This window comes from Paenibacillus sp. N22P23 (assembly GCF_059383735.1).
Window position 1 is genome coordinate 2,189,747 of sequence record NZ_JBXENT010000001.1, and the last position, 115,343, is coordinate 2,305,089.

Genomic DNA, 115,343 nt, shown 5'->3' on the forward strand with positions numbered 1-115,343 from the left:
GGTAGGTATCGCCTGATTTATGCACCGGATGAGTCGTGATCAGTCGTCCATATGGCTCGGCTTCCTTCATCGCAATGCCGACCTCGTTATAGAAAGCTGCAACGCCTTCTCCCTTAAATTCATCGTCTCCGCTAACGACCCAAACAACATTCAACTCTTCCATCTTCTCTATTAAATATGTTCCGTAGCGAATCGCCTGCTGTACCGTCATGCCTGGATGAACGGGGATGACATCAAGCCGCGAATGCGGTACATGCTCAAACCACAGCACGATGAGCGCGATTACCATCCCTTTGCCGTTGGCATATGCGATCATCCTCTTCAGTAGGTCGAAGTAATCCTCTTGAATGGCATCATAATCCCAGTTGTAGATTCGGCCATCTGCACTTTCTTCATTTAACAGAGCAAACGGTTTGCGGCCTTCACGAAATATAGGCTGATAAGCATCATGCTGGGGCAGTGAATTGAGCTGAATCGCGTTGAAGCCTTGCGCGGACCTGGTATCCACATAGTCCACCCATTCCTCCCAGGCAGCTCGGGCCGGACAAGACCATGCCGTATCGCCTAACCAGAATACTGGGTTCCCATCACTTTCTTGAAAGCTCCGCTGATTAGCTGCAACTCGCAAATACCCCTTGATTCCCATTGGCATACACCTCCTCTTGCACGATTTTCGCTGCTTTTGCTGCCAAGTAGATCTCTGGGTGAGCTTCTTGTGTTGCTCCTGGAGCTACTCTTCAGCACATTCCGCCACTTTTCGGCGAATGTGTTGCTCCAAGAGCTACTCTTTATTCGCCACACCTTCAACACTCGTTATTATTGAATAACTACTGCCTCGCATTGCCCGACTATCAAATCAATTTCCACAGTTGCTTTCCCTGCCGCAGCATCATATTGTACGTTCACGCTCTTGCCTCCGATTGTGACAACAGGCTCCCGCTGAGCGATCAGCTTCAGTCTGCTCGTTCCCGCACCTTGTATCTGCGCACGGATGATGCCGTCCACATAAGAATAATTCGACAGCTCAACACCAAATGCTTTCTGAATCGTAATCGGGTATGGGTTCGTTTGAACCCGGTGTACTTTAATCGTTGAGGTTGTACTCATACTTGTACTTGTACTTGTACTTGAACTTGTACTCGTACTTGTACTTGAACTTGTACTCGTACTTGTACTTGAACTTGTACTCGCTTTCTCCCCCGCGATATCAACAGGCAGCTTATTGGTCGCTGCCAGCAACTGACCATCCACCTCGATGGATTGAATGTACGGTCCGGAACCGATCATTTCGATATCGAAGCGTTGTTCCCCGTAATAGAAACCTTCCAACGTCATCTCTTCCCCCGCATACGGATGGAAGGTTAAGCCCCCCGCTTCCATGGAAACGCCGACTACGCCATGAATAGCTGCTTGATACCAACCTCTCATGGAATAGGCATGCCATGTCCCATTCTCCGTATTCCAACGGTCCACGTCCGGCTCCGCCGTATCGATATAACAAGAGATGCCTTCCGGGCACGTCAGCTTCCCGGTCCAATAGCTCACCCAGCCAATCCATTGCTCGATGAGATCGGGACGATTGCCGTCATTGATCAGCTGCATGAAGTATTCGCCGGTTACCGGCCACCAGCAGTGCAGCTGGTTAGCATCCATATCAAAGGCATCCGACCAGACCGGAATCTCACGCAAGCCTGCTTTGCAGACGATATTCTTCTCAAAGAATTCGAGGGCTCCCGCATTCATCGGATCCATCAAATCACTTAAATAATGGCTCTCCCATTTGACCGCATTGGAGTTGAAAGAATTCCGCTTCTGCAGCGTCTTGGAATCAATGGAGCTCACCACAAACTGCTTCTCTTCGTCATAGAACAGCGGCAGGAAGTTCTTCTCTATACCGGTGAAGACGGCTTTTGCCCGTTCCTTCGTTTCCTGATCACCTACGAGATCGGCCAAATATTCCATCGAACGAGCAGCAGAATAGAAGATCGTGTTGTTCAGACTGCTAATATCGCTCGTACCCGTTTCATGCATGAACGCCGGAAAATCCGGGAACAATGAAGCCCCTTCGCAAAAACCTGTGCCTTGTACTTCCCGCGTCAGAATAAGGTTGAATATCCGTTTCACAAAATCATATCGTTCCAGCACTTCTTGCTTATTCCCCGTTGTCGCATAATACTGCTGAAGCAGCGAGATATACATACTCTGCGCAGGAAGTGCGCTGACACTGTTCAAGGTCATGTCATGGCGATAGCTGTGCGCAACGCCCCACTCTGAATCTGCCGTCTCCTCGTAGAAGCGAAGCATATCGCCGATAAACGATTGATCGCCCCAATATAGCGTAGCGTAATTGCTCGTAATGCCGTCCCAGCCCCATACCCAGTACTGCTTGTTTTTCGCTTTAATCGCACCCGGAACGTCGGTAACTTTGCAGGATTCGTGATACAGCGGGATTAGACTCATGAAGTTATTTAAGGCTTCATACGGGCTGTTAAGAATTGGCGAACGCTCCCGGATACGTTCGTAACGTGCAAACTGCTTCGACACGGCTTCATCGATAGCAGATGACATCTCATAGGCTTTATTCAGCAGCGCTTCTTTCTCACAATCAAACGTGATCATAAAACTATAAGTCCGGTTTGGTTCCAAAGGCTTGCTGCCAGAGAGGATATACTTCGAATTCAACGGTCGTTTCGAGTATCCAATCGGGAAATCCGCACCAATGCTAATAAAAAGCGGAACAGGCTCTTCACGATCAAATTTGCTCACATCCGGATTATTAATATTGATATCATCGGGATGGCCTGCTTCCCGTTCGTTCTGAATCTCCATAAAAGAGCCGTGCAGCAGACTGTTTGCTTCATCATAGGACCATTCCTGCCATTCACGACTTGTGCCGCCGGCGCTGAAACGGAAATCTTGCGAATCTGCCGGGATTAAAGCGAAATCTTTGTAGAACTCCATTTTGTATCGCAAAGAAAGCGGAAGCTCCTGAGGTGTCGTCACTTGGAATACGATAGACTCCTCCACCGCCAACATGCGGTGCTTGAGCTTCACACCATGAACCTCACACTCCGATTCGACGCCGAACGGCCATAGCTTCGAATTCGTATAAGGGAGCTTATGCGTTACGCCGTCAATCTCGACGAAATGCCTAAACCCATCCCATAATCGCTGCAGAAATACGGTATTGCACCCGCGCACTGCTAGCGGATTATGATAATTCACTTGGGTGACGGCATTCTCGTCAATTTGAAAATTCAACCGGCTGTCCGAGAACCATCTCGGCGATTCCGGAATCCCTTTCTCGCTTTCTATTACGCCTTTGTTCACTGTAAAAGTCTTCATTATCGTCCAGTCTCCTCTTGTACTCGTTTTATGCTCAGAATCCAATCCTCTTGATCCGGCGTGAACGTTCTCCACATCATCCCGCTGCCATAGCCGTGATACTGGAAGTCCGTAACCGCATGCGATTCACCCGTACGAGGATTCATCCATTGCCCCGCGTAAGTTTCGCCGTCTTTCTTTGCACCCATAATCATAACGAGGACCGGCACTGCAGCTTGACCGCCTGTACTATAGATAATGTAGTGCTGCCTAAGAATGGCTGCGCAATACACATTGCTTTCCGCTACCGTACTGACCCACTCCGGATGAGGCTCAAGCTCCCACCAATTAACCGTTTCCATGAGATCGCGCACATGCTTCATCTGTCCGGAGCCGGGCAGGTTTAAATCTTCTTTCCACAAATCCGGACGCATCTGATCCGTCCATTTATCCTTCTGCTCCCCGTTATATAAGGACCAAATCCCATGTGCTCCATACGTCTGCCCGATACAGCCCTGCAGCAGTGGAACGTAAGTGGCAAAGCGAATATGCTTATCGTTAATGCGAATTCCGTCGTCCAAGACACAATTGGGATGATTCTCATACCACGACTCGCTCATAATAGACGGCTTGGGCGGCTGAAGCTGATAATCGAGATAGGGAAGCATCTCTATGAAGTTCTTGAAACCGAGCACATGCCCGACCTGGATGAGATTGAAATCGTACCAATCTTCCCCATGATAATGCCGGCTTCCGCTGTGCGGGGCGACGGAATGTACGGAGGTCGGATGACCGTATGGATCGCAGCGGTGAATTTCCTGTCCCAGCTCGCGCCATCCTTCTACATCGTCCGTGAATAGATATTCACCTGCCGGTGACCACATGACGTTGAACGCGGCATATCGAGTGATGAGATAACGGAGATATCGCTTAGCGCCTTCAACTTTAATGCCTTGCAAATCTTGGCCCCACATGGCCATCAGACAAGGTACGAATCCCATGTTCAGCATGAGGCGAATACGCAGATCCAAATGACTGAAGTAGGCGGGATTAATAAGGGAATACCGCTCCAGATATGGCGCTCCGCCTTCATTGAGGAAATACTCCGGGTCATACTTGACATAACTGGCCGTTTCTTCGCCGAATTGGTCTGCCGTTGGATGGCCGACAACCAGCTGGATTACATTGAAGCCTTTCTTTCTTCGGTCTTCCAAGTAAGTCGGAAGCGCTTTCTTCAAGTCGCAGCGCAGGGTGTGCGCAGACCATAACGTATCTCCCATCCAATAGAACGGCGTACCGTCCCCATACTCGAACCATCTGCCCGATTCATGAATGCGCAAGAAGCCCCGTCGGTTTGGATTATGCTGTACCTCTTCTTCTTGCCAAGCTGATGCCGAAACGATGCCTGTTTGGCCATGAAGTCCGATGTCCGAATGATCGGAGCAGATCGTTGTAAACTGCCATTCTCCTGCTGAGACCGGAGCAAAACGGACCTTCCACAGATTACCGCCATCCCAAAAGCCGGGAATCAGCAGCTTCTGTCCCGTAGGACCGACAAACTCGGCCTGCAGCTCCACTTCGAGGAATGGATTATCATAGGTATCAGCTGCCTTGAAAACCAGCTCTGCGCATTCCCACACTTGCGTTTCCACCTTACGGTTCAAGCCCGTCACCTCCTTAAATGTAACTATTCGACTTCCAAACTTGCGTACTTCTCGCCAACTCCATTCTAGTGCAAGCGCTACCAAGGAAAATAGTGAATAAACGGCTGACTTATGCTGCAATCTGGAAATGAAAAAACAGCCAACCGCTTCAAGCGGCTGACTGTTTGGGGTGAACGGTTTAAGTTGTGATGAGGACTCTGTCCGCCACTACCCACGTGAAGGAAGAGCTTGCGTTCTTCGTTCCCGTCACGCGAATCTTAACCGTATGGCTGCCGCTCGACAAGGTCGGGCTGGTGAAGATCAGCGTGTTCTTGAGCAATGTCGCATTATAGAGATCCACCATCGTTTCAGTACCGCCGTCGATGGAAATCGCAGCTATGCCCGAAGAGTTGTATTTCTGACCATACACTTCTACCTTCGTTCCTGTGAAGTCCACTTGATAGTAATCGTTCGTATTGCCGGAGTAGTGCTCATCATCCAAGTAAGCGCCTGTGCTCGCACCTGAACCCCATGAGCCCACGAACTCGAACTGATTCTGACCTGTACCTGTCACAAAATCATTAACCGTTGTCGTGATCGTATACGCAGCACTTGCGACTGCCGAGTCAGACATGCCGGATTTGATCGCGATCGCCTTAAGCGTCATGCTGGACGAAACGGAGACCGGACCGGTATACAAGGTGGATGATGCTGTCGGCGTGCTGCCGTTCGTCGTGTAACGAATATCAGCGCCTGAAGTAGCCGTTGAAATTACAACCGATTGTGCAGCGTTGTACGTGCCTGCCGCTGGACTAAATGTCGGCGTAGCTGCCGGCGTTGCGCCAGCCGTCACGACGATTCGGTCTGCGACGAGCCAGTAGCTCGACGAACTTGCATTCTTCGTTCCCGTTACGCGAAGCTTCACGGTATGCGTGCCGCTAGTTAGCGTAGGACTTGTGTAAATAAGCGTATTAAGCTGAAGCGTAGGATTGTAAAGGTCGATATTCGTTTCCGCTCCACCGTCAATCGAAACTGCGGCAATACCGGAAGAATTATACTTCTGGGCGTATACTTCTACCTTCGTTCCTGTGAAATCGAACTGATAGTAGTCGTTCGTGTTCCCCGAGTAGTGCTCATCATTCATGTACGCTCCCGTACTCGCGCCGGAACCCCACGAACCGACATACTCGAATTGATTTTGACCAGTGCCTGTTACGGTGTCGTTAACGGTTGTCGTTCCCGGTAAATTAATCGTATAGGCAGCAGTTGCTACCGCTGAGTTGGTCATTCCCGCTTTAATAGCAATGGCTTTCAAGGTCTGGGAAGATGCTACGCTAACGGCTCCTGTGTACAACGTCGAAGAAGCGCTTGGCGTGCTTCCATCGGTCGTGTACCGGATATCAGCTCCTGAAGTAGAGCTCGCAATTGTAACCGACTGCGCAGAAGTATACGTTCCCGCCGCAGGACTGAATGTTGGCGTTGCCACCGTTGCGGCCGGTGCTACATAACCAGGAACCCAATCCGTGCCGCCGTACTCATAAGCACCAATGTCTGGCGCGGTGCCCACATAACCGTCTGTTACACCGGAGATAACCGCACCTGTGTCTTTGGCTGGGGACGAAGACGTGATGCGATATTGCAGTCCGCCTGTACCGCTTCCTACGAACAGCGGGTTGGTTGTTTGGAAGATCGAAGTCGTCGACGGATTGTAATTGATGACTTCATCGCGGAAAATATTATTTTTCATATTATCCGTCGCTTCGTTCGAGTAGGTCACATAGGATGCGTAACCTGACGTCGCTAACGTGTTGTTGAATATTTTCTGAACGTCGGCGGAGGAAGTATGCTGAATATAAATATCCGCAACTACGTTATTCCACAGCACGTTATGATCGATCTGCGCCAAGCCTGAACCTTGGTCAAAATAAATGCCGACTTGAATGCCTTCGCCCGTCGACAAAGCCGAGGAGTCATGAATCCAGTTGTGGTGGATGCGCAAGCCGTCCGTGACATAATCTCTAGATGAGTAGATCGCACCCATGTCCATATTCAGCATGCCAAAGTTGTACATGTCGTTGTAGCCGACATTTACATTCTGGCTGTTCATGAAATCGATACTCGCACGGCCTGTGCGATAGATGGTATTATTCGTAATCGTTTGACCATTCGTGCCATCTACAGGCATAACTGCGCTTGCGTACGTGCCCTCATAATCAATATCATGAATCTTATTGTTATAGGCTGTCGTGTTCGAGCCAAGCGCAACACCAACGCTGGAGCTGTATGCAATTTCGCTGTTTTGAATAATGCTGTTTGCACCCATCAAACGAATTCCCGTGCCAACCCCAGTCACGACTTGCCCTGTATGCGTATACGTGACGTCCGAATCCGTAATCGTAACGCCGTGGTTGATGTACTTGGCGTTCAGCCCATCAAGCGTGATGTTCGTACTGCTCGTATTGCTCGTAATGGATGCCGCGAACAATTTCAAATTCCGAATCGTAATATACGATTTGCCGCTCAGATCAAACGCGTAATTCCGTTTCTTCACTTCCACGTTCGCCGGGCTGCCTCCGCCCGGTGCCCACAGATAGAGCTGGGTGCCATCGTAGAAAAATTCCTTCGCAACGTCAAGCGCGCCAAGACGCCCCGTCAAGTAATAGTACTTCCGAAGTCTGTCATCTCCGCCGATGATGCCGCCGGAAACAGTTAACTGCGTGCCCGTTTGTGCAGTAATGGAGCGAGTTTGCGAGATAAACCAGCCATTGACCCACATCGTGCCGCCTACCCAGCCGCCGCTAATGCTTGGGATACCCGAATCATTTACGGTCTGAGCGCCGGTCGTTGACCATGTGCCGAGGGTACCGTTGCGGAAATCGTTGCGGTTGAACAGATCATTGGAGTCCGGCAGGTTCGGCCAGCGGGCTTCGATCATCATTTGCCCGTTCACGAACACTTGGTTCGCGAGCAGTGTCGTATTGTTCGTCATATTGGCATTGTAGCCGTTAGTCATTGTAATGGTTTTCTTGTAAATACTTCCGCTGTGTACCGACCAGCCGCCATCTGCCGTGTCGGCGCCGCTTACCGTAACATCCGCGCCGCCGTCCGGCTCATAAATAATGGGATTACCGGCTGAACCGGAATTCGTCGGCGTGATGGTTTCGCGATAAACACCAGTACGGATCTTGACCGTATCGCCGGCTGTTGCAACCGTCGACGCTTTCTGAATTGTTGCAAAAGGCTGCGAGGATGAACCCGGATTGCTGTCCGAAGCTCCCGTTCCGCCTACATAATAAACTGCGCCTGCCGCTTCCACTTGCTGTGCCGGTGAGATAAATGGAAGGCTCATCGTTGCCGTCATAGCTAATAAGACCATTTTGCGAAGAAAGCTGCTGCTTTTCATTGAAAAGTTCATACGTACATAATCCCCCTCGAATGATGTTATGCTTCACTGGCCATGCATTGTAAAACTACCACAATACTGTACGTTCTCAAATGCAGCTCACGGAAGCGCTTACTTCTTCTGGAAAACGATAGAAAGCAGGTTCATTAGTCACCCCCTTTAGGTAGAGTTAACTATAATGACGGGAGGGCAATAGTCTAACTCAAACAACCAAAGCCCTCCCGGTGAAGCATGTAATTCAGTAATACAATGAGTTATTCATTCTGCGCAAATACAGACGCTTCCGAAAGCAATGTTCCGTCTTCACTTGTCACATACACCTTTACCGTATAATGCTGCCCATTTTCATTGAAGGCGACTGACACTTGCTGCTCAGACGTTATATCCTTTGTTACGGTCTTTACCGTTTTCTTTCCGTTTTTCTTTGTCAGTTCAAACACAATAACTTCAGTGCCCGAATGCTGTCCAACAGGTTTAATAGTCACCGCTGCCGTAAAACCTTTCTTACCAACTAAACTTCCGTTTATGATTTCAAACGGAATTGTCGGTTCCGGCTCAATAACTTCCTCACCCGCAATGCTGATATAGTCGATGTTGATAAGTCCCGTGTCGCCAGCATCCTTCTTAATGGCGATCGTATTCTCTCCTGCGGCTAGCGTCAGCTTCACGGTCCGGTTGCCCCATGTATCCCAGTTGCCTGTTCCGGAGAAATGAACTTGCTTCATTTTCGTGCCATTTACGTAAAGCGATAACGTACGATCATCGTCGCCGTCTGCATAACGGATCGTCACATCTTTGCTTCCTGCAGTATCTGTATCGACTGTAAAAGTAAGTGATGTTCCATCTCCGCTCAGGCTGTCAACAAAGCCTGTGCCGGAATAACCAGCATGATCGGTGTTTTCCTTGGCATTTCCGGCAAGCGTGGAAAGCTCAGCCTCATACTTCTCGCCCGGTGCGTGTTCCTGATTCGCATCCAGTGGAATGCTGATGTTATCGACATTTACAGCACCGGTATCGCCTGCATCGTATTTGTAGGTGATGGTATTCTCTCCAGCTTGCAGGACCAATTGCTCGGTTTTGTAACCCCAGCCATCCCAGCCTCCGGTACCCATCAAACTCGTTTGTTTGATTTTCTCGCCATTGAGATAAACGCTGAGGGACCGGATATCCGAATCTCCGTTGGCGTAACGCAGCGTAACATCCTTCGTTACGGTTGCGAAGGTATTTACGGTGAAGCTTACCGCTGCTCCTTGACTGTTGAAACTGTCCACGAAGCCTGTTCCCGTAAAGTCGTCATGATTGGTTGCCACAGCAGTTCCGCCCTCAAGCGCGGCAGCCTCTGCTTCATAGACAACACCTGGGTCCGGGGCTGATTCCGGAGTGGGTGCCGGCGGATCTGTAGGATCTGTAGGATCCGTCGGATCTTCAGGTGCAGGCACCGTTGTAGGCGTTGGCTCATCAACCGCTCCGCTAGTTGTAATGACGATTCGGTCTGCGGTTGTATAGGTGCCGCCTGAGTTCTCATTCTTCTTCCCTGTAATTCTCACTTTCACCGTATGCTGCTCAAGCGGTAAGCCTGGGCTTGTGTACAGCAGCGTATTGGCATCGCGGGAAACATTATACAAGTCAACGAGCGTTTCGAGTCCGCCGTCCACGGAGACCGCAATGATACCGAAGGCATCGTTCTTCTCCCCATATATCTTCACTTGCGTACCCGTAAATTTAAATTGATAATAGTCATTTGTTGTCGCATTAAAATGATCGGTTTCCAAGTAAGCCTGACCATTCGCGCTTGCATTCCAAGAGCCTACGAACTCATACTGATTCTCGTCCGTACCAGTATCCGTATCGTCGAACGTTGTTGTCTGCGCAGCCTCAATATCACTGCTCGTAATAACAACACGGTCTGCCGTTGTATAGATGCCTTTCGATAATGCATTCTTAAGTCCGGTAATTCTGACTTTAAGCGTATGGCTTCCGTTAGACAACGTATGGCTTGTATAAAGCAGCGTATTGGCTTTACGTGCCTCATTATAGAGATCGATCAGCACTTCAGGACCGCCGTCAATTGATGCGGCGATAATACCAAAGGCATCGTTCTTCTCGCCATACATTTCGATTTGTGTGCCCGTAAATCTCACTTGATAATAGTCGTTCGCCGTTCCGCTGAAGTGGTCGGTTTGCAGATAAGCTTCAACATTTGCGCTTGCATTCCAAGAACCCACAAATTCATATTGATTCTCATCTGTACCGGTATCGTCATCGTCAACGGTTGTGGTTTGTGCATCAACAGATCCCAGGATCACGACAACCTTATCCGCTGTATGCCAGTTACCGCCGGAATTCTCGTTCTTCGTCCCGGTCAATCTAACCTTCAGCGTATGCTCGCCTTTTGGCAGCTCCGCACTGGTGTAAAGCAACGTATCTACAATTCTTGTAGCGCTGTAGCTGTCTACCAGCGTTTCTTCGCCACCGTCAATAGAGAATGCCGCAATACTGAAGGAGCTGTTTTTCTCCCCGTACACTTGGATTTGGGTACCGTTAAATTTCACTTGATAGTAATCGTTTGCCGTTCCGCTGAAATGATCGGTCTGCATATAAGCTTGATCGTTTGGACTCAAGTTCCATCCGCCTACAAACTCATACTTATAAAGACCTGTACCTGTCTCATTATCATCCACCGTCACCGTTCCTGTAGTTACGACTACACGATCGGCAGTTACCCAGTTTCCGCCGGAGTTTATATTCTTCTCCCCGGTCAGTCGGACTTTCAACGTATGGCTGCCAAGCGGAAGTGTCTCGCTGGAGAACAACAATGTATTAACCGACCGCGTCGCACTATACGAATCGACCATGGTTTCCGGGCCGCCATCAATGGAAACGGCAGCAATACCAAAACCGTTGTTTTTCTCTCCGTACACGCGGATATGCGTTCCGGTAAATTTCACTTGGTAATAATCGTCAGCTTTGTTGTTGAAATGATCGGTTTCCATATAAGCTTTGTCATTTGCGCTTGCATTCCAAGTGCCGACAAACTCGTATTTCAATTCAGCAGTCCCTGTCTCTGCATCATCAATCGTGACCATACCGAGCACAGGAGGAGCCGTCGGAGGCTGAGGTGTCGGTTCGAGTGGTTGTTCTGTAGCGTAATAAGTCGGCACATAACCGTCGGCCGTATAGCCCGGTACCCACTCTTCGCCGCCCAGCTCATATGCTCCGATATCGGGAGCTGTACCAACAAAACCATCCGTTACTCCGGCAACAACACCGCCATGATCCACTGCAGGAGATTCTGCTTTCAAGCGGTATTTCAGCCCGCCATGGCCATCATTGACAAATTTAGGATCTGTTTTTTGTCTAATGGTATTGATCGCATTATCTACGGAAAGGATGGCATCACGGTGAATGTTATTCTGATTCACATCGATCGCCGGGCTTGTGTAAGTGGTGTAAGACGCTGTAGCCATTGAACCGAATGTATTGTTATAGGTATTAAAAATCTTGAGAGGCTTGCCTTCACCAAATTCATGTTGGTTGTAATAGTCAATCATATTATTCCAGAGGACATTGTGATCGACTTGTGCAGGACCCGATCCTTGATCTAGGTAAACACCTGTTTGGATTCCGGTATCCGGGATATTATAAGGTGCTTTGTTATCATGGATCCAGTTGTGGTGAATTCGCGTCCCCGTTAGATCGGAGGATCTGGAAGAGTAGACCGCACCTAAGTCCATATTGGCTAATCCGTAATCGTACATATCGTTATAGCCAATCTCGACATTCGGATTGTTATACATGTCGATGCTTGAGCGACCTGTTCTGTAGATGGTGTTGTGCGTAATCGTTTGGTTGCCTGTAAAAGGTTTCGGTACGATACCGCTCGCATATGTCCCATCATAAGCAATGTCATGTACCAGATTGTTGTTGGCCGAGTTTCCCTCACCGAGTACGATACCTGCGCCGGAACTGTACTCGATAACACTGTTCTTAATGCTGCTTCCCAGACCGATTAGTCTGATTCCTGTTTCGTCCGAGTGAGAGTAAGTCAAATCCGGACCCGGCAGCGTTACGCTGTGGTTGATATATTTTGCTTTCAGCCCGTCTATTGTGATGTTCGAGCTGCTGACATTCGTCACCAATGAAGCTGCTTCTACATGGATGTTGTTGATTGTGATATTGGATTTGTTGTTCAAGTCAAAGGCGTAGTTGCGTTTCTTCACCTCAACGTTTTCCGGGCTGTTTCCATCGGGAGCCCATAGGTAGAGCTTCGTTCCGTCATAGAACCATTCCTTCGCACTGTCGAGCGCACCTAGCTTACCCGTGAGATAGTAATAATCACGGAACGCTTCAACTGTGTTCTTCGAAAGCGTCAGCTTCGTGCCGGTCTGGGCCGTAATCTGAGCGGTCGACGGGATAAACCAGCCTGTCATCCACATCTGGCCGCCAACCCAGCCGCCTTCGATATTCGGGATATCCGCGTCATCGACCGTCATACCAGAGCCTACTGTAGCCCAAGTCCCATTCTTCGCTTCTCGCCAATCCGCACGGTTCATCAGATCATCCGAATTCGGTAGATTCGGCCAGCGTGCTTCGATCATCATTTTGCCATCGATGAACACTTGGTTTGCCATGAGCGTATAGTTGTTTGTCATATGATCGTTGTAGCCTGTTACCGGAAGCGCAATTGTTTTCTCATAGATATTGCCTTGATAAACGGACCAATCTCCATCTGCAACATCTGCACCGCTAATCGTTACAACGGCATCGCCATCAGGCCGATACACGATTGGATTGCCTTCCGTTCCGGAATTTGCAGGCGTAACCGTCTCTCGATATGTTCCACTGCGGATAAAGACCGTGTCGCCGGCCGCTGCAACACTAGCTGCTTTCTGGATCGTTGCAAACGGCTCGGAAGACGTTCCCGAGTTGCTGTCCGAAGCGTTGTCGCCGCCGACATAATAACCAAGCTCGGCTGCTTGGACCTTCTGCGTAGGTGTGATATAAGGGATGATAATCGTCATTGCCAGCAGCGTAGAGCTTGCAGCTCGCAGCAGCTTCTTCTTATTTCCTTGCAATGCGGACATGCTCAAACCTCCTAAAAATTGTAATCGCTTTCAATATCGAGCTTTTTTAAGGCATTTTTCGCAAAAAAAGGCAAAAGATATCCCTGACTACACATGAACGATAAATTCATATATAGCCAGGGAGTGCATGTCTGAGAAGCTATGCGTTACGGCAACATGCCTTCGTTGCCTTTAAGGAAGTAATCATTGATTTCTTTCAGCGTTTGATCCGTTGCACCATTCTTCGCAGCAATGTCGCTGAATGTTTTCCACATATCCTCGAATTGGGCATCGTCTTTCGCAGCCATCGTTTTCGTCAGTGCTTTCTCGAATGCATCTCTGCCCTTCCAGAACTTATCTACACTCGGTACAGGACTAAAGAAATTCCAGATTGCCGGGTCTATTTTGATCGTTGTCGTAATCGTTGAAGTTGAATTATTAGGCAGATTGCCTGGGTTAAAGAAACTGAGTCCATCGCCAGGTGATAGAACTTTGTCGTATGCGTAACCCGGTGTTACATTCGATCCGCCCCACATGTAAGTTGGGTATGGCGGCCATTGTTTAGACGAAGAACCGAGTCTGTTATTATGCAGGTTGTACTTATTGTTAGCTCCGTTGTCTTTGTTGTATACCATTGCATCTTCTAGATCTTTATCCTTAAATACGCGCTTGCCGTCTTTCTCATCGAACAATCCCGCACTTTTCGGACCCCAAGTATACATTTTCTCGCCGACTTCAGAGACCATGTAATCGAGGTAATGGACGATTTGCGGCAGATCTTCTTCTGCTACTTTGTCTTTAAAGATCAGGATGCTTTGGTTATTTCCGGTAGGTCCTGTTGGAGAGATGAACTGATCCGTATTGGCCGGCGAATCTAGGAACACTTTACGATATCTGAACTTCTTGCCGGCTGCTTTCATTACGCTCTCATCCGGAGTATCAAACAGATACGCTACCGCATATTGACCGTTATTAATCTTCTCTGTGTGCGTAGCTTGGTTCTCAAGCAACGATTTTGGATCCATAACTTTATCGCGAACAAGCTTATTGAACTCCAGCAGCGTTTGTTTAAACCACTCTTGTTGGAACATGAACTCGACTTGTTTTGTCTTCTTGTCATAGTAGGTGAAATAGTTATTATTAGCAGGAAGACGGTTCAAGTACGTTTGAAGCATCGTCAATGTGCTCCAGTTGTCACCGCCGCCGAATGCATAAGTGATTTCAACCGGCTTGCCGTTTTCTTTAATATTTTCTTTCTTGACCAGAGCTTGCATGTCGTAAAGGAATTTGTAGAAATCATCCTTCGTTTTCAGCGGCACATCATAAAGTTCTTCTTTCGTAAACTTGCCACCGTTTTTCACATACAGGGCATCGATCTCATCTTGCGTTTTAGCCGCCGGGTACAGCTTCTTCAGAAGATCATCACGCACCCAAATCGAGCCGCTTCCATCCGGTGCGCTTAGGGAGTTAGGACTGACGAACGAAGGATCAAGTACCTTCAACGTGTTGTCCGGGTCACCAAGCTCGAGAGGGAATGCATAGGTTTTTCCATCCAAATTTTTGATCGTAATCGTTTCCTGCACTTTCGGTAACTTGTCAGTCGGCATTCTCTTTGCCAAGTTCGGCGCATATTTGGTGATTACGTCGGTCAAATCGTATACCTTGCCTGCTTTGATAAGGTCAGTCAATTGGGTCACATCAGAACTCATCACAATATCCGGCCAATCGTTCGCCGCATTCAGCATGCCCATCTTCACGTTCAAATCTTGACCGCCGTTGTCGAACGAATTTTCTTGATCGATTTCGACACCGGTTACCCGTTTAGCCTCAGGTGTAACAACATCTTGTTCCGCTGAATTGTGAGTAGGCTCTCCTGTACCGTGTGAATACCACAATTTCAGCTTCAGTTGTTTCCCTGTCCAATCCGGAAAGTCCGAGCTGTCTGTTACTTTGTCATACATGTCATAGTACAATTGCTCAGCCGGAGCAGCGTTCTCAGCCGTTTCCGTTGTATTCGTTGTTGCAGCTTCCGTATTCGTATTTGTGGCAGCGCTTGCATCGTTCTTCGCAGGTTCATTATTATTATTCGAGCAGCCGGCCAGCATGGCCACAGACAATGCTGCCGTCAGCGATAGGCGTACGCCAGTTGATAGTTGCTTCTTCACACATAATCCTCCCTTATTTGTCAATCCAATTATCAAAATAGGTGTGGTATGAGCTGGTAAAGATATGCGATAATAGAAGTGCTACAATCACGAGAACATATTCATGAGATCGGCCGGCTAGTAGGTTTGGCGACAGATTAGCCCGCTTTCACTCTTCGATATGTTCTTTTTTCATGTCTTGCATCCGTATGATCCCCTTAAATACTCGTTTCCCCTCTACTACTCTATCACAGACGACTGTAGGCCTCACCTCCATAAATAGTGATCCAGATCGGCTTTCGTTACTCTTTCACGGCTCCTAGCGTAATTCCTTGCACGAAGTACTTCTGCAGGAATGGATACACAACAACGATTGGGATGGTGGTGATGATAATATTGGCTGCCCGAATCGCGGCCGGCGTCATTTGGCGAGGGGTACTTGTCGCTCCGGCAGTCCCCATCCTAATCGCTTCTTCCAACAGCTTCGAGATTCTCTCGCCTTCTCTGAGGATTTGCATCAGGATATATTGAAGCGTATACAAATGCTTGTCGGTTATAAAATACAGCGTTGTCGTCCAATCATTCCAATGTCCAACTGCACTCCATAATGCGAGAACCGCTATAATCGGCATAGATAAAGGTACATACACTCGGAACATAATGATGAACTCATTGGCTCCGTCAATTCGCGCTGACTCCGCAAGGCTTCCCGGAATACTGTACAGATACGATCGAATGATGACCATATTGTATAAGCTGAAGGAGACCGGAAGTACATAGACCAGAAAGCTGTTAAGCATGTGCATTTTGGAGAATAGAAGGTACTGCGGGATTAGTCCCCCGTTAAAGTACATCGGAATCATCAGAAACATCAGGATAACCGCTTTGCCTTTGAAATCCTTGATGGTAAAGGCGTAGGCGCACATATATTGGACGACCAGCGCAATTAAGGTTCCGATGACCACACGCATGATCGATACGCCTGTTGCTGTAATGATGTCTTTATTACGAAACAACACCTCGAAGTTATCGGTCGTGAACACCCTCGGCCAGAAGGTAATGCCCCCGAACTGCGAATCCATCGGATCGTTAAAGGCTATCGCGAGTACATTCACATAAGGGAATATCATCGCTACGACCAGAATGAACAGGAGGCTGATGTTCCCGTATTTAAATAGTTTGTATGCACTGGATTCGTGACTCATCTGGACCTCCTACCATATCGATACCCCTGATATTTTCTTCGATATCTTGTTTGCAATGATGATCAATAGCAATGCGACCAGCCCTTGTGCGAATCCAACGGCAGTGGCTAAGGAGTAACTGCCTTGTTGAATACCCGAGGAGAAGATAACGGTTGCGATAACATCGAAATTAATGAAGGCGTTCTGCATGCCGTAGACAAGCTCGAAGTTACTGGCGAACAACGTTCCGAGCGTAAACAGCAGCAGCAGAATCGTCGTTTGCTTCAGCCCCGGCAGCGTAATATGCAGATGCTGTTTGAACCGGTTGGCGCCGTCCATCTTAGCGGCTTCATAGAGATGCGGGTCGATCGATGTAATCGTTGCGAGATAGACGATCGTGCCCCAGCCCACTTCTTTCCAAACGCTCAGCAGAAGCAGCAAGGGAAGAAACAGACCTTGATTCGATAAGTACATTTCCCGCTCCGTATTCGGTCCGAGAACGGCAACCCGCAGATCGTTCAACGGTCCGTAGGAATCGAAGAAAGAGTAGCAGAGACCTACGACGGCGATCCAGGAAAGGAAGTGAGGCAGGTAAGTCAGCGTTTGAACACTTCTCTTGTACAAACCGTTCTTCAACTCATTTATCATGAGCGCCAGAATGATCGGCGCCGGGAATCCGACGATAATGGTAAGTGTGCTTAGCTTCAGCGTATTGATAATGGAACCCCACAACATAGGAATTTGGAAGATCTCCTTGAAATGAATCAATCCAACCCAATCGCTTTTCCATAATCCCGCGAACATATTGTAATCCTGGAAGGCTGACAATAACCCGGGCATCGGCAAGTAGGAAAATATGAATGTTAAAACGATGGATGGCAGCATTAGCAGGTAACCAAACAGATTCGTCTGAATGTTTTTTAGCAATTTGGCACGTACGGTTTTCTTCAACGGCACTTGAGTTGCAATCGTTTTCAACATATTCCCTCCTCTCTCATCGCTAGCTTTTCTCTGGTATGATTGAATTATAGAACGCTTTCATTATTCGAAATAGTAAATATTCGGATCACAATTAACGGAATCAGGATATCCTGATTGTAATAAAATGACCTTATCCCGATATGAACATCGGAATAAGGTCATGGGTGGTTACGCAGAAATTGATTTCACTACCATCTGATCGGCATTGTAATTGCCAGGTGTCGTTAGAATAACTTTCGTTCCTTGGCCGGGCTCGCTTTCAATTTCGAGGCCGTAGCCTTCCCCATAATACGTTTCCATTCGATTGCGGACATTCTTCATCCCGTAGCCGCTGTATTTGCCTTCTTCCGCACCTTCGAGTATGCGCTTGATCTTCTCAGGACCCATTCCAAGTCCATTGTCCGCAATTTCAAAGCGAATGTTTTCCGCATATCTGCTGACCCGAATCGTAATGCTGCCGCCTGTTTCTCGTCCGCTAATGCCGTGTAAGAACGCATTCTCCACAATTGGCTGGAGAAGATTCTTCAATACCAGCTGCTGACCGGTGTCATCTTCGATGTCGATGTCATAATCAAACTCGCTGCCATATGCGAACATCTGGAGGCGCAAATACTCGCGGATCATCTCCGTTTCCTGCTCGATCGTGATGATGCTGCTTCCTTTGTTCAGTGCAATTCGGTAGTACTTCACCATAGAATCCACGACCTCATGAACCTTCGGGTCGTTATAGATCCATCTGAATGTCGAGAGTGTATTGTAAAGAAAATGCGGATTGAACCGCTCTTGCAGCAGCTGCGTCTCCAGCACCGTTTTCTCCAACTCATAATCGGTGATTCTCCGATAATACTCCTTGATCCGCAACGTCAGCTCATAGAAAATACGTCCCATCTTCCCGAATTCATCCTCGGTTTCTTCGAAGGGCACAAAGCTGTCGCTGCTGATTAAGCTTTCGACATTCGTGTTCATTTTCCTAAAAAGCGCTTCGAGCTTCTTAGTCAGGAAATAAGAAACCATCTCAACGGTGACAAACAGGATGCCGATCAACAGAATGAAAATAATGAGCACCGTGATCAAGTAACCCTTTAACTCCTGAAGCACCAGTCTTTTCGGAACGTACATCGTGATATCGCCAATCCCTGGTTTCAGCTCTTTGTGGATGATGTAATAATCGTTATCCGGCTTTCCCTCTGGGATCGCTTCGATCCCCCCGCCTTTCACCCACTGTTTCTTCCCATCGGCTTCGTTAACGATGTAGCTGCCTGCCGGAATATCATAGGTGAAGAAGGCCGTAATTTGCTTAACCGGAATTTGCAGTTCAATAATGGCCAGAGGAGTGTCCAGCGACATAATCTTCTTGTAGCCGAACAGATACGTGTTTTCCTCTTCGCTGAATTGGGCTTTAATCGTCCGATATTTCCATAAAATCTGGGATTCATCATAATGCAGAATTTCATCTTTCAGACTCATACTTGCCGATTCTCGCACATTCTCCAGGTTCTGTATGCTTCTCAAGTAGTCCCCGTCATACTCGGTATCTTCAATCGAATAGATTTGAAAGTTAACGGTCGGATTATCAGACTTCATCGCAGCGATGACACTCTGCAAATAGTCGCTGAAATTCATAACCCCAACGAGATTTTGATCTGTCTTCGTATCTAAATAATTGAAAATATAGAAGTTATTATTAATAGCCATCAACTTATCCATGTTTGAGGACAGCAAGCTATTAATCCCGTTCACGCTGCTTGTCAGCTGAATATCGTTCTTGTTAATAATCTCTTGCTCCTTGGCACCCCACACTTTCTGGATCATCAGTGCGCCAAGAATAATCATAGGCAGAAAAGCGAAAACGAAGATGATCGCGGCGATTTTGTGTCGGTACGTCAGCTTCCCGATCATAAGACAACCTTACTCTTGTATTCTGCGGGCGTCATGCCAACGTTCTTCTTGAAGGCCAGGCAGAAATACGATGTATTCATGTAGCCGACTTCTTCGGCAACGGACGCCACCCTGCTATCCTTGTCCTTAAGCAGCTTCTTTGCCGCGTCGATTCGCACTTCGATGACATAGTCGAAGATGGTTTTGCCGATTTCCTTCTTGAACAGCGCATTCGCGTATCTGCCGCTTAAGTAGACCGACTTCGAGATATCCTCGATCGTGATCTGCTCGTGGTACTTCGACTTGACGATCTCCTTGATCGTGTCGACGACCTTCGTATTCTTACTCGTGTTCTTCTCGGATAAGCGATCGATAATGGTCATGAGCCATTGGTAGATTTTCTCGCTTACATTGATCGGCGTATCCGGCTGGCTGAATTGCTTCCAAACCAGCATATCGTCCTCGGCCAAATCGCGGAACGATTGATTCGCCTCCTGCAGAATGATCCGCGTAATATTCACGACCATGAAAGCAAAGTTCTTCACATAGTTGGCATCCTGCCGGGATACCCGGTCGCCTAAATATTTGTCGACGAACTCTCTGACATCTGTTGCCGTGCTGTAGATCATCAGGGTTTTCAAATCCTGATAGACCGCTTCGAGATTCGGCAGCTCCTCGAAAGGTACGTCCGTGCGGTCTTCGATTTCTTCAAAGGTAATAATCGGGTTGCTGCCGCTGTAGAACCGGGTATGAACCGCCTTCTGCGCCTGTTTATATAAGGTCGAGATTTGCGCGATCTCTCCGGAAACTTTACTGATTCCGGTAATGGCCGTGAGTTCCACTCTTCTGCTGATCTCCATACTGATCTCTACGGCTGTATTCATAACATTGTCGTCCTCATCGGCATCAAAGATAATGGCAGCATAATCCAAGGGGGAAAATTGAATCGGATAAATATAACGGTTGCCTGTACTCAAGGAGGTAATGCTTCTCTTGACGGAATAAGAGACGAAATACGCATCCGCCACGCCATGATCTACTGCCTTCTCTTCCGCTTCATGAAGCTGAATGGATAACACATGAATTCGGTCATGCGGCCTGACGGCAACTTTCAAGAACGCCATTCGTTTGACGATGTCGGCCTCATTGTGAAAATTACCGAGCAGCAGCTCCTTGAAGAACTGCTCTTGCACGAGCGGCAGCATCATTTCCAGCTGCTGCAGCATGCTCTCCTTCTCCATCGATTGCGAATGCTTGATATCGATATCATGGACGAGCTTCTTCACCGCCGTAACGAGCTCATCGGCGATGATCGGTTTGAGAACATAACCATAGATGCCTAAATCGACGGCTGACTTTGCGAATTCGAAATCACTGTGGCAGCTGATGAAGATGACTTTTATTTCAGGATAACGCTGATAGATCTGCTCGGATAACTGAACCCCGTTCATAACCGGCATCGCGATATCCGTTACGATCAGATGCGGCTTGAGTTCATCGATTCGCTCCAGCGCTTCCGCACCATTCGGGAAGGTTGCCACTACTTCAATGCCAAGCGATGCCCAATCAATATGATTTTTAAGACCATTGCGCTCGTACTTGTTGTCATCCACGATGAACATCCTATACATGCTAGTCCCCCTCAAAACCCTTTTCTAACTCTGTTACCATAAAAATATAGTGAAAGCGTTTTAATAGCAAGATTTATTTGGCGCGCTGAATTATGCTGTGGAACATCTGCCCGATTCAAGTTACAAGTTCCGTTGCAGCAAAAACTTGTCCCAATATGTGCCATCTGATCCTGCCCGCCGCGGTGTGCATCCTACTACGAACTCCCCCAACTAATCAATAAACAGAGCAAAGAACCCTTGATTTCTCAAGGGTTTTGCTCTCGTTATTGGAATGAAACTACCCCTTCACACCTGAGTACGCGACACCTTTCTCGATGTATTTCTGCGAGGTCATAAACACGACCAGCAGTGGAAGCATCGAGATGAAGGAGCTCGCCATGATCATATTTTGCTGGACGCCGCTCTGAGTCTGTAAATTGTTTAACGCCACGGTAAACGTCCAATTGATAGGCAAATTGTTCACGACGAGCGGCCATACGAATTCGTTCCACACCGGTATAAAAGTCATGACCGCCACGACCGTGAATACGGGTACGGAGAGCGGAATGACGATTTGAGTAAAGGTGCGAAATTCCGACGCGCCATCGACTCGGGCCGCTTGCATCAGCTCCCGAGACAGCTGATCAAAGAAGCCCTTGAACAGGAAAACAACGATGCCCCAAGCCGAGTGCGGCAAGATAACGGCCAGCAATGTATTCACTAAATGCAAGTCTTTCATCAGCAAATAGAGCGGCAGCAGAAGCGAAATATCCGGAATCATCATCGTCGCCAGAAAGAACATGATCCAGAATAATTGCCATCGCCTGCTTCTTATTAATTGCGACAACGTATAGCCGGCTAACCCGCCGAGAATAAGCTGCATGACCACACTTGCAAACGTAATAATCGCACTGTTCTTGAAATACTGGAAGAAGCCGAGCGAACCAGAGACGTCTTGGGCTAATTTATTCAGAGACAAGTAGCTGTCAAACACCCGCATATAGCTTGGCGATTCGGTAATGGCCGCAACACTGCCAGTCACGAACGTAGTAGAGTCGTAGAAATGACTGAATTTCGCAGAAATCGCATCAGCGGCAGAAGCGTGCGGAGAACCTACTCTGTCCAATGATGGTGCGGCCTTCTCCCCATCTCCATACCACGTAAAATCGGAGAGCTCCTTCTCCCGAATTATAGGCAGCTTCAAATTGATCATCTTTGCATTGAACATGGTGGATGGCGTCACATTCGGTTGGCCGACATGGAAGTTGGCGGATAAGGTACGAGATTTATAGAGGAGCTTACCGTCTCGGACTCCCGTGACACTCACTTCGCCAATATTTTCTCGGATATTCTTCATCCACGGGTACCAGGTCGCCATCATGGCTTCCTTCTCATAGAACAGTGCATCCTTCTGTTCAAATCCCGAATAATCTAAAGTAACCTTAATCGCCTGCGGGATGCTGGGCAGCCATCTAGGCGGGTAAGCTTGAATATCCGTCTCGTTCTTAAACGAAGAGAGCATCATCCAAAGAATCGGAACGATCGCCGAAATAGTGAAGAACAGCGTGACCGCATAAGCGGTGATCTTCAGCGATCTCTGTCCTCTCTCCGCAATGCGTGACGATTTCATCAGACGCCATCCCTTTCAGCTGAACATTTATATTGCACGAACGTAAGCAGCGCAATCAGCAGGAACATAAACAGAGACATGGCTCCGGAGATGCCAAATTTGGATTGCTGGAACGCCGTGTGTACAATCAGCATTGATACCACTGTTGTGCTGCCAGCAGGTCCGCCCTGCGTCATGACATAAATGTTGTCATAAGCCAGGAGAACGCCAGACATGAAGGAGACGAAATTGATAATGACAATGAATTTGATATTCGGCAGAAGCATCGTCCACAACCGCCTCCAAGGACCTGCACCGTCTACTTTTGCCGCTTCGAGCATTTCCACTGGGATGGAACGAATGGCAGAATAGTAAAGCAGAAGCGAGATGCCGCCGCTGGCAAAGAATCCGGGCAATACGATGGCAAGCTTCGTCATCTGCAAGTCACTCAGCCACAAATATGGGCCTAACCCGATCTTCGACAGCCAATAGTTAAGCAAGCCGTAATCCGGATTGTACATCCATTTCCAGACCAATACGCCTGCTACCAGAGGAACGATCGTTGGCAGCTGGTAGAGAAATCGGAAGAAACCGTTCGCCCTGCGAATCTCACTTAAGAATAATGCCTGCGCAATCGGCAGCCAGAAGGTCAACGCCATATACAGCAGGAAGAAAATAAACGTATTCTTGACGGCAAGCCAGAACGTCGACGTCCGCAGAAACTGAACATAGTTGTCCAAACCAATGAATCGACCCGGCGGATTCACGATGCTGTAATCGAAGAAGCTGATATAGATCATGTGAAGCAGCGGGTAATATTTGAATAACAAATAACAAACGACAGAAGGGAACAGGAATAACACCGGCATCCAGCGGATCGTTATTCTCATCTTCATAGGCAGATCCGCTCCCTCCCTGGGCATCAATCGATTTATGGGTTGAACCCAGCATTATAAGGGTCCGCAACTTCCTTCTGTGCCAGGTCTTGCGCTGCTTGCAGTTCTGTCTTCGGATCTGCACTCGAGTCTAGCAAGACCCTTTGAATGGCTTTCACCACATAAGGGCTAAGGCTGGATTTCAAGAAATATTCCACATGTGTTTCCTTTGCCGCATTCTGAACGCCAGTCACCAAATCCGGGGAAAGACCTTCTACATATTGCGTCACATCCACATCTGAGCGGACAGAAAGCAGGTTCGGGAACAGACCGTTATCCTTCGCATACTGGAGCTGCGATTCGATAACTTCTCTGGACGTTACATATGTCGCATAGGTGAATGCTGCCTGCTGTACTTCCTTGGAAGCCTTCGGATTAATGATCAAGTAGCTGCCGCCGACTTGTGAAGGGGATTTGCCTGACGGTCCTGCAGGAAGAGCGGCAAAGCCGATATCCGCAATGTCCATCCCTTTGGAAATCATGCTGCCGAACCAGTCCGAAGCGGCCACCGTCGTAGCGGCATGACCGGTGTAGAAGTCCTTCTGATTGTCATCAAGACTTTGGACGACGTTCTTCTGCGTCGCTTTATGCTTCCATTTCAGATCCTTGTAATATTGCATCGCTTGTATGGCGGCATTCGAGGTGAACGTCAACTTGACCGATCCATCCGGCTGCTGCACCGTTAAGTCGCCGCCGGCCTGCCACACATAGTACTCGAAGAACCAATCGGCCCAGTCCGTGCCGAGAATCGCATTGCCATAGATGCCTTTGGCAGGGTTGGTCAGCTTCGCGCTTGCTTCGGCAAACGAATCCCAGTCTCTAAGTGCAGCTGCAGGATCGAGGCCGGCTTCGCTGAACATTTTCTTGTTATACATCATTGCAGTTACATACATTGAGCTGGGTACGCCGTAGATTTGGCCGTCAACGGTTGCTGCATCCAGCGCGGAAGACAAGTACTTGTCTTTATCGGGATAAGCGTTCCACAGCTCCGTAATGTCCGCTGTTATGCCTTGCGCAATATACGGCGCCATATCCGGGTATGCATTGTAATAGACATCCGGCTGTTCGCCCCCGGCTACGGCTGTCATGAACTGTTCCCGCTCCTTGCCCTTGGTTTGCTCCACATGGTTGACTTGGATATATGGATATTTTGCTTCAAAAGCAGTAAATTGCTGCTCCCTCAGCGACTTGTCCGCATCATCCGCATGCGGCTTATCCCATACCGTAATTTCTACCATTTCGATATCCTCATTCGATGACGCAGAAGGAACTCCATTCGAGTTGGCTGCCGCATCGGTCGCATCGTTAAATTCGTTAGCCAAATTACCTGATCCGCATGAGGTAATCACAAGTGCAAATGCCACCAGTAAGGCGGAAATCGCGGTAACCTTTGAAGCCTGCTTCAATCTGGTTTCCCCCTCGATCATTGTGTACTTGACACTTCTAATTGTAGGTTCTCCATGATGAGAATTTAAGCGAATATCTTAGGCATCCATTATGAAAATGTTAAGCTATCCCGTTCCCGATACTGCTTCGGCGAGACGCCAAAATGTTTGCGAAAAACGCTGCCGAAATAAGCCGGGTCCTCGAATCCGACCCGTTCGGCAATCTGATGCACGAGCAGATCACTGTTCAGCAGCAGTGACGACGCCTCTCTCATGCGAATGGAGGTCAGGAACTCGATGAAGCTGCTGCCCGTCTTCTCTTTGAACCGCTTGGAGAAATAATTGGGGTGAATGAAGAAACGATCCGAGATGGACTGCAGGGATACCGCCTCCGCATAATGGGATTCGATATAGATTCGAACCGCTTCAATGGTGTCCTTCCCTGTCAGATCTGTATTTCTCGTCAAATGACCAATGATATTAGCCGCGGATCGTCTCATATGTGCCAACATTTCACTCCAATGCGACGCCTCTTGCAGCCATTGCAGCAGGTCCTCTGTTTCCCCGATTGTCCACTCCGAATCAATGGCATTGGCAAGCACCTCTTTGTGAAACAACAGATGAAGGTCCATGCAGAACCATTCCAGATGGATATACGAAGAATCGGCATCCTGGACGATGGCCCCAACACGCCTGTCCATCCAGCGGTATAGTTTCTCGACATCCCAATCTTTCAGCCACTGGCCTACGAGCTGCTTATCTTCCTCGCCAATAATGGATTTGCGGATTTGCCCCTTCGGTCTTGCTGCGTCATACACATAGATTCGCCTTCTGCCGTGAATGACAGCGTCACGAATGAGCAGCTTAGCCTCGCGGTACGACTCCTGCACTTTCTCAATCAGATCCACTTGAGGTCCAATGCCAACCGTAAGCTCAAGCTTCATAAACTTGCGAATGCCCTGAAGAATTTCCTGCATCGCTCCTGCAGCGGTCGTGCGTTCAGTCGCCATGCTAGTGCCAAGCACATAAACCAGCTCATTGCGTTGAAGCGCATGCTGAAATAATGTCCCGTAAACACCGCAGCGTTCGAAATTGTCCGTAATAATGTTCTTGAGGGCGTACCAGAGCAGATTCTCTTCCCCTTCGGCGAAAGACAGATGCGGCAGCACAAAAGGCTCGAACACGAATACTACAGTGGCAAAATGAGAGCAATCCCCTCTTAGCTCAGCAATCGTTTCCGCATCGAGCGAACGCTCGCCATGCCCAATGAACTGCGTCAGTGCCTGCTGCCTTGCCGTCTCTTTACTTGACTTCTCCAGCAGCTTCAACTCGGAGAAAGACTTCTGCCGTCTGTCCTCTTCTTCCAGCTTGTTCAGCATCTCGGTCATCGCCTCGACTAATTCTTCATCTTCAGCAGGCTTGAGTAAATAATGGCTGACTCCATAACGAATCGCTGATTTGGCATATTCAAACTCGTCATAGCCGCTTAATATAATAAACTCGAGCTTCGAGTCAAGCGCCTTCGCTTGCCGGATTAAATCCAGTCCGCTGAGCTCCGGCATTTGAATATCGGTGAGGACCAAATCCGGCTTCAAGGTACGAATTAGCGCCAAGCCGGAAATGCCGTCTCCGGCTTCACCGACAACTGTAACCGGCAAACCGGATTGATTGATTTTATAAATAATGCCCTGCCGAATAATCGGTTCGTCGTCAATCACGATAATCTTCAAAGTCATTCCCTCCTTCGGGCAATGTCGAGTGTATGGTCAGGATGAAAGACGTGCCGAGCTCCTTGCTGCTCTCGAATGCAATGCCATATTGGTCCCCGTACAGAAGCCGGATCCGGTTATGCACGTTCATTAACCCGACGGACGAGTGCTCTGAATCGGCTTCGGTGCTTCTAGCGTCTGATGCCAGCAGCTCCAGCAGCTCCCTTTGCTTGTCATCGCTCATCGGTTCGCCGGTGTTCCACACTTTAATCTGAATGCGTTCCCGATCCTCGCTTGATGCCTCGATTCGAAGAGTCCCGCCTTCAATTCGCTTACTGATGCCATGCAAGATGCTGTTCTCGACCAAAGGCTGAAAGAGCAGCTTCGGAATCGGAACCTCTTCAAGACCTTCCTGCAAATAGACCGAATAGGCCAAGCGGCTGTCAAAACGAATCTTCTGAATCGACAAGTACAATCGGATTTGCTCCATCTCGGCTGCTAACGTTGAAATATCGTTACCGCTGATGTTATAACGAAACATTTTCGCAAGTGATCTGGTGATTAAGGAGATTCGAGGATCGCCGCCCATACTGGATAAGCTGTCGATGACGCCGAAGGTGTTATAGAGAAAATGCGGGTTGATCTGCGACTGCAGCGACTTGATCTCTGCATTTTTCTTCACGAGTTCCGTCTCGTACACCTTCATAATAAGCCGTTTGATTTCTTTGGCCATCCGATTAAATGATCCGCTTAAATAGCCAACCTCATCGATTCCTCGTATTGGAATACTGACATCGTAATTGCCGAACTCAATCGATTTCATTCCTTTGCTGAGCTCCTTCAGCGGTGTCACCGTCCTCGATGAGAAAATACTCGCGAGTACCATCGAGACAAGTAGACTTAGAGCAACAAGGAGAGCCATCCGCTTCGTAAAATCACTGACAGGCTTTAACAGCAGCTTATTCGGAGCAAGGGAGACCAGCACCCATTCCGTGCCGGGCAGCTTCTTATAAACGACGAGATTGGTTCCCTCGTGGTCGTTCATGTAGAAATGACCGCTGTTCTTCTTCCCTTGAATCACTTGCATATGCTCAGCCGTAAGCCCGATCGGCGGTTCATTCTTCGCTAACGATTGAATAACGGCGCCATCCAATTGACGAAGCACATACGATCTCGTCCCATAACTGCCCTCTGTATTCTGCAGCCAGGCTTCCAGCTCCGGTTTGGACAACCCATACATCATGACGCCAATAATCGGTCCCGGAGAGTTAATTGAAATGCTCTTAATCGCCTGCACGAACGTAACGGTCTTCACAACCGCATCTTCAGACTTGTCGTACATTTCCGATTGCACCCAAGCCCCTTTTCCGGAGAGCTTAATCGCGATATCGGTCAGCCTTGCCTGCTCGGTATCGGTAACGTCGTTCGAGGATGGGCCTGATCGTATGCCGAAACCCTCCAATTGGTTCACGTAGATGTACGAAATGATTGGATTATCATTAACAAACTTCATAAACTTGCTGTTGTAATAACTAAGTGAATCCGGATCCTGACCCATTTGACTAACAAATTGCTGAAAGTTCGTGTCGCCAAAATAGTTCCAAGCAAAGCTCTTCACATTGTTCATATAAGAAGATAGCGTGGCGGATGACTGCTGCGTAAGCAATTCCGTCGTCTCGATTGACTGACGCTTGAGGTCGCTGGCTGTCCGGAAATAGACATCCATGACGAGAAAGGACACCGTAAGCACGATGATAAATAGATAGGAGATTAGTATTTTACGGTAGATGGATCGTTGAAAATAGCGAATGATTGCGTGTAGAAATGTTGGCGCTTTCACAAATGCCCTCCTCCATGCTTCAAGCGGCAAGACGACGTGCTTCAAACCTCACACAATATGAACTTATTATAATAGATTTAGGTAATAAAGGAATTAAATTCAATCAAAAAGAGGCTGTCCCTCATTATCACCGTTTCCGATGAGAACGAGAGACAACCTCTAGTTCGGGAAGAAATTACATCATGCTCAGCTGCCGATTAGGAAAGAAACAGATTGTAAACGAAGACCGCTGCTTGCGCGCGAGTCGCCAGCGCTTTAGGCGATAGCTGTCCATTATTGCCTTGGATGAAGCCGGCCGCAACTAAGCGTGCCATGCTTTCCTTCGCGTAGGCAGCAATTTGATTCACGTCTTTCATGCCGTTCAAGAGTGCTTCCCCATCTGCTGCGGCAGGTTGTTGGCCCGCGATCTCGAGCGCTCGATCAGCCATTACGGCCATGTTCTCACGCGTCAAGAATCCATCCGGATTGAAGAGGTTAGCTCCTGTCCCTTGCACGATGCCAAGACTTCTGGCGATAAGGATCGACTCTGCATTAGTATCATCTTTGGACACATCGGCGAACTGTTCGCCCGGTGCGTCCGGTGCGGCGGATAAGGAGAGCGCCTTGACGAGCATTGCAGCAAATTGGCCCCGAGTTACGCTTGCTGCAGGGCTGAATCTACCATCTTCACTCTCCGTTACGATACCTCTTGCCGCCAGCGCGTTAATTTGCTTGTTCGCCCAACTTAAGGATGCTATGTCCGTGAACGCTGGTTTCACATAAGCAGCTGCGTACAAGCTGAAATGCGTTGTTGTAAATGTAACGGTGCCTGCTATCGTATCGTATTTGCCATTTGGCACCGAATGAAGGGCTCCATCGCCATCGATATACCATACGACGATTTGCTCCGGATTCTGCAGCTCTTCCGCCGTTAACGTATAAGGAATCGAAACCGTCACGGCTGCAGCAGGATTATTCCAGGCGACCGTCTTGCTGCCTGACTGCATTTCAAGAGAAATGACCGGATGGGCACCGATCGATTCACGGTTTTGTTCCGACAGGTCTGCTGTATCCACTTGCTTAATCTGAATGGTCACTTCAGCTGTTGTCAACTCACTCGACTCGAACATGTTTCCGGGAAGCGTGACCGTTCCCTTATCCGTTTGAATGTGAGTTTGAACTTCTGATGTACCGTTTACCGACTTGGCTGGCAGTGTTAGTGCGTAGTTCCGCAGGTCGCCTTTGCCTTTCAGATTAATGATAAGAGCGGATTCGCCATCTTTATCGGCGGCAAGTGCTTTATCCCAATCCGATACACTGATCGCAGCTGTCAACGAGCGCGTTGAGAAGTTCACATTCGTGGTTGGAACTACAATGACGGCTCCATTCTCTTGCGTGATCGTTGTGGAAGGCAGCCAGATTGGACCTGTGCTTGGATCCGGATCGGGATCCGTTCCTGGTGTCGTGCTGCCTGCTATCAATGCCACTTCGTTATACACCTTGGTATCCGCCCAATAAGGCAAGTTCTTATCGACCCAGCTGATGTAATTATCTCGATGGCCGTCACCGTTCTCGTCATCATTCGCACTTGCGTTGAAGCCAATGATCCGGCCAACCTCAGGCGTAAGCGCTGTAAACGGAACGGCGAACTCCGCGATGTAACCATTCTCCGTCTTAACAACAGCGTGCTGAATGCCCGCAAGATCAAGCTCGGATGCGGAGGAAACCGCGTTGTCCAGATCGACGCGCAGCTGATAATCCCCCGTCGTGCGTGCGCCGTTCCGCGAATTCAGCTCATCCATCCATACCTCGACGGAATCGTTATTCTCGTTGGTTGCAGCAGCCCAAGGTGTGCTATCCGTCATGTTGAACAAATAATAGAAGGCATGTTCATCCCAAGCAATTTGCGCTGTACCCGTTGTTCCATTTGCTGTGCTGCTCATTTGGAGCGGCGTAGATTCCGCCCACAGTTCATCAACTGTACCGTCGATGGCCGGTTTGCCTTTAACAGCCTTCGGCAGTCGACTTGCAGGTACATCGTCAAGCGCCACATCATTGTAAACCTTGGTATCCGCCCAATATGGCAGGTTCTTATCTACCCAGCTGATGTAGTTATCCCGGTGTCCGTCACCGTCTTCATCGTCATTCGCACTCGCATTAAAGCCGATGATGCTGCCGATCTGCGGTGATAATGCCGTGAACGGAACGGCGATTTCTACATTGTAGCCATCCGTTGTTTGTTTAACGGCATGGTCGATACCGTTCAAATCAAGATCGGCCGCAGACGTAATTGTGTTCTCCACATCGACGCGCAGTTGGTAATCGCCGATTGTGCGTGCGCCGTTTCTTGTGCTCAGCTCATCAACCCACACCTCGACGGAGTCGTTATTCTCATTGGTCGCTTCCGCAAACGGGGTGCTGTCTTTCATTTCAAACAAGTAATAGAGCGCGTCCTCGTCCCAAGCAATCTTTGCTTTGCCTGTCGTGCCTTGAGGCGTATCGCTCATTTGAAGCGAGCTTGAATAGGTCCACAATCCATCGATCTCGCCGTCAATTGCCGGCTTGCCTTTAATCGCTTTAGGCAGCTTGCTGGCAGGCGTATCGATCAATTCAACTTCGTTATATACTTTGGTGTCTGCCCAGTAAGGCAAATTCTTATCTACCCAGCTGATGTAATTATTGCGCAGTCCATCGCCGTCCTCATCATCGTTCGCACTGGCATTAAAGCCGATCACGCTTCCGACTTCCGGCGTCAGTGCTGCAAACGGCACTGCAAACTCTGCGATATAACCGCCTTCGATCTGCACAACAGCATGATCTACTTTCGAGAGGTCCGTGCCGCTCGCCGAGGATAATACATCTTTGATATCGAGACGCATTTGGTAATCGCCTGTTGTGCGTGCGCCGTTCTTACTGTTGAGTTCATCGACCCACACTTCAACCGAATCGTTCTTCTCATCCACCGCATTGGCAAATGGCGTCGTATCTGTCATTTCAAATAAATAGTAGATCGCATCCTCATCCCATGCAATCTTCGCCGTACCTGTTGTGCCTTTATCGGTATCGCTCATTTGGAGCTTGGTGGAGTACCGCCACAGCTTGTCGACCTGACCATCAATAACCGGCTTGCCCTTCACGGCAACGTAGTCACTTTGCGGACCGCCGTCACCAGGACCTTCATTCTCCATGTCGCTTATTACGTTCGCACCGGTTGCTTGATTGGAGAATGCCGCTTTCCCGGATTCGATAACGGTATTGCCAGCGAAGCGCAATGAACCGATAACGGTTTTGACAATATTGATGCCGTAGCCCTTCGGCTTCTCGATCACGTTATTGTTAAATGCGACGTCATCAATTTCAGCCGTGCCGACAATTAAGATACCGGTGTCATTGGATCCAAAGAGCGTGTTGTTCTGGGCGGTTACATTTTGCATGGAAGGCTGTTTGTTCGTTGCTTGTACCCGAATGCCGCCCTTCTCCGGAACAGAGCCATTCGTGCTGTCGTTTACGATTGTGTTGCCCTTCACGACCGTATCTTTCACGGTATAGGTCTGATAATTGCCTTCGGATGCCAGGTAAATCCCTGCACCGCCATTGGAAGAAATACGATTGTTCTCAACGTTCATGACTTCGCCGCCTGAGATCGTAATCCCGCGTGCGAGGCCGCCTGCTACATCGTTATGGCGAATGGTAACATTCTTGACCCAGCTTCCGAACTTCTCGTAGGAAACGATTGCGATTTGATCATCGCCATTATCGCGGGCAATGTTGTTCTCAATGACAATGTCATGAGACAGGCCGGTAATATGAATGCCGTCCGCGAGTGTATTGATAACCGTGTTCCCGCTTATGACGCCATTTGAACCGAAGTTGATGATACCCGCAGAAGATGCGCCATCAATAACCGTATCCTTTATGCTGTAATTGTTCGCGTTCGGGTCCACATAGATCCGCGCGGACACATCCGTGGACAGCCGCAGCGTAGCCGTTACAGTCGTCAGCTTGATATGGCTCACATCAGCCCCCTCACCTGTAAGCTGAAGACATTGTTCTGCCAGATTCGTGCTGTGAAGCGTGGAACTCGGACCTGTACCCATCAAATCCACGCCATCGAGTACGATGATCGAGCTGTAAATGAATGCACCTGCCGGAACGAAGACGATCTTCCCTTCTTCTTTAGCCTGTGCAATACATGCCTTAATGGCGTCCGTATCATCGATGGAATCATTCGGTATTGCGCCGCATGCTTCAATGCTTAATGCATTCTCAGGCATCGGTACCGTGCCGTCAATCAGCGTGATCGGAGCAAACCCCAGCTGTTCCAGTGCCACGCCGCCTGTCGGCGAACTTACACGCAGCGTCTGGATGCCGGCAGGCAGTATAACGTTTGCCGTTACCGTTTGCCAGGAGTCTGCACCGCCTGTGTTCGGCACATTAACGGCAGCTAACTCATCGCCATAGGCGTTATACAGCTTAAGCTGCTTCGCTTCCTCTGCACTGGCAACTCGGAAGGAAACTTCATAGGTGCCGGCAGAAGCGGCATGGATGTATGGGAAATCGACCCAGTCACCTTCATGTCCGAAGGTCACAGCCTGTCCATTCTCCGTATCCGAGGAAGTCGACTTCTCAGCGCCTCTTGCAACACGGAAGCTTTCCGCTTCTAAAGTACCCGGAATATTCGAAAGTGGCGTTGGTTCAATTGAAGGAAGCGTTGGACCTTCAGGCTCTTCAGGCGTAGGCTCAGACAAATAAGTAATGTCCAACCAGTCTATATTAAAGCCCGCGCTGAGGACAAAGACCCGCAGCTTCTGAGCTCCTGCCGTCAGATTGACATCTGCGCTGACCGTGGTCCAATTAAACCAGCCATCAGGCGCTTCACCCCTATTGGGAATATTCACAGTTGCTTTCACATCGCCTGCCGAATTTTGGATTTGCAGCTTTGACGTGTCTAGTGGACTCGCTACCCGCATTTCAATATGATAGCGTCCGTCTTGCTCTACGTTCAGATCGTAGTCCATCCAGTCGCCGGCATCCGTCCAGCCGATGTAAGTCTCATCCGGTACATTAGGAATCGCCTCTGTTTGAATTCCGCTCATTTGCGCATAATCTTCGATTTCGATTTTCCCCGGCACGTTGAAGGCCTCATCTGCATAAGCCCTCGCATTCGTGCCAATTACCGTGGTCAACAAACCAATCAGCAGCGTCATACTTAGCAGTACGGGCAATGCTTTCCTTCTTACTGACATGTTTGATACCCTCCTAATTCGGATTACAGCTGAACCCTGTATTTGGAATCTATGATCGCTCCCCGCTCCGCCTCAGCGGCAAAGCGGAGAGCGTTATTCCCATCCTTAGAAGCCTGTATTTCCGTTCAACACAATCGTGCCCGCCAGGAACGTCGTCGCTGCGCCAGCAGAATTCGTAACAGTATTGGTATTGAAAGTAATCGTGCCGATGTACCCTCCGCCCCATACGCCGATCCCGCCGCTTGCAGCATTTTTGATGATGTTGTCAGTAAACGTTACGGAATTCAGATTGCCTTGTGAGCAATACACGAGCACATTCGGATGACCGTTTGCGGTGCGCAGACCGGTGTGATCAATCGTGTTGCGGTTGAGCGTAATGCGGTCTACATCGGCCGTATTCCATTCCGCCTCAACGGAAATATAAATACCCGCCATTTCGGTGTTATTGATCAGATTATCTTCGATCAGAACATCTGCGCCGCCAACTACGGATATCCCTCGAGCCTGGGAGTTGTAGCCGACATCATTGTTTTTGATCGTAATGTCATGATCTCGCGGACCATCCGGCGTGTAACTGACCACCGCGATACAGTCGTCACCTACACCTTTCACCAGATTGGATTCCACCGTAATGAAGGAAGCGCCGTTCGTCATATGGATGCCATCGGCATTCGTATTCTCAACCGTGCTGTTCTTTATCGTGCCATTAGAGCCGCCGCGAACCAGAATGCCTGCTGTACTGGCTGTATAGACCCAAATGTTATCGATTGTAAAATGCGTAGCGCCTCGGAGCGTGAAGCTATTCTTCGTGTCGTTGCCATCGCCACGCGGAACAACAGTCGCATAAACATGCTTGAAGTTGCTGATCGTGACATTGTCGCCTTTGACATCGATCGAGCCGCGATTCGGGTTCGTAGAGGTCAACGTCGTTAGGGTTTTACCCGCACCGTTCACACTGACACCGTCAAAGGTAATGATGTCGCTGAGATTGAAATTACCTGCCGGAATCGAGAGCACTCTTCCGAATACTTTCGCCTGCGCCGCGCATGCATTGAATGCAGCCAGATCATCAGTTGCATCATTGGCTGTGGCACCGCATGTTGTGACGGAGATCGGGCCAGCTGGAGGAGGAGTCAAATAAGCAAAATCAATCCAATCGATGTTCCAGCCTTCCGTCAAGCTATGGATCCGGAGCGTTTGATTGCCCGATGCTAAATTCAGCGTAACGGAAATCGTCGTCCAAGCTTCCCATCCACCTGTATTGTTGAACGTCATTGTCGCTAGTGCCGTGCCTGCGGAATTGCGAAGCTCGAATTTCCGTTGGTCGCTTGGAGCGGCAACACGGAATGTAATATTGTAATAACCTGCGGTTTGGACATTGAGATTGTACTCCATCCAATTGCCAGCCAGCGTGTTGCCGACATATACATCACCGACACTCGAAGTGAACAGTCCAACCCCGTTCTTCGCGCTGTAGCTTTCGGCTTGGATTTTGGCAGGGACGTTCTGCGCGCCTGTTCCGGTCGTAATCGTGTAGGTTGCACTCGCTACAGCTGAATTCGTCATGCCCGACTTGATCGCGATCGCTTTGATCGTCTGTGTCGAGGCGACATTAATGGCTGTGCTGTACAGCGACGAGCTTGCTGTCGGCGTACTGCCGTCCGTCGTGTAACGAATGGCTGCGCCTGATGTTGTCGTGGATAGCGTTACTGACTGCGCGGATGTATAGGAGCCGCCGGCTGGAGTGAAAGTTGGCGTTGCCACGGTTGCCGGAGGTGTAATCGTGTAGGTTGCACTCGCTACAGCTGAATTCGTCATGCCTGACTTGATCGCGATCGCTTTGATCGTCTGCGTCGAGGCTACGCTAATGGCTGCGCTGTAAAGCGTCGAGCTTGCTGTGGGCGTACTGCCGTCTGTCGTGTAACGAATGGCTGCGCCTGATGTTGTCGTGGATAGCGTTACTGACTGCGCGGATGTATAGGAGCCGCCGGCTGGAGAGAATGTTGGTGTTGCCACAGTTGCCGGAGGTGTGATCGTGTAGGTTGCACTCGCTACAGCTGAATTCGTCATGCCCGACTTGATTGCGATCGCTTTGATCGTCTGCGTCGAGGCGACGTTAATGGCTGCGCTGTACAACGTCGAACTTGCTGTCGGCGTACTGCCGTCTGTCGTGTAGCGAATGGTTGCGCCTGATGTTGCCGTAGATAGCGTTACTGACTGCGCGGATGTATAGGAGCCGCCGGCTGGAGTGAAAGTTGGCGTTGCCACAGTTGCCGGTGTACCGCTGTCTGCCCAGACTTCCAATTCTCCGATGCTTATGTAGTGAGCTAGTCCGCCGGTCGTACCGTAAATTCGAATCCCGTCCGCTACGACATTATTCAGCGTAAACGTGTACGTCTCATAAGATTGACCGAAAGCAGACTGAGAGTTGGAATTCGGATAAGAAGGACTAACCGTCGACGCTGCATCGACCCAGCTTCCGCTTTGCCTGACCTGAATTTTCAGAGTGCCGTTCGCATACCAGCCTCCATTCGAATTGTGCAAACCTTCTTGAAACACTACCTGTGCGAAGGTTTGGTTCGAGCTGAAGGTGTACCCATAATATTGGTCGCTTGTGCCGCAGCAGCTGAACGTATCATACTGCTTGGATGCATCGCCGCTTCCAACAGCCGGCTTTACACCGTCACGGATTACATTAATGTCATGATTGCCTCCGCCGGAGGGATTCGTAACACTCGCGATAACTGTTCCAAGACTGGCAATATTCGATGCAGCTGCATAAGCTTTATTCGGACTTCCGACTGCGAAGAGACTTAGCAATAAGGTGACGCAAAGAATGACAGATAAACCTTGTCTTACGAGGGCTTGTTTGGACATAGACACAATTATTCCTCCCTTATGGTACTACGGCTTCAAACCTTGAAAGCGGTTACCATTTCGGTTGCATGACATTACATGAGCATCCCCCTATCTAACGCAACGTGAGTTGCACGTTTCAACCATGCACACTATGTCTAATCGTAGATGAATTCCCTAAATATGTATTGTGAAAATCTTAATCTCTTACCCAGAAAAAATAGCTATTCTCTCTTCCACAGTTGGTTTGGTCGAACAAAAAAACGCCTGGGTTTCCACCCAAGCGTTCCAGATTTAACGAACTATTGAACCTCGCTGCTAGCCAAGCCGTCTGCCAATTTCCCAATGATGGCCAAACGGATCTATCAGACGCCCGATACGCCAGCCATGGCCTTCATTGACAGGTACCACACTCGTTGCACCGGCCGTAATCGCTTGATCAAACAACGAATCCGGATTTGCCACGGTTAGAATCATCCGAACGGAGCCTGGCACATCCGGTTTCGGACTCGATTCCGGGTCTTCTTGTATCCAGAAGCCCGCTCCTTGAACCGACAGTTCTGCCAGAACGGGCTTACCTTCTTCTTCTTCCAGCCTGTAGAGCTCGGTCGCGCCGAAAGCTTCCTTGTAGAAGGTTAATGCCTCTGCTGCACTGCGAACTGAAATCCATGGCGCAATTGATGTCATTCTATGACCCTCCTAAGTGGTTCAGTATTAAACGAGTGCTTTCCAGTAAACCCATGCTTCCAAGTATGCCGGCAAATCATGCGGATGGTGAATTAAGCATACTCCGATTCGGTAATACAGACCGACTAGGACCTCATTGATTAGCTCTGATCGATCCAGCGGCTCATGCGCAAGAAGTTCAAATGCAGGCAGCATTGTTTCCATGTACAAGTCGTCCGGTGACGAAACGAAAGCGAAGATGAAATCATGTAGCAGCGGTCCAGCCATCGGCGTTGGGTCAATGACACCTGCCAACTGCTGATCACGAAACACGAAGTTATGAACACCGCAGTCGCCATGAAGCCAATAATGAGGACGTCCTTCCCTGCACGCGAGCAGTCTCCCAGCAATCGAACTGACCAGCTCATAGTCTGCTTCCGGAAGCAAACTTCCGATCTCGTTTTTTGCAAAATCCAAACCACCTAGCATATGATCCTCACATACTATAGATAGATCCAATTGTTCCACAGTACGGTAATGATTCAAGAGGTCTACAGTCAACCGAGGCATCCATTCCCTCTTCAAGCCACGCTCATCACCTGTTGTACCGGGAACAAATGTATAGACGATATAGGAGTAATCCAACGCCGTAAAATGCACCTTCGGCAGCAGCGGACTATCGGCATATTCATGCAGAAACTGCGCAACCTCAGCCGTATACTCCGCCTCTTCCAGCTTAAGCACATAGCGAGGAAACTCGTCCACCATCAAGATATAAACGCGGCCTTCTGTCGTGCCATTCATCTGATGCATAAGCTTCGAATCCGAATCAATGATTTGCTTATCTGCGAGCTCTCGAATGATTTCGTTGATGTCTGAATTTGTGATCATGCCTGCTTCCACCTCTATCGTGCGCTTCATTCATTTATCGATAAGCAACCAGCGGACTTCCTGCTTACCAGGAAGCGATGCAGCCATCCGTTCTCGGCTCCGTACCACCGATCAAGACGCCATTCGTATCCCGCCAAATAATTTGTCCGCAGCCGTACGCCTTACGATCACGGAGAATTTGAATCTCATGACCTTTTCGCTTAAGCTCCTCGACAACATCAGTCGGCAACTCGCCTTCAACGGCAACACGTTTACCTTCCATCCACTGCCACCTAGGTGCATCGAGCGCAGACTGCGGGTTCTGCTCATCATCCAGCAAATTAGAGATCACCTGCAGATGACCCTGCGGCTGCATGAAGCCGCCCATCACGCCAAATGGGCCGATCGGTTCTCCGTCCTTCGTAATAAAGCCCGGAATAATCGTATGATAAGGCCGTTTGCCAGGTTCCAGCACATTCGCGTGCGCCGGGTCAAGCGAGAAAGAAGCCCCTCTGTTCTGCAAGCTGATTCCGGTTCCCGGTACCACGATTCCCGAGCCGAAGCCCATATAATTGCTTTGGATAAAAGAAACCATGTTCCCTTCCCCATCGGCAGTCGCCAAGTAAACAGTTCCGCCTCTAGGAAGCTGACCCGGTTCGGGCATCAACGCTTCTTCCCCGATCAAGCTCCTTCGCAGCGCAGCATAAGAAGGCGACAGCAGCTGTTCCACACTTGCCTTCATATGGCTTGGGTCCGTAATATAATGCTTCCCATCTGCAAAAGCAAGCTTCAGCGCTTCGATCTGGATATGATACCTGCTTGAGCTCTCATAACCTGAGAGATCCAGTCCATTCAACATATTCAAGGCCATTAAGGCGACAAGACCCTGCCCGTTCGGCGGCAGCTCCCATACATCGTATCCTCGATACGGCACAGAGATCGGGTCCACCCATTCCGGCTGGAACTGTGCAAGATCCGTGCTGCGAAGCAAGCCTCCGCTCTCTCTCGCATACCGATCGATCACCTCTGCCAGCTCGCCTCGGTAGAACGATTCGCCGCTCGATTCCGCAATCTGACGCAGCGTCCTTGCATGATCCGGTGACCGCCACACTTCGCCAGCCCTTGGTGCCCGTCCATCCGGAGCGAAGACACGAAACCACTCCGCGAATGCCGGATCATTCCCGCTTCTCTGCTTATACACCTCATGAGCACGATCCCACTTGAGAGCGAGCTCCGGTGAAACGGGATAACCGCCATCGGCATAATCAATTGCGGATTCGAGCAGCTGCGCGAATGGCAGCTCGCCGAAACGAGCGGATAAACTCGCCCACGCCGCCGGAGCGCCGGGAACGGTCACCGGAAGCCATCCGCTTGATGGCATTTCAGCATCAAATCCGCGCTGACGAACCGCTTCCGGCGTCAATAGCTCAGGCGCTCCACCACTCGCGTTCAAGCCATACATTTGCCCTTTATACCAAACAATCGCGAACGCATCGCTCCCAATCCCATTGCCTGTCGGCTCCACAACCGTAAGGCATGCAGCGGCTGCGATTGCCGCATCAATGGCGTTCCCGCCTTGCTGCAGCACACGAAGTCCTGCTTGTGATGCGAGCGGCTGCGAAGCAGCAACCATACCTTTCTTCGCTACGACTGCCGTTCTTCTGGATGGATACGGATATTCGGATAAATTGAACATGATAGACTTCCTCCTTAGTTGGCGTTACCCATTTCCTGCGACATGGCAATAAGCTTCGTAAGTGTATTCCAATTCCGAACGGTTGCCGGAGGATTCAACTTGTCCACTTGTACGGATAGCTTGGAATCTCGTACACTTTGGCGAAATAATAGGTAAACATCCCTGCCGGCGATTACATACCGATCTTCCTTAAAATCATAGCTCTCTAGCTTCTCTATTTTGTCCGCCTGCGGCGAATCGAGCATCATGGACACATACAGGCATTCCCCTTCGAAAGAAGCTTCCGCTTCCGCAACTTCTTCATCTGAGAATGGCCGATTCGCTGCAATTGCAGCGAGCTCATCTGCTGTGCGAATAATGACTCGAATGGACAAACCAAACTGCCTTTCGATTACCCCCTCTAGTTGCTCACGCAATGTCAGTTCATTCTCATCCGACTCAAACAATATATTACCGCTCTGAATATAGGTTTGAACCCGGGACAACCCAAGTGTAACGAGCGCTTCTCGCAGCTCCGCCATCTTAATCTTGTTCTTCCCGCCGACGTTGATGCCGCGCAGCAAAGCAATGTGAATCGCCATCCATTCATCCACTACTTTCTGTATGATCTATTTTTCAATAGTCTACCATATCAGCCCGTCTGGGGCGTATAGGGTAGGAAGGAATTCATTGACAAATATAAATGAGAACGATTATCATAATCATAGTTATGAAACCATAGGTCAGGAGAAACGCCAATGCTTCCATTCGATCCAACACTAATTGTAAACCGGCATAAGTTTAATTTCGGCGCGCCATCCGTCGGAACGAAAGTATATAGCTTCGAAGGAAACGAGCCTGCTATGCGGATAAGGGAGCTCGTTGACCAATTCGGCTCACAGATTAATGCCCCTGACAGCAAGACGGTCGGCATGTTGTTCTTCAAACGATATTGCGCGTTATTTGCCGGTGCGGTTTATACTTGGCTGCACCATCGTTATCCGCTTGACCTCTCATTCGAGAATGTCAATTTCGTACAAAGTGGAGCTAATGTGAAATTCTATTTGCTCAGCGACGCGCCTGTCTCAGCTATCACGCTGCTGCAGAGTGAGGCAGAACAAGACGAAGCCTACTTGCGTCATCTCTTCCAAGACCATGCAACGCCGGTTATCTCAGCCGTAACCAGTCATACCGGTGTTCCCTTTGCTGGAATGTGGCATACGATTGCCTATTTGCTCGCGCATTGGAAGCAAACCTGGCTGCGCGAGTCCCCCTCAGACGAATTTAATGCACACATCGAACAATGGTTCGAATATGCAACAAGAAAACTTGAGCCGTCATGGCTGCCTGGTCGCGCCGTCAATCCCATGTCCTGCACCTTTCGGGCCGTTGAAGATCCGCTGCACGAAGGCCGCAGTATATTGGTGCGCAGAGCCTGCTGTATGAATTACAGACTCCCCGGCGATGACGATCCTTACTGTTACACGTGCCCGCTTATCACAGACGAGCTTCGTATTGAGAAATTCCTGAAATCCCATGCCGCGAACTAACGACAACCTGCAGACATAAGTAAGGCGGCTCGCTCACGCAAGCCGCTTTATTTATGCATGTACGAACGACGATAACGATAAAGATCTGCCTTTACCATGCGGGATACACATCGGAGTACCGAATAAGGGATCGGGAATAATGTCTGCTTTCATGTTGAAGACCGCATCAATCATGCCGGAAGTCACAACCTCTTCGGGAGGCCCTTCTGCAAAGACACTATGATTCTGAATCGCGATAATATGGTGCGCGTAGCGGCACGCCAGATTAATATCATGCAGCACCATCACGATCGTACGGTTCTCTTTGGCATTCAGCTCAAACAGTAAATCAAGCACTTCAATTTGATGAGTTAAATCCAAATACGTAGTCGGTTCGTCAAGCAGAATGATGTCCGTACCTTGTGCCAGAATCATGGCAATCCATGCACGCTGCCGTTGTCCGCCTGATAAGGAATCGACTGTGCGCTCAGCCAAATCCGTTAAGCCGGTCGTCTGCAAAGCCATTGTGACATGACGTTCATCCTCCTTCGACCATTGCTGAAGCCAGCTCTGATACGGATAACGTCCTTGTTTCACGAGCTGCAGCACGGTCAATCCTTCCGGTGCGGACGGTCCCTGTGGAAGCAGCGCCATCCGTTTGGCTACCTCCTTAGTCGGCAGCGAAGCGATGCTGTCTCCTTCAAGCAGTACATCGCCTTGCTGAGGCTTCAGCAAACGCGCCATCGTCCGCAGCAGTGTTGACTTGCCGCATCCGTTGCTGCCAATCAGCGCCGTAATTTTACCTTTGTCAATTGCGACGTTCAGGTCTTTAAATATAAATTGGTTACCGTACGCTACCGATAACTGACGAGTTTCCAAGGCATTCACGCGGCACTCAACTCCTTCTTTTACCAACGATTGTAAAGGGATTTAATTGATGATGTCAACGCAAATGAAAATCATTATCATAAAAGTATTGAAAATGGTTCTCAACTGAACTAGAATGACTTAGTATTGTTTCGCAGTTCCATATTCTCACTCTTAAGGAGGAATCAGGTTGAAACGCTATTTAGTAATCGCCATTACGGCAGCCGCATTACTTACCGCAGGCTGTAATAATACACCTGGCACAGAACGCTCTCTCGCGGGCGAACAGAACGATAACGGTAAAGTAGTATCTCAAGAAGCAGCACTCTTAGATTCACAGGAAGCCGCGGCAAATGCATCAGAGCCTGACACAGCTCCGGCAAACGACGCCGCCACAGAAGAAGAAGAAGTCGTACCAGATGCTCCTGCCGCATCAGAAGAAGATAAGTCTACTGACCAATCATCAGAAGTGAAAAGTGAATCTCCCAAAACGGACGTAAAACAAGCCGAAGAAAAGCCTGTTCCGCCCAAGAAATCAACGAAGACTGAACAGAAAGCCAAAGAAGCAGAGAAGAGCAACCTCGAAATCAATAAAGCCGTTACGGATTCCATTATGGACGACAGTGCGGATCAGAAGGCAGCAGAGCAGCAAGTTTCCGAAGCATTGAAGAGTTCCATCGTTCAGATCAGATCACAAATTAAAGATCTGAAGCAGCATGCCGAGAACAACGACGCTGAGCAGATGAAAACGGTCTCCGATCAAATCATCACCAGTTGGGAAGCTATGAAAACAGACGTCAAATCAGCGGCTTCCGATATGGTTAAATTTCTTGAAGAGAAAGTCGTGAAGCTGTCCGAACTGAAAGGCGCCGAAACAATCGACCAGACCGCCATGCTGCAAATCGACTATGAGCTGTATCAAGGATTCCGTCAGCTTGCTGATAAAGCAGGCGTGAAATAAATCTGTGTTTGGTAAAAATTGTATTGACGTGCCTAGTAAATTCGTACTATTATTCTCTATGACAATGATAATCATTATCAATATAATCTGAAAGGTTGTGCACTTCCCTCATGATTAAACCCGTATTCCGTACGTTGGCCTTATCGCTTACTTTCATTCTGGCAATCGTTTCTGTTCCGTTCACAGCGGCAGCAGAAACGCCGATTAGCGTCGTCCTTGACGGCAGCAAGCTTTCCTTCGACGTACCGCCGCAAGTCATCAGCGGCTCAACTATGATTCCTTATCGTCTATTGTCCGAGAAGCTGGACGCCAAGCTTGGTTATGATCAAGCATCGAAGAAACTGAGCGTAACTCGCGGCAAAACGACTGTGCAATTGACCATTGGCAGCAATCAAGCCACAATCAACGGCAAATCGGTCACACTCGATGCGAAAGCCGTCGAGAAGAACGGCCGTACACTTGTCCCCCTTCGCTTCCTTGGTGAAGCATTCGGCTTGTGGGTCAACTGGAACAGCAGCACCAAGACAGTCAACCTTGACAGCAAACGCACCATCACACATGCCATGGGCAAAACAACGCTGAATGCCGTACCCAAACGTGTTGCTGTCTTGTTTAACGGCGGCGTCGACGTTTCCCTTACGCTCGGTGTGAAACCGGTCGGTGCTGTTGAGTCATGGGTACAAACGCCTTGGTACCACTACCTCCGCGCGGATATGGCCGGCGTCACAAACCTCGGCAGCGAGCTGCAGCCGAATATGGAAGCAATCGTTGCACTGAAACCGGATTTGATTATCGGTTCGAAAACACGCCACGAGAAAATTTACGATCAGCTCTCTGCTATCGCTCCTACGATCTTCGTTGAAGAAGTATTCGGCTGGAAAGCGAACATGCAGATGGCTGCGCTTGCCTCGAACAAAGAAGACAAAGCTGCAGCATTCATGGCGGACTGGAATAAACGCGTTGCTGACTTTAAATCCAAGATCGGCAGCCGTGCGAATACGCAAGTATCAATCATTCGTTTCCAAGACGACAACACTGCCCGCTTCTATGTAACCGGATTTGCCGGCAATATTCTCGAAGAGGTTGGCTTGCAGCGTCCTAAAGCACAGAAAGTGGATGGCAAGGTTCTTGTGAACTTGACCTCGCAAGAGCAAATTCCACTCATGGACGGGGATGTCATCTTCGATATCACTTCGAGCTACGGTGAAGGCGAAGAGTTCAAGTCACAGCAAGAGTGGCAGAAGAATCCGCTGTGGAAGAACCTTAAAGCGGTTAAGAACAACAAGTACTATAAAGTAAATGACATTACATGGAACATGTCCGGCGGTGCAACTGCTGCGAAAATGATGCTTGACGATCTTTACTTCTACTTCGATCTATAAGTTATAGCACCTCTAATAAGTACGTCTGAGAGAATGGGCCGTCCGGCTCATTCTTTCGTGCGTCATGGGACTGGAGCGACGAGCATGGAAAGGTTGTTTGCCGGGAACCCGGCTAAGGTTACGGGTCTACTACTTGGATTTATTATTTTGGTCCTCTTTATCATTGCGAGTATGGTATTTGGCGCAACTCCAATATCGCTTTCGGATGTCTATCATTCCTTTACTCATTACGACGACTCCTCCAACGAGCAAATCATTGTACAGACATCGCGCGCGCCGAGAGCTTTCGTAGCAGCCGCCATTGGTGCAAGTCTCGCCATTGCCGGATCGTTGATTCAAGGCTTAACGCGCAACCCGCTCGCTGATCCGAATGTGCTCGGCATCAATTTCGGTGCTTCGTTTGCAGTCGTATTTACCGTCACCATGTTGTCTATCAGCTCACTGCCTGTACTTACCGGTGTTTCTTTCCTAGGCGCAGCAGTGGCTGCGATCGCTGTTTATTTCTTGGGATCACTAGGTCGTGACGGCTTAACTCCGCTCAAGATTATACTTGCAGGTGCAGCTCTTAGCGCACTGTTCTCTTCCTTCACGCAAGGCATGCTCGTCCTGGATGAGCAAAGCTTAAATGAAGTGATGTTCTGGTTGACCGGCTCTGTTGCCGGCCGATCCCTCGATATGCTTCAGGCTGTGCTGCCCTTTATGGCTGTGGGCTGGATAGCGGCATTATGGATTGCACGGCATATTAACGTGCTGACAATGGGTGAGGATACCGCGCAAGGACTCGGGCAGCGGACGATCTTCATTAAACTAACCGCAGGGGTCATTATCATGGCACTAGCGGGCAGCTCTGTTGCTGTGGCAGGACCTGTCGGTTTTATCGGACTCATCATTCCTACAATTGCCCGTTTATTTGCCGGAAACGACTATCGCTGGATCATCCCTTACAGTGCCTTGCTTGGCGGTATCCTGGTACTGGCAGCTGATATTGGTGCCAGATTTATCGTCAGACCCGAGGAGCTGCCGGTCGGCGTAATGACCGCCGTAATCGGAATTCCTGCGTTCATCGTGATCGCGAGAAAGGGGATCGTTAAATCATGAGAAACTTCACCTTTATCCGGTTTAATAAGCTTCCGGTCTCCTTCTTCCTACATAAGAAGACGGTCAAGCTCACGATCGGTCTGCTGCTCGCAAGTATTGTCTCCTTACTAGTCAGTACAGCGCTCGGTGATATGCGCATTTCACCAATTAACGTGATCCGCACATTAATCGGCGGAGGAACGGAAGAGTATAAGCTCATTATCAATACGCTCCGTTTACCGCGAATTATCGCTGCCTTTCTAGTAGGCGCTTCGCTTGCAGTAGCTGGCGCTATCCTGCAAGGCATCATACGAAATCCACTCGCTTCTCCGGACATTATCGGCATTACTAGCGGTGCTTCCGTTGCGGCAGTCGCATTCATCAGTTATCTCTCAGGTACACTCAGCATTGCTTGGATGCCGGTCGCGGCTATGGTGGGAGCAGGCATAACCTCTCTCCTTATCTATTTGCTGGCATGGAAGAAAGGCGTCACGCCAATACGCCTTGTTCTAATTGGCATCGGCATTAACTTTCTGCTTGCTTCCGTTACGAAGGTCATGCTGGTAATGAATCCTATCTATACAGCATCACAGGCTTATGTATGGCTCACAGGTACGGTCTATGGGACCGATTGGAAAATGGTATGGACGATCGTGCCATGGGTCAGCGTCTTCATCCCCCTCTCCTTCCTGTTTGCACGTAACGTAAACGTATTGCAGCTTGGTGACGATATTGCCAAAGGCGTGGGCAGCACGGTTCAGCGTCAGCGATTCGTTCTGCTTATGATTAGCGTCGCGCTGGCCGGCGCTGCAGTTTCAATCGGCGGAGCTATTTCCTTCGTAGGCCTGATAGCACCGCATATGACCCGTAAGCTGGTAGGTCCAGCCTTCGGCGGCGTGCTGCCAATCGCTGCATTGATCGGCGGACTAATGGTCGTCCTAGCCGATACGGTGGCACGGACCGCATTCTTGCCTTACGATATTCCTGTCGGCGTTTTTACAGCTGGAATCGGCGCTCCATTCTTTATCTTCTTGCTGTATCGCAATAGAAACGCTTAATCGGTCTCAAAGAAACGATTGCCGGGACAATTTTTTGCAGGTATAATCTTCCATAATAAAGCTTCGATAACCCTTTCCTCTGAACAGGGACGGGTTAGCACATCACATGCTGCTCACCTTGCGGAATAAACGTGCAGGACCATGAGTCTTGCACGTTTTTTTAGTTCAGCACCAATATAACGAGCTGCAACCGGAGGAGTATTGAAGATGTCGATCGTTACAGATGCAAAAGGAAATGTATTGTTGGAAATCAAGGCCGTTCGAGAGGAGGAGCTCCAACGTATACCGTTAGACGCATTCTTAACTCATGCCTTAATTGTAGTAAGGTGTCAAGGAAAGCATCTCTTGATGCTCAACAAGTGGAGGAACAGCTGGGAAATACCCGGAGGTATCATTGAACAAGGGGAGACCCCGAGGTATCATTGAACAAGGGGAGACCCCGAGGTATCATTGAACAAGGGGAGACCCCGAGGGAGTGTGTCATCAGGGAGCTATTCGAAGAAACGAGCCAAACCTTAGACAGAATCACGTTCAAAGGACTCATGAAATTTGATCTTCAACCTAGCTTTCACGGCCCAAGGAGAATCGAGTATGGTGCTTTATTTTATGGGGAAATGGATGACTTAGTTGCCTTTATAGCAAACGATGAAGCCGAATCCATCCTGTTATGGGATGGTTCATCCGACATCGGCTATATCGAAGAAATTGATCAAAAATTAATCGAGCTTGTCTGACCAATCCTAAGGAGTGATAGCTAGTGGAAGCGATCAAACCGAAAATTGAGAATTCATTAACCGTTCTATTGGTATCGAATCTGGAAAAGTCGATGAAGTATTATGAAGAAGCACTAGGGTGTGAAGTCAATGAGCACTGGGCGATTCGGGACAATTTCGGCTTAGGCTTCAAATTAATTCAGGCATCCGATCCAGCAGACGTTAGACCTAACAAGGGAACGTGGAATACTTACGCCTATGTACATACGCACACCGAGCTGGATGCTTTATTTGCCGAATTTCAAGCAAATGGCGCTATTATCGCCTCGAAGCCTCAAGCAACCGAACATGATTGGGGAACTTGGAAGGATTTTTCGGTGCAGGATCTCGATGGCTATGTAATCGGCTTCGGATCGGGGAATAAGAGATAACCAACTCGTTTGCGGTATACCGTACGCCATTAACGCCGAATTCGGTTTGCGTAATGCTGCTGATTACCGGGTATTACACATCCTGCATTCCATAACTAGCAATTACATTACGCATCCTGAATACCGCAGCTAGATTACGCATTCTACATTTCCGCAACTCGCATCCAAAACTCGCATTCCATGCGGCTCAAACAGCTAACGAATCGTAGAGGCCTTATTTTGCCGGATTTCGAGGTTCCGAGAATCTAACGAATCGTAGAGGCCTTATTTCATAGAAATCGACTCCCAAATGGCCATAAACCCGTAATTAAGCCCTGTACGGTTCGTTAAATCTTTTTTCGGACTATTTGGGGGCAAATAAGCCCTGTACGGTTTGTTAGAGCATTTCGCGTTCCGCAACTCGCATGCCGCGAAACTAATACTTTCTAATAATCATAAAAAGACGTGCCAACCGGCACGTCTTTCTCATTATTCACTAGCGATTAGTATTTGAATTTCTCTACAGATTCATTGAGTTTCGCAGCCATATAGGACAGCTCCTGTGAAGATGCAGCCGTCTCTTCCGCAGCCGCTGCGGATTGTTCACTAATTGCCGCAACCGAGCTGATCGACTGCATAACCTCACCTGATGCAGCCGCTTGACCCTGGCTGTCTTTGAAGATTTCCTCGACTTTACTTGAGGTCATCTGTACATTCATGACAATATCGCCAAAGGAATCTCTTGTTTTGGCAAACTGCGCTACACTCTCGCCGACGGCAAGAACGCTCTTCTCCGCGCTATTTTGCATCACTTTAATAATTCCTGCGATTTGCCTGGTCGCGTCTCCGCTTCGTTCAGCCAATTTGCGCACTTCATCTGCAACAACCGCGAAGCCGCGTCCTTGTTCACCTGCACGTGCTGCTTCAATAGCCGCATTCAATGCCAGCAAATTCGTTTGCTCGGCAATATCGTTGATCACACCGCTAATATCGCCGATTTTGCGCGAATCACTCTCCAGCTGTGCCATGTGCCGATTCACTTCGTCCATCTGACCGATGGTCTGATTGATCAGATTCGTGCCTTCCTTCGCGATGTTCACCGTTTCACCAGACAGTGACTTCGCTTCTCTGGCACTTGTCGAAACGGACCGGATCGAGTTATCGAGACTGCCGAACAATTCAGACATGACACCTGCTTGCGCAGCCTGATCTACGCTTCCTTTGGCCACCTCATCCGTACTGATCGTGATCTGTTCAGCGGAAGAAGCGACACCCACAGAAGCGTTCGAAACTTGCTCGATCATGCTGGACAAACCGTCCAGCATACCGTTCATATGTACGGCTAGTTCACCTAATTCATCTTTCGAACGAATTTCGATTCTTGGACGTAAGTCGCCTGTCGACAGTTTCTTCACCATCGCTGTGAGATAGATGATCGGTTGAACCATTCTTGTTGTAAAGGTATATATCGCAACTAAAGCGGCTAACGCGACAACGAGTGCCGTGATCAGCGTAGTGCGCATCATTTTATTGATTGGAGCCATCAGTTCACTCTCTGGAACGGCCAGCATTGTGACAAACCCGGTCTCGGATGCGTACGCATAACCAATTTTTTTCACACCGTCAAATTCATAGGAATAGCTCGTCGCTTTCCCTTGCTTCGCAGATTCAAACGCCTCTGTTAGTTCAGTAATGCCTAGATCAACAACGTTTTTCTGCAAAATATAGGATTCATCCGGATGATAAACAAACATGCCGTTCATATCAAGAAGGACAGCGTAGCCGGTTTCGCCGACTTTCGTATCGCGAAAGATGCTTGTAGCTTCATTAATCTCAATAGCTGAAGAATAAAATCCGTACGTGCTGCCATCCTTGATCAGTGGAGCTGCAATAGGAACTACCAGAATGGACGCATCGACCTTGGATGCTGCAGGAGGTGCGATTGCCGACTCACCTTGTCTCAGCTGCGGAATGTAGGTCCTTCCGGATAAGTCCAAGCTCTTGCCTGTATTCAAGACGGCATTCTTGCCATCCATATCGAGCGAGAAAGCAACACCTTGCGTAAATGCTTTATTCTGAGCCGCAAAACCTGAGACCAGCTTCAACTGGCTCGCTTTGTCCGTGCCAAGCAGCTGCCCGTAGCTTGCAATGGACTCCAGCTTAGTTAGCTCCAGCTGCAAGTTCTTATCGAAAGAAGTGGCAATATTTTCTGTCGTCAGCACCAATTCCTGATCAATCTGATCACGAAACAACGTGGAGTTTGGCAAGAAAAGGGCGATCGACATTGCGGCTACGATGATAATCATGATGAATAGCGTGACCGCTGAGAACCGTGTTGCCAGCTTACGGAATGTGAATAGTTGAAGTGCATGTTTAACCATCTCTTAATTTGCCTCCTACTTGAAGTGTATAGTTTCAGGGTGACTCCCAACTATCTCCAAGTTTAAGCGGTAAATGTTTAAGAAGGTTATGCATAAAAATTAGATCAAAACGAGATTTCATCGAAAAGTTAAGAGAATGTTAGTTTGTAAACTAATTATTTACATAAATATGCAGTGCAGCACGGATAGCTGCACCAGGTATGATAGCTGCACCATGAAGGGGCAATACCGCTTCTAGTGCGGCCAGGCCAAGCAAGATATTGGATTTCCGGCAGCTGTAGCCCATGGTGCCGATCCGCCAAATCTGACCTTTGAGCGGGCCGAATGAGCTGGCGATTTCGATGCCGAAATCGGCAAGAAGCTGACTTCGCACCGCTTCTCCGTCTACGCCTGCAGGAATGCAGATGCAGGTAACGACTGGCATTTTGCAGCTATCCTCACCGTATCGCATTAGTCCCATCGCTTCGAGCCCGGCAACTAGCGCACGTTCATGCAGAAGGTGACGCGCAAACCGCTCCTCCAGCCCTTCTTCCAGCACTAGACGCAAACCTTCTCGCAATCCGTACAGCATCGCTGTCGCTTCGGTATGATGGTTTAGCCGCCGCGGACTCCAGTAATCCTGCAGCTGCGTCAGGTCCAAGTAATTACTGCGTATAAAAGAAGAAGGGTCGGTATCGATGTAGTCCTCCGGACGTATTCCCTTCTCAATCCGTTTGCGCCGGTTTAGCTTCTCTTCAACCCGATCGTTATATGTTATAGGCGCCATGCCGGATGGGACAGATAAACATTTCTGCGTTCCGCCGATTACGGCATCGAGCATCCATGCATCCGTCTCAACGGGAACGCCGCCGATTGTCGCTACCGCATCCACGATAAGCAGAATATCCCGCTGGCGGCATGCTCGGCCAATCGCTTCTAGCGGCTGCATGCGTCCTGTTGATGTCTCGCCATGAACGATAGCTACGAGATTCGGTTTAAGCCGATCGATGGCATCGATTACTTCATCAGGATCAAACACGGTGCCCCACTCCGCCTCCATGGTAACGACTTCTGCGCCGCAGCGTTCCGAGATTTCGGCGAGCAAATAGCCGAAACGGCCAAAGATCGGCACGAGCACCCGGTCTCCGGGCTCGATGAGTCCGGTTAACACTGCCTCAAGTCCCGCTCGGGAAGTACCGTCTATCGGATAGGCCCATCGATTGGACGTTCGGAAGAGCTCGCGCAGCATTTGCATCGTCTCATTCATAAGTGACGTAAACTCCGGATCGAATTGACCGAGCATCGGATAGGAGAGTGCTCGGGATACACGCGGGTCAACCTCGACAGGTCCCGGTGTCAGAATAATGCGAGGTGAGGGAGACAAATCCTTATATCTCTTCATGGGACTCCTCCACATAGGCAAATTGATAGAGCAGTTCGGTTAATACGTCGGTACCGCGTGCAATGGCATCCGGCGCTGTATATTCCAGCGGCGAATGGCTGATGCCGCCTTGGCTCGGGACGAAGATCATCGCACAGTCACATTGCTGCGCGAACAATCCCGCGTCATGGCCGGCCCCGCTGGTGACCGTCATATGCGAATAGCCTTTCGATGCAGCGATGCGAGATATGCGTTCTTGTATCGCTGCATGCATTGGCGCTGGACGCTCGGTCAGCCAGCACGACTTCGATACCGTTACATGATGTTGAGCCGCAACCTCTTCGAAAGCTTGAAACGTCCTTTCACAGAATGAGGTAATCACCTCTTCATCCCGGTGCCGAATGTCCACGGAGAACCGGACATTACCGGGAATGACATTGGCTATATTCGGTAAAACATCAAGCTTACCCACCGTAGCCACGAGGCCGTCCCCTAACTCCACGGCGGTCTTGCGCAGCCAGACGAGCATTTCTGCTCCCGCTGCCAATGCATCTTCGCGGATCGCCATCGGCGTTGTGCCTGCATGCCCGCTTCTACCTTCGATATTCACGAAGTAGCGCCGCTGCCCACAGATCGCATCCACGATGCCAATATCGCAATGCGCCCGCTCCAGCACTTCACCCTGCTCAATGTGCAGCTCCACGTATACACCGATGTCCGTCCTTCTGCATGTTCGATGCGTATCTGGGTCGAATCCTGCCTCCGTCATCGCTTCGCGAAGCGAAATACCATCGGAATCCTTGGCATCCAGCGCTCCGTCGAAGCTTTTGCTGCCTGTAACATTGCCGGATCCCCAATACGCCAGCGGGAAACGGCTGCCTTCTTCCTCACAGAACGACACCACTTCAAGCGTTCGGCGGGGCTGTCCATAGGTTCGCTGCAGCTGCGAAATCGCGGCAATGCCAGCCGCGACGCCAAGAGCACCGTCATAATGTCCGCCGCACGGCACCGTGTCGATATGCGAGCCGGTCAGCACATGTGATGCCCCCGCATCCGTTCCTTCCAACCTGCCATATACATTGCCGACTTCATCGATAGAGACCGAAAGCCCGGCATCGGCCATCATACGGGCAACAACTTGCTGTGCTTGCTGCCAGGTTGAGTCATACAGCAGCCGAGTTATTCCTCCACGCGGATCTTCGCCAATCATCGCGAGCTCTGCCAGCAGCTCCATAGTTCCCTTGCATGCCTTCAATACGGACTCCCCCTCCGCACATTCAAGTCCCCGAATTGCTAGGCCATAGACGCTGACCTCCCGGCCGGTCTCGTTTATCCTCGTCAGCTGCTTCTGCGTTCCTGTTATAGAGGATATTCCCGCGCAGCAGCGTCATGTCTACTTGGCAGCCAAACGCATAGCCCACGTAAGCGCTATGGGGATGCCGATACTTCAAATGCTGCTCAGTAAGTACATAGTGAGCTGCCAAATCGACAATGGCCAAGTCCGCATCCCATCCAAGCGCAATCTTCCCTTTCCTCTCCCCGAAGCCAAACCGTTCAGCCGGCGCGGCCGACATCACTCTAGACAACACGTGAAGCGGTATTCCCCGTTTCAACCCGCCTTCGCTCACGATCACTTCAAGCAAGCTCTGTGCGCCAAGTATGCCGCCCCAAACGCCAAAATAATTCCCATCCTTCACTTCCTTCATCGCAGGCGGACAAGGGGAATGATCGGAAGCGACGAAATCAATGGCGCCAGCTGCCAGCTGCCTCCAGAGCGCTTCGCGCTCGCGATAGGATCGAATCGGAGGCGAGCATTTCGCACCGGCACCGATTCGGATCACATCATCGTCCGTGAAGGCCAAATAATGCGGGCAGGTTTCCGCCGTGACATCGAGCCCCGATCGCTTAGCCTCGCTAATGAGATCAATCGCCTCCGGTGTACTGATATGGACAAAATGCAGCCTGCAGCCCGTACGCTGCGCCATACGCAGTGCTTGCTCCACAGCTTCCAGCTCTGCGGCCGGCGGTCTTGAGTCCAAGTAATCTCGCATGCTCACCTTGCCTTCCGCTTGCTTGGCAGCAGCGAGCGCCGATACAATCGCATCATCTTCCGCATGAAGCGCCAATATCCCGTTAATGGAAGCAATCACTTTCATGCCTTCTTCCAGCGTCTTGTCATCTACATTCAAGAAGCAGCCTTCTCCCGTTTCACCGGGGTAGGACATGAAGGCTTTAAATCCTACCACACCCGCTTCCAAGAGCGCTGATAGATCATCGATGTTGCCAGGTACAAGCCCTCCCCAGACGGCATAATCCACACACGCTGCGGCAGCCGCATCCAGCTTCAACTCAAGTGCCGGCACGTTTACGGTTGGCGGCAATCCATTAAGCGGCATATCAATGAACGAGGTGCAGCCTCCGGCAGCCAGCGCTGCGGTGCCGGTCGCAAAGCCTTCCCACTCTCCAAGTCCCGGCTCGTTGAAATGCACATGGGAATCCACAACACCAGCGAAAATATGCTTGCCCGCTGCTGAGATGACGAGGTTTGCAGCCGATGAAGGAAGATGCGATGCCAGACTCGTTATTCGCCCCTCCTTGATTCCGATATCGAGATTATCGATCCGATCCGGCAGCACGACACTGCCGCCTTTAATGAGGAGATCCCATTGGTTCTCGTGCATCGCTTATCCCTCCTTATCTATGCAGAAGGGCGGCAAACCTCGAATCACTGCTCAAAGTTTGCCGCCCTGCGATACTCACACGGTTAATGTCATATTACCTAACGTTAAATTCTGATAATTTAATATTATCCTGATTATTTCGATATGTCACTGCCTAATTCGCACAACTATTAATATATGCACGCATGTCTGTCATCTATTCTCACATAAAAAAGAAGAGCCGCAAAATGCGACTCTTCTATATGTAAGTTTATTGCAGCAATCCGATCCATTTCCAATAAGGAACGGAAACGATCACAGCCAGCAGCACGGCAATTGCATATCCGAAAGCAACCTTTTGCCCCTGTCGATGACTGAATGCACGCTCTTCGGAACTGAAATAAGCGGTCAAATAAGTAGGAGACTGATAACTGAAGAAGAATGGATCTGTTGAAAGCAAGATAACAAATACCAAAATCCACGGATGAATGCCTGCCTGCTGGGACAATGGGAGCAGAGCCGTCACAAGCAGGATAACAGCCGGATCATCTCTTACAATGAGCGTCACGACAAAGCACAGTACGATAACGGCAGTCAGGAAGAGCGCTGGAGAGCTGATAAAGACCGTCATATTAGAGCCTAGAAAATCAGTCATCGACTCCACGATACCCAGCTCATTGGCCACATTGGCGAAACTAAAGGCGATGCCGAGGAAGATTAAGAAGGTCCAGTCGATGCCGCTAATGAGCGACTGTCTGTCAAGCACGCCACTGATGACCAGAACCGCAAAACCAATCAGCATAATCCATGTGCTGTCTATGCCATGCAAGGGCTGAAGCATCATAAGCACGATGCAGCCGACCACCGTGCAAACCGATATTCGTTCCTCATTCGTCAGCGGTCCAAGCAGCCGGATTTGTTCATCGAGCACTTTACCGGAAACTTGTTTGACCGCGATGGTATTGCCCCGAAACATAAGCGACAAAGCAGCAAGCATCACAACGGCAAAGACGGCAAACGCCGGCAGTGCGTACAGCGCCCATTCCAGCCATGTAACCGGCACAGCGGCTCCAGCCAAACTATATGCCATGACGTTGGTGTAAGATCCGGTTAGCACGAATGGAGCCGTGAACCCATAGAACACCATGGCTGCAAGCCCTAATCCAGCGGCTCCATGGCTGCGATCCTTAAAGCCCATCGACTCCGATAACGTCTGGGCTATCGGAACCCCCAGCGATACTTTGGCGGAAGAGGATGGAATGAGCGGATTCAGCACGATACCTCCCGCTACGATCCCCCAGAGCTGCCCTCTAAAGTGTGGCGGGAATCTTTTTAAAGCATGCAGTGACAGCCGGTATAGAATACCGGATTTCGTGATGACGACGCTGATGGACATGATGAAGATCATATACAGCCACGTGGGCGATGCGAATCCCGATAGAGCCACTTCCGGCTTCACGATGCCTCCAAGTACCCACAGCATCGCCATGCCAAGCGCTACAATATAGTCCGGTATGATGTTCACGATCCATAGAATGACAGCCGCGATTGCGATACCGATGAACAACATCCCTTTGTCGGTCAGGCCGGCAACCGGAGGTATGAAGTTGAAGATCGCAATCATACTGATAGCTACGTCGAGCGCGAGCCACTTTGCCCATTGACTCGGGTTAATCAGGCGGCTTGCCCGCTCCGCGAAGAACAAGCTTTTGCGATTGGACAGCTTCTGCTGCGCAAGCTGATATTCCCGATCCTCATCTTGAATCGCATGAGGCCTGCGACCGGACAAGACCTGAGCCGCAGATTCAGCCAGCTGCAAGTACTCCAGTGCCTTATGCCGATTATGGAGCAAACGACTTAGCTCAGCTCCCCATTCGTATAAGGACATGAGCTGTACAGCAGTGTCATTCAGCGTCCCCTCTCTCACGGCATGTTCGACGATCCGGAGGCCCTCATCTGCCCCATGAAGCATACTTAATCGAACTGCCAGCTCTAGTGCAGGATAGCAGCGTAACAAGACCTCGACCGGACATTCCATCAGCAGCCGGAATATGTCCTGCTCTTGCCGCTCCGATATCGATTGCTGCCTGATTAAGGTGTGAACAACCTTATCCCAGTTGCCCTCATCCTTGTACATAGCCGCTAGAGCAAGCCACTGCTCCTGCTCTGTATAGAAGGCTTGCGCATCCTCGGTCCATTGCCGTTTCTCCTTGTAGCTGTATTGAACAGTTGCCATTTCTATCAATGCCGATTTGGCCTCCGACTTGATTTTGCTCCACTGCGGTTCATTCGCACCCTTATCATCGATCGATAGGAATTTGGTCATGACCGGGTATTGTTTGATCTTCTCTTGAAGAGAGAAACCAAAACGAAGCTCTACCAATTGGTTGTGAATGGTAGCTATATGCGCAGACCACAGCAGAAATTGAACAATCGTCTCCGGCAGCTGCTCCAGTTCTTGCAGAATCCACTGCGTCCTCATTTCCTTGGAATCGCGCAAACGTTCATTCGTATTCATCAAGCGCTGCGAGATGAGTCTAATAAAATACGCTGATATCGTCGGGTGCTCGGTTATAAGTTGGTGGAAGGTTTCCCGATCCAGCTGCATCAAGACAACATCGGTTGTTGCTACCGCCATGGCCGAACGAGCTTCCCCGGTCAGCAGGGCCATCTCCCCGAGCGTGTCTCCTTCGTTCAGAAAAGCCAGTGAATGCCGCATCCCATCCGAACGCGTAAACAGCTCGATCGTGCCGCGGTCGATGATGTACATCGTATCTCCGGGATCTCCCTGTTCAAATAAGGTAGCACCGGCTTGCAGCGACAGCCTCTCCAGTTTACCGAGCAGTTTAGCCAGTTCCATATTGGAGAGCTGCTTGAACATTTCAATTTCAATTAGTTTCATGGTACCTCTTCCCAAACTTTTGACCTAATTCTTCATTCAATCTTCTATGTTTTACGACATAAACCGCCTAGTTCCCTTCTTTTTGCCGCGTGATTATTTCAGGGCAGAACGGTACTGTAAACAAGGCACAAAAAAACACGCCTCAAACGGCGTGTTTCGTAGCTGTAATCGTGCATTAAGAAGGTATACTTTCCCGCATCTCCTTGGATCTTTCTTCCCGCTCTTCCGGCGTCATACGCGGACAGACATAACATTTGGTTCCATCAACTCGGCGGTCAAACAAGCAGCAGGAGGATCGCATCACCCAGCGTTCACCCGGCTCCAGCGGACTATCGACGTAACGACGCGTCCACTGAAACGGATTCCGTTTGCGGGTAAACGTTTCAAGCGGAATGGACTCCGTTAGTATCTTGAAATGATAATTGAACTGGTCCTTGATCACATCCGGCAATTGCATATGATGAACAAATTCCATCATCATACCGGCTAGTCCGCCGAATTGCTGCCAAATCATCTCCGGCTTCATTGCAGCCGCACTTGCGATCGCTTCAACGGCAGGCGTAACCGCTGTAACAATGAACTGCTGCCAATCCGCTATGACGAAAGCCTCACCGTTCTCGGCCGGAATATCTTGCGTGATGAGCTGATTGATTCGATAGCCCAAATGCGCGTGTCCATGCCCGTCTTCGTAATCAATTTGGAACGTTAGGTGGTCTAGGGATAAGTCCAACACTTTGTTGTACGCAGATAGGAAATACAATTTCGTAATACACAGATTGCAAAGTGATGTGCCGAAGAATGAGCCTGCCAGCATGTGGTCAATCGCTTGAACCGTTTCCCCTGTCTTGCGCAGCATCTCTTCCAATCGTGCCGGTTGAAAGAACTCCTGAGCCGGCATTTCATCCAGAATATGATCGGCTCCCTCAGGCGAGATATGTAAATACGTATTAATTAAAGAAAAATCATAATCTGCTGTCATCACTTCACCTCGATATGAAAATGAATATCATTATCAATATATTATCATGACAACCCTTAACCTACAATGAAATAAACAGAAGTCCACGATTGCGATCGTGGACTTCTATCTACTTATTCCGCTCTAGCCCACGTACATGGTTCTCCGTCTTTCAGACCGAGTGACGTACGTATCATACGTTCCACAACCGAGTAATCCTCGGGATTCTCGCGATTGAAATTCATCCGTTCATGCGTTGGCGCTACTCGGTTACACATGAAACGCGGAACGCCTATCTCATTATCAGATGGAGCGTGATACAGGAACGGGTGGCAGATAACCATGTCGCCGGGTCCTCCTGTTGTCTCCACTACGCGAAGCGAATAGCCGTCCGGATCTTCATAGGCTGTATTCATGAATTTCTGCAGACGCTCCTTCTTCGCTTGACGATTGTCGGAAGGTGTGGCTGCATAGATATCATCGGAAGCCGGTTTGTTTTTGCCAAGCAAATCAGACAGCCACGGGTGCTTATTACATTCACGAATTGCCTCGCCTAGACCAATTCCCTCCGGGTGCTTCTCCAGCATCTTAGCTACGATATTATGGGAGCCTTCTGCCACCAGTGTTCCCGAGCCGCCTTTGCGAACTTCAGAGAATAAGCAAACCAGAAGTACACCTTGCTCCCAGCTGTCCAGGTAATGACGGAAATGGCTGCCGTCGTAATGCCAGTTCCCCGGCACCTCAGGTCCGAAGTTAACGATGTATCCGCCCCAGCTTACATTCTCTCTTTCTTTGCCCAGCTGCCAGCGTCCTTCACCGATTAAATCTTCTATTGCCCCTGTCAATCGATCCGAATTCAAGCCGTTGTGGATCGGATGGACATAGTCACCCAGTCGAACGACCGGCTCCGTCCAAGTGCTTTGATCTTCTCTATGCACGCCGCGCTGTGCAAGCTCCTCCCATAAGAAATCCTGCACCTTAAGCGCCTCTTCCCGCGGATAAGCTTGCTCGACTTTTACCCAGCCTTTTTCTATAAAATGCTTCACTTGTTCCTCTGTAAGTACTTTGGGCAATCTAAACACTCCCTAGGTTGTGAAATGGTTGATCTTGCTTGTACTTATGTTAGCGCTTTTATGAGATTACAGGGAGAGAGGATTTTCATTAGCTGATAGGAATATCGTAGGAAGGTCTGCACGATTTCTAACAATTATCGGAGGTTCTGTTAACAAAATTCCTACCTAAGTGGCTGATAACATTCGGCCATTCAGAACGTCTATATGAATAGAAGATTTCATGCTATGAAATAGGAGGATCACGATGAAACGAATTACCAAGACTGTAAGTGTGACTGTCATTAGCTTTCTAACCATTCTCATTGGGCTTCTTCTGCTTGGCAAGTATGTGCTGAATTTAGACCTCATCAAAGCAAATCGGCCATTCTCTGTGCGGATCGATAACAAGTCCAGTTACGACCTCATCACCGTTGAAACCGGCTTGCTGACAAGTGACGATACCGGGAAAACCATAAAGGTGCAGCCAAATTTGCTTGCTGAAACCATTCATAGCGGAACAAGCAAACGAATCAAACCCAATCTTAGACTCGTTGGAGAAGGCGGCATCTACCTGAAATTTACCAATTCAAACGGAGAGTCATTCGAGCGTTCCGTTTGCTCTTACACGGAGTATCTCACTGGCTATACGGAAGTTAAGGTAACCGATAAAGAAATAACAGTGGATCAAAGCTGTTATTAAAAAAAGCTGCCGGTACTTGCCGGCAGCTAGTTGCTTTGCGCATCTGAATTACTTCCTAGGATAATTCACTTGCATAATGTCCATGTACGGAACTTTCTGCAGGCCATCTGCCGTTTCTACATGCACTCGACCTGTCCGTGAATCCATCGTGATGATTTGACCTTGAACTGCTTCTTCTCTTCCCCACACCGATAACAAGATTATGGATTCCTCTTGATACGCTTCGACCAATTGATTACCCAACTCTTCCATTACAAACTCGTCTCGAGTCGGCCTTTTTGGAATCTTCGCTTTAGCCAATACTGTCACTCCCCCATCTATATTAAACCTTCATGTCTATAGTTAAAATGCAGCCAGGCTCCTGCTAGAGTGCCCCGGACATCCTATTATACCAAACTTTTTCTACTTTAAATAAAAAACCTTGTCATGCTAGAATACGAGCTTAACGGAAATGATGCATAAATATTCCAGTGTGTCGCAAAATAAGCAACATGCGCGCATTGGAGGTGTTCAGCGATGGGATTGTTCCGCACCATACTTCGAGGAAAACGGCAAAACAGCCGACAACACAAATCGGCACCTCAAATGAAGAAGCAGCAAGCAACAAAGCCGCTAAGCAGCGAAATGGACATCAATATAGCCGATATACAAGCACTGCTTACCCAATCTCCTGATCTCATTACTCGACGATTTCTGATTAAATCGACGCAAGAACGTGCAGCCCTCGTCTATCTTGACAATTTGACCGACAAAGTTGCTATCAATAACGATGTGCTGCGGCCGCTCATGCATGAAACAATAGCGGATGCTCAAATCGAGCATATCATCACCGTCGGCGGTATTAAAGCTGCCACAGATTTGTATCAAATCGAGCAAGCCGTTCTGCAAGGAACAAGCGTCTTGTTTGTGGATCATAACAGCAAGGCTACTCTCCTAGATACGCATGGCTGGCCGCAAAGAGCCATTGAAGATCCCCAAATGGAAGCTTCATTGAAAGGGGCTCACCAAGGTTTCGTGGAAACGGGATGCCAAAATATCGCCCTTATTCGAAGATACATTCCGAACCGGGAATTGAAAATAAAGGAAACCAGCGTCGGAGAACGCGGGATGACCAAGATTAGCATTTTATATTTAGCCGATGTAGCTAATCCGCAATTGCTTCAAGAGTTGATTGAACGGATCGATCGAATCGATGTTGACGCCATCTTGTCCTCTGGGGAGTTGGAAGAGTTCATCGAGGACAATTCGTACTCTCCCTTTCCGCAATTCACAACGACGGAGCGACCTGACTCCGTGGCATCACAAATCTTGCAAGGGCGACTAGCTATTGTCATCGATAAATCCCCGGAGGTGCTAATCGGTCCGGCCAATTTCGCGATGTTCTTCCAAAGCATCGATGATTACAGCATTCGCTGGCAGGTATCGTCATTTATCCGTATTCTGCGCTTTCTGGCTTTCTTCATTACGATCTTCTTGCCTTCGTTTTATATCGCTTGCGTATCTTATAATTTCGAGGTTATCCCCCTTAAGTTGCTGCTATCGGTTGGTCAGTCCCGAACAGGCGTACCATTTCCGCCAATACTCGAAGCTTTGATTATGGAGATTACACTCGAAATGCTCAAGGAAGCCGGGATTCGCCTGCCAGCCCCGATTGGTCAGACCGTAGGTATCGTCGGAGCTATCGTCATTGGACAAGCAACTGTACAGGCTGGTGTTGTGAGCAACATCATGGTCATTGTCGTTTCGTTGACGGCACTGTCTTCGTTTATTATCCCGAATAACGATATGTCGTCTGCCATTCGATTAATTCGTTTCCCTATGATGATGGTTGCGTACTTCTATGGCCTGCTTGGCGTAAGTGTTGGCATGCTTGCGCTGCTTATCCATTTGATATCACTTGAATCGCTTGGCACTCCTTACTTCAGTCCCTTCAGCCCCTTAAGGTTTAAGGATTTGAAAGACTCAATCATTCGATTACCCATTTGGAAAATGACTAAACGACCTTTAAGCACCGGAGTCATACAGGAAAAGAAGCAAAATCCTGATCGAGGTGATAGGGGTTGAAGAAATATGCGTTGAACGATATTACGGTCATGCAATATATTTTCATGATCCATGGCGCGCAATTAGGATTTGGTTTATTATCCCTGCCCGCTGATATAGCCATGTATGCTGGAACGGACGGCTGGATCTCTCTCCTCATCGGATGGGCACTTTCCGTTCTTGCCAGCATTGTTATTATTCAAGTGATGAAGAAACACCAAGATGACACCATTTATGATCTAATCCCCCGCTACTTCGGCAAAGTGCTGGGCAGCATCCTAAACATCTGCATTATCGCCTATTTCATGTGTGGTTTTTATGTTGCGTTTATCGCTTCCGTTGCCTTCTTCAAGATGGAGATGTTAGCCAATACACCGAACTTCTTATTGGTACTCTTATTTGCCGTGCCCACGTATAGCCTTGCCCGTAAGCATATCCGCATTCTCGCCAGATATGCGGAAATTACCTTCTGGGGATTCATGTGGATTATGCTTGTCATTCTATTTCCTTTGAAAGAGTCCCACTGGCTTTATTTACTTCCGGTGCTCAAAGAAGGCTGGAAGCCTGTGCTGCAGGCCGTAAACCCGACGGGACTCTCTTTCCTTGGGTTTGAAATCAGCTTTATTCTGTATCCTTTTCTCAAACATAAAGATAAAGCGACGATGGGCATTATAGTCGGAAATAGCATTACACTTGTGATCTATATGGCCGTCATCCTCATTTGCTTTATGTTCTTCTCTCCCGACGATATCACCTCATACAAATATCCGACCTTAAAGGTGTTGAAGATCATTGAATTCCGCTTCTTAGAGCGGATCGAAATTATCGTCTTGGTTGCCTATCTGTTCTTAATCTTTCGAGTATGGACCTATAATCTGTACGCATCCACGTTTGGGATGAGTCAACTGTTGGGAAAACAAGACCATGAACCCTTTGTAAGATTTACTATGATTGGGTTACTTCTGCTATCAATATTCTATAAACCCTCCATTCCTGATTTCAAATCAATACTTGCATTATTTGGTCAGGCTGGGTGGTATATTGCGTTCCTATTCCCGCTGTTCTTACTGATCTATACAAGAATAATGCCACCAAAGGGGAGAATACGATGACCCGCTTCATTAAACTCTTGATCGCCGCCGCAATGTTCATTCTCCTGCTTCCGGGCTGCTACGATCAGATGAACCTGGAAGACGCCTCCATCTCTCTCATGCTCGGAATCGATGTAGATGAGAATAATCATATTGTCATCTTCTCGCAGAGCCCGGTCTTCTATAAAGAAGCACAGGAAAAATCCGAAACGGTGTCCGTACGAGCTGACTCGATCCGGCTCTCACGTACGCAATTAGATGCCACGCTAACAGGGATCACAACAGGCGGGAAGCTCCAATCCATTCTTATTGGCAAGCGGATGCTGCTGCAGAAAGACTGGTACAACTTATTCGATCTTTTCTATCGGGTGCCAAGGCAGACTGAGACGCCCATCGTTATCATAGTAGATGGACCGGTAAAGCAAATATTCGACTACAAGCCAGCAGATAAGCCTCGTCTTTCGCTACATATGAGAAAGCTGGTCGAAACGGCAAATAAAAGCAGTATTACCGTGTCAAGGAATTTACAAGAACTGAGACGCGAAATGAAAGAAAAGGGAATGACAGCCTCTCTAACACAAGTTAAGAAAGTAAATAAAAATATCTTTGTATCCGGCATTGCCCTGCTAAATAAGCAAGGAGAGCAGAAGGCGCATTTATCCCTTCAAGAGAGTACACTATTTCTCCTCATACAGCATCAATACTTGGGTACACCTTCATTCATCATAAAATTGGACGATGAAACTCAAGGAGGTGAAGAAGATCCGAATCAAGCGGTCAAAAATGCGGTTGCATTCGATATTATGAATAGCAAGAACAAAGTGAAGACCACTTCCTCCAACGGTAAATTTACGTTTGATGTTGCAATGAAGCTCAATATTGCCATCTCCACCTTGCAAACGGATGACCCTACCTATGCCACGGAAACGATTCCCAAACTAGAGAGGCAGATCGCCTCTCAGCTTCAGCAGCAGTTCGAAGCGCTCATCCGCAAATGTCAGAACCAGAAGATGGATCCATTCGGCTTCGGACTATACGCTAGGGCCTATCAGTATAAGGCTTGGAAGCCTGTCCAAGATGAATGGGGAAAAGCGTTCTCCGAGGCGGATGTTAACCTCACGGTACGTGTGGGGATTAAGACCATGGGTGTTGTCGATTTGTACAGTCCGTTGTAGCCTATTTGCCAGAGGAGCAAAAAAAAGCCCACGAAATAAATCGTGGGCTTACTCGTTTATTATTTAGCAAACCGATGATTGCCGATCGTCGAAATGACGTCCAGACTGGACCAATACGGCCCTTTGGAGACCGCGGGATTGAAGAAGTAGACCGCGTCCTTCACGTTATTCTTCCCGTTAAGCGCATCCTTGGCCGCCCGCAGCGCGCCTGCATTAGGCTTGCTCTTATCGAGCATTCCGTTGTGCGCCGGCGGGAACTGTCTTCCGGAATAAATGACATCGCGTATGGAATCCGGGAATTTCGCATCCTTCACTCGATTCAAGATGACATTGGCTAATGCAAGCTGACCTTGATACGATTCATAACCGGCTTCAACCATCGTAATCTTGGCAAGCAGCATGAGATCCGCTTCTGTGAACGGCTTGGCAGCTTTACCAAAGAAAGAAGGGACAACAACTTTAAGCTTCTTTCCCGCGGCGAGCTTTGACTCACCAGCCAATCCGTTGCGCTTCAACAACTCCGACTTGCTGATTTCGAATTGCTGGCTGATTTCGTCCAAGCCCATATCCTCTGTGATCTCTGCCGGTTGGACAGTCTTCAGTTCGATGAGATCTGTATCGGCATTCCATTTCAATTCGGCGTGGAGCAATTCCGAGAGCTGGCGCAAAGGCACATAGAGCCTGTCATCCGCCAGAAATGGAAGCGCATCCATCCGGTAACGCGCACCGTTGAAATAAACGACGGGAACTTCGTTTCCAAGCACAATCGTATCGTCTAAGGCGGTGTGTATCGTTAGTTCTTCATTGACTTTATTCCAGGTTGTCTTCGCACCAAGAACCTGCGCGATGCGTGCCACTGGTATGTAGGTTCTGTTCTCTACCATTATTGCAGGATCGGCCAACTTCACCGTCTCGCCATTCAGTTCAATTGCTATATGCGTCTTACTTGTAGTTTTCGCCGCAGAAACGATGGACTTTGGCCCAATTCCAATCAAAAGTAATGCCAAGGCCATCGTAACAATTAGCGGCTTGAATGGTCTGATCATGAATACCTCCAAGCTCATCAGTAGTATAATCTGCCAAGGTTGCTCTGGGCAAAATTATAACACAGCTAATTGCACCTGTAGGATTAACATTTTCACAGAATTAATAAAATCTTTAACTTTTTGCTGAATGCTGAACGATCCAGAGGCTCGTTCAGTATTCAGCGTGAGCCGAAATTCACCCTTCTTCGATGTCAGCCACAAGGTCACTAGCCACTTCCACCATCCTAGGAATGACCGCTTCATTCGTTCCGGAGACGTATAAATCCCCCTGATAATGACGGAAAGGGATTAAGATATCACCATAGCTCCACATGAAGAAGTCACCTTCAATGGACATGGTAGTTTCCCCTTTCACGGTAAAGACGGACGTATAGGTGAAATCAGGCTTGGTTGCAAAATACTGCTTGCACTCCTCCAGCGAAATCGTTTGTGCGGCTGCATTCTCCTGTGCTTGCAAAGATCTCGTAATGCGATAACGCTGACTCATAATCGGCCTCCAATATCATGTTGATTATGCTTGATTGCGTTTGTGGACTCCGCTTAAGCTGGCACCATGGGCGAAGAATCGTTTCAAGTTCTCCTCCACCACAGGATCCGCCAGCAGCGGCGGGGCTTGATGCGGTTTCGTTCGAGCGTCGATAATGACATTGTCGCATGCCCAATGCTTGAACTCGTAATAGCTGTTCACACCATAGATATCATGGGAGGGGTTACTGCGCGTGAAAGTCGCCCACAGAAAATTATTTAACGTCTCGCTGACGAACTGGCTGTCATCACAAAGAATAATCATTGGGCAAGCATGAATGGAGCCTCTGGCACGAATCGCCTCGGATAATTGTTCTGCTTCCTGCGCCGCTTCCTCGTAGTTTCTAAATTCTGGCCCTTGGATGGCTACGATACCAGGCATGACAAGCGAGGCTTGCTCAAACCCAGGAAGGTTTCTCAGGATTTCCGGGACCTCTTGGCACAGAACTCTCTTCTTCTCACCAACTGCGGCGAAGATTACCTTACTGCCGGAGTTTAATCCGGTGCCGGAATAATCCAGCGTGTCGATGGTCGTGTTCGTATAGAAATGGATATCGCGCTGGAGATCAATTCGCTCCAGGATATAGGTTAGGAAGCCTTGAATATCGTGGGTATCCACTGGCTGATCCTCTTCTGCCGTAATAAATAAATACTTTGCTAGGCTCAGTTGTCCCGTTCCCAGAATCCGATTCGCAATGGTGAGAATTTCCGCCGGTTGCTTAATTTGTGTATATGGTGTGTACCTTTCGCTGCCAATCGCAAAGAGGAGCGGATGCACGCCTGCGGCATCAACGGCATGAACTTCTTTGACGCCGGGAATTTCTTGCTGAATCGCATCCCCCGTCAATTCATGAATAAGGGCACCGAAGGCAGTATCCTCTTGAGGCGGACGACCAACAACAGTGAAAGGGAAAATCGCGCCGGGTCTGGCATACACTTTATGCACCTTCATGACAGGAAACGGATGCGTGAGGCTGTAATATCCCAGATGATCGCCAAATGGTCCCTCCGGCTTGGTCTCGCCCGGATGGATTTCACCTGTGATGACAAAATCAGCATCATTGCTTATGCAGTGGCCATCGATATAGCTGTAGTGGAAACGGCGCCCTGCGAGAAGTCCCGCGAAGGTAAGCTCGCTCATACCTTCCGGCAGCGGCATTACGGCAGATAGCGTATGTGCCGGAGGTCCGCCAATAAAGCAGCTAACCTTGAGCGGGGCTCCTAGTTTATTCGCTTTAGCTTGATGAACGCCAATACCGCGATGGATTTGATAATGGACGCCAATTTCTTGGTTCATCTCGTAGTCGTTGCCACTAAGCTGAATGCGGTACATCCCCAAATTGGAGTTCATGATACCAGGCTTCTCCGGATCTTCTGTATATACTTGCGGCAAGGTGACGAAAGCACCGCCATCATCCGGCCAATGTTTAATGAGCGGCAAATCACTGATTTGAATTTCCTGTAAGGCAACAGGTTGTCCACCAGATTTACGTACCGGCAGTGCTTTCCTTGCTGCGAGGCCAGTTCCGATATGTTTCAACGGATTCTTCAGCGCCTTAACAGGATCGTTTCGCAGCGCAATTACATTCTGAACCGATTCCCAGGTATGCCGAAAAATAAACTTACTGCGCTCCACCGTCCCGAAGAGGTTGGATACCGCACGAAACTTCGAACCTTTTACATTCTCGAATAATAAGGCTGGACCGCCAATTTCGAACATTTTCATATGGATGGCTGCCATCTCAAGATGAGGATCCACTTCTTCACGTACACGGATCAAATGTCCGTTTTGTTCCAGATCAATGATGCATTCTTCCAAACTGCGATAGTTCATCGTATGACTCCAATCTCTGAGCTTCCTTTGCTATCTTTCATTATAGCCTTATCGTTCGGAAAATAAAGTGTATGCCGCTTTGGGCTAGTCCGTTAAAAAGAGCGTTCCGAATGGTCTCGGAACGCTCGATGACGATCTCTATCTCTTGCCAAGTCTCCCAATCCCGCCATCTACAGCAATTTCTTCCCCAGTGATTGAAGTACCTTCAGCACATAAAAAAAGGACTGTAGCGGCAATCTCGTCGGCAGTGGTGCATCGTCCAATATAATTATTCTTTGCTACTTGAGCAGCAACCACACCATCTGTTGGGTATGCAAATCCAGTGTCAATGTATCCAGGCGCAATCGCATTCACTCTAATCTCTGGAGCAAGCGCTCGCGCGAATGATCGAGTGAGATTTGAGAGGGCTGCATTCGCAGCGGCGTACACAATTGAACTGCCTCTTGCTGATATTCCAGCAACAGACGTAATGTTTATTATATTCCCGTGGCCGGAAGCAGCTAAATATGGTCTTGCTGCTCTTATCAAATATAATGGTGCATTGACTTTCAACATGAATGTTTGAGAAATTAATTCATCTGATAATCCGTTTAAATCATTAGGATGGACAACTTGTGTCCATCCCGCATTGTTAACTGCGATATCTATGCTGCCAAAAGCGGAAACCACATCAAACACAAGCTTCTTCACCTGAGCCTCATCTGTGAGATCCGCTTGGAAGGATTGAGCTCGATGCCCTGCTTCAATAAGTTCAACAACCAGATCAGAAGCTTTCGCTTCGTTATGATGATAATGAACTGCAATAATAGCCCCTTCTTGAGCGAGACGTCGGCTAATGGCAGTACCGATTCCTCCAGAAGCTCCAGTAACTAACGCAACTTTACCCATTAGTTTCATTTAACAGACTCCCACACACCATCTTTATTAAACCTAACATTATCTTCTGCTGCGACAAAATAATCTGTAAGCGAACGATGAACCATACCCGCTTTGTTAACAGGAATTCTCGAATCAGCTCCAATATCATGCTTAAAGTAAATTGAAACGAGTTCTCTTAACTCATCAAAGCCCATCCATAAACGAGCAGATGTAGATCCTGACATTCGACCGTTCATTTCAATCCCAACATATCCGTCGTTGGTTTTCCTGCACTGCAAATTAAAAACACCACGCCATCCCATATCTGCTATCGCTTCCGCAAAAGCACGAGCAGTTGTCGTCAGTGCGGAATCCTCCCAGCGTTCTGCTCGTTCACAACGTCCAATTACCATTAGACTCCGGGATGTAAAGATATCACCACATGTGCCATCGGGATGAATAATCGTTTGAGCTGCATACTGATCTTCATCCGGTATATGAAAAAAGAGTGGAACGCCTGCTTCTGCATCCAAACGGAAATTCTCGACTTGTTGTCGTTTCTTCTCACTCATATCCAAGATCTCTTGCAATAGAAACCCTTCCTGATAACGACTCAAAAAGGCTTCAAGTTGTGAATCATCACAAATAATCCGGATACCGAGCGATCCAAAGCCTTCACGAGGCTTGGCCAATAAGGGGAATCCTTTTCCATGAGCCCATTTACGAGCATCGTGCTCATTATTGTCTTCCACAATGAAGGACTCAGCGAATGGCAATCCATAATGTTCCGCGAAACGGTAGCTTAATCCCTTATCATTAATGGTCTTTATGGCTTCAACTGATCCTACGGGTATGATCTTGCGCAGCTCTTCGTTTTGGGCAACCATTTCCGCCAAGAACAGAACGTCATGATCCCGTCCAGGCAATATCATATCCGGTTTCTCTGTCTCCACGACATGATGGAAAAATGCTAAGAACTCAGGTGTATGAGTCAGCGGAGCTTTATACGCTTTGTCACAACGAAACACCCTTGGGTTATTATCCGTATCGTTAATGCCAATAACTTGAATGTTTTGACGCCGTCCCTCAAGCGTATCTAGAATGTTCTGACCCAGCAAACTACCAGCACTCATGATTAATATTTTAAATGGTGTCATTTTGTCCTCCTAAGTTGTAGGTAAAAGTTGTCTTTCTTCCCATTTGTGAACAAACTCTGCGGTTGAAGAAGTAAACACCGCCGGCGGAAATGGATAATCATCTCCTGTTAAAGTCTTCATCTCTATCAGATAGGGTCCCATACAAGCCTTCGCCTCCTGGATCGCATGATTCAATTCTGCAGGTGTAGATACTTGTTGAGACGGGACTCCTACACTACTTGCCAGTTCAGTCCAAGAGATTTCCGGCAGCGTTGTAAGCGACCGTCTAGACTTTTCGGGTTCATTTCTAAATCGGGCTTCCACTCTTCCATAGGATCGATTATTGCTCACCATGAATACGACACGGCAATTGTGTTGCGCTGCAACTGCTAGTTCCATGCCATTCATTTGCATACAGCCATCACCGGTTAAGAGCCATATTTGCTTCTCTAAGTTAACAAATGAAGCGCCTATCGACGCACATATCGCCCATCCCATAGGTGCCGTTTGAGCTGAAGTAATAAACGATCCATTCAATCGCGGCTCCCAAAAAAAGCCTGTATAGATACGGTGGTCTCCTGAATCAAGAAAAAGCGTTGCATCAGATGGAAGCGACTCATTCATGATAGACAGAACCGTTGACATTGACATTCCAGAACTTCGCTTGGCGTTGTTCTCCTCATTTTCGTTAATCATGCTTGGAATGCGAGGAATTTTCAGGAGATCATCACACCAGATTGAGCGTTCATATTGTTCTATGGACGGAACTTCGTTATTCATTCCCCAGTGCAGCTTCAAATGCTCTAAAGACTCACTTAGTGAACCGTTTAATACCGAATCAGTAACTATCCCTGGATATTTTCTAGCTGATTCAGGACGATAACTAAATCTTAGAATACTACGGTTAGGATGGAAAAAATCAGGATGCCATGCACAAGTGTTTCTTTCATCGAGCGGAGCTCCAAGAACAATTAAGGTATCAAGCTCTGGAGACAAAACAGCGTGAAAGGCTCTTGGTGCACCTGCATAACCAAATATCCCTAATCTCAGCTCCTCAGGAAGCATAGCCTGTAAACTCTTCGATCCGATTGTCGTCGCAACTGGAATTGAATATTTCTTGGAAAAGTCTACGATCGCCTTTTTGTCCTGATCATTTTTCACTTCCTCACCAACCATAAGTACAGTCCGTCTGCCTATTCGAGGTGGTATCTTCTGAAGCCATGCTGGTTTCACCTTGTCCTTGCTCGCAGCACGCTGTTCAAAGCGTGGGCCACTCTCTACCCTGTCCACATCACAGAGTAAGGTTGCAATATCACAAGGTAGATTCATATGCATTGGTGAATGGACGGGTTCATTTAACATCGACTCAAACCGATTTATAGCCCTATGTAATCCCTCAATTGACCCGATATGAAAGGAATTCTTTAGCGCGGCTTGAAAAACCTCAATTGTATTACTAGCATCAGATTCTGAGCTTTGAAACCCTCCGAACCCTTGTAACACTTGTGGTGCATCGCCAGTCAGAAATAGCACAGGACTCTGATCGATTCTTGCGGTTACTGCAGCAGTTGTTAGATTGATGGCCCCGGGTCCATTAATTGTCATCACAACGCCTGGGCGACCTGTAATTCTGGCGTATCCATCCGCCATATATCCGGCTCCCTGTTCATGCATCGCAACTACAATTTGAAACCGTTCATCTTTTGCTAATGCTTTCAGCAAGAAGATAATGTGAGCCCCCGGGATTACGAATATGGTTGTAACACCCCAGGAATGTATTCGATCCAGCAATACTTCTGCTACTGTATTTTCTGTCTTCTGTAAGTTGTTTTCACAATTTTCCATACTAATACTGCTCCCTACTGATGTGAAAAATTTATGTAAGTTCTGCCATTCGCGGAGCGAAAGTCTGAAGTGGCCGAGGGCATCCGCATTATCTTTGACCTATTAATTCTACCAAACAGGTAATATTCCTTCTTTAAAAATGAAGATTTTGTTAATAATTGTCGAAAAGTGTTGAAAAATAAGTAGGTTAATAGACCTATAAACAAAAAGTAACGTGAACCTTATGGTCACGTTACTTTTTAAAAGCAGCCTGCTTAGGATTTTTATGGTTGTATTACACAATAACCCCTTGCTGCTTCTCTTCCAGCCAAACAGTCATATCCTCCGCAGACATCGGCTTGCTGTAATAGAATCCTTGCATGACGTGGCACCCTCGAGACTGCAAGATATCGATTTGATCTTGCGTTTCCACACCCTCGGCCACGACTTCGAGATTTAAGTTCTTGGCAATGGCGATGATGTTGCTTATAATAGCCTGCTTGGACGACTGTGCACTCTTATGAATAAAGATTTGATCGATCTTCAGCGTGTCCACCGGCAGCTCGTCGAGCGTGCCGAGTGAAGAATAACCCGTACCGAAATCGTCCAAAGACACTTTCACGGCTAAATCACGAATGCTGCGCAATTGGTCGATAATATCGTTCACATCACTTTTAGCAATCGACTCCGTAATCTCCAGCTCCAAGAAACTGCCATGCAGACCCGAAACCCGAAGCGCTTCATCGACCATTTCAAATATCAGTTGACTCTCGAAAATCCGAATCGACATGTTCACGGAAATGCAGGTGTGAATGTTGTCCTTCTCCTGCCAGCTCTTGTTCTGCTTGCAAACCTCTTGCAGCATCCAGCGCGTCATCGGAATGATCATGCCCGTTTCCTCGGCAACCGCAATAAATTCGCTTGGCGATACTGCACCCAGCTCAGGATGCTGCCAGCGCATTAAAGCTTCCATTCCGCTCAATTGATCGGACCCCGTATCCCACTTCGGCTGATACATAACCGAAAACTCGCTATGAACCATCGCTTTGCGCATGTCTTTCTCCAGCACCAGCTTGCGTATTTGATTTCGGCTCATCTCTTCATCGAAGATCCGGAATCTGTTCTTGCCGTCGACCTTTGCAGCATACATCGCCGTATCAGCGGCTTTAAGCAGTGAAGAACGATCAACACCATGGAACGGAGCATGGCTGATTCCAATGCTGCATGTCACATAAAGCTCATGCGCTTCAATGAAGTAAGCCTGTTTAATCTGGTTCAACAAATTATTAGCAAGCTGCTCCAAGTTGCCAATGTCAGATGTTTTCGTTACGACGAGAAATTCGTCGCCACCGAGTCGAAAGATCATTTCCCCATTTGTGGCGCATAAGCGCAGCCGATCCGCTACCTGCTGCAGAAGCATATCGCCGACATCATGGCCAAGCGTGTCGTTAATCATCTTAAATCGATCCAAATCGATGAACAGAAATGCACCTTGCTCGAGCCTATCATTCAACTCATTGAAAAACCGCTGCAAGTCATGTCGGTTAGGTAGATTGGTTAACTGATCATAATACGCCATCTTCTCCAGCACATGACGATCAAAGAAGACCGCCCCCCACGAAATGGCCAATATGAAAAAGGTAGATACCGTTACACCAAACAGTAGAAAAAACTGCGGCTGCCCGCCTTCTGTCATATGGTGCATCTCACTGCCCGTAGTGAAATCTGCTGCAGCCATTCCTGTGTAATGCATACCGCAAATCGCGATGCCCATCACAATGGCGGAAATAAGCTTCCACAAAGTGAAATCGGGAGAATACCGAAGCTTATGAAACAAATAAAGTGCAGCATAGGAGGCAGCCAGTGCGATACCTGCCGATAGTAACCATAACTTCGTGTCATAGGTAATTTCTCCTGGCATACGCATCGCACTCATGCCCGTATAATGCATCGCAACAATACCGCAACCCATAATGAATCCGCCTAAGGCATATCGCAATGGACTGGACTCGCTCCTAGCCGTAATTCTAAAGGCAATAAAAGATGCCAAAATGCTTCCGAGCGAAGATAAGATCGTAATTGACGTATTGTATGTAACGGGCGCATCCATATGATAGGCAAGCATCCCGACAAAATGCATCGACCACACGCCAACCCCCATGACCACTGAGCCAGCTATCAACCAAACCGTGCGCGTTGTGCCACTTGATCGTGTAATTTTGCCTGCTAAATTCAATGCTGAATACGAGGCCATGACGGCAATGGCAAATGATAGAAGGACAATCCCTATATTAAAGTGACCCTGCATATGCGTTATGTAAATCCCCTCTTCCCAGTCTAAATGATCGATGTAATTACTATTATATGTTATTCGACATCTTCTCTGATAGCATAAATTGTCTGAAAATGACGTAAATAGGCCGCTGAAACGAAAAAAGAACGGCATTTCTGCCGTTCCCGTCAATAAGCCGCTTCTAATCGAAGTGACTTCATTTTTTTCTTTTATCCCCGACTCACGAAAAAGGGCAGCTTGTCGATTCCGGCAATCCGCAGATAGATGAACATTTGACCTTTGTGATGGATCTCATGATCCTTGGCATTCTGAAGCAGCACGCTTCCTCGTATGGCATGACCGAAGAAATCGATCGGTTGATCCAATTGCACCGGTGTAATCGATCTCAGAATCGATTCCGTTTGCGCAGTATCAGCCTCAATGTTGGCTTGCAGCTCTTCGATTGTAGCGAACCCTTTGGGCGGTACCGCCGGCGTGTAAGAACCATTTCTCACAGTCGTGGCGAACATGCCCATCGATCCGGTAATATGCAGGACTAAGCTCGATAGGGACATTCCTTGTTCCCATGGTTTCATTGACAACTGTTCGGTCGTTACATCCGACAGCATTTGATGCAGTACTCTGCGATGGCTAAGCCAATCTGTAATAAATCCATTGATCGCTGTCATCTCTTGTATGATCTCCTAAGCTCCAAAGGTTTCTCGAAGTGTAGTATATGCACTAAGTGCGGCGCATATAAGCTTTGACCGTAATTGGTGCAAAGATCGCCACAATTACGGCTGCCCCGAGGAGGGAGATGGCTAGATCCCAGCCGACTGTTCCTTTGTTGGTCAAATCTCGAACTGCCGAAATGAGGTGCGAGATCGGATTCATTTTAACAAACCATTGGAGCCAGTTAGGCATAGTTTCAGTTGGTACAAACGCGTTAGAGAGGAACGTGAGCGGGAACAACACAAGCATGGATATTCCTTGTACGCTCGAAGCAGTCCTTGCGATAACTCCGAAGAAAGCGAATATCCAACTCATAGCCCAGGAGCAAGCAATGACAAGCAAACCAGCTAAGGCTACGTGCTCTAAACCGCCTTCAGGACGATACCCCATGATGTAGCCCATACTAAACGTAAGCACCGTCGCTATTGTATATCGAATGGTATCTGCTAGCAGCGCTCCGGCAAGCGGCGCAATACGGGCGATCGGCAATGACTTGAATCGGTCAAACACACCTTTATCCATGTCCTCTCGCAACTGCACGCCTGTGACGACTGAAGTCGTAATTACAGTTTGCACCAGAATGCCGGGAATAATGACAGGCAAATAGCTGGCAACATCACCTGAGATGGCACCGCCAAAGATATAAGTAAACATAAGGGTGAAAATAATCGGCTGCAACGTAACATCGAACAATTGCTCCGGTGTGCGCCGAATCTTCAGCAGACCTCGATAAGCCATTGTAAGTGAGTTTCGTATGGTCTGGCCGAGGCTCGTGTGGTTCTTTAATTTGAGCTCAGCAGCTTGTTTGATGGATGTTCCACTCATGCTCTCGCCTCCTTCGCTTTGTATAATTCATCGGATCCCTGTGCCGTCGTCGCATCTTCCTTCACGCCTTCGCCAGTAATCGTGAGGAATACCTCATCAAGCGTCGGTTTCTGTACACTCATCTCAGATAAGTGAATCCCTGCAGAACGAAGAGCAATCAATAGGTCTGTGACCAGGTCGGCATTCGCCATTGGCGCGGTAATTTTTCCTGCTTCCGATGAGACTTTGGTCTGGACGTTCAGAACCTGTTCAATGATATGCCTGGCAGCTGCATTGTCCTCCGGGTCAACAACTCGCAGGTGAAGCGATGATGTACCGACCGATGCTTTCAGCTCATCTACTGTGCCTTCGGCAACGACTTTACCTGTATCGATAACCGCAATCCGGTCAGCCAATTGATCTGCCTCATCCAGATACTGGGTTGTCAGCAGTACAGTGGACCCCGTCTTCACCAGACGGCGAATCGTATCCCACATCTGTGAACGCGTCCGCGGATCCAATCCGGTAGTCGGCTCATCCAAGAAGATGAGCGGCGGCTGTGCAATAAGGCTCGCAGCCAAATCCAATCGACGACGCATACCGCCTGAGAAGTTCTTGAGTGGCCGTTTAGCAGCCTCAGTCAAGCCGAATTCCTCTAACAGTTCTTCAGCCTTACGCTTCGATTCTGCGCGTCCCAGCCCCAGCAGCCGGGAGAAGATGATCAGGTTCTCTGTAGCGCTAAGCGACTCATCAACCGATGCGTATTGACCTGTCACTCCGATCAATTGACGGACGACCTGCGACTCCTTCACTACATCATGTCCGAAGATTCTAGCCGATCCCGAATCCGGACGAAGTAATGTCGCCAGCATTCGAATGGTTGTCGTCTTGCCAGCCCCATTCGGGCCTAGTACCCCATAGATCGACCCGGTACGTACTTTCAGATCTACGCCATCTACTGCACGATTATCGCCGAAAATTTTCACAAGTCCGTGCGCTTCGACCGCCCAATCACCACTTGGGGCGTTTCTATTTCCGTAAACCATTGCAATTCCTCCTAAATAACTGATTACTTAAGATGTTATATCAAATTTATGAACTGAATATGAACCATTCGAAAAACGCTTGGCTATGGGAATTGGTAAACAAAAAATCCGCCAAGGAGGCGGATTTTCGCTGACTGCTAGTTGTCCTTATTCAACATCATGTCGAGAATAAGATTATCGATATCCGAGGTTGCTTCGTTCCCGATGCGGCAGAAGTTATCAATGGTCTTCTCCGCATCCTCTTCGATAAATCCATTCGTCGACGAAATGGTCTTCCCTTTGGCAGCAAGAAGCGCTGATTGAACCGCCGCACTCGTACAAGTGGCTACTTTCATGGCACAGCCGCCTTTGGCTCCATCACACATCATCCCAGATACATTACCTAGCATGTTCTGAATGGCGCCCTTTATTTCCGCGTTCCCTCCACCGAGCAGATAAGTAATGCCGCAACTGGCACCTGTTCCGGATACGGTGACGCCGCATAATGCGGATAATCGGCCAAATTTAGATTTAATATATATCGTGACTAGATGACTGAGCGTAACCGCACGGATTAGCTGCTCCTCGGATGCACCTAGTTTCTCGGCAGCCGCGATAACAGGATTCGTCGCTGCAATACCTTGATTACCGCTTCCGGAGTTCGCCATAACCGGCATCGTTGATCCCGCCATACGAGCATCAGAACCCGCTGCTGCCAGAGCCATCGCATGAGAGATTAAATCGTCGGACAGAATACCATTTTGCACATTTTCTTTAATGGTCTTCCCTACTTCAAGTCCATACGCATTTGCCAGCCCATCTAAGCCAGCCTTACGGTTCAACTCAATGCTTTGCTTGACCAAATGGAGCTCTTGCGGATCAATCGTATTCACAAATTCTACGATAGCATCAATCGACAGCTGGCTGCGCTCCTCTTTGGAACTCTTGAGACTTACGTTTGCACACCCGCCTGACTCCACAACTCGCCCGTCGACTTCGATCAGTGTGATATTCGTATGATTGTCCGTAATGACAACCTTCGCATAGCTAATCGCGGTTTCGACTTTGACCTCGATATATAATTTCTTGGGCGTATCAGCGAGTTGAAACACAGACGTCCCTTGCTCCACCATCGATTGTGCCCTAGCAATATCATCCGGCGTAATATCCGCTAACACTTCAAGTTGTTTATCGGCATTACCCGCCAGTGCACCTAAAGCAGCGACAAAATCTATTCCCGTCAGCTCCGTACCGGGTATCCCGACGGCCAATGCATTCTTAATAATACCTGCACTTGCTTTAACTGTGATTTTTACAATTGAATCAGGCAGAAATGTCCTCGCTTTTGCCGCAGCTAAGGCAATGGCAACCGGCTCCGTACAGCCAAGTGCAATAACGAGCTCGTTTTGTAAAATGTGAATGAATTTGTGCTTCTCCAAGTCATTTCCTCCTAGAACCTCTACAGGCACCGTGCACCTTACATAATTCTAAAAATATACTATAGGTTGCGACTCTGAATCAATCCTATTCTCATGGAAAAAAGACTGCTTATCGCTAAGCAGCCCCTCTTTTAGATCATACTCTATTTATACATTCAACCTTCATTACATTACTTCATTACTTCACGATGCATCAATTCTTCCGCATATGCGGCCAGCTCAATGGATTTGCCGCCGTTTAGGCGTGACTCTTCTGCAGCAAATGCCATCAGATGGCTGCGCACAGAAGCGACTGCCGATGTTAGTGTCTCTTGCCCGTGATAATTCCGCACATCGGTCAGGAAACTTCTGACGATACCGGCATCACCACCGCCATGTCCGCTCGATTGCGAAGGGATCGTGATCTCGGTTTTCTGATGCGTGAGGAAATCAAATAAGGTGATTTTATCATCATCCCCGCGCAGCTCACCGCGCGAGCCCATAATTTGAATTCTTCGTTCCTGCTCGAACGTAAAGCCGCACATACTAAACATGGCCGTTGCCCCGTTCGCAAATTCCATGCCTACAACTTGATGATCGACCACGTTGTTGTCGCTCTTGTACACGCAGCGGCCATAGTTCGTTTCTCGCAGCCCTTGGACGATATTCTCTTTCGTAAGCTCCGGCGTAAAGTGCCTTGCCCAGCCTTTAAATTGCTCGCTTAAATAGAAGCGCGGCGCAGAATAAGGACAAGTCGGTTCGACTGAACAATCCAGACAACGATCTGCGGACCCTTCCGGTGCGTTTGCTTCATTGAAGTGCATGAGCGATCCGAAGGAGTTCACTCGCACACATGGCTGATCCATGAGCCAAGACAGGACGTCCATGTCGTGACATGATTTAGCCAAAATCATCGGGCTGGACGTATTGGAATTGTTCCAATTGCCTCTGACGAAGCTGTGGGCGATATGCCAATAGCCCACATTCTCATTCAGCTGGAGCGACACGATATCGCCGATATGGCCCTCACTCAATAGCTGTTTAATCTTACTCCAAAACGGCGTATATCGAAGCACATGACAGATCGAAAGCAAACAGTTATTCTCACGAGCAGCCTGTTCCATTTGCAGACACTCTATCGGGTCAGGCGACATCGGTTTCTCCAGCAAAACATGATATTTCTTGTTTAATGCCTGTATGGTTGGGTGAAAATGCATCCGGTCCATCGTACAAATGACGGCAATGTCAGCCAGCTTCGGATTCGCCAGCAACTGCTCCCATGATTCAAAGCACATGGCCTCCGGAATATGGTGCTGCTGAGCAAACTTCTCACGCCGATTCGAATCGGGCTCCGCTACCGCAACGAATTTCAATTCATGCGGATAGTCCAGCGCAAAAGGTGCATAGCTGCCCGCTCCCCGTGCACCTGCCCCAAGTAGTATTGCAGTAAGTTGAGCCATGTTCTCTCCCCCATAAATTCCTTAATAGATTCTCTTCTCTATTCGTTATCCTAGTACACTGCTATCTTGCAGCGTAACGACAGGCTCGTCACACCCATGCAGTTCAAAAATAATCAGTTCATTCACGCCTTCACGCAGCAGCGGTGCAGGTACATACAACGTCTGTTGAGGGCCTTTTTCCCAGTAACGGCCGAGATTAAAGCCGTTCACATACACGACGCCTTTCGTCCAACCGCCAAGCGCGAGGAACGTATCCGCAAGCTCATCCACTTGGAAGGAACCCTTATAGAAGGTCGGCTGCTCTTGTTTCAAGCTGCCCTCTTCATAGACAAGCTTCTGCAAGTCGTTAAGCGGCAGCGAGCGGATCGACCAATGGTACAGAAATTGCTGCCCCAGTCGAACGCCTTCCGTAATGCCTTTCGGATCCTTCATATACGGGCCATAATTGATCCGGCCCATGTTCTCAACCAGAATGTCGAGTGTCGCGCCTTCTGCCGGGATATCCAGCAGGACATCATGATCTGGGTTATTTCGTTCAATCGTGCCTTTATAGGTTCCATTCAAGAAAATAAGTGCGCGGTCATGCACATCCTGCAAATTCAGACGAACAGAGGTAAGCGGTCCGATCACACGTGTGGAGTACAGAATGAAACCGTAATCCTGTCCAAGCTGCTCCATCGTTTCCGGGCATGTGCGCTCTACCGGTTCAGAGAGATTGTCTAACGACAAGAAGAGCGGAGCTTGCTCGGTCATCTTCACAACGCCGTATGCTTTCTTCTTAATCGGTTCCGGTAGGTTAAGCGGACCCAGCTCCACGTATTTCGAGATCACTTCGCGGAATTTATAGAATTTGTCCGTCAAGTCGCCGGACTCGCTAATCGCCACGTCGTAATCATAGCTGGTAATCGTCGGTTGATGTTTATTGTCGCCGAAGTTCGCCCCATTGTAGAAACCGAAGTTCGTTCCGCCATGATACATGTAAGCATTCACGGACGCGCCGGCAGCCAGCATGTCATCCAGCACCTGCGCCGCATCATCTGAATCGCGTGTATGATGGTGCTCGCCCCAGTGGTCGAACCAGCCATTCCAATATTCCATGCACATAAGCGGTTGGTCTTTCTGATACTCGCCTAATTTATCGAATGCCTCATTGGCGCGTGAACCGAAGTTGACCGTCGCAAGTACATCATCGACCATTCCGCCCTGCAGATAGAAATCTCCCGGTCCGTCGGACGTAAACAGAAGCACGTCAATGCCTCTTTCCTTCATGCCGTTCTCCAAATACTTCAAATACTTCTTGTCATTCCCGTAGCTGCCGTATTCGTTCTCAATCTGCATCGCGATAATCGGACCGCCATTGGTAGAGAGAAGCGGTACGAGCTTCGGCAGGAGTACGTCGTAATAGGCATCCACTTTATCCAGAAAAGGCTGATGATAGCAGCGCAGACGCATGCCTGGATCAGCTAGCAGCCAAGCCGGCAGTCCTCCGAACTCCCATTCCGCACAAATATAAGGACTTGGGCGCACGATGACATGCAGGCCCAGTTCACCTGCAATTTCAATGAATCGAACGAGATCTGCAATGCCCTCGAATACGAACTGTCCTTCGCTTGGCTCATGAATATTCCAAGCCACATAGGTCTCAACCGTATTAAAGCCGCCTTCTTTCAACTTCCAAAGGCGGTCCCTCCAATAGTCCGGTACAACTCGAAAATAGTGAATCGCCCCAGACAGGATGCGCAGTGGTTCACCGCCCAGCAGGAATTGCTGTTTGCTTGTCGTCAATAATGGCATACCTATACCCCTTTACATCAATATGCGTAACATGTTGTGACAGCCCGAACCGCGTAGGTTCGGGCTGTCTGTTAGGAATCACTTACCCTTATTTCCACTCACCTTGAATATGGTTCGCTTCCAATTCTTTATTGACCTCGTCGATCATTTCTTTACCGCCTTTGGCCATGTACTCCTCGACCATTTTGTCCCAGTCGCTTAGCGGTCTTTCACCGAAGATCATCTTCGTGGTTTCATCCGTAATATACGTCTGCAGCTCCCCGTTCTTCTCCATAAGCAGCGGCGAGATAATCCGACTTGTCGGGTTCACATAGAATTTCATGCTATGCAGCGTATCGGCCAGCGTTTGCTGGAATTTCTGATCCTCAGGCGTTTTGGCGATTTTGGCAAAATTGAACAAATCTTCATCGTTCATCAGCCATCCGCCCTCGGTAATATAAGCGCCAGGAGCGGCGTTCGAACGATTCGCGGCAATTGGCTGTGCAACGCCGTCCACCATTTCGTAGCCTTTTCCTTCTCCGCCGTAGAGCCAGTCGAAGTATTCGTTCTGCGGATTACGCTCCTCGAATGTCACCGGTTTGTGGAAGTAATCAATCATCTCGAGAATACGTTTCACTTTCTCGGGTTGATCTTTCAATTTCGCTGAGATCATGTACATCCGGTACCAGCTGCCGTTAATCGTAAGTCCTGCTGAACCATCCGGGGCTTTAAAAGGCGGAATTGGCTCCACTACTGCTTTCGGATCGTTCTGCTTCAGAACATCGAACAATACGCCGTTATTACCGCTGTTGCCAGGCTGTTCATACCAAATGCCGACTTTACCAGCATTAAATGCTTTGAAAATATCCTTGTAAGCTGTTACTGCCCAGTCCGCTTGCAGGATGCCTTCCTTTTGCAGATCAGCCAAGAACGTGATTTTCTCTTTGTTGCCGTCCGCGATACTGCCAGGAATCAGCTGACCGCTGCCGTTCTTATGATACCAAACTGCATTGCCATAATAGGCTCCAAAGGAAGGGTCGTAATAGATGCCTTTCGCCAAACCTAAACCGATCGTATCCGCTTTGCCGTTTCCGTCCGGATCATTCTTCGTAAAGGCGGTTACAACCTGTTTGAGCTCTTCATAATTCGTAGGCATTTTCAGACCCAGCTTATCCAGCCAGTCTTTGCGAATGATCGGCTTCTTGCCGCCCTTAGAGGAGAAGTAGGTTGGGATGCCATACACTTTGCCTTCCACCTTCAACGAGTCCCACGAATAATCAGGTACTGCCTTGGTCGATTCATACTGCTGCAAGAACTCGTCGAGCGGCAAGAATGCACCCTGCTTCGCCCATTTCGTATAATTAGCGTTTACTTCTTCCATACCAATCACGTCGGGGATATCACCCGAAGCCATTTTCACGGCAAGCTTCTCTTCGTACGTATCAAATGGGATATATTGCGGTTTGAAATCGACATTGAATTTCTCATTGATCTTCTGCACGGCTTCACTATTACCCGCTGGAACCGGATCTTCCCATGTGCCGTCGAACCAATCAATCGTAAATTTCTCTGCGCTCTTGTCTGTTGTCGTCGCAGCCCCGGTGTTCGCCTTATTAGCATTCGACGTTGAATTGGAGTTGGTATCCTCATTTCCGGATGAACATGCTGCAAGAATGGAACCGGATAGTGCAACTACCAGAACAGATGAAACTAGTTTGCTACGCATACTTTCGACCTCCTCTTTATGTTGGGCACATCGATGATACTCACTTACATGAAAGCTAGCCTTTCACGGAACCGAGCATCACCCCTTTCGCAAAATGCTTTTGCAGGAACGGGTAAAGCGCAAGAATCGGGAGTGTTGCAATGAGAATCGCAGCCATGCCAATCGTTTCAGCCGGTGGAGAAGCATTCGCCAGTGCAGCTTGCTGTCCATCCGAGAGAGAATCGAGCCGCTGGCTTAAGATAACGATCTGCCGCAAAACAACTTGAATCGTCCATTTACTCGGATCGCTAATATAAATGAGTGCGGTAAAATAGGTGTTCCAACTTGTAACGGCATAGAAAAGTCCGAATGCTGCCAGTGCCGGCTTAGACAGCGGAAGAATAATACGCGAGAAAATTTGCAAATCATTGGCTCCATCGAGCACGGAAGCTTCCGTGAGATCCTGAGGAATACCGAGAAAGAACTGCCTGAGCACAATCAAATTAAAGGAATTGATAGCCCCAGGAATGATAAGCGCCCAGTAGGTATCGATCAAATGTGTTTCCTTTACAACCATATAGGATGGAATAATACCCGCTCCGAAGACGAATGTAAACAAGACAAGGAACAGGAAGAACTTCTGGCCTGTAATCTTCCGTGAGAGGGCATAAGCCATCATCGAGGTGAGCCATAGGCTGAAGAGCGTACTTACTACCGTAACGCAGATGGTTACGATGAGCGCACGGACAAACACCTTGGAATGGAAAATGTATTGATAAGCATCAACGACCCATTTTTCCGGAAACAGGATAAACTGCTTGGCCGCGCTCTCCGAAACCGAGGTAAATGAGGTCGCAATCATGTAATAGAACGGGAACATCATCGCGAGCCCGACTGCGGCAAGCATGATTACGTTAAGGGCATTCGCTATTTTTTCCGAAATGGAATGAGTTTTAACCACTGCTCTACCGCCTCCTTAATAGATACCTTCTTCTCCGAATTTTTTGGATAATTTATTCGCGCCGACGATTAAGATCAACCCGACGACTGACTTAAACAACCCTACTGCTGTTGCAAAGCTAAAGTCCGAGTTCTCGATCCCTTTGTAATACACGAACGTATCGAGTACATCCCCCATCTCCTTATTGAGTGGGTTCAGCATGAGGAAAATTTGCTCAAAGCCGACATCAAGCACGCTGCCTAGTCGAAGGATGAGCAATATGATGACTGTGCTTCGGATCGAAGGCAATGTAATATGCCAGATCTGTCTCATACGACTGGCGCCGTCGACGACAGCCGCCTCATACAGATGTGGGTTAACCCCGGCTAATGCCGCGAGGAAAATGATCGTCCCCCAGCCGGACTCTTTCCAGATAACCTCCAGCACAATGATTGGCATAAACCAATGCGCCGATGTCAGAAACGGAATCGGTTCGATTCCGAAAACCATTTGAATGAGCTGATTAATGATGCCTTCTGATTTCAGGAATGTCGTTACAATCCCAATGACAACGACCCAGGATAAGAAATGGGGCAAATAGACGAGCGACTGAATCACTCTCTTGTACCGTTCGTTGCGCACCTCATTTAACATTAGTGCAAGCGCTATCGAAACCGGGAAAGCAAATGCAATTTGAAGGAACGAGAGATAAAGGGTGTTCCAGATGACCCTTATAACTTCACTATCTTCGAAGATTTTTTTGAAATGCTTGAGTCCGACCCAGTCGCTGTGCAAGAAACCTTGAAACGGGCTGAAATCTTGAAAGGCGATAATGTTTCCCAGCATCGGAACGTACCGATAAATGATAAAGTATAAAAGTCCCGGGAGGAGCAGCAAGAACAGGTAGCGCTCATTCCACAGCTTGTCCACGAAGGAACGTTTTCTTCCCCTGTGAGGCATGACCGTTGCAGGCGAGCTCGTACCTGTATTCGTGTAGTTATTCAATGATGATCCCCCTCTATTCATCTGAATATATGAACCTTGATTTTTCATTCCTAGCGCTATACTATAAGAGTCACCGCTTGCTGAACATCGGATTTATGACTGATTTCGCGCGAATTTCAAGGTTTCCGTAAAATTGCACAGTTTTCGAAAATAGGATCAGGCCAGGGCAAAAGGGGTTTAATCATGAGGCAAATTTTGCAATTGAAAATGAATACCCGTTCGATCTTAACCAAAATGCTGCTTAGTTTTATGGCGATCATTTTGTTATTTGTTTCCTTCAATTTGATCTCACTCACCTTATTTAGAAAAAGCATTCACGGGGAGATCATTACGTATAACGATGCGAATCTGACGCATACAACAAGCGGATTCGAGCAGTACTTCGAGCTGCTGGATAACGTTATTGTAGGTATGTACTTAAATGATCATCTCAATGACTTACAGAAATCGAAGCCTTATTATAGGGCCGCCGGCAAAATCATCGACGATTTAGAGCAAATCACGGTGAATCCGAGAATTTACTTGAACAATTTATTTATGTACGACGTGAAACATCAGTACATATTAGACAAGTACCGCGGCAGCTCGCTCGACGTCATGTTCTCCAACCATTATGTAAACAACACGTATACATCTGCTTTCTGGGAGAATGAATTAACCACAGCCGGCTCAGATTCGAAGCTCTATCCCGCCGCTGTATTCAAGAGCCCGCCTCCGAGTTATCAGGAGTCGCAGCCTGGCATCGTCATTCCTTATCTGTTTCGAAGCCAGCTGTATCCCGATTTCAAGTTCCTCGCATTCATTGATGCGGATCAGCTGTATCGCAATTACCATCAATCGATTAACAACACATTCTATATTCTCAGTCCGCAAGGAGACATGATCTACACCTCTGATCCGGCATTTCACGAAGCCTTACCGGAATTAAAGCCGGGGAGCAACTGGATTAAGCAGCATGGCTACTATTTCTTCTATAAGAAAGGCGAGATATCCGGGCTTACTTATGTGAATATCATTCCGGATAGCAGCGTTTCGAGCAAAATCGTGAAGCTCACGGTTACCCTAATCGTTCTGCTCGTGGTCACATCGGTAGTCAGCTTGGCATTATCCGTCATCTTCAGCAGACGATTCAACAATCCGGTTCGTAAAATTGTAGAGTCGATTCGTAGTTTAAATGAAAATAAGGAGCTCGATCGGGGAGCTGCAAATGACTTTGAGCTGATTCATGCCAATATTGGCCACATGATCAAAGTAAACCAGGAAGCGCAGCGCAGCCTCGAAAGCAGAAAAAACCATCTGCGACACTATTCGCTCATGAATGTACTGAAACGCATCCGCATTGAATATGAGGATTCCGATCCGGCAGCCGAGCAGGACTACAGGCCCTTTCGATTTGTGCTGTTCCAGATGAATTTCAAACAGCCATTTTGGGATGAAATGCCTGGAGAAGAAGAACGGACCATTGCCTTTATCCGCGAATATATTATTCAGGCAATCGGTCGGGAGATGGATGGTGCACAAACCTTCCAAATCGAGACGAATCAAATTTTATCCGTCGTCTACTTAAATGATGAAGATGACAAGCGCCTGAGCGCTGTTCTAACCGACATTAAGACGGTGCTGGAGACGGATAACACTTATAGTTTCTTTACCATCGCCGTGAGTTCTTATTATCCGCATTCTTCTCAAATGACGAGTGCCTACGCGGAAGTGCTGAAGTTGGTCAAACTGAGACCTTTCGATGACACGACGTATGTGTCTCAGGCTGGCGAAACGCAAGAGAAACCAATGCTGCCGACTACCATTCTTGAGCAGGAGCTGAACGTTAGCTTGCAAGAAGGGAACGATCAGCTTGCCCTGCAAACACTGCGCCGGATGCTGGCGAAGATGAAGAAGCGCAACATCCCCGCAATCAAGTTTCATCGCTTCGCCGAGGAGACGACCGACAAGGTGCTGCGCGTGCTTCATAGCATGCAAATTGACAGCGATGAATTGTCCGGAAAGCTGCCTCCTATTGAGATGCAGCATACCATCGAAGAGCTGGATTGCTATCTTGAGAAGCTTGTAAGTGAGGCAGGACGGCTTGTTCGGCTAAAGAAAGAAGAACGCGATCCCATCATTAGCTTTACCGTCAGTTATACAGAAACGCATTTCGGCGAAGAACTGTCACTTGATTTAATCGCCGGCAAATTGAATATTAGCAGCGGCTATCTATCTACCTATTTCAAGGAGAAAATGGGCACGAACTTCGTGGATTTTGTCAATGAGGTTCGCGTGAAGAAAGCGAAGGACTTCCTGCTACTATCGGAGATGAAAATACAAGAGATCGCGCTCGAAGTCGGCTATACGACGCTCAGCTCCTTTAACCGCTCCTTCAAGAAAATTTCCGGCGTTACGCCAACGGAGTACAGACGCAATGCAGCAGTTGTTGAGCATTAAAATGCCAAGAAGCCTGTCCACTAGTGGACAGGCTTCTTCTGCTCCTATGAAACGCTTATGGAATCAAGTCGTCGTCCAAGCTACTTGCTGGAACGTATTCGTATTCGCGGACTCATTGGCTTTCAAGCAAAGCAAGGCACTCCATAATCCATCATCAAGCGAGGTATACGAACGTTCTGCACCGTTCACGATCTGGAAGAAGTTTTGCAGCAGTATGCCGTCCCCTCCGCCATGCCCGTCCATGGCATTCAAGTCGAATTGATGGGTCTCCACTCGCGCTTCGTGGTGCATATACACCTTCAATTCGCCAGTATACCAATCGAATTCGAGTGTTCCTTTATAGCCTAACAGGCGCGCTCCCCGTCTCTGTGCGCCTCTTCTTGCAAAGAAGTTTTGCGAGTAGGTGACGTGCATGCCAGATTCGTACCGAATCAAAGCGCTGCCGGAATCTTCATTGCCGGTATCTACCGCAAAGCTGCAATAGCTCCCTCTGGCGCGATTATGCGGCTTAAGCGTACTTTCCTCACACGAATGCTTCTCATCGCAATCCTTACACATCAGACCTGCCGGTTTATCGCCTTTAAAGATTTGCTTCGATTTCATGGCCGATACAGCAGTTGGGTTGGCACCCAGCAAATAATTCATATAATCGAAATCATGTGTCGCCTTCTGCAGAAACAATCCGCCCGTAATGCTCTCATCGCGGTACCAGCTATGATAGTAGACCCCGCCGTAAGGCACATTGTTCACGGCTTGAACATGCTCCACCGTTCCGATTTTGCCCGAATCTATAATTTCCTTGGCTAGCTTTACGAGCGGTGTGTTGCGCAGTGGGAACGAGACAACTACCTGCGAGTCTGAAGCTTCATATCCCGCTTTCAGTCGGTATAAATCTTCATAGGTCGTGGCAACCGGCTTCTCCAGGAACAAAGGCAAGCTGCGCTTCAATACTTTAAGTGCCATTTCCGTATGCAAATTGCAGCGGGTACCAATGACGACGCCATCCAGTCCAGCGTTATTCAACATATCATCTGCATCTGCGTACCATTCGATGTTGTTTGATGCCTCATCCATACGCGCGGCAAGCTCTTGTTCATTAGGATCCGCAATCGCGACGATCCGGCATCCCGTTTCCTGCTCATCCAATTTGCCGAATAAACCGCTGACTCTCAGTCCATAACCGATGATTCCAATTCGCTTCGTCATATCGCCAGTCCCCCACAATGATCAAAGTCATAGTTGTTTATTGTCGCTTAACTAATTCGAATGATACTATAGGTTCTATAGGATGTATTTACTCAATTCCGCTATAAAGTTGTCTATTATCGACTTCAATTCAATCGAAGGGGATGAATGAAATGGATTGGATGCCGAGCATTCACTGGGCCCAATACCAGAACTCCGCGTATTATCAAGGAAACGAGCGACGACTCTATGACTTCGAGATCATGGTTGTTATCTCCGGCGAAATGGCCGTTCATTTCATCGACGAGCCCGAGACGATTCGTTATTATCCGGGCGACCTCCTCTTTCTAAGTGCTAATGAGAGGCATCGCATTGAAATTCCAACTAAGGCCGGTGCGCAATTGCTCGGTGTTCATTTCGATTTCTTTGATGAGTTTGAACTGACACCCGATATTCATATGGTAGTAGATGAAACTCGCAACGTTCAAGAAGCGTTGTTCTGTCGATTGCCAGTTGGTCCGGAAGGGGCGCGGTTGTTCGCGCGTAAGTACTCTTCACTGTCCGTCGATATCGTGAAAGGAATGGAATTGATCTGCGAAGAATTCACAACGGCCAGAGCCGGTTATGAGCTTGTCTGCCGAGGGGCCATGCTGCAATTGCTTGCATCGATCCTTAGGTTGCAAACCGTTCCGAGGCGTGCAACTTCAGCGGTCTACTTGACTGCCCTTCGGGAGCTGGTCGACGAGATAAGCAGCAGCTTGCATTTGACTTGGCCGAATACGGTAATGGCGGAGCGATTGAACGTCAGCGAGGATCATTTTATCCGACTGTTCAAAGAACAATTCGGCGTAACCCCCAATCAATATGTACAGCATCTTCGCCATCAAGAGGCCAAACGGTGTTTGAGAGAAACCGAGATGAAAATCGAAGCCATCGGTATGCGCATCGGCTACGACAGCTTGCATCATTTCAGTCATGTATTTAAGCGATGGCAAGGTGTCTCACCGCGCGAGTACCGGAAGATGTGCAGCATTTTATAGAGGTCTCCCTCCGAGGACTAGCTCATTCGTACGACCCCTTTGATGCCAATTCGATCAAACTGAACGGAAGCCACTTGTTCAGGCGTAAATTCATCTGTAATAAGGCAGCTCAATATACCGGGAAAGCAGCGTTCTATTTGCCCTATCCGATCGATCGCACGAATGAAATCCGGTTTGGAAGCATTAACTGAACCTACCATACCTTGATTGCCGGTGACAAAATGCTGGTTGATCTGATCCATCGGCACCGCAAATCGGCGGTTCGCAGGAGAAATACCGAGCAACCCGATCATTCCGTTTCGGTTTAGCAATGCAGTCGCTTCAATAAGCAGCGGAGTGAATCCGGTGCATTCGAGCACGATATCAAAATTCAGATTTCGTTCATCGCCATAGTGTCTTCGAAGTCCATGGTCGGCAGAACCGTCCGCAGGGATATCGTTATGTGCGCTCTGGAATTGAGAACCGATCTGAGACAGCACGTTCGCTTGAAGACTGTCTTGCGCATGCAGAGACCACACATGCGTTTCAAGCCCCATAGTCCGAAGGGACAAGGCAGACAGCAAACCCATTGGGCCGGAGCCCAGCACTAATGCCCGTTTGGGATTCCAAACCAATCTTTGCTGAGAATGGGAAATGGTTGACCATATTTTCTCGAAAATACTTTGCGGCTCTACCCATACGCCCAGATGTTTCATCTCATCCGGAACTTTTACGACATAGTTGGCATCCTCAACCACGTATTCACACATAAATCCGTGAGAACCCTTAATTCCCCTCTCCACGAAGTTTCCGCTCTGGCAATAGTCAGATCGGTCCGCGCGGCAATTCGGACAATCCGTTTCCAAGCATGGCCTTCTGACCAGCACGGTTACAGCGTCTCCAATGTTAAATCCGGAAGCAGCTCCTGCTTGTTCCACTACGCCAATCAGTTCGTGGCCTAGGATGAGATCTTCTTCTCCTTCCGGCGGCACGCCATAACGATGCAGGATGATCTCCTTGTCGGTGCCATCGAGTCCGACGCTAAGCACTTTGATTAATACTTCATGGTCTGCCTTCAAAACAGGGCGAGGTTTCTCTGCTAACGTAACTTCCGCTGCATCAGAATTCGCGTTTTTCAATACAATCGTTTTCATAAGTCCAGTGCCGTTTCCACTCGTATCAACCTCGGCAGAATAGCTTAAATACTGCGTAATTTGGTTTTTAATGAAATGAACGGATTCCTGAAGCTCGTCAAGTCCGTTCACGCCGTCTTCAATCGAGATCCAGCCATTAAACTTCTCTTCTTGAAGAATGCGGAAGATCTTATCGTAATCATTCATGCCCTTGCCAATGACGCCATGTTCCAGTGCATTGGAGTAGCCTTGATCCAGAAACTCGCGAATGTCATCCATCGTATAGCCTTCTTTTAAATAACGATCGCTGGCATGCATGGTGATCACTCTGGATCTGACTTGCTCTAACAATAGAATGGGGTCATAGCCAGCAACGATGGCGTTTGAAGGATCATAATTCACTCCGAACCAAGGCGATTCGATCTGACTAATAATCTCTAAATAAATATCGCATGACAATGCGAATTCAGGCGCTGTCCAGTAGCCGTCCTTATAGTGGTTCTCCATCACCAGGACAACTTTCTTCTCGGCGGCATATTGGAGCAGTTCTTGGATGCAAGCCACAGTCCAGCGAATGCCATCCTCTCTGGATACGCCAAATCGCCTTTGTCCGGACAGCACTCTGCAGCTTCTGAAATCTTCCGGACCGAGTATCGCCATGACATCGATCATTGTTTTGATATTCCGTATTTCTTCTGCTCTTAATGCAGGATCCGGTTGTGTGAAATCCGGTGACGAGCACATCATCGGAATAGCCAAATGCACCTTGTCGCATGCTTCACGAACAGATTGAAGGTAAGACGGTTCCGTGCTTTCCAGAAAACGCGGGTACATCTCCAAACCATCTGCACCGAGCGTGCCGGCTATTTCGATCCACTCCCACAAGCTCATCCTGCCATCGGACAACTCATTCATAAATCCTTTTGGAAAAAGCGCTACACGGGCTGTCGTCGTCATCCCCTCACCCCTCAACCCTATTCGCTTTAACTCGGGTCACGATTTGCTGCAGAATGCCTTTCAACTGCTCACGGTCCGTGCTTGGTTTGAACTCCTTCTTATCGATGACGAGCGGTGCGCCGATGACAACCAGTGGAGCGCCTTGCTTAGGCATGTCTGCCGCTTGGTCGATCGTCAGTCCGCCAACAGCTTGCACCGGAATATTCACTGCTTCGACTACGGCAGCCAAATGATCGTATGGCGTGCGTGCCTTATCTTCACCGCGCTCATCGAATCCGGTATGGACGATAATGAAGTCGACCCCGTTTGCTTCCAGCATTTTGGCGCAAGCTACGGGATCCGGCGAAGCCATAATATCACCCATTACCTGGATACCATAATCGCGGGCTGCCTGAACAACAGCACGAATCGTAGCCTGATGAGCCACGCCCATGACAACAACGTGAGTAGCTCCGGCTTTTGCCATCATTTCGGCTTCCAGATAGCCCCCATCCATCGTCTTCAAATCGGCCACGATAGGGTGATTGGGGAAAGCTTTGCGTAGTGCCGCAACAGCATGAAGACCTTCTCCGAGCAACAGCGGCGTCCCCGCTTCAATCCAATCCACGCCTGCTTCAACGGCAACTTCGGCCATTTCTAATGCGTCCTTGATGGTAGTCAAATCCAGCGATATTTGCACGATAGGTTCCATAGTATCGTATTCTCCCCTTCGATTAGGCTTGAGGTAAGATGATTGATTTGGCGTGCTGCAAAGCATCCATTTCGTCAAAAGCCGATTTCCAATCGTCGATGCTATACAATTTCGCCATTGGGAGGGGATTGATTTCACCCTTGGCCATCATGAGGAGCACTTTCTCCCACATCGGATAGTTATGGCTGAACGAACCTTGCAACCGGACAGCTTTCTGAATTAACGGATCTAGTGAAAAGCCTATAGGATCAGGTCCCCAGCCGATCTTTGTTATTTGTCCGTTCGGACGGACAGCATCTATGCTTTGCTTCAAAGTGGCGGACACGCCTACCGCATCCAAGATGACATCAGGTCCAAATCCATCGCCGTATTGAAGCAGCTCGCTTACAACGTCTTTTCCGTCAGCCTCGATCACTTCATCTGCACCGAATTGCAAGGCCACCTCCAAGCGCTTCTTATCGCGGGCTGTACCGACGACCGTAAGACGTCCCGGGGAAAATAGTTTCGCGATCTGCACGCACATCAATCCGATGGGTCCGGGTCCAAATACGACAACATAGTCGCCCGGTCGAATATGAGAATGATGCGCTACTGCGTTGTAGGCTACGCACGCCGGTTCAGTCAGTGCAGCCATTTCGAAGGGAATGCCATCTGGCACATGGTGCACGATCGCTTCTCTTGTTTTGACAAATTGCGCCATCGCACCGTCCTCAAGCACACCGAAGCCTCTGCGTGTCGGACAAAGATTGTATTGGCCTGTACGGCAGTAAATGCATGTTTCACATATGTAAGCCGGCGTTTCGCTAACTACGCGATCGCCTGCTTTGAAGGCGGTTACGGAAGAACCTACATTTTCAATGATGCCGGCATATTCATGACCTAGCGTAACCGGTCGTTTTACCGGGAAGCCCTGGGAATTATGGTACATATGTAAGTCACTGCCGCATACGCCAGCGGCTTGTACGCGAATCAACACATCTTTCGGTCCCAGCTCGGGGACAGGTACCTCACGAACTTCGACTTTACCGGATCCTGCTTCATAATTGACAACTGCTTTCACTTTGTAACCGCCTCCAATTTGGAACGATTCTATTCTCGTATCATATCGCCTTGTTCGTTATTTCAGCGCGCGGCCGGATACGTACACGTATCTCTCGAATCGTGCCAGCACATGGCTCTTCTGAGTTGGGTAGTTCTCATACAAATAGTCGATGAAATGTCCGGGATGCTCCGTATTGCCTTCGAACATGTCGTAATGCGCAGGGATAACGGTGTCAATCCCGGCCGCGACTGCAAACTCGGCAGCCTCACGGAAGTTCATGTTGCCGACAATATTACGTGCTAGCCGGAACGGATCGCGTCCGTTAATGGGCAGAAGTGCGAGATCGACTTGCTCCGCTTTCACCGTTTCAATCAGCCCGGGATAAATCGTCGTATCCCCAGCATGATAGAACGTCACTCCGTTCAGGTTCAGCACATAACCAACGAACCGATGATCAAGTTCCGAATCATACTCCAGTTCTTCGTGCGCCGCTGGGATTGGCATGTAGCGAAGACCTCGCAGCTCCCGCCATTCGCCTGTTTTGGCATGAATGCTCCGCTCCGTTGACACGCCGAACTCAGCGAGCGAGTCGAGGCAATATCCTGGCGCCACAAACACCGTATCACCGCCAAGTTTGGCCATCGATGGCAGCGTATCCGGATCCATATGATCGATGTGATCGTGCGTGATCAGCACGCAATCCGCGTTCGTTGCCTCCTCTGGCCGAAGGGGCGGTTTAAACCGACGATAGGGAGCATCGGCCAAATACGGATCGATATACACGATCGTATCTCCCCCTTTGACGATGACGCTCACCTGCCCAAGAAACCAGATGGCGAGCATCCCGTATGGAACACGGGTTTCGTTAATCTCCCGAATCAGGTCCTCGCCTGTACGAACGATAGGGATATTCATTTTGTTATCCTCCTCCTTATAAAGCACCTATTGAGTTTACACACATCCTGGGTATTGACGCCCCCGCACGAGCAGATGCGGGTTGCGCGAGTTGGTTTGGTTAGGTTGTTTCGATCGTGCGCTCACATAGTGCAAGACGTATGCTCGCCGCTGACGATCCGTCGTTCCGTTATCTCCCGAACGATGCAGCATCGTCCCCGGAAAGAAGACGGCTGACCCCTTAGGCAGGAGGCATGGGACTTCATTTTCCTTCTTTGCTGCATGCACTTCTTGAAAATATCTCCTTTGGCGTTCATCGGACGGCACCTCATGCGGGTGAATGGGTTCGCGATGACTGCCGGGGATAACATGCAGGCAACCATTATGTTCATCAGCATCATCAAGTGCGATCCAAACGCCGATCAACGTATCAGGTTCGGTTTTCAGGTAATAAGAATCTTGATGGTAAGGTTGGCCGACTCCCAATTGTTGAGGCTTATCGATATACATGCTTTGTATGCACTTGATGTCGGGACCGAGAAGATCTGTCAGGGCATCGGCTATTGCGTCATGCATGGCATAATAGCGAAAGAGCTCATCTGATCTATGCATTTGATGACCCAGTTTAAACAGATAGGCTGGATCAGGCTCTTCATTCGTTGCAAGCCCTTTCAAGATTGCCTCCGGTTCCATATAGATGCCATTATGCTCGCCAAGCGGAATTTTCCCGGTAATCATGTTATTAGCATTCTGAATGATTTCGTCGCATTCAGCCAACGTAAACAATTGATTCATAATTAAATAGCCATTTTCTCTGAATTGTTTAATCTGAGCTTCAGTTAAGGTCGTCAATGAAATAACCTCCTTCTTCGTACTACTCATCTTCTACACCGGATACATGTAACCCTTCTCGCTCAAAAAAAGCCAGGACTCCATCGTTAGGAGTCCTGGCATATTTGTTGGTAAGGATGGCGAGCTGCCATCCCCTTATTCAGTTGAACGCGTTAGCGTCTTCTCCAGCATGCCCCGGACCAATCTCTCCAGTGCATCTTTATGAATGAATGGTGCAATTGCGGAGAGAATGTCGGCGCCAAGAAAACCAGACTCCACATGCTCCAGAAGCTTCTCCATACTCCCCCTAGATAAGAAAGGGGCAAGTCCGGCAATTCGGCCGGCCTCGATGCCGCCGCCTACTATCCGGTCAACCAGACGATCCAGTGTATCACGGCTTATAAACGGCGCCAACGCTTGCACAATATCCCAATTGACCGTACCTTCCTCGGCCTGCTGCACGAGCCGGTCGATTTGTTCTGTATCTAGGAAAGGTGCGAGTCCTACGAGCTGCCGCATGTCGAGCTTTCCGAGAGCTGCCTTCTCTACCAAGCGAGATAAGGAGCTTTTACTAATAAACGGGGCTAAACCATGAACAGCGTCAGCGCTCAGTCGGCCCTCCTCTACATAACTTAGCATCTCATCAATCGTGTCGCTCGCCAGAAACGGTGCAAGCTGCAATATCGCTTGCAAGCTCGGATGTGAGCCCTCATCGGCAGCATTCGAATCTTCCTCCTGCTGTTCGTCCTGAGCTGCCTCGGACACATTATCTGCTACTACTGGTTCTTCTGGGTCTTCTTCTGATCCTTCTTCTACCTGAGCATTTTCAATACTGTTACGTTCTTCATCTGCCGCAACCTGCGCGGATGCTGCCTCCTGCGCAAGCACCATCCGGCTTTCGCCGGCAAGCAGCTCATCAATGGACGTTTCGAGCAACCGGCTGATTGTCGGCAGCATGCCGATATCAGGCAGCGACTCACCGCGTTCCCACTTTGATACGGCTTGATGACTTATTCCTAAACGCTCGGCGAATTCCGCCTGCGTCATTCCTTTATCTTTTCTCAAACTGGAGATGAAAGCACCGATCTTACGCATTTCCATTATAGAACGCCTCCACTTGCAAGATTGTACAGTGCGCACTGTCTGCATTCAGCATAGCACGCTTGGTGGCTCTACTCTATCAATAGTCAGTTGAACACGTCAATTCAACTGGTGGTTGAATCCATCCTATTCAGGGTGATTATGGGATTCCGTCCCGAGCGCAAACGGCGTCGTAACCCCTTCATAGGCGAGATGCATGGACATCCCGACTTTGGCATGATCCAAGTTGTGGCAATGATCCATCCATATACCTGGGTTATCGGCGATAAAAGCGACCTCATACCGCTCACCTGGGCCGACGTACAGCGTATCGGACCACCATGGACTTCCGCTTACCAACTTGCCGTTACGGCTCAATACCAACATATGGTGGCCGTGCAAATGCATCGGATGGTCGACCATACCGCGGTTAACAATCGTTGTTTTGACCAAATCCCCCTCTTTCACCATGTACATGGACGTATTCGGGAACAGCTCGCCATTGATGGTGTACAATGCGCCGAAACCGCCGTTATAGAAAGTGAACTGATTATCCAAGACCATCAGAAACTCTCTGTCAAAATGACTGTCTAAACTAAAAGGCAGCACTTCCGGCGTTCCGTAAGTGGAAGGATCGAATATGCTGATGCTCTTAGGCAAATCAAGAGGTTCCCCATTGCCATGCTCACTGAAGAGAATGCCTTCCTTCGCATTACCGCCGATGTTAACAAATACCGGCGTATCCGGCATGACGAAAGTCACGTCATAACGACCGCCGGTCGTCACCTCAAGGCGAGAATTACTGCTCAAATCCGGCGGCCCATTTAGCTCCGTGCCATCGATGGCCGCTACTTGAAAGGGAACGCCTACAATGGTGAATGCGCGCTGCACCCAGTTCTCGGTATTAATCAAGCGCAGCCGCACAGGCGTGCCCGGAGCTGCCTGAACATGCTCGAGCAGATTGGTATCCGCTCCTGCACCGAAGGAGAACCCGCTGTTCTTTAACGAATAGGTCATGATCGTCCGATCAATTCCATAATTAGTTGCAGGATCAGCAGGATCCTCTACCACTAATGCACCGAACAACCCTTTCTTCACTGCCTCGGCTGAGTCTTGGTGAGAATGGTACCAGAAGGTGCCTGTTTGCTCCGCGATGAATCGATACTTATGCGTCTGCCCTGGCATGACCGCATTCTGGGTCGCGCCTGCAACACCATCTTCTGCATTTGGAACATCCAGACCATGCCAATGTAACGTAACTCCAACATCTACGTTATCATTGATCAATGTAACTTCGATCAGTTCCCCCTGCTGCATCCGCAGCTCCGGTCCGGGAATTTGACCGTTATATGTCCATGCCTCCACCATTTTACCCGAGCTGTTGCGAACCAGCTTTTTCTCTGCGGTCAGCGTAAATCGGCGATCGGGCTCTCCCTCGCTTGGCCCTGTTAACGTCTCCACGCTGACCGTACTACCGCCGGCGCTCGTAGATACAGCATAGGCAGCGTGCTGATGAGCGATCGAACTAACAATACCTCCGCCGAAGTCGGAAGTTCCGGTCATCATGCTCATCGTTTCCAGGAGACGGCTTTCATTCATCGCATACATCCAGCCCCCAACGGCGATCAGCACAACGACTAGGATCTCAGAGATTCCTTTAGCCACACGAAGCTTACGGCCCAGAGGCACCCAATTCTCACATTGATGGATGCTCTTGCTGCGATTAAGTACGCGATAAGCCATAATCGTAATGAACACCAGAAGTACGAGAACAACTCCAGACACGTCAAGCCAATTGATGGGCACAACCGGAACGAAGTAGAAATAGAAGCTGGCTAATGCGGTGTATTTGATTGCTTTGAACGGAATGATCAGAGTGGAGTCGCCAGCCGAGCGGTAGGCAGCAACATCGAGCGGCGCATCTTGATTCTCAGCTGGCAGCCGCATCATGCGGATGATTCGAGGAATGCCGTAGATAACGCTTGCCATCACTGCAATCAGCAGCGGCGGAAGTTGGAGGAGAATGCGATCCTGCGCGAACAGCCACCCGAATTTCGTGTACAGCTGCTGTGCAAGGACTACTTTACCTGCGAGCGCAAGCGTACATAGGCTAAACAATATCAGAATGGCTCTTGATTTATGTTTCAGCTTCTTGTAAGACGAACTATAAACAAGACGGCCTGCCTTGCCGCCGGCCATCCAACCGAAGACTACAAGCAGTACTGTAGTTAGGGCATCCAGCCCGTAAAATAAAGCATACATCGAACAAATCCCCTTTGGCATCATGAGTTATGCCAACATATTACGGGAAATCGAAGTGGACTTTAACAGTCTGAAGTTTAGTTTTCACCCAGCCTAAGGTCGGGTCCAGGTCTGGTACCCGAGCGAGCTTGACCTTATGACTCGCTCAGTTTGCTGCCCTCTCGCACTACATGTACCTGCACGGTTAGTTTGCTGTCTACGGTTGCTAAAATCACATTTTTCAATAAAACAGGTTGAATTTCCGTCTCCAGCCACACATGGTCTTTGCCGATTTCGCGCAGCAGCGCATGCTCCATATGGCCATCGGTTATGATCGGTTTCGTCAAGTTGAAAGGTTTCGTTGCAAGCTTGAGGTCCGTCGGCGTCACGGGCTGATACTCCGTATTGACGAAGACAGACAACGTGCCGCCCGGCTCCCATGCCGCAAAGGCAACCTTCGTGATATCTTCCACATTCGATTTGCGTAACTCGGCATACAAGAATTCAATCGTGAGCTTCGCTTTCGCGAGATTCCGGTAATCAAGCTCCCCATTCTGAATAAGGGTAATCGCAGGCGGATCGAAGAATTGTTTAAGCAACGGCACCTTCAGGCTGAGCCAGACCGCTGCTAAGTATAACAGCACAAGGGAGATGGTTGTAATCATCGATCCTTTCAGCCCCAGATGCTCGTCCGACAGTGGATGGGCAATAATATTGCCGAGCGTCAGCGCAATAATGAAATCCAGAAATCGAAGCTGAGAGATGGAGCGTTGTCCCATCATTTTGGCAGCGAATAATAGAAAGACAAATCCAACGATGCTGCGCAAAATCCAGCCCATTGCCGTTAATGATTCTTGGCTTTTGAAAAAATCCACGCCTTCAATCCCTCCGTTACCCTCATTTCAATCTGATAGTGTCCCCCACTTCTGCCCCACACATACTTTTCCAGTTGTTAATGTTTGGTAATAGTGATATCATACTAATATCAAAAAGATATGAGTAATCAAGACATGACAAGGAGGATAACCATGCAAGAACACAAAGCGTGGCATGTAAATGGATTTGCCGTTATATTTGTTTCCGTCATGTTAGTCGTGTTGATGATTCTGACATTCGTCAAAGCAATAGACGAAACGCCGGATTTTACGCTTATCGTGCTGGGAGCTGTTCAATTGATCTTGCTCGTGATCTGCCTATCTTCGCTAATCATCGTGAATCCGAACGAGAGCGCAGTCATCACGTTTTTCGGGAAATACAAGGGAACCGTGCTCGAAAGCGGGTTATGGATGGTTCTTCCGCTCACGGATAAGAGAAAGGTAACGCTTCGCGTGCGCAACTTTACGAGCCAGAAGCTTAAAGTAAACGACGCACAAGGCAATCCGGTAGAAATTGCGGCCGTCGTCGTATTTAAGGTCATGGATACGGCGAAAGCTTCCTTTAACGTTGATAATTACGAGAAGTTCGTGGAAATTCAAAGCGAAACGGCGGTACGGCATATCGCTGCGCAATATCCGTACGATACGTTTTCGGATGAACAGCAGTTTTCGTTGCGAGGTAATGCGGATGACGTGGCCGGCGAATTAATGACGGAACTTCAGAGCAAATTGTTGTTTTCCGGCGTGCAAATCATCGAAACACGTCTCATTCATCTCGCCTACGCGCAGGAAATCGCAAGCGCTATGCTGCAGCGGCAGCAGGCTACCGCAATCGTGGCGGCGAGATCCAAGATCGTCGAAGGTGCGGTGGGTATGGTCGACATGGCGCTTCGTCAACTGGAAGACAAGGGGATCGTCCTCGACGAGGAGCGCCGTGCGGTAATGGTCAACAATCTGATGGTTGCCATCGTATCCGATAAAGGCGCAACGCCTGTAATCAATACGGGCACCTTGTACACCTAAGGGGCGGATATCAATCGCAACTGAGAAAAAGGCGTTTCCCCTTCGCCTGGACCCGGAAATTTATCGTGCGATCGAACAGTGGGCGAACGAAGAATTCCGAAGCGTCAACGGACATCTCGAATTTCTGATTCGCGAAGCGTTAAAGAAGGCTGATCGTTTGCCTAAGAAGCCTAATGCTTAAGTGGAAGATAACAAATAATGGCGGCCTCGGGCAAATTCCCGTGCCGCCATTTTACTGTTGGTTTAAATCACTTTTATATTCAGCAGCCTGGTCTTCGTGACCATCCCCGCACTTTCCAATGTTAATTTAGAAGCTTCGTTATAATACCAACATCCGCATATCGGCGTTAAGTTGTGCTCATAACACCATTGTTTCAGTTGTAGGATGATGTTCCTTCCAATCCCTTGCTTTCGATACCGCTCATTCGTAAACATGCCAATGCTTGCCACGCCGGCAATAAGCTTGGATTTCTCGAGAACGCCAATGCCAAGCAGCAATGCACCTCTATGATAAGTGAATAGCTCTTTGTTACGGATTCGATACTCGTAGTCATGGAGAAAATCGCCGCAAACCTGCTCGATTTGATATAAATCAGCTGCATCAGCAAGGCGGAATGACTCCTCCCCTGAAACATTATTTATCGGCAGTTCCACTTGACTGTCTTGAAAGAAGTACGCTTGTTTATCGATCTTGAAGTCCCTATCTAAAGCGAGACTTAGAAAAAGCTCATCGCAGGTAGGAACGAATAGCGAGGTCAGCGTGCTACCTTCAAGTACTTGGCTAAATAGCCGCTGTGCATGCTTCCGGTATGCGCGGCTTATGTAGAATTGAGTAAGCATGTTGTCCTTATGGATAGCAAAGTAGCCAATGGCTATTGCTCCTTCTTCGATCATGTAGAACGTCGATGTTAATATATGCTCCTCCAGAAAAGAATCAAATGGTGAAGATAGTCCATGAATATATTCTTCGATAAGATGTTGAATCTCACTGATCTGACATGGTCTCGTTATCATCTCAAGCAACCCCTTCACGCTAAGTTTTGAACTGGATCTCATGCGCTTGATCTTCACCAGCCACAAATTTCAGCAATTGAGCACCTTCTTCGGCTAGTTCATCGCATTCCTGCGAAGATAGTTTCTTGAATGGTTCAATGATTAATGAAGCTGTTCCACGTCCCCGACTCATATTCCACATTCCGCTAACAAAGCCGTCAACAAGAATAACCGATCGGATGATGCCGTTCTTCGTAAATACATGCTTCCGATAAGCGTCATCGATAATCCTTGTACGATCAGCATGTGATAAGAGTATATTGTCAAAATCGCCCAGAAATCGAGGTGGAGATGGGCTTTCTGCATCCGGCCGCGGTGCATCCAGCTGGTCGAACAGCTCATTCCCCTGCTCGTCATGGAAGCTAACGAGCTGAGGGCGGAGCTTCTCAAACACACTTCGCAGCCCTGTTAAACCCGACCACACCTGCATGTCTTTCACAGAAGCTGGGCCAAAGGCGGATAAATAGCGGAGGATCATCTTCTCCACGGCCGGTTCGGGAGAAAGAGACTGGCCTAACCATGCTTCTGCAGAAGTATGTGTTGCTTGCCCGCTTTCGCCCCAAAGCCCGCGCGGTGGTAATTGGACTAGCGGCACTGAATTTCGAATGGCGGCTGCGAGAGCTTCGGGGTCTCGGTCCGGCCATATTTCGCTAAGCTGCTTGCCAAGTTCAATGGAGGTCATCGGCTTCGCATCGACCATTGTACGGCCTGCGTCAGCAAGCTCCTTCTCCTTTAAACCAGTGAGCTGTTTGCCGTAGCTGCCGTTTAATCCTCGTTGAAGGACGGATTGTACCAAAGGACGTAACTCCAAACAATCGCGAGCAGACACCAAGTGAATGGTAGAACGCATCAGCGCGATGCGAACGGCCTTTCTGCCTTGAATAAGCTGGCTCAGTTCTTCCTGCCGGAAACCATTGAGTCGTGTCCACAAACCGTAATAAGGTGAATTCGGAGCTTGGGCCTGTAACCCGACTAATCGCTCTATCGCATCCAATGCTGGCAGATTCACGCGTTTCAGCAGCATCTGCCTTGCGAGCAGTGCTCGGTTCAAATCACGTTTTCCAAGTAGTGGAACTGCTTCCGTCATGTACTCCGCCCCCAGTTTCGTTCGGATCATTTCAAACATCTTCTCTATGACTCGCTGAATTCCTCTTCCCTATTTTTATATCCTTTTGCATCCGCTTAGATGGAAATTTCTCTCAGTGTATGAGAAACTAGTAATGAAACCAGATATGAGAGGATGATTGTAGAAATGGCAGAAGAACGCAAATATTCCATAGAAACATTAGCTGTGCATGCAGGACAAGAGATTGATCCAACGACGATGTCACGTGCAGTACCGCTCTACCAGACGACTTCTTATGGGTTCCGTGATTCCGAGCATGCTTCAAATTTATTCTCTCTCCAAGAATTTGGAAACATCTATACGCGCATTATGAACCCCACAACGGATGTCTTTGAGAAAAGAATTGCCGCACTTGAAGGCGCGCCTGCAGCATTAGCTACTTCTTCAGGAATGGCAGCCATTACATACTCCATTCTGAATATTGCGGAAGCAGGAGATGAAATTGTCTCCGCAGCGAGTCTGTACGGCGGCACTTATAATTTATTCTCCACTACATTGCCGAAGCTTGGCATCAAAGTTCATTTCGTTGATCCTAGTAACCCTGACAATTTCCGCAGCGCCATTAATGAAAGAACGAAGGCTATCTTCGCAGAGACCATCGGCAATCCCAAGGGGGACGTACTCGATATTGAAGCAGTCGCCAACATTGCCCATGCGAACGGCCTTCCTCTTATTGTAGATAATACATTCCCAAGCCCCTACTTGCTTCGTCCGATTGAGCATGGAGCCGATATTGTCGTCCATTCCGCGACCAAGTTTATTGGTGGACATGGCACTTCGATCGGCGGCATTATCGTAGATGGCGGGAAATTCGATTGGAAAGGAAGCGGTCGATTCCCAGGCCTGACGGAACCGGATGCGAGCTATAACGGGGTCGTGTATACGGATGCTGTAGGACCGATCGCCTATATTATTAAAGCACGTGTGCAATTGCTTCGTGATATGGGTGCTGCTATATCTCCGTTCAATTCCTTTATGCTGCTGCAAGGCTTGGAAACGTTACATCTGCGTATGGATCGTCATTCCTCCAATGCGCTGGCAACGGCATTGTTTCTAGAACAGCATGAAGCTGTAGAGTGGGTTAGTTATCCCGGCTTGCAGAGCCATCCTTCTTATGATAAAGCACTCAAGTATTTGCCTAACGGCCAAGGCGCTATTCTGACGTTCGGCATTAAAGGCGGCTTGAATGCTGGGAAGAAAGTGATCGAAAACGTGAAGCTGTTCTCCCACTTGGCGAATGTAGGCGATTCGAAGTCGCTCATTATTCACCCAGCCAGCACCACTCATGCCCAGCTTAAGGAAGATGAGCAAATCGCGACCGGCGTTTCACCGGGAATGATTCGACTTTCCATTGGTACGGAAGGCATCACAGATATCCTCCGGGATTTGGAGCAAGCGATTCAAGCGAGCCAGCAATAACCGTACACGACAAAGACCGGTAAGGAGAAGTTCCCATTCTCCCACACCGGTCTTTATTTGTTGTCAGATCGATTAGTTGAACCGTTTAATAATGGCTTCGATTGTCTCATCCGCAGAATCGTACGGCACTTGGCAAGTTCCGGCTGCTTCGTGTCCACCGCCACCAAATTCTCGCATTAAGTAACCGACCGGAACATCACATGACCGATTTACAATGCTATGACCGCAAGCGATCGCACAATTCTGTTTCTGGAACCCATCCACAATCCAAAGCGACACGTTCTGCTCAGGGTGAAGTGCATACACCAAGAATCGATTACCCGGATAAATGGTTTCGACACCTCTAAGATCCGTAATAATCGCATTTCCTTCTACACGCGTATGGGCAACAAGCATTTCGCGGAACAACTCATCAAGCTCAAAGTACCGTGTCACCCGTTGTTTCACGTCTTCATCCTGCATAATTTCTTCAAGTGATTGCTCCAGACAAAGCCCGACTAACTTCTCCATCAGCTGGTAGTTACTGATACGGAAATCACGATAGCGTCCAAGTCCAGTGCGAGAGTCCATAATAAAGGAGAGTAAATCCCATCCTTGCGGAGCAATAATATCCTCCTTGCTGAACTTTGCGGCATCCGCCTTGTCTACACCTTCCATGATGCTATCGAAGAAAGGACCAAACTTCTCGCGTCCCCCATAAAAATCATAGACGACTCTCGCGGCGCTATCTGCGATTCTGATCTCGCCTTTGTATGTAAATCCTTCTTCCTGCGAACGCTTCAACTCACTGGCATGATGATCGAACCATAAGCCGCAGCCTTCTTTGAAAGGAACATTCGTCAATATATCGTTTTCCGTAATCTCAACTAAACCATCTTGCATATCTTTCGGGTGTACAAACTTCATATCGTCGATCATGCCTAACTTTCTAAACAAAACCGCTGTAACCAATCCATCGAAATCTGATCTTGTGACTAACCTCATCCTGACCCCTCCGTGTAGTAGATCTATCAGCCTGTTAATAGGACTATTATACCATACCATTATAATGAAGAATGTAATAGGAATGAATAATGTGGATTAACTTCGAGTTAGGTGGAGGGAAACTATCGGAAGGCGTAGCTGGAGGGACTAGTGGCTATTATCTGCCGTAAGCCAACCGTCTCGTACAGTGGAATGGCGCAGGGGAGAAATTCTAACGAACCGTAGAGGCCTTATTGGGTGGGAAATAGGTCACTCAAAAATTCTAACGAACCACAGAGACCTTATTTCGTCGAAATGAGCAGTTTTGCTCGAATTTCGGCTAAATAAGGTCCATACGATTCGTTAGAAATTCAAATCGATGAAATTCGGACAAATAAGACCTGTGGGATTCGTTAGCGCTTCAGCTTAGCCTGCGAACCCATTATCAGCTGCCACAATGCGGCAAATCTGATAACTACAACAACTGGATTTCCCCAAGTCTTCGCTTATGGCTCATGCGGTCGACTATTTCTTCTTCGCCTCGAAGTTCATGCAGGGCTGGCCGGATGACGATAGTACGGCAGCACTTGGCATCGTGGAGGTTTTGAACTTGAACGCTTTGCAGCCTCGCGGGAAATTCGGGTCCCACGTCACATAATAATGGAGACATTGCATGCAATTGATACGCATCGGCGTGGTTGTCATGTCGACACCTCTTAACTTGTGGATCATATCTATTCATTTTACATCAAAGCTTGTTGTTAGTGACAGGTGTCTAGCCTGATTATTTCTAACGAACTGTACAGGCCTTATTATAGCGGAAATTGCCGCCTCTATAATTCTAACGAACCACTGCGGCCTTATTCCGTCAAAATGGGTGGTTTGGAACGTGATTGGGGCCAAATAACGCCTGTACGGTTCGTTAAAATTTCAAATCGATGATTTTCAGTCAAATAAGACCTGTACGGTTCGTTAGCGCTTCTTCGGCATTGTTGCGGCAGCCGCTCGAGTCTGTCGAAATGGTTTATCGATATTTCTCCCTGCTTCATCATCGGCGAATCGCCGCCGAGGCGTGTTAAGAAAACCGCCCCGGCAGGAATGCCTGATAATCCGCCGTCGCCTGCTTCCCTTCGATCCAATCCGCAGCAAGCTTAGCCGTTGCCGGACTGAGCAGAATGCCATTGCGATAATGGCCAACTGCAAATACAACTCGATTCGTGCTGTCTATTGCACCGATAAGCGGAAGCCCATCCTGCGTGGAAGGACGCAATCCAGCCCAGCGATGAAACGGCTCCCTCTCTCCGAGAAAAGGAAAAACCTTCTTATTCCATCTCGTTAGCCGCTCAATCCCCTTGGCCGTTACCGATGTATCGAAGCCGGCAACATCCTCGGAAGCACCGCACACGAGGGTCCCGTTTTCTTTCCCCACCAGATAGCCTTGATTGCCGAATACCATGTGTTGAACCGGCTTCGTCTCTACCTCATAGGCACAAATCTGTCCGCGAATCGGATATACGGGAATTTGGATGCTGAACGTATCGGAAAGTTCTTGCGCCCAAACCCCTGAGCACACTAGCAATCGATCCCCGCTGAACAAGCATCCATCGGCTGCTTGAATGCGAATTTCATCCTCCCATTCAACAACGGTCAGCTTCTCTAGATTCTCATGGATGCTGACCCCTATCAATCGGCAAGCTTGCTCCAACGCTTTGACATAATGAGGGGCATAGAGATGGCTCTCTTCCGGTGTATGCAGCGCGGCTCTTACATTAGGCGACATATGAGGCTCTAGGCGGAATAGTGCATCTCCTTCCACGATGCTGCCGGAAGAACCGAACTGACGCTGCCACAAGAGTCTGCCTTCCAACGCTAGCAAATCCGCATCATGATATGCAATATAGAGACTGCCGGAATTTGTATATTCGAAGGTCTGCTCGGAAATCTCCTTCACACCAGCCTGCCAATTGGGATAAAGCTGTAGACTTTCTAAGCAAAAGCGGAAAAAAGCATCGGATCCTTCAACATTCTCCGAATAAGGCGCCAGCATACCGGCAGCCGCGCCGGACGCCTGCCCCCCGCAGCGATTAATTTCCAGAACCGTAACCTGATAACCCCGCTGCTGTAACTCCAATGCACAGGATAATCCGATGACTCCGCCTCCCATGATCACAATGCTCTCTTTCATTTCCAGACCAACTCTCCCAAGTACTCACTCGCTAGCCTTATTTCAATTTATACGCATCCAAACCGCTGCTTGCCGACGCATAACGTTTCTTCTCAATCCGGCCCGATAGATAAGCAAGGCGACCTGCTTCAATGCCCATTCTCATCGCTTGTGCCATGCCGACAGGATTCCTTGCTTTCGCAACAGGCGTGTTCATCAGTACACCCGATACGCCAAGCTCCATCGCTTGCGTGACATCACTCACCGAGCCAAGGCCGGCATCCACGATGATCGGTACTTGCGCATCTTCGACGATCAGGCTTAAATGATAAGGATTCAATATGCCAAGTCCGGTACCAATTGGAGCTGCTCCCGGCATAACTGCAGCTGCTCCCGCTTCTTCCAGTCGTTTGCACATGATCGGATCATCCGTGATATAAGGAAGCACCGTAAACCCTTCTTTGACGAGAATTTCCGTTGCTTTCAACGTTTCAATCGGATCCGGCAGCAGTGTGCGCTCATTTGCGCTAATCTCTACTTTAATCCAGTCGCTCAGGCCGGAAGCACGCGCCAAACGGGCGATACGAACCGCTTCGTCCGCCGTCCTTGCACCGGACGTATTGGGCAGATACATATATTCGCCATGCTGCAAATGCTGCAGGATGGAATCATCCTCAGTCGACTCAAGGTTGATGCGCCGAATAGCAAAGGTCAACACCTGAGCACCCGAAGCTTTGATCGATTCCATTTGCACGTATGGATTAGGGAAAAGTCCTGTACCGATAAAGAAACGGGAAGTCAATTCACGGCCGCCAATCTTGAAAATATCCTGCTTCATCCGTCAACCTCCTCCAACAAAATGTACCAGCTCGATTTGCATATCCGGTCGAACCGTTGTGGTCTCCCATTGTGCAGCTGTTAGAACAGCCCCGTCTGCCTCAACCACGATCGGTTTACCAGCCAATCCATAATGGACAATGACATCCTGGATCGTCTGAGCCTCCAGCTCCTGCTCCAATCCATTGATTACAAGCACCATCATATGCTCACCCCTATTTCTTCAGCTTCTCGAAGAACGCTTCGCAAGTCCCGCGTACATCGCTGCTCCCGACGATCCCGCTAACCACACAGATTCTTGTCGCGCCTGCGGCGAGGACTTCATCTACGTTGCCAAGTTTAATGCCGCCAATCGCGACAAATGGAATTCGAATATTCGCTGCCACCTCGCGTACATACGAAACACTAACCGGATCAACGACATCGACCTTCGTCTTCGTTTGAAATACAGGCCCGACGCCGATATAATCCGCGCCATCTCGTTCAGCCTGCAGCGCTTCCTCAAGCTTGTGTGTGGAGATACCTATGATTTTGTCGCCAACGATCCGTCTTGCTTCATGTAGCGGCACATCATCTTGGCCCAGATGAATACCATCCGCATCGAACTCCATCGCAACATCGATGTGATCGTTCACGATAAAAGTAACGCCATGCTTCCGAGTAAGCTCCCGAAGCGACTTAGCTTTCTGCAGCAGCTCTGGTTTACCGCTCGTTTTATCCCGCAGCTGAATGATATCCACGCCGCCGAGAATCGCTTCCTCCATCACTTCGATCATGTCCCGGCCCGGGTGAAACTGCTCTCCTGTAATCGCATATAAACGAAACTCTTTCATTCTACGATTCCCTCCCTATTAAGATCCGATATAGCGGGCATACAAAATCTTAGCGCGAACCAAATCATCCGTTCCTTGCACGAATACACGGCCATCCGGAAATAAGACTAGTCTTTCTCCCTCCGGAAGCTCGGCCCGAAGTAAATAAGCATTCACGCTCACCTGCACGACCGCAGGTTCCAGCCGTGCTCGCCATACTTCCAGATCGATCGGCCCATTCCCGGCCATTTGCACCGTTTCTCGTCCGCATAAGGAGATAGCCGAGTCTTGCTCTGCCTGATCCAGAGCGGGATATTGCTTTAACTGGCAGCAAGGACAGTTGTTCCGTGGTTCGCCAAGCTTCATATCGTAATAGTGATTGGTCCACAGATCAAAGGTCACTAAGCTGTTTCTGCGTTTATCATGCGCACCGACCAAATACTTCATCGCTTCAACAGCCTGATAGGAAGCGACTATATCAACGACAGGCGCAATAACGCCGATCGTATCGCAGGTTTGCCCGCTGGCATCCGCAGATTGAATGAAGCAGCGCAGGCAAGGCGTGCTTCCCGGAACCAGAATCGCACTCATCCCTCTCGAGCTGACCGCGCCGCCATACGTAAATGGAATGCCCCTCCGGAAACATGCATCATTGAGCAGAAATCTCGTTTGAAAATTATCCGTTCCGTCCAGGACCAAATCTATCCCCTCTAGGAGGGATTCAATATTATGAACGGTGACATCGGCCACAATCGCTTCGAGCCGGACATCGGAATTGATTTTTTGCAGCTTCTTCTCCGCAGCAATGACCTTGGGGTAGCCTTGCCGAACGTCTTCTTCATCAAATAACATTTGCCGCTGCAAATTGCTCTGCTCCACATAATCGCGATCTACAAACCGCACCAAGCCTACACCGGCTCTTACCATATGGTTAGCCAGCACAGTGCCGAGTGCACCCATGCCTACGATTAAGACTGCACTGTCCTTCAGCTTCTGCTGACCCGCTTCACCGATGGGCGCAAACAGCATCTGCCTTGAATATCGTTCATTCACCTGTCCGACTCTCCTCGCCTTACAAATTGCGGAATGCTTCTGCTGCCTTTACGCTCTTCGAAATCTGACCTTGTTCTGTCAGCCAAGTAATAACGTCGTTCCACGATTGCTCCGACTGGCTGGCAAAAGGATCTTTCCCTGCATCCATGAGCGGCAGCAAGATCGCCAAGCTTTGTTTCTCGACGTCAGCGTCCAGCGGGAATTCCTCGCTCTGTTCATCCAGCAACAGCTGCAGCGCTTCATCCGGATGGCTCGCCGTGTACGCCTGCCCTTTGGCCGCGGCTTCTATGAATTTCTTAATGGGTTCGGAATTACTCTTCAGTCCATCCTCACTTGCAGTCAGAACCAGTTCGTAATAATCCGGCACGCCGTATTTGGAAGGATCGAAGGCAGTCAGCTTCTCGCCCTCTTTCTCCAATAACAGCTTCTCATGATTCACGTAACCGCCGATGATCGCGTCGACCTTCTTCGTGGTCATCGCCGGAATCAGATCCCAACCGACGTCCGTATAGGACAATTTCGATGGGTCGCCGCCGTCTGACTTCACCATCGTATTCACAATCGCTTCATCGAGTGGGATGGATGGGTAACCGATCTTTTTACCAACCAAATCCTTGGGACTGTGAATATCCTTCGAATCGAGCACAAGCAATTGATTGAGCGGATGACGCACAATGGCGCCGACCGACACGATCGGAATCCCTTCGGAACGTGATATTGCCACCTGCATTTGATAACTCAGCGCTAAATCTGCTTTACCTGTCGCCACTAGCTTCAGCGCATCGTTCGTGTCCGCCGGAGTTTGCAGATTCACTTTCAAACCGGCCTCTTCAAAATATCCCTGCGATTGCGCTGCATACAGGAAGGTATGCACGGCGTTCGGATACCAATCGAGCAGGACCGTGATTTCCGTCTCCCCATTTGAAGATTGCTTATTGGACCCACAACCTGCAACCACCAGTAATACAAGTGCAAGGGCTGCCGCCTTCCATGCGCTCTTCGACCATTCTCGTAAATTCACTGTCATTTCTCCTTTTAACTTAACTTCTGCGATGACCCATACACGAACGCTCTAACCATTGAACCACGAGGAACAACATAATCCCCATAGCGGATAACAAAAGCACACCTGAGAACACCGCTTCACCACGAAGCATATTGGATGCCCGCTTCGTGTACATGCCTAGACCATTTTCTCCCCCAAGCCATTCCCCTAGCGTAGCGCCACCAACACTAATTGCGGCTGCCATCTTGAGCCCCGTGAAGAATCCCGGAAGTGCGGATGGAATTTTCCACTTCAGGAAGAGATCCCGTTTGCGAGCACCCATTGTCCGCATCAACTCCCCGATATCGGGATCTGCCGAGCGAAGCCCGTCTGCTGTATTCACAGCTAGCGGGAAGAAGGTGAACAAGACCACAACGGCGATCTTGCTCCAGATTTCATAACCGAACCACATCACCATGATTGGCGATAAGGCGATAATCGGAATCGTTTGGGAGCCGACAATTAGCGGGTAAATCGTCTTCTTAGCTAAGCCGGAGCTTTCAATCCAAGCCGCAGCCAGCGTACCGAAGACAACAGAAATGCCCAGTCCGAGCAGGGACTCTCCCAGCGTGACGCCAAAATGTTTCCCAAGCAGCTGTTTGTTCTCCCACATGGAGACAAACACGTCAGATAACTTCGGGATGATGTAATGCGGGATATTCATTACTCTCGTTCCGACTTCCCACAATACAGCCAGCAGCAGCACGAACAGAAGGACAGGTACATTAACGATTAATCGTCGTTTCATGACCGGCCTCCTCCATTCGAGTCGCCGGTACCAAAACCGATCCAACCCAGCAGCTGTCGCTTCAAGCCGATGAACGTCTCTTCGAGCGCCACTTCATAACCGCGAGGGCGAGGCAGATTGACGTTCAGCTCACGAAGTGTCGTGATGGGAGATTGCGCCGCAACGAGTACCCGATCAGATAGGAGCAGAGCCTCATCGACGTCATGCGTGATGAACAATATCGTTTTGCGATGCTGCTCCCAAACTTGCAGCAGCCATTCTTGCATGCTGATCCGCGTCATGGCATCCAAGGCGCTGAACGGTTCATCCAGCAGAAACAGCTCTCCTCCGCCCAGCAGGGAACGCAGAAACGATACGCGCTGGCGCATGCCGCCGGATAGCTCATGCGGGAATTTGTTTTCCGTTCCTTCCAACCCTAGGCCCGGCAGCAGCTCTAGTACTTGGCGACGTGCCTCCCGCTTCGTCGTTCCGCGCAGCTCCAAGCCTATTGCGGCATTATCGAGAACGGTTCTCCATGGGAGAAGGCAATCCTTTTGCGGCATATATCCGATCTTCCCGTGCTTCGTTGCTTCTGTCGCCGTGTCGCCTGCTGCGCCAATCGCAATCGTTCCTGCTGTAGGAGCAAGCAGTCCGGACAACAACCGGAACAGCGTTGTTTTCCCGATCCCGCTTGCCGCTAGAATACTTACAAATTCACCTTGTTTAATGTCAAAGCTCAACGATTCGAACAACGGCGATTCTTGTGGAAAAGAGAAGCTTAGCCCGCGTACCGATAACGCGGCTTGCTGTCTTCCTGCCTCGATTGTTGTGCTCAAACCGGCCACTCCTCTTGCCGATAAGCCATATCCCAGAACATATATTCAAGCTTGGACGCGATAAGGAAACGTTCCTCTAGCTGCGCAAGCTCTCGTTCAGGCTGGCCTTCTGCCAAACGATCCATCAAACCAATGCACCAATTGGTGAGTGCCTCGAATTCCTCGGAGCCGTACATCAAGATCCACTCCCGATAAAGCGGGTGATCCAAGGCGCCCGGAATCTTCATAAAAGCAGCTCCAATCTCCTGGTAGCTCCACATACATGGGAGCAGTGCGGCTACCACCTCTGCGAGTGAGCCCTGTGCGGCGACATCGAGCAAATATTTGGTATACGCAACGGTCGTTGGCGCAGGACGTGTCTGCTCTAGCTCCTCTGGCGTCACTCCGAAGCGCTCCGCGTAACCCCGGTGGAGCTCCATCTCGACATGCAGCGTGGAGTGAAGCAGCTCCGCAAACTTTACCATCGTTTCCATATCTCTTGCCTTCATGCTCCCCATCGCGAACAACTTGGCATAATCGATCAGATACACATAATCCTGCTTCAAATAATAGATAAACCGCTGCGGATCAAGCGTCCCTTCTCGCAATTCCGTCAGAAAGGGATGCTGGTGGCTCTTCGCCCAAATATCATGTGCTGAATGGTACAGCCTTTCACTAAATCGACTCACCGGTATTCCTCCATCCTCTTGCATGTTCTATCCTTCATCGTCCGGCTTGCTCCGGTTACACCAATCCGCAATGAAGCCGATCATCACCTTGACGTAATCCACTAGCTCCTTCATGTCCGTGCTTTCATTAACGGCATGCGCATGCGCAAGCTCGCCTGGACCGTAGATGACCGTTGGAATTCCTGCCCGCCCCAACCAGCCTGCATCCGTTACCGTTGGACTCATGCCCATCAAAGGTTCGGTGCCTAGCACTTGTTGGTGGTTCGCGAACAAGGCCTTCAATCCATCGCTCTGCGTATCCAACTCTAAGGAAGGGAATATTTCGCCGCGTTCTTCAATCATCGAGCGGCCGCCCCACCGGAAAGCAGGCGGATTGTTTCGCAGCCAAGGATCGGCCTGTGCGATTGCAAGCAAATGCTCCTCCACTTCAGCGGCAACTGTCTCAAAATCCTCATTTGGATAAAAATGTACGGTGATCCAGAGCGCACACTTATCTGCGATGAACGCTGCATGGCGACCTCCTTCAATAACGGCGGGGTTAATCGTATTTGAACCTGCCGGAAAACCGGGGTAGGATTTCGTAACAGCCCAGTGACGCTCCAGCTCTTGAAGCCCTGTAATCAGTTTGGCCATCTTCTCGATAGCGCTAGCCCCTTGAATGCCTCCGCCTGCATGAATCATTCGTGCTCGCATGCCATCATGGAAGGTAACCGGACTTTGGATCGTCACCCAGCCGGTGATGACCCCGCCTTGTCCTTGAATAGCCATTCCGCTCGTATCCGCTACAACGGCAAAATCCGCTTTATATCCACGTTCCATGCAAGCACGCGTCCCGGCTTCGCCAGCCTCTTCACCAATAACGGAATGAAACAGGAGATCGCCTTTCAGCTCAATTCCCGCTTCGGTTAGCAGCTTCACGGCGAATAGAAGGGCGGCGAGCCCGCCTTTCATATCCGAAGTTCCCCTGCCATAGGCTCTACCATCTTTCAAGGTCAGCTGGAATGGATCATTGACCCACTCGCTGCTATCTCCTACCTCAGCAACGTCCATGTGACCATTCAGCAGCAAGCTCTGATACTTCTCCCGCTGCGTGCCGTGTTTGATCGCTGTCACGTTCGGATCGCCGGGATAAACCTCCCACAATTCCGCCTCGAATCCGCTTGATTGGAGATATTCCTGCAGAACCTGCTGTGCCTTTAACGTGTTTCGAGCAGGTGGGCTGACCGTCGGGAAAGCGACCAGTTCAGCCAGCAGAGCAAACAGTTCATCCTGGCGCTCCTCCACTTGATGCTGCAAATGTGAAATGATGGATTCTCTCATTACCTATGTTCTCCTTTCCGTAGGAAAGCAGGCACGAACAACAGAAAAAAACCATTCGAGAATATACGAATGGTTTGAATTCGATACGTTCTCTACGCCAGCATTACCTGGTTCAGATTAACGGTCAGGGAAATAACGTTCCCTATCTCAGCCAGACTCCATCCAGCACCCGTACTTTCATTATGAAATTATCCTCACTATAGCTTATAAACCTACAATTGACAACAAAAGTTAAAATATCACCTAGCATGATGCAGCCTATAAGGCAGCCTTACTATTGATTTACGTTAAATTTCTTCACGAGATCATTCAGCGTCGTACACAATTGATTGAGCGCATCTGCCTCTTCGACAACTTTGCCGAAGCCTTTCACCTGTTCTGCCATCGTTTCCGAGACTTGCTCGGAAGATGCAGCGCTCTCTTCGGAGATGGACGACATCTCATGTACTTCGCCGGCCAACTGACTCGAATCGCCGGATACTTCGGTAATAAAGGTTCCGTTCGTTTGAAGGATTTCCGTGATCTGATTGATTGTGCCCGACAGCAGCCCAAATGCTTGACTTAATTGGACGATCGCTTCGGATTGCTCCATCGATCTCTCCTTTACTTGCTTCATCGCGCCGACCGTATGGCTCGCATCCGATTGCACATTGAGGATGATCTCGCTAATATTTTCCGTCGATTTGCGTGACTGCTCAGCCAGCTTCCTAATCTCGCTTGCCACAACAGCAAAACCTTTTCCAGCTTCTCCTGCTCGCGATGACTCGATAGAGGCATTCAAGGCCAGCAAATTCGTCTGATTCGCGATATGGGATAATTGCTCGATAATTGTGCTGATATTTTGCGTTTTATCATTCAAATTAAAGATTTCCCGCTCGATATTGTTAATCGCTTGTCCGTTATCTTGATTGATTGCGTTCAAATCTCTCATCAAGGACATTCCGTTCTCGTTGCTGGCCTGCATGCCGTCCACAACTTGAAGAATGACGTTTGTATTATCGTAAAGCTGCTTGAATTTATCGGATAGATTCGCGGATATCTCCGAGCTCTTCTCGATCGAATACGATTGCATCTTATTGCCTTGCGCAATCTCATATAGGGAAGCCGACACTTCCTCCGAAGATGCCGTTACTTCTTCCGCTACGGATGCAAGGGAGCGAGATGAAGAATGAATTTGACCGGACACCGTGCGAATGTTTCTCGTAAGGTTCTCCAGTTCCTCCACCATACCGTT

Annotated in this window: 85 protein-coding genes and 1 riboswitch (2 of these 86 running past the window's edge); of the genes, 15 read left to right on the forward strand and 70 right to left on the reverse strand. The window is 48.9% G+C overall.

Annotation, left to right across the window (positions count from 1 at the left end; translation table 11 throughout):
* From AC506A_RS10230 to AC506A_RS10330, 21 genes are all read right to left on the reverse strand, one after another.
* Positions 1 to 646: the start of a glycoside hydrolase family 140 protein gene (locus tag AC506A_RS10230; RefSeq protein ID WP_495460817.1), read on the reverse strand. The gene continues 659 nt to the left of window position 1, outside the view; 646 of the gene's 1,305 nt are visible here — the first part of the coding sequence; its start codon is at positions 644 to 646; its stop codon lies off the left edge, out of view.
* Between the two features lie 170 nt (positions 647 to 816).
* Positions 817 to 3,345: a glucosidase family protein gene (locus AC506A_RS10235; protein ID WP_495460818.1), complete on the reverse strand. Its 2,529-nt coding sequence runs from the start codon at positions 3,343 to 3,345 to the stop codon at positions 817 to 819.
* Positions 3,345 to 4,988, reverse strand: coding sequence for a glycoside hydrolase family 140 protein (locus AC506A_RS10240; protein WP_495460819.1), 1,644 nt, complete (start codon positions 4,986 to 4,988; stop codon positions 3,345 to 3,347). The genes AC506A_RS10235 and AC506A_RS10240 overlap by 1 nt, the downstream gene beginning before the upstream one ends.
* 178 nt (positions 4,989 to 5,166) lie before the next feature.
* Entirely contained in the window at positions 5,167 to 8,382 is a 3,216-nt protein-coding gene (locus AC506A_RS10245) for a chitobiase/beta-hexosaminidase C-terminal domain-containing protein (protein ID WP_495460820.1), read from the reverse strand.
* 242 nt (positions 8,383 to 8,624) lie between these two features.
* The gene (locus tag AC506A_RS10250; protein ID WP_495460821.1) at positions 8,625 to 13,454 is read right to left on the reverse strand and encodes a CBM35 domain-containing protein; all 4,830 of its coding nucleotides are present in this window, start codon (positions 13,452 to 13,454) and stop codon (positions 8,625 to 8,627) included.
* Positions 13,455 to 13,600: 146 nt separating this feature from the next.
* Entirely contained in the window at positions 13,601 to 15,598 is a 1,998-nt protein-coding gene (locus AC506A_RS10255) for a type 2 periplasmic-binding domain-containing protein (protein ID WP_495460822.1), read from the reverse strand.
* Between the two features lie 281 nt (positions 15,599 to 15,879).
* Positions 15,880 to 16,782, reverse strand: a complete 903-nt coding sequence (locus AC506A_RS10260) for a carbohydrate ABC transporter permease (RefSeq protein ID WP_495460823.1) — start codon at positions 16,780 to 16,782, stop codon at positions 15,880 to 15,882.
* Positions 16,783 to 16,791: 9 nt separating this feature from the next.
* A complete protein-coding gene (locus AC506A_RS10265; RefSeq protein WP_495460824.1) occupies positions 16,792 to 17,742 on the reverse strand; it encodes an ABC transporter permease in 951 nt (316 codons plus the stop codon).
* 168 nt (positions 17,743 to 17,910) lie between these two features.
* Complete coding sequence (locus AC506A_RS10270; protein ID WP_495460825.1) at positions 17,911 to 19,641, reverse strand: sensor histidine kinase; 1,731 nt, start codon at positions 19,639 to 19,641, stop codon at positions 17,911 to 17,913.
* On the reverse strand, positions 19,638 to 21,251 hold the full coding sequence (locus AC506A_RS10275; RefSeq protein WP_495460826.1) for a response regulator transcription factor: 1,614 nt from the start codon (positions 21,249 to 21,251) through the stop codon (positions 19,638 to 19,640). The genes AC506A_RS10270 and AC506A_RS10275 overlap by 4 nt, the downstream gene beginning before the upstream one ends.
* Positions 21,252 to 21,528: 277 nt before the next feature.
* On the reverse strand, positions 21,529 to 22,860 hold the full coding sequence (locus tag AC506A_RS10280) for a carbohydrate ABC transporter permease (protein WP_495460827.1): 1,332 nt from the start codon (positions 22,858 to 22,860) through the stop codon (positions 21,529 to 21,531).
* Positions 22,860 to 23,735, reverse strand: coding sequence for a carbohydrate ABC transporter permease (locus tag AC506A_RS10285; RefSeq protein WP_495460828.1), 876 nt, complete (start codon positions 23,733 to 23,735; stop codon positions 22,860 to 22,862). Before AC506A_RS10285 ends, AC506A_RS10280 begins: the two co-directional genes overlap by 1 nt.
* A 35-nt stretch (positions 23,736 to 23,770) precedes the next feature.
* Positions 23,771 to 25,180: an extracellular solute-binding protein gene (locus AC506A_RS10290; protein ID WP_495460829.1), complete on the reverse strand. Its 1,410-nt coding sequence runs from the start codon at positions 25,178 to 25,180 to the stop codon at positions 23,771 to 23,773.
* Positions 25,181 to 25,269: 89 nt separating this feature from the next.
* Positions 25,270 to 26,889, reverse strand: a complete 1,620-nt coding sequence (locus AC506A_RS10295; protein ID WP_495460830.1) for a response regulator — start codon at positions 26,887 to 26,889, stop codon at positions 25,270 to 25,272.
* Entirely contained in the window at positions 26,870 to 28,708 is a 1,839-nt protein-coding gene (locus AC506A_RS10300) for a cache domain-containing sensor histidine kinase (RefSeq protein ID WP_495460831.1), read from the reverse strand. Before AC506A_RS10300 ends, AC506A_RS10295 begins: the two co-directional genes overlap by 20 nt.
* 197 nt (positions 28,709 to 28,905) lie before the next feature.
* Positions 28,906 to 33,933 (reverse strand): sugar-binding protein, encoded by a 5,028-nt coding sequence (locus tag AC506A_RS10305; RefSeq protein WP_495460832.1) that lies wholly within the window; start codon positions 33,931 to 33,933, stop codon positions 28,906 to 28,908.
* 105 nt (positions 33,934 to 34,038) lie between these two features.
* Entirely contained in the window at positions 34,039 to 36,810 is a 2,772-nt protein-coding gene (locus AC506A_RS10310) for a chitobiase/beta-hexosaminidase C-terminal domain-containing protein (protein ID WP_495460833.1), read from the reverse strand.
* Between the two features lie 297 nt (positions 36,811 to 37,107).
* Positions 37,108 to 37,476 (reverse strand): VOC family protein, encoded by a 369-nt coding sequence (locus tag AC506A_RS10315; RefSeq protein ID WP_495460834.1) that lies wholly within the window; start codon positions 37,474 to 37,476, stop codon positions 37,108 to 37,110.
* A 27-nt stretch (positions 37,477 to 37,503) separates the two neighbouring features.
* Positions 37,504 to 38,346: a phosphotransferase gene (locus tag AC506A_RS10320; RefSeq protein ID WP_495460835.1), complete on the reverse strand. Its 843-nt coding sequence runs from the start codon at positions 38,344 to 38,346 to the stop codon at positions 37,504 to 37,506.
* 64 nt (positions 38,347 to 38,410) lie between these two features.
* Complete coding sequence (locus AC506A_RS10325; RefSeq protein WP_495460836.1) at positions 38,411 to 40,021, reverse strand: gamma-glutamyltransferase family protein; 1,611 nt, start codon at positions 40,019 to 40,021, stop codon at positions 38,411 to 38,413.
* 14 nt (positions 40,022 to 40,035) lie between these two features.
* Complete coding sequence (locus AC506A_RS10330; RefSeq protein WP_495460837.1) at positions 40,036 to 40,602, reverse strand: DUF1697 domain-containing protein; 567 nt, start codon at positions 40,600 to 40,602, stop codon at positions 40,036 to 40,038.
* 156 nt (positions 40,603 to 40,758) lie between these two features.
* Here AC506A_RS10330 and AC506A_RS10335 point away from each other — a divergent pair, with 156 nt between their 5' ends.
* Positions 40,759 to 41,550 (forward strand): IucA/IucC family C-terminal-domain containing protein, encoded by a 792-nt coding sequence (locus AC506A_RS10335; RefSeq protein WP_495460838.1) that lies wholly within the window; start codon positions 40,759 to 40,761, stop codon positions 41,548 to 41,550.
* 51 nt (positions 41,551 to 41,601) lie between these two features.
* Here AC506A_RS10335 and AC506A_RS10340 read toward each other — a convergent pair whose 3' ends face one another.
* On the reverse strand, positions 41,602 to 42,417 hold the full coding sequence (locus AC506A_RS10340) for an ABC transporter ATP-binding protein (RefSeq protein WP_495460839.1): 816 nt from the start codon (positions 42,415 to 42,417) through the stop codon (positions 41,602 to 41,604).
* A gap of 169 nt (positions 42,418 to 42,586) precedes the next feature.
* On the opposite strand from AC506A_RS10340, the gene AC506A_RS10345 reads away from it, so the two are divergent.
* From AC506A_RS10345 to AC506A_RS10370, 6 genes are all read left to right on the forward strand, one after another.
* The gene (locus tag AC506A_RS10345; RefSeq protein WP_495460840.1) at positions 42,587 to 43,357 is read left to right on the forward strand and encodes a hypothetical protein; all 771 of its coding nucleotides are present in this window, start codon (positions 42,587 to 42,589) and stop codon (positions 43,355 to 43,357) included.
* 110 nt (positions 43,358 to 43,467) lie between these two features.
* On the forward strand, positions 43,468 to 44,739 hold the full coding sequence (locus tag AC506A_RS10350; RefSeq protein WP_495460841.1) for a stalk domain-containing protein: 1,272 nt from the start codon (positions 43,468 to 43,470) through the stop codon (positions 44,737 to 44,739).
* A gap of 84 nt (positions 44,740 to 44,823) precedes the next feature.
* Positions 44,824 to 45,837 carry a FecCD family ABC transporter permease gene (locus AC506A_RS10355; RefSeq protein WP_495460842.1) on the forward strand — a complete coding sequence of 338 codons (1,014 nt, stop codon included), beginning with the start codon at positions 44,824 to 44,826 and terminating at the stop codon, positions 45,835 to 45,837.
* Complete coding sequence (locus AC506A_RS10360; RefSeq protein WP_495460843.1) at positions 45,834 to 46,874, forward strand: FecCD family ABC transporter permease; 1,041 nt, start codon at positions 45,834 to 45,836, stop codon at positions 46,872 to 46,874. The genes AC506A_RS10355 and AC506A_RS10360 overlap by 4 nt, the downstream gene beginning before the upstream one ends.
* Positions 46,875 to 47,296: 422 nt before the next feature.
* Positions 47,297 to 47,608, forward strand: a complete 312-nt coding sequence (locus AC506A_RS10365) for an NUDIX domain-containing protein (protein WP_495460844.1) — start codon at positions 47,297 to 47,299, stop codon at positions 47,606 to 47,608.
* A 23-nt stretch (positions 47,609 to 47,631) separates the two neighbouring features.
* Complete coding sequence (locus AC506A_RS10370) at positions 47,632 to 48,018, forward strand: VOC family protein (protein WP_495460845.1); 387 nt, start codon at positions 47,632 to 47,634, stop codon at positions 48,016 to 48,018.
* A 482-nt stretch (positions 48,019 to 48,500) separates the two neighbouring features.
* Here AC506A_RS10370 and AC506A_RS10375 read toward each other — a convergent pair whose 3' ends face one another.
* From AC506A_RS10375 to AC506A_RS10405, 7 genes are all read right to left on the reverse strand, one after another.
* On the reverse strand, positions 48,501 to 50,378 hold the full coding sequence (locus AC506A_RS10375; protein WP_495460846.1) for a methyl-accepting chemotaxis protein: 1,878 nt from the start codon (positions 50,376 to 50,378) through the stop codon (positions 48,501 to 48,503).
* A gap of 151 nt (positions 50,379 to 50,529) precedes the next feature.
* Positions 50,530 to 51,759 (reverse strand): pyridoxal-phosphate-dependent aminotransferase family protein, encoded by a 1,230-nt coding sequence (locus tag AC506A_RS10380; protein ID WP_495460847.1) that lies wholly within the window; start codon positions 51,757 to 51,759, stop codon positions 50,530 to 50,532.
* Positions 51,746 to 52,993 (reverse strand): Zn-dependent hydrolase, encoded by a 1,248-nt coding sequence (locus AC506A_RS10385; protein WP_495460848.1) that lies wholly within the window; start codon positions 52,991 to 52,993, stop codon positions 51,746 to 51,748. The genes AC506A_RS10380 and AC506A_RS10385 overlap by 14 nt, the downstream gene beginning before the upstream one ends.
* A gap of 22 nt (positions 52,994 to 53,015) precedes the next feature.
* The gene (gene allB / locus AC506A_RS10390) at positions 53,016 to 54,419 is read right to left on the reverse strand and encodes an allantoinase AllB (RefSeq protein ID WP_495460849.1); all 1,404 of its coding nucleotides are present in this window, start codon (positions 54,417 to 54,419) and stop codon (positions 53,016 to 53,018) included.
* Between the two features lie 250 nt (positions 54,420 to 54,669).
* A complete protein-coding gene (locus AC506A_RS10395) occupies positions 54,670 to 57,300 on the reverse strand; it encodes an SLC13 family permease (RefSeq protein WP_495460850.1) in 2,631 nt (876 codons plus the stop codon).
* Between the two features lie 175 nt (positions 57,301 to 57,475).
* The gene (locus tag AC506A_RS10400; protein WP_495460851.1) at positions 57,476 to 58,279 is read right to left on the reverse strand and encodes a hypothetical protein; all 804 of its coding nucleotides are present in this window, start codon (positions 58,277 to 58,279) and stop codon (positions 57,476 to 57,478) included.
* Positions 58,280 to 58,392: 113 nt separating this feature from the next.
* A complete protein-coding gene (locus AC506A_RS10405; protein ID WP_495460852.1) occupies positions 58,393 to 59,331 on the reverse strand; it encodes a phytanoyl-CoA dioxygenase family protein in 939 nt (312 codons plus the stop codon).
* A 244-nt stretch (positions 59,332 to 59,575) separates the two neighbouring features.
* Between AC506A_RS10405 and AC506A_RS10410 the strand changes: the two genes are divergently transcribed.
* Entirely contained in the window at positions 59,576 to 60,010 is a 435-nt protein-coding gene (locus AC506A_RS10410) for a hypothetical protein (RefSeq protein WP_495460853.1), read from the forward strand.
* A 48-nt stretch (positions 60,011 to 60,058) separates the two neighbouring features.
* Here the strand turns inward: AC506A_RS10410 and AC506A_RS10415 are convergent, their stop codons facing one another.
* Positions 60,059 to 60,310: a YolD-like family protein gene (locus AC506A_RS10415; RefSeq protein WP_495460854.1), complete on the reverse strand. Its 252-nt coding sequence runs from the start codon at positions 60,308 to 60,310 to the stop codon at positions 60,059 to 60,061.
* 216 nt (positions 60,311 to 60,526) lie between these two features.
* Here AC506A_RS10415 and AC506A_RS10420 point away from each other — a divergent pair, with 216 nt between their 5' ends.
* The 3 genes from AC506A_RS10420 to AC506A_RS10430 are packed head-to-tail and all read left to right on the forward strand — an operon-like array spanning position 60,527 to position 64,319.
* Entirely contained in the window at positions 60,527 to 62,074 is a 1,548-nt protein-coding gene (locus AC506A_RS10420; protein ID WP_495460855.1) for a spore germination protein, read from the forward strand.
* Positions 62,071 to 63,165, forward strand: a complete 1,095-nt coding sequence (locus AC506A_RS10425; RefSeq protein WP_495460856.1) for a GerAB/ArcD/ProY family transporter — start codon at positions 62,071 to 62,073, stop codon at positions 63,163 to 63,165. Before AC506A_RS10420 ends, AC506A_RS10425 begins: the two co-directional genes overlap by 4 nt.
* Positions 63,162 to 64,319 carry a Ger(x)C family spore germination protein gene (locus AC506A_RS10430; protein WP_495460857.1) on the forward strand — a complete coding sequence of 386 codons (1,158 nt, stop codon included), beginning with the start codon at positions 63,162 to 63,164 and terminating at the stop codon, positions 64,317 to 64,319. Before AC506A_RS10425 ends, AC506A_RS10430 begins: the two co-directional genes overlap by 4 nt.
* A gap of 59 nt (positions 64,320 to 64,378) precedes the next feature.
* Here the strand turns inward: AC506A_RS10430 and AC506A_RS10435 are convergent, their stop codons facing one another.
* The 16 genes from AC506A_RS10435 to AC506A_RS10510 form a co-directional block, all read right to left on the reverse strand.
* Complete coding sequence (locus tag AC506A_RS10435) at positions 64,379 to 65,365, reverse strand: cell wall hydrolase (RefSeq protein ID WP_495460858.1); 987 nt, start codon at positions 65,363 to 65,365, stop codon at positions 64,379 to 64,381.
* Positions 65,366 to 65,540: 175 nt separating this feature from the next.
* A complete protein-coding gene (locus AC506A_RS10440; RefSeq protein WP_495460859.1) occupies positions 65,541 to 65,852 on the reverse strand; it encodes a hypothetical protein in 312 nt (103 codons plus the stop codon).
* A gap of 24 nt (positions 65,853 to 65,876) precedes the next feature.
* Positions 65,877 to 67,724 (reverse strand): UbiD family decarboxylase, encoded by a 1,848-nt coding sequence (locus AC506A_RS10445; protein ID WP_495460860.1) that lies wholly within the window; start codon positions 67,722 to 67,724, stop codon positions 65,877 to 65,879.
* A gap of 138 nt (positions 67,725 to 67,862) precedes the next feature.
* Positions 67,863 to 68,621, reverse strand: a complete 759-nt coding sequence (locus tag AC506A_RS10450; RefSeq protein WP_495460861.1) for an SDR family NAD(P)-dependent oxidoreductase — start codon at positions 68,619 to 68,621, stop codon at positions 67,863 to 67,865.
* Positions 68,618 to 69,739 carry an ATP-binding protein gene (locus tag AC506A_RS10455; protein WP_495460862.1) on the reverse strand — a complete coding sequence of 374 codons (1,122 nt, stop codon included), beginning with the start codon at positions 69,737 to 69,739 and terminating at the stop codon, positions 68,618 to 68,620. Before AC506A_RS10455 ends, AC506A_RS10450 begins: the two co-directional genes overlap by 4 nt.
* Before the next feature lie 9 nt (positions 69,740 to 69,748).
* The gene (locus AC506A_RS10460; protein ID WP_495460863.1) at positions 69,749 to 71,563 is read right to left on the reverse strand and encodes a thiamine pyrophosphate-binding protein; all 1,815 of its coding nucleotides are present in this window, start codon (positions 71,561 to 71,563) and stop codon (positions 69,749 to 69,751) included.
* 274 nt (positions 71,564 to 71,837) lie between these two features.
* Positions 71,838 to 73,850, reverse strand: a complete 2,013-nt coding sequence (locus AC506A_RS10465) for a bifunctional diguanylate cyclase/phosphodiesterase (protein WP_495460864.1) — start codon at positions 73,848 to 73,850, stop codon at positions 71,838 to 71,840.
* Between the two features lie 194 nt (positions 73,851 to 74,044).
* Complete coding sequence (locus AC506A_RS10470) at positions 74,045 to 74,503, reverse strand: DinB family protein (protein WP_495460865.1); 459 nt, start codon at positions 74,501 to 74,503, stop codon at positions 74,045 to 74,047.
* A gap of 52 nt (positions 74,504 to 74,555) precedes the next feature.
* Positions 74,556 to 75,371 carry an ABC transporter permease gene (locus tag AC506A_RS10475; protein ID WP_495460866.1) on the reverse strand — a complete coding sequence of 272 codons (816 nt, stop codon included), beginning with the start codon at positions 75,369 to 75,371 and terminating at the stop codon, positions 74,556 to 74,558.
* Positions 75,368 to 76,396, reverse strand: a complete 1,029-nt coding sequence (locus AC506A_RS10480) for an ATP-binding cassette domain-containing protein (RefSeq protein ID WP_495460867.1) — start codon at positions 76,394 to 76,396, stop codon at positions 75,368 to 75,370. Before AC506A_RS10480 ends, AC506A_RS10475 begins: the two co-directional genes overlap by 4 nt.
* Positions 76,397 to 76,533: 137 nt before the next feature.
* Entirely contained in the window at positions 76,534 to 77,814 is a 1,281-nt protein-coding gene (locus tag AC506A_RS10485) for an L-cysteine desulfidase family protein (protein ID WP_495460868.1), read from the reverse strand.
* A 170-nt stretch (positions 77,815 to 77,984) separates the two neighbouring features.
* The gene (locus AC506A_RS10490) at positions 77,985 to 79,253 is read right to left on the reverse strand and encodes a Gfo/Idh/MocA family oxidoreductase (protein ID WP_495460869.1); all 1,269 of its coding nucleotides are present in this window, start codon (positions 79,251 to 79,253) and stop codon (positions 77,985 to 77,987) included.
* 45 nt (positions 79,254 to 79,298) lie between these two features.
* Positions 79,299 to 81,047 (reverse strand): glycoside hydrolase family 35 protein, encoded by a 1,749-nt coding sequence (locus tag AC506A_RS10495; protein WP_495460870.1) that lies wholly within the window; start codon positions 81,045 to 81,047, stop codon positions 79,299 to 79,301.
* An 88-nt stretch (positions 81,048 to 81,135) separates the two neighbouring features.
* A complete protein-coding gene (locus AC506A_RS10500; RefSeq protein WP_495460871.1) occupies positions 81,136 to 82,752 on the reverse strand; it encodes an extracellular solute-binding protein in 1,617 nt (538 codons plus the stop codon).
* Between the two features lie 55 nt (positions 82,753 to 82,807).
* On the reverse strand, positions 82,808 to 83,692 hold the full coding sequence (locus tag AC506A_RS10505; protein WP_495460872.1) for a carbohydrate ABC transporter permease: 885 nt from the start codon (positions 83,690 to 83,692) through the stop codon (positions 82,808 to 82,810).
* Positions 83,693 to 83,707: 15 nt separating this feature from the next.
* On the reverse strand, positions 83,708 to 84,631 hold the full coding sequence (locus AC506A_RS10510) for an ABC transporter permease (protein WP_495461015.1): 924 nt from the start codon (positions 84,629 to 84,631) through the stop codon (positions 83,708 to 83,710).
* A 228-nt stretch (positions 84,632 to 84,859) separates the two neighbouring features.
* On the opposite strand from AC506A_RS10510, the gene AC506A_RS10515 reads away from it, so the two are divergent.
* Positions 84,860 to 87,115 carry a helix-turn-helix domain-containing protein gene (locus AC506A_RS10515; protein ID WP_495460873.1) on the forward strand — a complete coding sequence of 752 codons (2,256 nt, stop codon included), beginning with the start codon at positions 84,860 to 84,862 and terminating at the stop codon, positions 87,113 to 87,115.
* Between the two features lie 63 nt (positions 87,116 to 87,178).
* Here the strand turns inward: AC506A_RS10515 and AC506A_RS10520 are convergent, their stop codons facing one another.
* On the reverse strand, positions 87,179 to 88,321 hold the full coding sequence (locus AC506A_RS10520) for a Gfo/Idh/MocA family protein (RefSeq protein WP_495460874.1): 1,143 nt from the start codon (positions 88,319 to 88,321) through the stop codon (positions 87,179 to 87,181).
* Between the two features lie 152 nt (positions 88,322 to 88,473).
* Here AC506A_RS10520 and AC506A_RS10525 point away from each other — a divergent pair, with 152 nt between their 5' ends.
* The gene (locus tag AC506A_RS10525; RefSeq protein ID WP_495460875.1) at positions 88,474 to 89,340 is read left to right on the forward strand and encodes a helix-turn-helix transcriptional regulator; all 867 of its coding nucleotides are present in this window, start codon (positions 88,474 to 88,476) and stop codon (positions 89,338 to 89,340) included.
* 17 nt (positions 89,341 to 89,357) lie between these two features.
* On the opposite strand, the gene AC506A_RS10530 is transcribed toward AC506A_RS10525, so the two are convergent.
* The 8 genes from AC506A_RS10530 to AC506A_RS10565 all read right to left on the reverse strand — a co-directional run bounded on the left by AC506A_RS10530 (position 89,358) and on the right by AC506A_RS10565 (position 99,063).
* Entirely contained in the window at positions 89,358 to 91,409 is a 2,052-nt protein-coding gene (locus AC506A_RS10530; RefSeq protein WP_495460876.1) for a TIM barrel protein, read from the reverse strand.
* Between the two features lie 4 nt (positions 91,410 to 91,413).
* Positions 91,414 to 92,100 (reverse strand): orotidine 5'-phosphate decarboxylase / HUMPS family protein, encoded by a 687-nt coding sequence (locus tag AC506A_RS10535; protein WP_495460877.1) that lies wholly within the window; start codon positions 92,098 to 92,100, stop codon positions 91,414 to 91,416.
* 22 nt (positions 92,101 to 92,122) lie between these two features.
* Positions 92,123 to 93,160, reverse strand: a complete 1,038-nt coding sequence (locus AC506A_RS10540) for a zinc-binding dehydrogenase (RefSeq protein ID WP_495460878.1) — start codon at positions 93,158 to 93,160, stop codon at positions 92,123 to 92,125.
* A gap of 57 nt (positions 93,161 to 93,217) precedes the next feature.
* Positions 93,218 to 94,057: an MBL fold metallo-hydrolase gene (locus AC506A_RS10545; protein ID WP_495460879.1), complete on the reverse strand. Its 840-nt coding sequence runs from the start codon at positions 94,055 to 94,057 to the stop codon at positions 93,218 to 93,220.
* Between the two features lie 36 nt (positions 94,058 to 94,093).
* Positions 94,094 to 94,888 carry a phytanoyl-CoA dioxygenase family protein gene (locus AC506A_RS10550; RefSeq protein ID WP_495460880.1) on the reverse strand — a complete coding sequence of 265 codons (795 nt, stop codon included), beginning with the start codon at positions 94,886 to 94,888 and terminating at the stop codon, positions 94,094 to 94,096.
* Positions 94,889 to 95,023: 135 nt separating this feature from the next.
* On the reverse strand, positions 95,024 to 95,968 hold the full coding sequence (locus tag AC506A_RS10555) for a helix-turn-helix domain-containing protein (protein WP_495460881.1): 945 nt from the start codon (positions 95,966 to 95,968) through the stop codon (positions 95,024 to 95,026).
* Between the two features lie 126 nt (positions 95,969 to 96,094).
* Positions 96,095 to 98,209 carry a multicopper oxidase family protein gene (locus tag AC506A_RS10560; protein WP_495460882.1) on the reverse strand — a complete coding sequence of 705 codons (2,115 nt, stop codon included), beginning with the start codon at positions 98,207 to 98,209 and terminating at the stop codon, positions 96,095 to 96,097.
* A gap of 134 nt (positions 98,210 to 98,343) precedes the next feature.
* Entirely contained in the window at positions 98,344 to 99,063 is a 720-nt protein-coding gene (locus AC506A_RS10565; protein WP_495460883.1) for a DUF421 domain-containing protein, read from the reverse strand.
* A 153-nt stretch (positions 99,064 to 99,216) separates the two neighbouring features.
* Between AC506A_RS10565 and AC506A_RS10570 the strand changes: the two genes are divergently transcribed.
* On the forward strand, positions 99,217 to 100,086 hold the full coding sequence (locus AC506A_RS10570; protein ID WP_495460884.1) for an SPFH domain-containing protein: 870 nt from the start codon (positions 99,217 to 99,219) through the stop codon (positions 100,084 to 100,086).
* A gap of 243 nt (positions 100,087 to 100,329) precedes the next feature.
* On the opposite strand, the gene AC506A_RS10575 is transcribed toward AC506A_RS10570, so the two are convergent.
* Positions 100,330 to 101,100, reverse strand: coding sequence for a GNAT family N-acetyltransferase (locus AC506A_RS10575; protein ID WP_495460885.1), 771 nt, complete (start codon positions 101,098 to 101,100; stop codon positions 100,330 to 100,332).
* Positions 101,101 to 101,119: 19 nt separating this feature from the next.
* Entirely contained in the window at positions 101,120 to 102,256 is a 1,137-nt protein-coding gene (locus AC506A_RS10580) for a winged helix DNA-binding domain-containing protein (protein ID WP_495460886.1), read from the reverse strand.
* Positions 102,257 to 102,391: 135 nt separating this feature from the next.
* Here AC506A_RS10580 and AC506A_RS10585 point away from each other — a divergent pair, with 135 nt between their 5' ends.
* Positions 102,392 to 103,684, forward strand: coding sequence for a homocysteine synthase (locus tag AC506A_RS10585; RefSeq protein ID WP_495460887.1), 1,293 nt, complete (start codon positions 102,392 to 102,394; stop codon positions 103,682 to 103,684).
* Between the two features lie 72 nt (positions 103,685 to 103,756).
* On the opposite strand, the gene AC506A_RS10590 is transcribed toward AC506A_RS10585, so the two are convergent.
* The 13 genes from AC506A_RS10590 to AC506A_RS10650 form a co-directional block, all read right to left on the reverse strand.
* Positions 103,757 to 104,668 (reverse strand): exopolyphosphatase, encoded by a 912-nt coding sequence (locus AC506A_RS10590; RefSeq protein ID WP_495460888.1) that lies wholly within the window; start codon positions 104,666 to 104,668, stop codon positions 103,757 to 103,759.
* 504 nt (positions 104,669 to 105,172) lie between these two features.
* Positions 105,173 to 105,352 (reverse strand): uracil-DNA glycosylase, encoded by a 180-nt coding sequence (locus AC506A_RS10595; protein WP_495460889.1) that lies wholly within the window; start codon positions 105,350 to 105,352, stop codon positions 105,173 to 105,175.
* 370 nt (positions 105,353 to 105,722) lie between these two features.
* The gene (thiO, locus tag AC506A_RS10600) at positions 105,723 to 106,832 is read right to left on the reverse strand and encodes a glycine oxidase ThiO (RefSeq protein ID WP_495460890.1); all 1,110 of its coding nucleotides are present in this window, start codon (positions 106,830 to 106,832) and stop codon (positions 105,723 to 105,725) included.
* A gap of 37 nt (positions 106,833 to 106,869) precedes the next feature.
* A complete protein-coding gene (locus tag AC506A_RS10605) occupies positions 106,870 to 107,649 on the reverse strand; it encodes a thiazole synthase (protein ID WP_495460891.1) in 780 nt (259 codons plus the stop codon).
* A gap of 3 nt (positions 107,650 to 107,652) precedes the next feature.
* Positions 107,653 to 107,853, reverse strand: a complete 201-nt coding sequence (gene thiS, locus AC506A_RS10610; RefSeq protein WP_495460892.1) for a sulfur carrier protein ThiS — start codon at positions 107,851 to 107,853, stop codon at positions 107,653 to 107,655.
* A 10-nt stretch (positions 107,854 to 107,863) separates the two neighbouring features.
* Positions 107,864 to 108,481, reverse strand: coding sequence for a thiamine phosphate synthase (gene thiE, locus AC506A_RS10615; protein ID WP_495460893.1), 618 nt, complete (start codon positions 108,479 to 108,481; stop codon positions 107,864 to 107,866).
* An 18-nt stretch (positions 108,482 to 108,499) separates the two neighbouring features.
* Entirely contained in the window at positions 108,500 to 109,513 is a 1,014-nt protein-coding gene (locus tag AC506A_RS10620; RefSeq protein WP_495460894.1) for a ThiF family adenylyltransferase, read from the reverse strand.
* Positions 109,514 to 109,532: 19 nt separating this feature from the next.
* Positions 109,533 to 110,540, reverse strand: a complete 1,008-nt coding sequence (locus AC506A_RS10625) for an ABC transporter substrate-binding protein (protein WP_495460895.1) — start codon at positions 110,538 to 110,540, stop codon at positions 109,533 to 109,535.
* Between the two features lie 13 nt (positions 110,541 to 110,553).
* The gene (locus AC506A_RS10630) at positions 110,554 to 111,306 is read right to left on the reverse strand and encodes an ABC transporter permease (RefSeq protein ID WP_495460896.1); all 753 of its coding nucleotides are present in this window, start codon (positions 111,304 to 111,306) and stop codon (positions 110,554 to 110,556) included.
* Positions 111,303 to 112,130 (reverse strand): ABC transporter ATP-binding protein, encoded by an 828-nt coding sequence (locus tag AC506A_RS10635; protein ID WP_495460897.1) that lies wholly within the window; start codon positions 112,128 to 112,130, stop codon positions 111,303 to 111,305. The genes AC506A_RS10630 and AC506A_RS10635 overlap by 4 nt, the downstream gene beginning before the upstream one ends.
* Positions 112,118 to 112,813 (reverse strand): thiaminase II, encoded by a 696-nt coding sequence (tenA, locus tag AC506A_RS10640; RefSeq protein WP_495460898.1) that lies wholly within the window; start codon positions 112,811 to 112,813, stop codon positions 112,118 to 112,120. Before tenA ends, AC506A_RS10635 begins: the two co-directional genes overlap by 13 nt.
* Before the next feature lie 3 nt (positions 112,814 to 112,816).
* Positions 112,817 to 114,109, reverse strand: a complete 1,293-nt coding sequence (locus AC506A_RS10645; RefSeq protein ID WP_495460899.1) for an acetylornithine deacetylase — start codon at positions 114,107 to 114,109, stop codon at positions 112,817 to 112,819.
* A gap of 72 nt (positions 114,110 to 114,181) precedes the next feature.
* Positions 114,182 to 114,292: riboswitch (TPP riboswitch) on the reverse strand.
* Positions 114,293 to 114,383: 91 nt separating this feature from the next.
* A protein-coding gene (locus tag AC506A_RS10650) for a methyl-accepting chemotaxis protein (protein WP_495460900.1) crosses the window boundary here: on the reverse strand, positions 114,384 to 115,343 show its end. 1,104 nt of this gene lie beyond the right edge of the window; the window shows 960 of its 2,064 coding nt (coding positions 1,105–2,064); its start codon lies off the right edge, out of view — the gene reads right to left on this strand; its stop codon occupies positions 114,384 to 114,386.

Coding starts and splice junctions, on each gene's coding strand:
- AC506A_RS10235 (WP_495460818.1), bottom strand. CDS start 3,345: ATGAAGACTTTTACAGTGAACAAAGGCGTAATAGAAAGCGAGAAAGGG.
- AC506A_RS10245 (WP_495460820.1), bottom strand. CDS start 8,382: ATGAACTTTTCAATGAAAAGCAGCAGCTTTCTTCGCAAAATGGTCTTA.
- AC506A_RS10250 (WP_495460821.1), bottom strand. CDS start 13,454: ATGTCCGCATTGCAAGGAAATAAGAAGAAGCTGCTGCGAGCTGCAAGC.
- AC506A_RS10260 (WP_495460823.1), bottom strand. CDS start 16,782: ATGAGTCACGAATCCAGTGCATACAAACTATTTAAATACGGGAACATC.
- AC506A_RS10265 (WP_495460824.1), bottom strand. CDS start 17,742: ATGTTGAAAACGATTGCAACTCAAGTGCCGTTGAAGAAAACCGTACGT.
- AC506A_RS10270 (WP_495460825.1), bottom strand. CDS start 19,641: ATGATCGGGAAGCTGACGTACCGACACAAAATCGCCGCGATCATCTTC.
- AC506A_RS10275 (WP_495460826.1), bottom strand. CDS start 21,251: ATGTATAGGATGTTCATCGTGGATGACAACAAGTACGAGCGCAATGGT.
- AC506A_RS10280 (WP_495460827.1), bottom strand. CDS start 22,860: ATGAAATCGTCACGCATTGCGGAGAGAGGACAGAGATCGCTGAAGATC.
- AC506A_RS10285 (WP_495460828.1), bottom strand. CDS start 23,735: ATGAAGATGAGAATAACGATCCGCTGGATGCCGGTGTTATTCCTGTTC.
- AC506A_RS10305 (WP_495460832.1), bottom strand. CDS start 33,933: ATGTCAGTAAGAAGGAAAGCATTGCCCGTACTGCTAAGTATGACGCTG.
- AC506A_RS10310 (WP_495460833.1), bottom strand. CDS start 36,810: ATGTCCAAACAAGCCCTCGTAAGACAAGGTTTATCTGTCATTCTTTGC.
- AC506A_RS10315 (WP_495460834.1), bottom strand. CDS start 37,476: ATGACATCAATTGCGCCATGGATTTCAGTTCGCAGTGCAGCAGAGGCA.
- AC506A_RS10320 (WP_495460835.1), bottom strand. CDS start 38,346: ATGATCACAAATTCAGACATCAACGAAATCATTCGAGAGCTCGCAGAT.
- AC506A_RS10325 (WP_495460836.1), bottom strand. CDS start 40,021: ATGTTCAATTTATCCGAATATCCGTATCCATCCAGAAGAACGGCAGTC.
- AC506A_RS10330 (WP_495460837.1), bottom strand. CDS start 40,602: ATGGCGATTCACATTGCTTTGCTGCGCGGCATCAACGTCGGCGGGAAG.
- AC506A_RS10335 (WP_495460838.1), top strand. CDS start 40,759: ATGCTTCCATTCGATCCAACACTAATTGTAAACCGGCATAAGTTTAAT.
- AC506A_RS10350 (WP_495460841.1), top strand. CDS start 43,468: ATGATTAAACCCGTATTCCGTACGTTGGCCTTATCGCTTACTTTCATT.
- AC506A_RS10355 (WP_495460842.1), top strand. CDS start 44,824: ATGGAAAGGTTGTTTGCCGGGAACCCGGCTAAGGTTACGGGTCTACTA.
- AC506A_RS10360 (WP_495460843.1), top strand. CDS start 45,834: ATGAGAAACTTCACCTTTATCCGGTTTAATAAGCTTCCGGTCTCCTTC.
- AC506A_RS10375 (WP_495460846.1), bottom strand. CDS start 50,378: ATGGTTAAACATGCACTTCAACTATTCACATTCCGTAAGCTGGCAACA.
- AC506A_RS10380 (WP_495460847.1), bottom strand. CDS start 51,759: ATGAAGAGATATAAGGATTTGTCTCCCTCACCTCGCATTATTCTGACA.
- allB (WP_495460849.1), bottom strand. CDS start 54,419: ATGCACGAGAACCAATGGGATCTCCTCATTAAAGGCGGCAGTGTCGTG.
- AC506A_RS10395 (WP_495460850.1), bottom strand. CDS start 57,300: ATGAAACTAATTGAAATTGAAATGTTCAAGCAGCTCTCCAATATGGAA.
- AC506A_RS10400 (WP_495460851.1), bottom strand. CDS start 58,279: ATGACAGCAGATTATGATTTTTCTTTAATTAATACGTATTTACATATC.
- AC506A_RS10410 (WP_495460853.1), top strand. CDS start 59,576: ATGAAACGAATTACCAAGACTGTAAGTGTGACTGTCATTAGCTTTCTA.
- AC506A_RS10420 (WP_495460855.1), top strand. CDS start 60,527: ATGGGATTGTTCCGCACCATACTTCGAGGAAAACGGCAAAACAGCCGA.
- AC506A_RS10430 (WP_495460857.1), top strand. CDS start 63,162: ATGACCCGCTTCATTAAACTCTTGATCGCCGCCGCAATGTTCATTCTC.
- AC506A_RS10435 (WP_495460858.1), bottom strand. CDS start 65,365: ATGATCAGACCATTCAAGCCGCTAATTGTTACGATGGCCTTGGCATTA.
- AC506A_RS10440 (WP_495460859.1), bottom strand. CDS start 65,852: ATGAGTCAGCGTTATCGCATTACGAGATCTTTGCAAGCACAGGAGAAT.
- AC506A_RS10445 (WP_495460860.1), bottom strand. CDS start 67,724: ATGAACTATCGCAGTTTGGAAGAATGCATCATTGATCTGGAACAAAAC.
- AC506A_RS10450 (WP_495460861.1), bottom strand. CDS start 68,621: ATGAAACTAATGGGTAAAGTTGCGTTAGTTACTGGAGCTTCTGGAGGA.
- AC506A_RS10455 (WP_495460862.1), bottom strand. CDS start 69,739: ATGACACCATTTAAAATATTAATCATGAGTGCTGGTAGTTTGCTGGGT.
- AC506A_RS10460 (WP_495460863.1), bottom strand. CDS start 71,563: ATGGAAAATTGTGAAAACAACTTACAGAAGACAGAAAATACAGTAGCA.
- AC506A_RS10465 (WP_495460864.1), bottom strand. CDS start 73,850: ATGCAGGGTCACTTTAATATAGGGATTGTCCTTCTATCATTTGCCATT.
- AC506A_RS10470 (WP_495460865.1), bottom strand. CDS start 74,503: ATGACAGCGATCAATGGATTTATTACAGATTGGCTTAGCCATCGCAGA.
- AC506A_RS10475 (WP_495460866.1), bottom strand. CDS start 75,371: ATGAGTGGAACATCCATCAAACAAGCTGCTGAGCTCAAATTAAAGAAC.
- AC506A_RS10480 (WP_495460867.1), bottom strand. CDS start 76,396: ATGGTTTACGGAAATAGAAACGCCCCAAGTGGTGATTGGGCGGTCGAA.
- AC506A_RS10490 (WP_495460869.1), bottom strand. CDS start 79,253: ATGGCTCAACTTACTGCAATACTACTTGGGGCAGGTGCACGGGGAGCG.
- AC506A_RS10495 (WP_495460870.1), bottom strand. CDS start 81,047: ATGCCATTATTGACGACAAGCAAACAGCAATTCCTGCTGGGCGGTGAA.
- AC506A_RS10500 (WP_495460871.1), bottom strand. CDS start 82,752: ATGCGTAGCAAACTAGTTTCATCTGTTCTGGTAGTTGCACTATCCGGT.
- AC506A_RS10510 (WP_495461015.1), bottom strand. CDS start 84,631: ATGCCTCACAGGGGAAGAAAACGTTCCTTCGTGGACAAGCTGTGGAAT.
- AC506A_RS10515 (WP_495460873.1), top strand. CDS start 84,860: ATGAGGCAAATTTTGCAATTGAAAATGAATACCCGTTCGATCTTAACC.
- AC506A_RS10520 (WP_495460874.1), bottom strand. CDS start 88,321: ATGACGAAGCGAATTGGAATCATCGGTTATGGACTGAGAGTCAGCGGT.
- AC506A_RS10525 (WP_495460875.1), top strand. CDS start 88,474: ATGGATTGGATGCCGAGCATTCACTGGGCCCAATACCAGAACTCCGCG.
- AC506A_RS10530 (WP_495460876.1), bottom strand. CDS start 91,409: ATGACGACGACAGCCCGTGTAGCGCTTTTTCCAAAAGGATTTATGAAT.
- AC506A_RS10535 (WP_495460877.1), bottom strand. CDS start 92,100: ATGGAACCTATCGTGCAAATATCGCTGGATTTGACTACCATCAAGGAC.
- AC506A_RS10545 (WP_495460879.1), bottom strand. CDS start 94,057: ATGAATATCCCTATCGTTCGTACAGGCGAGGACCTGATTCGGGAGATT.
- AC506A_RS10555 (WP_495460881.1), bottom strand. CDS start 95,968: ATGGAAATGCGTAAGATCGGTGCTTTCATCTCCAGTTTGAGAAAAGAT.
- AC506A_RS10560 (WP_495460882.1), bottom strand. CDS start 98,209: ATGTATGCTTTATTTTACGGGCTGGATGCCCTAACTACAGTACTGCTT.
- AC506A_RS10570 (WP_495460884.1), top strand. CDS start 99,217: ATGCAAGAACACAAAGCGTGGCATGTAAATGGATTTGCCGTTATATTT.
- AC506A_RS10575 (WP_495460885.1), bottom strand. CDS start 101,100: ATGATAACGAGACCATGTCAGATCAGTGAGATTCAACATCTTATCGAA.
- AC506A_RS10580 (WP_495460886.1), bottom strand. CDS start 102,256: ATGATCCGAACGAAACTGGGGGCGGAGTACATGACGGAAGCAGTTCCA.
- AC506A_RS10585 (WP_495460887.1), top strand. CDS start 102,392: ATGGCAGAAGAACGCAAATATTCCATAGAAACATTAGCTGTGCATGCA.
- AC506A_RS10590 (WP_495460888.1), bottom strand. CDS start 104,668: ATGAGGTTAGTCACAAGATCAGATTTCGATGGATTGGTTACAGCGGTT.
- AC506A_RS10595 (WP_495460889.1), bottom strand. CDS start 105,352: ATGACAACCACGCCGATGCGTATCAATTGCATGCAATGTCTCCATTAT.
- thiO (WP_495460890.1), bottom strand. CDS start 106,832: ATGAAAGAGAGCATTGTGATCATGGGAGGCGGAGTCATCGGATTATCC.
- AC506A_RS10605 (WP_495460891.1), bottom strand. CDS start 107,649: ATGAAGCAGGATATTTTCAAGATTGGCGGCCGTGAATTGACTTCCCGT.
- thiS (WP_495460892.1), bottom strand. CDS start 107,853: ATGATGGTGCTTGTAATCAATGGATTGGAGCAGGAGCTGGAGGCTCAG.
- thiE (WP_495460893.1), bottom strand. CDS start 108,481: ATGAAAGAGTTTCGTTTATATGCGATTACAGGAGAGCAGTTTCACCCG.
- AC506A_RS10625 (WP_495460895.1), bottom strand. CDS start 110,540: ATGACAGTGAATTTACGAGAATGGTCGAAGAGCGCATGGAAGGCGGCA.
- AC506A_RS10630 (WP_495460896.1), bottom strand. CDS start 111,306: ATGAAACGACGATTAATCGTTAATGTACCTGTCCTTCTGTTCGTGCTG.
- tenA (WP_495460898.1), bottom strand. CDS start 112,813: ATGCAAGAGGATGGAGGAATACCGGTGAGTCGATTTAGTGAAAGGCTG.
- AC506A_RS10645 (WP_495460899.1), bottom strand. CDS start 114,109: ATGAGAGAATCCATCATTTCACATTTGCAGCATCAAGTGGAGGAGCGC.